Consider the following 114,373-nt stretch of genomic DNA (forward strand, 5'->3'; position numbering starts at 1 on the left):
GCTCTCCTTCTTCGGCTACGTCGGCGGGGCCACGGCGCGCCGCACGTTCACCGGCAGGGCCGCCCGCGCCCACGTCCTCGACGGGCAGCACGCGCTGCGCCGCATACTCGACCGGCACACCTTCCGCACCGAACTGGTGCTGGGCAACCTGCCCCCGGCCCGGGTGCACCACCTCGTCCCGGCCGGCGAGCCCGTTCAGCCCGTCTGAGACCGCTCCCGCACCCGCCGGGAGACGTCCTCCTGGGCGATGCGCCGCAGGGCCGCCATCGCCGCGTCGCCCAGGACGGTCCCGAGCACCGCACCCTCGATCTGGGCGTCGAGGCTCGGGACCCCGTCGAACGCCGCCAGCTCCGCGGCGGCCAGTGAGCCGGCGGCCTGGGCGTACCGGTCGAGCAGGCCGAGCAGCTCGCCCTGGTCGAGCTCGTGGTAGGCCACCACGACCTGTACCAGCGTCCGCCACCCCGGGTTCTCCGGTCGCACCGCCCAGTCGTGCCGCCGCACCAGCTCCGCGACCTCGCGCTCGGCGCACTCCCACATCTCGTCGGTGCCCCGCTCGGCGGCCACCTTGCTGACCGCCGCCTGTGCCGTCCCGAGCATGCCGTGCGGGGTGCTGCCCGGGGAGTCGATACCGGCCAGCACCTCGGCGGCGGCCGCGATGGACAGACCGCCCACTTCGGTCAGCGCGCGGATCAGCTTCAGCCGCCGGATGTGCGACTCGGCGTACTGGACCTGGTTGGGACTGATGCGCTCGCCCGGCGGCAACATGCCTTCCCGGGTGTAGTACTTGATCGACGGAACCGGAACGCCGGTCCGCCGCGCCAGTTCTCCGATACGCATCCCCCGAGGATAGCGGCGGGACCCTCCGGGCCGGGGCCCGCTCCGACCGGTGGACAAGCGGCCGAGCTCGCGGCGTACGCAAGCCGTGCCCGAGGTCCCCACCCCCTCGGGCACGGCTGCGGTACCGGGGCCGCCCCGGGCCGTCGGACCTACAGGTAGCGCTTCAACTCGCGGCGCGCCAGGGACCGCTGGTGCACCTCGTCCGGGCCGTCCGCCAGTTGGAGGGTGCGGGCGCCGGCCCACAGCTCCGCCAGGGGGAAGTCCTGGCTGACGCCGCCCGCGCCGTGCAGCTGCACGGCCTTGTCGAGGATGTCCACGACGGTGCGCGGGGTGGCGATCTTGATGGCCTGGATCTCGGTGTGGGCGCCCTTGTTGCCGACGGTGTCCATCAGCCAGGCGGTCTTCAGCACCAGCAGCCGCAGCTGCTCCACCGCCACGCGGGCGTCCGCGATCCACTCCTGCACCACGCCCTGCTGGGCCAGCGGCTTGCCGAAGGCCGTACGGGCCACCGCGCGGCGGCACATCAGCTCGATGGCGCGCTCGGCCATCCCGATCAGGCGCATGCAGTGGTGGATCCGGCCGGGGCCGAGCCGGGCCTGGGCGATGGCGAAGCCGCCGCCCTCCTCGCCGATCAGGTTGGCCGCCGGCACCCGGACGTCGTGGAAGACCACCTCGGCGTGGCCGCCGTGGTAGTGGTCCTCGTAGCCGTAGACCTGCATGGCGCGCCTGATCTCCAGGCCCGGGGTGTCGCGCGGGACCAGGATCATCGACTGCTGTCGGCGGAGGTCCGCGCCGTCCGGGTCGGTCTTGCCCATCACGATGAAGATCTCGCACAGCGGGTTCATCGCGCCGGAGATGTACCACTTGCGGCCGTTGATGACGTACTCGTCGCCCTCGCGCGCGATCCGCGTCTCGATGTTGGTGGCGTCCGACGAGGCCACCTCCGGCTCGGTCATCGCGAACGCCGACCGGATCTCACCGGCCAGCAGCGGCGCCAGCCACTGCTTCTGCTGCGCCTCGTCGCCGAACTGGGCCAGTACCTCCATGTTGCCGGTGTCCGGCGCCGCGCAGTTCAGCGCGGTGGGCGCCAACTGGGGGCTGCGGCCGGTGATTTCGGCCAGCGGCGCGTACTGGAGGTTCGTCAGCCCGGCGCCGTGCTCCGCGTCCGGGAGGAAGAGGTTCCACAGTCCCTGCCGGCGGGCCTCGGCCTTCAGCTCCTCGACGATCGGCGGGGTGTCCCACGGCGAGGCGAGCGCGGCCCGCTGCTCGTGGGCGGTCCGCTCGGCCGGGTGGACGTGCTCGTCCATGAACGTCAGGAGCCGCTCGCGCAGCTCCTCGGTGCGGGCGTCGAATGCGAAGTCCATGGTGCCTCAGCCTTCCTTGAGGGTGGTGAGTCCGTGGTCGATGAAGACGGGGACGAGCTCGCCGATCCGGTCGAACCCGGCGCCGACGGTCTGGCCGAGGGTGTAGCGGTAGTGGATGCCTTCGAGGATCACGGCGAGCTTGAACCAGGCGAACGCCGTGTACCAGGCGAGGGCGGAGGTGTCCCGGCCGGAGCGGGCGGCATAGCGCTCGATCAGCTCGGCCGGCGAGGGGTGGCCCGGGGCGCCGCTGGTGGTGCTGACCGGCGACTCGGGCAGGCCCAGGTCCGAGCTGTACATCACCAGCAGGCCCAGGTCGGTCAGCGGGTCGCCGAGCGTGGACATCTCCCAGTCCAGTACGGCCTTGAGGGTGTCGTCGGCCCCGATCAGGACGTTGTCGAGGCGGTAGTCGCCGTGGACGACGGCCGGGGCGGGCGAGGCGGGCAGCGCCCGGCCCAGCGCCTCGTGCAGCTCGTCGATCCCCGGCAGGTCACGGTTCTTCGACGCGCTCAACTGCTTTCCCCAGCGCCGCAGTTGGCGCTCCAGGAAGCCGTCGGGGCGGCCGAAGTCGCCCAGTCCGACCGCCTCGGGGTCCACGGCGTGCAGGTCCACGAGCGTGTCGACCAGGGAGAGCACCACGGCCCGGGTGCGCTCGGGTCCGAGCGGGGCCAGCTGGCCGGCCGTGCGGTAGGGCACGCCCTCGACCAGCTCCATCACGTAGAAGGGGGCGCCGATGACCGACTCGTCCTCGCACAGCAGCAGCGTCTCGGGCACCGGCACCGGCGTGTCGTGCAGGGCGCTGATGACGCGGTGCTCGCGCCGCATGTCGTGGGCGGTGGCGAGCACATGGCCCAGCGGCGGCCGGCGGACGACCCAGGAGGCGGTCCCGTCGGTGACGCGGTAGGTGAGATTGGACCGCCCGCCCTCGATCAGCCGGGCCCGCAGCGGGCCGCCGGCCATCCCCGGCCGCTCCCGGCCCAGATGCTCGCGCAATCGCTCCAGGTCGAGGCCGGGAGGGTCCTCCCGGTCCTGGGGCTGCGGGGGAGGGGTGCCCTTGCTCATCGTGCTCCTCCGTACGGAGTGGACGGTCCATCGGTCGCAGCACGATCATGCCGACTAGTCGGTATGGCGTCCAGTGCCGGAGCGTGGGGCGTCGGTCACCCGAGTACTTCCCGCCACACCGGGCCGCCCCGGCCGCCCCCGTCCCGCTCCCGCGCCGCCGCCCGCGCTCAGGCGTGGCACGCCATCGGCACCCCGCCGTTCATCACCGTCATGTCGCCGAACCCGGCCGCCAGGTCGAGCGGGGCGCCCGGCGCGGTGCCCGCCAGCTCCGCGTACGCCCGGTGCAGGTTCGCCACCAGCCGCTCGCTCTCGGCCAGCTCGGCGAACGGGCCGAGGTCCGCCTCCCGGGCCACCTCCAGCGGCGTACGCCCGGCCGCCCGGCCCTCCCGCGCCAGCCGGCCGACGAACTCCAGATAGCGCTCGATGCCGTCGTACACCTCGGGTCCGGTCACCGGACCGTGCCCGGGGACGACGGTGACCGCGTCCAGGGTGCGCAGCAGCCGCAGCGCCCGCAGCGATCCGGACAGCGACCCCATGAAGACGAACGGGGTCCCGCCGTGGAAGACCAGGTCGCCGGTGAAGACGATGCGCTCGCGCGGCAGCCAGACGATGGTGTCGCCGGTCGTGTGCGCCACGCCCGGGTGGATCAGCCGCACCTCGATGTCCCCGACGTGCAGGGCCAGCTCGTCGGTGTAGGTGACCTCCGGCGCCGCCAGGCGGATGTCGCCGTACTCCACCTCGGGCCACACCGCGTGCAGCTGCCGCCCGGCGGCCAGCAGTTCCCGGCGGCAGGAGGCGTGCCCGACGACCGTCGCCTCCGGCGCGAAGACGCAGTTGCCGTAGGTGTGGTCGCCGTGGTGGTGGGTGTTGACCACCATCCGGGGCGCGGGCGCGCCGCTCTCGGCGATCCGATGGCGCAGCAGGCGCGCCCGCCGCTCGGTGGCGGCGGTGTCCACGACCAGCGTGGCGTCCCCGTCGGTGACGAAGCCCGCGTTGTTCAGGCACCAGCCGCCGTCCGGCTGGACGAAGGCGTGGACGCCGGCGGCCAGTTCGGTGAGGTAGGGCTCGGGGACGGCGGGTTCCCCGGCGGGTGGCGCGTCCGCGGGGGTCCCGGCGCCGGACGGGGGTGCCGCCTCCGGACCGGGGGCGCCGGGCCCGGTGGGCCGGGCCGCCGGGGGCGGTACGGGGGTCCGGGCCGGCGTGTTCCGTGCTGCCGAGTCGCCCATGCGGGTGTGCCTCCTCGTCCGGTGGTTCCTCGTTCCCGCTGCCGGGGCGGGAGTCGGGCCCGCTCCGGGATCGCGAGGGTCGCGTCACCGTACCTCCGCCGCCCGCACCGGCCGGCCCCGCGCCCCGCCTCAGTGCCCGGGCCGCGCCAGGATCACCGCGCCGCACAGCGCCAGCGCGGCGGTGCAGCCGCCCAGCAGCACCGCCGTGCGCGCGGACAGACCCGGCGGCCGGCCGGTGGCCATGGCCCGCATGCGGCGGTGCGCGAGCGCCACGAAGCCGGTCCACAGCAGCCCGGTCAGCACCGTCAGGGCCACCTCCGCCGCTCCCGGGGCCGCGCTGCGCAGCAGCTGACGGGCGGCCAGCACCGCGACCGCCGTGGCGGACAGCGTCGTGCGCCGCCACGCCAGCCGGGTCCGCTCCGGCTGCAGCCCGGGGTCCCGGTCGGGGGCCGGACGCGGCGCCCCGGCGTCCGGGGGCGTGTGGCCCGCCATCGGCTAGGTGGTCCGGCCCAGGAGGACCAGCACGACCATCGCCACCGCCAGGACGCCGACGCCCAGCGCCAGCGCCGTGGGGAAGCGGGTGACCGGCAGGTCCTCGCCGCGCCGCATCGCGCGCTCGCAGCGCACCCAGTGGTTGACCGCCCGCAGCGCACACAGCGCGCCGCCGACCAGCAGGACGACGGTGAACGTCACCCGCAGCCCCTGGTGCAGCCGCGGCAGGAACTGGTCCACCGCGAAGCCGCCGCCGATCAGCGCCAGCCCGGTGCGCAGCCAGGCGAGGAAGGTGCGTTCGTTGGCGAGCGAGAAGCGGTAGTCGGGGGTCGTACCCTCCTCGCGGACCCGCGCCGGCGAGCACCACAGCCGGACGGCCGCGCCGGCCGACCGCAGCGCATCGGTGAGGATCATGGCCGAAACCCTATCGGCCGGCCGGTGACCTGCCCGGGGCGCATCAGAACTCCCCCGCCTCCCGCCGGGCCAGCAGCTCCCGGTAGGCGGCGAGCCCGTCCGGCGTCCACGGCCACTCGTCCAGCCGCCGGGCGAGCTCCTCCTCGGTCAGGAAGGCGGACCAGTCGATCTCCGACTCCTGCGGGGCGACCGGCACGGTGCAGCGCACCTGGTAGACGGCGGACCACCAGGTGTGCTCGGGCGTCTCGTAGAGGAACTTGAACAGCGGCTGCGGCGGCGCCAGCCCCTGGACCCCCAGCTCCTCCTCGGCCTCGCGCAGCGCCGCCTGGTCGTAGGTCTCGCCGGCGCCGACCACCCCGCCCACGAACATGTCGTAGTGCGAGGGGAAGACGAGCTTCTGCGGGGTGCGGCGGTGGACGAAGATCCGGTCCGCCTCGTCCCGGGCGAGGACGAACGCGCAGCGGGTGCGCATCCTGCGGGCGTAGCTCTCGCCGCGTGGGGCCTGCCCCACGACCTGATCGTTCTCGTCGACGATGTCGAGGATCTCGTCCGCGTTGAGCGGTTGCTGATCGGTCATGGGAGCCATGCAACCACCCGGCCGCGTCGCAGCACCCGCCGGGCGGCCGGCTCAGTGCGGCTGCAGCTCCCGCACGCTCTCCCGCCGGCCGGACCCCGGCGGCATCGCCGGATGGCTGCCGATCAGCACGATGCCCGCGACGACGGCCACGATGCCGGTCACCTCCCACGCCAGCGCCGCGGGCGTCACCTGCAGCCGGTCGCCCAGGAACCCGACCCCGCAGGCGATGCCGGCCAGCGGCTGGGCGGCGGTCAGCGCGGGCAGCGAGAGCCGCAGCGGCGCCGACTCGAAGGCGCTCTGGACGAGCACCAGCGCCAGCACACCGAGCACGACGATGGCGTACGGCTGCCAGCTGGTGAGCAGGGCCGTCCAGCCGCCCTCGCCGAAGTGCTCCCCGCTGATCCGGGTCAGCGCGTCCTGCAGGCCGTATATCAGCCCCGCCGCGACGCCCAGCAGGGCGGCCTCCAGGCTCACATGGACCCGCTCCCGCTTGGCGACCGCGGCCAGCAGCAGCGCGATGCCCAGCACCATCCCCATGATCAGCCACTGCCAGAGGTGATCGGTGCTGCGCTGCCCGCCCTGCGGACGCCCGGCCACGATGAAGGCCGTCACCCCGCCCGCCAGCAGCCACAGCCCGGCCCAGCCGCTCCGGCCGAGCCGCTGCCGGGTCAGCCGCCGCGACAGCGCCATGGCGAACAGCAGGTTGGTCGCCAGCAGGGGCTCCACCAGAGTGATGTCGCCCATCCCCAGCGCCATCGCGCCGAGTGCCATCCCGACCACCATCAGGCCGATACCGGCCAGCCACAGCGGCATCCGCACCAGGTCGAGGAGCAGGCGCACCGAGAGGAAGTCCTTCATCGGAGCGTGCTGCGCCGCGGCCTGCTGAAACACGAAACCGAGTCCCAGACAGCAGGCCGCTCCAAGGGCGAGCAGTATCACCGTCACGTCGCACCTCGTATCGGGGGGCGGGGGATGCGCCTGAGGATAGTCATCCGGCGGCGGGCGTGGCGTGGCCCTGGTCACCCACCATTCTCCCGCGCGCCCTCGTGTACCGCCCGGTAACCAGGTGGTTGACGCGGCAGTCGGGTGCGCTGAGGATCGTTCCACCAGGCGGCCGGGGCGCCCGGCGTCCCCGTGGAGGAGAAGCTGAGATGGCGTACGACGCTGATGTGATCGTGATCGGAGCGGGGCTCGCGGGGCTGGCGGCCACCGCGGAGCTGGTGGACGCCGGACGGAAGGTGATCCTCCTCGACCAGGAACCCGAACAGTCCCTCGGCGGGCAGGCCCACTGGTCGTTCGGCGGCCTCTTCCTGGTGGACTCGCCCGAGCAGCGCCGGCTGCGGATCCGCGACAGCCACGACCTGGCCTGGCAGGACTGGCTGGGCACCGCGGGCTTCGACCGGCCCGAGGACCACTGGCCGCGCAAGTGGGCCGCGGCCTACGTCGACTTCGCGGCCGGCGAGAAGCGCGCCTGGCTGCACCGGCAGGGCGTACGGCTCTTCCCCGTCGTCGGCTGGGCCGAACGCGGCGGCTACGACGCGACCGGGCACGGCAACTCCGTGCCCCGCTTCCACATCACCTGGGGCACCGGGCCCGGTCTGGTGGCGCCGTTCGAGCGGCGGGTGCGGGCCGGGGTGGCCCGCGGCCTGGTGGAGCTGCGGTTCCGCCACCGGGTGACCGGGCTGTCGCGCACCGGCGGGAGCGTGGACACCGTCAGCGGCGAGGTCCTGGAGCCCTCGGACGCCGAGCGCGGCAGGCCCAGCAGCCGTGAGGTGGCCGGCGCCTTCGAACTCAAGGCGCAGGCCGTGATCGTCACCTCGGGCGGCATCGGCGGCAATCACGACCTGGTGCGCGCCAACTGGCCCGAACGGCTCGGCAGGCCCCCGCGCCGGATGCTGTCCGGGGTGCCCGCGCATGTGGACGGCAAGATGCTGGGCATCGCCGAGGCGGCCGGCGCCCGGCTCATCAACCGCGACCGGATGTGGCACTACACCGAGGGCATCGACAACTGGAACCCCGTCTGGCCGCTGCACGGCATCCGGATCCTGTCCGGCCCGTCCCCGCTGTGGCTCGACGCCCGCGGCAAGCGCCTGCCGGTGCCGCTGTTCCCCGGCTTCGACACCCTGGGCACGCTGGAGCACATCACGCGCACCGGCCACGACCACACCTGGTTCGTGCTCACCCAGAAGATCATCGAGAAGGAGTTCACCCTCTCCGGCTCCGAGCAGAACCCCGACCTGACCGGCAAGAGCGTCCGCGGCGTGCTGGGCCGGGCCAGGGCCGGCGCGCCGGGGCCGGTGCGGGCGTTCATGGACCACGGCGCCGACTTCATCGTCGAGCGGTCCCCGGACGACCTGGTGCGGCGGATGAACGAGCTGACCGGCGAGCCGCTGATATCCCCGGACGTGCTGCGCCGCGAGATGGTGGCGCGCGACCGGGAGATCGCCCACTCCTTCACCAAGGACCTCCAGGTCACCGCGATGCGCGGCGCCCGCAAGTACCTCGGCGACCGCCTGATCCGCACCGCCGCGCCGCACCGGCTGCTCGACCCCAAGGCCGGCCCGCTGATCGCCGTACGGCTGAACATCCTCACCCGCAAGACGCTCGGCGGCCTGGAGACCGACCTCTCCTCGCGGGTGCTGACCGACGACGGCGCGCCCCTGCCGGGCGTGTACGCGGCGGGCGAGGCGGCCGGGTTCGGCGGCGGCGGGGTGCACGGCTACCGCTCGCTGGAGGGCACCTTCCTCGGCGGCTGCCTCTTCTCCGGCCGGACGGCGGGGCGCGCGGCGGCGCGGGCGGTGTCCTGACGGGCGGGCGTACGGGGGAGGGGCGGCCGGCGGGCGGGGCGTACGGGGGGCGCCGGGCCGGAGAACCGGGCCGGCGCCCGCGGGGCGGCGCGTGCGCGGCCCGCGGGCCCCGTGGCCATCCGGTCGTTCGTTCCCTTCCGCGGACGAATCGGGGCGGCGGATCCGGCCATTCCCCTTCTCGTCTTGACGCGGAGCTCTGCGTGCCGCTTTGCTGTGCGTGATGACTGGTGCGGACCAAGCCATCACCCTCTGTAGAGGTGCGCGCGGATCCGGTCCCAGCCCGCCGAGGACGACTCGGTGCGGTGGGGCGAGAGGTGCGGCGCGCCATGGAGCCCTTGACCCGTGATGTCGATTACCCCCTTGCCGCCGACCCCGCCACCCCTCGAACGCGTCCCCTGCCCGGACGTCCCGGTGCTCCCACCGGCCCTGGACGACACCCAACTGGCCATCGCCGCCGACGCGTTGGCGCTCGGCCAGTGGGTGCGGGTGCGCACCCTGCTCGCCGAGACCGGCGAGGACTGGGATCTGCGCGGCCACCGATTAACCGTGCTGGCCACCTGCCCCGGCAGTGCCGCCTGGGCCGGCGACTGGCAGCTCGCCGAGCCCGACAACGGCGACGCCGCCACCCTCCTGGCCCTCGCCACCGTCCACCTCGCCCTGCGCGGCGAGAGCGACGCCCGAGCCGCCGCCGACGCCTGTGCCGCCGCCGCCCGGCTGCTGCCCGACGACCCCACCCCCTGGCTCGGCGCGCTGATCCTCGCCCGCCGCACCGGCACCCCGCACCAACGGGCCCACGCCTTCCACCAGGTACGCGCCCGCCACCGCGACCACCACCACGCCCACCACCTGATGACCGCCGCCCTGGCCGAACAGGGCCCGGCCGCCACCGACGACCCGCGGCACCCCGCCCACGCCTTCGCGGCCCGCGCGGCCGCACGCGCCCCCGCCGACTCCCCGCTCGCCCTCCTCCCGGTCGTGGCGCACGCCGAGCGCTACCGCGTCCTCGCCGCCGAGGGCCTGGCACCCCCCGACCCGGCGGACTGGGCCCACTGGTCCACCCGGCGCGCCCGGCAGGTCCTGCAGGCCGCCGTCGACTGGTGGCTGGAGTGGGAGGGCGAGGAGCACCCGCGCCGCAAGATCGATCTCAACTTCCTCGCCCACGCCGCGTTCCACCAGGGGCGGATGGCCGAGGCCGCCGCGCTGTTCCAGCGGATCGGCCCGCACCCCACGCGCGCCCCCTGGTCGTACCCGGGCCGCGACGGCACGGACGCGTTCCGGGCCGCACGGGCCCTCGCACTCCGCGGCGCCGGGGAGCCCGCGTCCCCGTGAGCCCCTGACCCCGCGCACCGATGACGAAAGTCTGACGCCGGGGCCGGGACGCTGGCCCCGGCGGCCACGGGGTGTTCGAATCGGAGGGTGACCAAGGACGCGAACCGGCCCCGCGCGGCGGGCGGCGAGGACGGGCACGGCATCCCCGTGGGCCGCCGTGTGGTGCTCGGCATGCTCGCCGCCGGTGCCGCGGGCGTCGCCGCCGCCCCCTTCCTGCAGAGCGCCTACGACAGCACCCTCGGCGCCGCCGCACAGCGGGACCCCACCGGCCTGACCGGTCTGCTCCCGGGCGGCGGCGGATTCCGCTACTACTCCGTGACCGGCTCCGTACCGGCCAAGGACGCGCACACCTACCGCCTCACCGTCGACGGCCTGGTCCGCCACCGGGCCGCCCTGAGCCTGGCCGACCTGCGCCGGCTGCCGCAGACCCGGATCGTCCGCGACGTCCAGTGCGTCACCGGCTGGCGGGTGCCCGCCACCCCCTTCGAGGGCGTACGCCTCTCCGCCCTCCTCGACGCCGCGGGTGTCCGCCCCGGGGCCAGGGCCGTCCGCTTCACCTGCTTCGACGGCGCCTACAGCGAGTCCCTCACCCTCGAACAGGCCCGCCGCGACGACGTCCTGGTCGCCCTGCGGATGCAGGACAAGCCGCTCGCCCACGCCCACGGCGGCCCGGTGCGCCTCTACGTCGCGCCCATGTACTTCTACAAGTCGGCGAAGTGGCTCTCCGGCATCACGGTCACCGACCAGGTCCGGCCCGGCTATTGGGAGAACCTCGGATATGACGTCGACGCCTGGGTCGGCCGGTCGAACGGACGCGACGATGCCCCGACCGTCTGAGGCCCGGCCCGCACCGGCCGCCCCCCGGCCCCGCGTCCGCCGCTTCACCCCCGCCGAGCACCGGGTGCACCGCGCCACCGCCACCCTGATGGCCGTCTGCGTCCTCACCGCGGGCTGCCTCTACCTCCCCTTCCTCGCCGAACTCGTCGGCCGCCGCGCCCTGGTGGTCACCCTCCACGAGTGGTCCGGCCTCCTGCTGCCCGTCCCGCTGCTGCTGGGCCTCGGCTCCCGCGCCCTGCGCGCCGACCTCACCCGCCTCAACCGCTACGGCCCGCACGACCGCCAGTGGCTGCGCGCCGCACTGCGCCGCAGGGGCGGCCGCCCGGCCGGAAAGTTCAACGCCGGACAGAAGCTCTACGCCGCCTGGATCGCCGGCGCGGTGCTGGTGATGCTCGGCACCGGCCTGCTGATGTGGTTCCCCCACCTCGCGCCGCTCCTCTGGCGCACCGGCGCCACCTTCGTCCACGACTGGCTGGCGCTCGCGGTCGTCCTGGTGATTTCCGGCCACGTATGGAGGGCCTACGGCGACCCCGAGTCCCGCCGCGGCCTGCGCACCGGCACCGTCGATGCCCGATGGGCCCGCCGGGAACACCCGTTGTGGGTGCCGGAGGAGGCCGAGGGGCGGGCGGGGGAGCCGGGGGAGGACGGGCGCGGGGACGGCGGGCACACCGGGGACCGCGGACCGCGGCCGGCTGTTTGACGCCGACGGGGCACGATTTCGCGCCGGATTCCCCGCGGACCGCCACCCGGCCCCCGCACACCTGTGCCCATGCCCCATGATCGGCGTACGGCGGTGCCCCGGCACCGATGAGGGTCCGGATGCCCCGTGGAGGACGGCCGGTTGCCGGACCCGCCGCGTTCCCCGCTCACCGGAAGAAGGACGACAGACATGGCACACCGTGCTCTCCTCGTGATGGACGTCCAGCGCGACATCGTGGACATCGTGGATGCCGATTCCGCGTATCTGACGCGCCTGCGCAGGGCGATCGACGGGGCCAGGGCGGCGGACATCCCGGTGATCCACGTGGTCATCGGGCTGCGTCCGGGCAGCCCCGACATCGGCCCGGGGAACAGGGTGCTCGCCGACATCGTCCGGCGGGGCCTGTTCACCGAGGGCGACCCCGGCACCGGCATCCACCCCGACGTCGCGCCCCGGGACGGCGACATCGTGGTCACCAAGAGGCGGGCGAGCGCGTTCTCGGGCAGCGACCTCGACGTGGTGCTCAGGGCCCGCGGGATCGACAGCCTCGTCCTCGCCGGCATCGCCACCAGCGGGGTGGTGCTCGCCACCCTGTGCCAGGCCAACGACATGGACTTCGGCCTCACCGTCCTGACGGACGGCTGCCTCGACACCGACCCCGAGGTGCACCGGGTCCTGACCGAGAGGCTGTTCCCGCAGTGGGCCGACACCCTCGCCGTCGACGACTGGCTCACGACCCTCGCTCCGTGAGCGGCCGTCCGGCCCCTCGGACGCGGACCGAGGGCGCCCGGCCCTGCGGAACACGCCGACGCCGTACGGGCCCGTGAGCCGCCGTCGGCGCCGGCACCCCGCACGCCGCCGGCGGCCGGCGAGCGCTCACGCCGCCGGCGCGTCCCCCTGCGGTTCCGCCGCCGGCAGCTCCACCTCGAAGCGGCAGCCCGAGCCGGCGTTGCACACCGTGGCGCGGCCCTCGTGGGCCTCGACGATGCCGCGGACGATCGCCAGGCCCAGGCCGGCGCCGCCCTTGCCGTCGGCGCGCGGGGTACGGGCCGCGCCGCCGCGCCAGCCGGTGTCGAAGACCCGCGGCAGGTCCTCCGGCGGGATGCCGCCGCAGCCGTCCTCGACGGCCAGCACCACCCGGCCCCGCTCGTGCCGCGCGCTGACCGCGACGGTGCCGTCGGCCGGCGTCGCCCGGATGGCGTTGACCAGCAAATTGCCCAGGACGCGGGTGATCTGCTGGGCGTCCACCCGTACCGGCAGCGGGGCCACCCCGCCGTCCACCAGCCGCACCCCGCTCGCCCGCGCCAGCGGCCCGGCCCCGGCGAGGGCGTCGTCCACCAGGTCGTAGACCGACACCCGCGACAGCGTCAGGGCCAGCGCCCCGGCCTGGATGCGGGAGAGTTCGAAGAGGTCGTCGACCATGGCGGCCAGCCGGTCGACCTCGATCCGCATCCGCGCGTGGTAGCGCGCGGTGTCCTCGGCGACCCCGTCCTCCAGGGCCTCGGCCATCGCCCGCAGCCCGGCGAGCGGGGTGCGCAGGTCGTGCGAGATCCCGGCGATCAGATCGCGCCGGGAGGCGTCCAGTGCCCGCTCCCGCTCCCGTGCCTCGGCGAGCCGCCCGCTGGTCTCCTCCAAGGCCCGCGACAGCGCGGCCAGTTCCGCGGTGGGCGGTACGGCGGGCGCCACGAAGCCGCCCTCGCTGCCGACCGTACGGGCCGCGCGCGCCAGCTCCCGGCTGCCCGCCGCGATCCGCCGGCCGAAGAGCAGCGCGGCCGCCAGCGACACCACCCCGGAGACGGCGACCACGGCCATCACCACGCCCAGGTCGTGCCCGGACAGGAACATCGCCTGGGCGACCGCCACCGTGCCCGCCGCCATCGCGGCCACCGCCAGCACCGCCACCGCGAACAGCGACAGCGCGACCGAGCGCCGCCGCAGCACCCGTACCGCGGGCGCCGCGAGCACGCCCGCCAGGGCCGCGCCCAGCGCCGCCAGCGCCACGATGACCAGGAAGTCCGTCACAGCAGCGGGCCGCCTTCCCCCAGCGGGCCGGGATCCGGCGGGAGTTCGTCCTCCCGGGGGTCGAAGCGGTAGCCCGCGCCCCAGACCGTCGTCACCAGCCGCGGCGCGGCCGGGTCCGCCTCGATCTTCTCGCGCAGCCGCCGCACATGGACCGTGACCGTGGACAGATCGCCGAACTCCCAGCCCCAGACCCGGGCCAGCAGCTCCTCCCGGGAGAAGACCTGCCCGGGGTGGCGCATCAGGAAGACCAGGAGGTCGAACTCGCGGGCGGTGAGGGAGAGTTCCCGCCCGGCGCGGTCGGCGCGGCGGCCGCCCGGGTCGGCCCGGAGGTCCCCGGCCCGCAGGACGGCCGAGGGCGCGGCGGCCGGCGGCGCGGACTCCGCGCGGCGCAGCACCGAGCCGATCCGCAGTACCAGCTCGCGCGGGCTGAACGGCTTGGTCACATAGTCGTCGGCGCCCAGCTCCAGGCCGAGGATGCGGTCCGCCTCCTCGCCGCGGGCGGTCAGCATCACCACCGGGACCGCCGGGCCGTCGTCGGCGCGGCGCAGCCGGCGGCAGACCTCCAGGCCGTCGATGCCCGGCAGCATCAGGTCGAGCACGACGAGGTGCGGACGGAACTCCGCGGCCCGGTCGAGGGCGGCGAAGCCGTCGGCCGCGTGCTCGGTGGTGTAGCCGGCGCGGGAGAGGTAGCCGGTGACGACCTCGGCGACGGTCGGATCGTCCTCGACGACCAGGACGCGGCGCGGCGGCCCGTTCAGCGGGGCGGGCGCGGGGGCGGGTGCGGAGGGCGGTGTCGGTCGGTGCACGGGATCAGCGGGGCCTTCCCGGGAGGGGCGTCATGGGTCCAGCCAACACCAGGACGGGCGGCGGCGGGCGGCCCGGCCCCCTGCCGTAAGAATCCGGTAACCGGCGGCGGTGTCCCGCGAAGGCGGCGGCGGGCGGCGGCCGGTGCGGGGCGCGGGCGGTCCGGCCCCGGCGGCTCAGCCCTCCAGCCCCTCCCGGACCCGCCGCGACACCGTGATCGCGTACAGGTCGAGGACGCCCGGCGGCTCCGCCAGGCCGGGGCCGCCGGCACGGATCCACGCGGCGATGTCCGCCAGCGCGTCGTCGTCGTTGACCAGCCCCAGCCAGACGGGACGCCCGCCGGCCGCCCGGCCCGCCGGAGACGGCTGGACGACGACCACGTTCGCCTGGTCGCAGACGTCCAGGCACTCCGAGGCCCGCACCGGCGCCGCGCCGTCGAGCGCCGCGCGCAGCCGCGGTATCTGCCCGGCGTGGTCGACGCCCGGGACCTTGGCCGCATCGCCGCAGCAGCAGCCGCGGCACACGGTGACCCGGCACGGGGTCGCGGTGGCTGCCTTTCGGGCAGGCTTGCTGGTCATCCGGCTCATGCTACGGGGCCGTTGCCGGGGCCCGTACGGGGAGGGGACGTGGACGGGGCCACCGTCCCGGGGCGCCGGCGGACGCGGGGGAGCGGCCGGGATGTACGGGGCGCGGCCCGGCACGGGGCGCCCGCCCCCTCGGAGCGCACCCCGCCGCCCCGGATTAGGAACCCGGCCCCGCGGGATAGACATCCGGCATGCCCCAAACCGAGTCCCACCCCCACCCCGGTTCCGTACCCGAGGCCGCGATACCCGGCCCGGCCGGTCTTCCCGTGCTCGGCTCGATGTTCGACCTGCGGCGTGACTCCCTCGGCACCTTCCTCAACGCCCGGCGCGCGCACGGCGACGTGGTGCGTCTGGAGGCCGGGCCGCCCGGCCTGCGCAGTGTGTTCCACGCGGTCTTCGCACCCGAGGGCGTACAGCAGATCCTCGCCTCCCAGGCAGCCAACTTCCGCAAGGACCACCCGCTCTACGAGGAGGTCCGGCAGTCGTTCGGCAACGGCCTGCTGACCAGCCAGGACGCCGACTACCTGAGGCAACGGCGGCTGGTGCAGCCGCTGTTCACCAAGCGCCGGGTCGACAGCTACGCGGCGGCCGTCACGGCCGAGGCCGGCGCTCTCGCGGACCGCTGGCGCACCGCGGCGGGGAGCACCGTCGACCTGGTCCCCGAGATGAACCGGCTGGCGCTGCGCACCGTCGCCCGGATCCTTTTCGGCCTGGACGCGGCGGCGGCCGAGGACGCCTTCCACCGGTGCGCCCCGGTCATCAACGCCTATGTCGTACGGCGCGCCTACGTCCCCGTGAAGATCCCGCGGGAGTGGCCCACCCCCGGGAACCTGCGGGCCCGCGCGGCCACCGACGAGCTGAACGCGCTGTGCGACCGCGTCATCGAGGACCGGCGGACGGCTCGCGGGACGGCCGGAGCGACGGCGGACGAGGGCGACGACCTGCTGTCCCTGCTGGCCGCCGCCGGCAACGACGAGGACGGCTCCCTGGACGCGACCGAGGTCCGCGAACAGGTCCTGATCTTCCTGCTGGCGGGGCACGAGACCACCGCGACCTCCCTGGCCTTCACCCTCCACCTCCTCGCCCGGCACCCCGAGGAGCAGGCGCGGGTCCGCGAAGAGGTCGACCGGGTGCTGGGCGAGGACACTCCGACGGCCGCCGACCTGGACCGTCTGCCGTACCTGACGCAGGCGCTCAAGGAGTCCATGCGGCTGTACCCGGCGGCGCCGGTCGTCAGCCGCCGGGCCGTGGCCGCCACGGAGATCGGCGGATACCGCATACCGGCGGGTGCCGATGTGGTCGTCGCGCCCTGGGTCACCCACCGCAGCCCGGAGCTGTGGGAGGACCCGGAACGCTTCGATCCGCGGCGCTTCGCACCCGAGCGGGAGGCCGAGCGGCACCGCTACGCCTGGTTCCCGTTCGGCGGCGGGCCGCGTGCCTGCATCGGGCAGCACTTCTCGATGCTGGAGTCCGTGCTGGCGCTGGCGACGCTGCTGCGCGCGTACGAACTCGACGCCGTGGACCAGGAGGTGCCGGTCGCCGCCGGGATCACCCTCCAGGCGACCGGCCCGGCCCGGGTGCGTCTGCGCCCGCGGCACGGAGCCGCCGGGTAGGGACCGGGGCCGCCGCACCGTACGGCGGGACGGGGGCGCCGCGCCGCACAGCGGGCCCGCGTCACCCCGCCGCGTCGGGGGAAAAGCAAACGCAACGAAAATAGCGTTTGCGTTTCGGCGGTGTCCCCCGTATCGTCGTTCGCGTCCCATTGCCGCCGATCGGAGAAGGCCGTTGCTCGTCTGAGGTCTTGAGACACCGCGCCCGCGACGGTGATCCGCCCTGCGCTCCCGGAATCCGGAGCGGCGGATCATGCCTCGCGCGGCCCGTCCGCGACCTCGGCGTACCCACGGCGTACCCGACGCACACCGGCGTTCCGATGACGCGGTGTCTCCCAGCGCACATCCCCCACCCCCCTTGCGCCCAAGGAGACCCCTGTGTCCATGTCGCACGCCTCCGCGTCCTCCGCGGCCATCGTCTGCACCGGCCTCGGCTTCGCCTGGCCCGACGGCAGGCCCGTCCTCGAAGACCTCCCGCTGGCCGTCGGCCCCGGCCGCACCGGCCTCGTCGGCCTCAACGGAGCCGGAAAGTCCACCCTGTTGAAGCTGATCGCGGGCGAGCTGACGCCGACCGCGGGCAGCGTCAAGGTCGCCGGCGAGGTCGGCTACCTCCCGCAGCACGCCCCGCTCGAGACCGGCCTGCGGGTCGACGAGGCGCTCGGCATCGCCGCCGCGCGCGCAGCCCTGCACGCCATCGAGGGCGGCGACGCGAGCGAGGAGCACTTCACCGCCGTCGGCGACGACTGGGACGTCGAGGAGCGCGCCCGCGCCACCCTCGACCAGCTCGGACTGCCCGGCCTCGACCTCGACCGCACCCTCGGCGAGGTGTCCGGCGGCGAGTCCGTCCTGCTGCGGCTGGCCGCCCTGATGCTTCGCCGCCCGGACGTCCTGCTGCTCGACGAGCCCACCAACAACCTCGACCGGCCGGCCCGGGAGCGGCTCCACGCCGCGGTCACCGGCTGGTCCGGGGTCCTCGTCGTGGTCAGCCACGACCGTGAACTCCTCGACCTCGTCGACCGGATCGCCGACCTCCGCGACGGGCGGATCCACTGGTACGGCGGCAACTTCACCGCCTACGAACACGCCCTGGCCGTCGAACAGGAGGCGGCCGAGCGGACGGTGCGGGCCGCCGAGGCCGATGTCCAGCGCCAGAAGCGCGAACTCGCCGACGCCCGGATCAAGCTGGCCCGCCGGGTCCGCTACGGCAACAAGATGAACGCCACCAAGCGCGAGCCGAAGATCGTCATGAACGAGCGCAAGAGGGACGCCCAGGTCTCCGCAGGCAAGCACCGCATCCTGCACACCGAACGCCTCAAGGAGGCCGAGGAGCGCCTCGGCGAGGCGGCCGAGGCGGTCCGGGACGACGACGAGATCCGTATCGACCTGCCGCACACCGCCGTCCCGCCGGGCCGCACGGTCCTCACCCTGCACGCCCTGCGCACCCGTTACGGCGCCTCGGCGGAGCTGGAGGTGCGCGGCCCCGAACGCATCGCGCTGACCGGCCGCAACGGCTCCGGCAAGACCACCCTGCTGCGGACCGTCGCCGGTGAGATCCCGCCGCGGGAGGGCACGGTGGAGACCCACGTCCCCCACCGCTTCCTGCCCCAGCGGCTGGACGTCCTCGACCCGGAGCTGACCGTGGCCGAGAACGTCGCCCGCTTCGCCCCGGACGCCACCAACAACCGCATCCGGGCCCGGCTCGCTCGCTTCCTGTTCAAGGGCGCGCGCGCCGACCAGCAGGCCGGCACGCTCTCCGGCGGCGAACGCTTCCGCGCCTCGCTCGCCGCCCTGATGCTGGCCGAGCCGGCCCCGCAACTGCTGCTGCTCGACGAGCCGACCAACAACCTCGACCTGGCCTCGGTGCGCCGGCTGGTCACGGCCCTGGAGTCCTACGAGGGCGCGCTCCTCGTCGTCAGCCACGACCTGACGTTCCTCCGGGACCTCGGTATCACCCGGTGGCTCGCCCTGGAGGACGGTGAACTGACCGACATCGCACCGCTGTAGGACACCGCGCGCCGCGAACGGACCGGGACGGGGGCCTTCCCCCGTCCCGTTCTCCGCGACGGCCGCCGCCCCGCGTCAGCTCCGCTGCCGAGGGAGCAGCCGGGCTCCGGCCCCCGTGCCGAACAGCTCCAGGGTCCGCCCGCACTGCGAATGCAGCGGCGCCGGCAGCGCCTCGGGAGCGAACCAGGCGAGGGCGTCGAACTTGTGCGGCTCGCCGAGCGTCACCGCCTCCGGCGCCACCCGTACGGCGAAGACCACCGCGACCCAGTGCGAGTCGACCGGATCGCCGCGCAGCACATTGCGCACCCCGATCTGCTCGATGCCGTGCGGCCGCACGCCGTACTCCTCGTACACCTCCCGCGCCACGGCCGCCTCGAAGGACTCACCGAACTCCAGCGCCCCCGCGCCGCAGTCCCACGTCCCCGGCTCGTCCCTGGCCCCCGCGCTCCGCCGGGCCAGCAGCACCCGCCCCGCGCCGTCATGGCACACGAACACACAGGACACCCTGGGTCCCGCCACCGTCATGTCGTCCGCCCCTCTCAGAAGTGCCGCAGCAGGTCGCCGAACGCCGACAGCCGCAGCACCTTCTCGTCAGCGGGGTCGAGGTCACCGTGCTCCAGGACCCAGGTGTGGTCGTGCGGGATGAACACCGCGTTCAGGCCGGCCGACCGGGCCGGCAGGATGTCCGACTTCGGGGAGTTGCCGATCATCCATGCCGAGGCCGCGTCCAGGTCGTAGGCGCGGATCAGCTCCTCGTAGGCGGCGGTGTTCTTCTCCGCCACGATGTGGACGCCACGGAAGTGGCCGCTCAGCCCGGAGGCCGTCACCTTCCGCCGCTGCTCCTCGGTGTCGCCCTTGGTCAGCAGCAACAGGTCGTGCCGCCGGGCCAGCTCGGCCAGGGTCTCGGCGACCCCGGGGATCAGCTCCACGCCGTCCCGGTCGAAGGCCGCGGCCCACCCGGCGATCCGCGCCGCCTCCTCGGCCGTCGCGTCCCGGCCCCGCAGCCGCGCCACGCACTCCCCGAGGCTGTGCAGGAACACCTTGCTGCCGTAGCCCAGGGTCCGTGCGTTCGCCGCCTCGATCCCGTCGAGCACCGCCCGCACCGCGGCCCGGTCGAGTCCGGGGCGGACCATCCACTCCAGAAACTCGTCGATGACCCGCTCGAAGACCACGTTGTTCTCCCACAACGTGTCGTCCGCATCGAAAATCAGCATCCGTTCGACAACCCCTCTTCCGCTCCACCGACCGGCGCACCTTAGGCACGCCCGGCGGCCGTCCGCACCGGAAATTCCGTGGGGGAGGACAGCCCGGCCGCGGGGGAGCGACCCGGCCGCGCGAGGGGCTTCACCCCATCGGGGCCGGGTCCCACGCCGCCAGCCGCCGCCCGCTCTCGAACCGCCGCGTCCTGCCGTCCACCGGGTCGGTGAATTCCAGTACCTTCGCCAGCAGTTGGAGCGGAGCGGAGAAGTCGTCCGGGTCCGGGTCCCCGACCACCGGGTAGACCGGATCGTGGAGGATCGGCAGCCCCAGCCCGTTCATATGGACCCGCAGCTGATGGGTGCGCCCGGTCGTGGGCAGCAGCCGGTAGCGCCCGAGCCCGCCCCGCCGCTCCACCAGCTCGATCCGGCTCTCCGCGTTGGCCGCCCCGTCCTCCTCGCGCGCGGCCAGCACCCCGCGCTCCTTCACGATCCGGCTGCGCACCGTCACCGGCAGCGCCACCGACCGGTCGTACGGCGCCACCGCCTCGTACTCCTTGCGCACCCGCCGCCCGCCGAACAGGCCCTGGTACGCGCCCCGGTCCTCGGGCCGCACGACGAACAGCGCCAGGCCCGCCGTCAGCCGGTCCAGCCGGTGCGCGGGCTGCAGCGCCGGCAGTGCCAGATCGCGCCGCAGCCGGGCCAGCGCGGTCTCGGTGATGTGCCGCCCGCGCGGCGTCGTGGCGAGAAAGTGCGGCTTGTCGGCGACCACGATCCGCTCGTCGCGGTGCACGATCCGCACCGCGAACGGCACCGGCGTCTCCGGCGCGAAGTCCCGGTGGAACCAGACGTACCGCCCGGCCTCGTACGGCTCCGCCCCGCTCAGCGCCCCGCCGGTCCCGACGAACCGCCCCGCGCCCAGCATCGCGTCCACCCGCCCCGCCCCGATCGCCCCCTGGAACCGGTGGACCAGATGTTCCCGGACGGTCCCCCACGTCCCGTCCGGGTCGGCGGGCAGCCGCACCCGTACGGGATCGATGCCGTCACGCTGGGGGAGCGGGGCGGGCGGAACCGGGGATCTGCGTCTCACCCGGCAAGAGAACCCCAGCCGGCCCGGCAACGCAACGCCGACGGGGGCCGGGCCGGCGCGGCCCGCACCGGGAACGCGAAGGTGCCGGCAAACGCAGAAGGTGCCGACCGAAGATCGGCCGGCACCTTCGTGCGCGATGTGTCCGAGGGGGGACTTGAACCCCCACGCCCGATAAAGGGCACTAGCACCTCAAGCTAGCGCGTCTGCCATTCCGCCACCCGGACCAGGTGTCTGCCGGAGCGGCCTGGGCCGTTCCGACGTGGAAAACAATAGCAAACGTTCGCGGGTGGTCGATCACCCCGGCATTCGGCCTGATGCGGCGCTGTGACCAGGGCATGTCCGGAGTATTGCGGCCTTGGGTCCGGCGGGCGGCGGGTGGAGGATGGCGGTGGACCCCGCCGCGGTCCGTGCTCCCCGGGGCGCGTGACGCGGCCGTGAAGCCAGAGGAGGCACCGTGAGTCAGCTGGGCGAGCGATCCATGGAGAGGTGGGGGCCCCGCGCATGCGGGGCCGGGCGGAGCGAGGTTTCGGCATGAGCGAGTCGCAGTCGGCCCGTACGGTCACCGGTGAGGACGAGGTGGTCGACCTCTGCCGGGATCTGATCAGGATGGACACCAGCAACTACGGCGACCACTCGGGCCCGGGGGAGCGGGCCGCCGCCGAGTACGTCGCGGAGAAGCTCGCCGAGGTGGGCCTCGAACCGCAGATCTTCGAGTCCCACAAGGGCCGGGCCTCGACGGTCGCCCGGATCGAGGGCGAGGACCGCTCGCGGCCCGGCCTGCTCATCCACGGGCACACCGACGTCGTGCCGGCCAACGCCGACGACTGGACCCACCACCCGTTCTCCGGCGAGATCGCCGACGGCTGCCTCTGGGGACGGGGCGCGGTCGACATGAAGGACATGGACGCGATGACGCTGGCCGTCGTCCGCGACCGGCTGCGCACCGGCCGCAAGCCGCCGCGCGACATCGTGCTGGCGTTCCTCGCGGACGAGGAGGCGGGCGGCACCTACGGCGCGCGCTACCTCGTCGACCACCACCCGCACCTCTTCGAGGGCGTCACGGAGGCGATCAGCGAGGTCGGCGGCTTCTCCTTCACCGTCAACGAGCAGGTGCGGCTCTACCTCATCGAGACGGCCCAGAAGGGCATGCACTGGATGAAGCTGACCGTGGACGGCAACGCCGGCCACGGGTCGATGATCCACAAGGACAACGCGATCACCGAACTGTCCGAGGCGGTCGGCCGGTTGGGCCGTCACGAGTTCCCGGTGCGGGTGACCAAGACGCTGCGCTCCTTCCTGGACCAGCTCGGGGACGCGCTGGGCACCGAGCTCGACCCCGAGGACATGGACGCCACCCTGGCCAAGCTCGGCGGCATCGCCAAGCTGATCGGCGCCTCGCTCAAGAACACCGCCAACCCGACCCAGCTGGGCGCCGGTTACAAGGTCAACGTCATCCCCGGCCAGGCCACCGCCCACGTCGACGGCCGTTTCCTGCCGGGCCACGAGGAGGAGTTCCTGGCCGACCTGGACCGGATCCTGGGCCCGCGGGTCAAGCGGGAGGACGTCCACGCGGACAAGGCGCTGGAGACCACGTTCGACGGCGCGCTGGTCGAGGCGATGCAGTCGGCGCTGCAGGCCGAGGACCCGATCGCGCGCGCCGTGCCGTACATGCTCTCCGCCGGTACGGACGCCAAGTCCTTCGACGATCTCGGGATCCGCGGATTCGGCTTCGCCCCGCTGAAGCTGCCGCCGGAGCTGGATTTCGCAGGAATGTTCCACGGCGTGGACGAGCGGGTGCCGGTGGACGGACTGAAGTTCGGGGTGCGGGTACTCGATCGGTTCATCGACCAGAGCTGAATTCGGCGCGGTTTTCCTGCCTTTCGCGCCGGCTTCGCTGAAAAGGGTGAACGCGCTGATGTGTTCGTAGCTTCAACAGCATTTTCCTCGTTGCAGTCAGTGCGGTCCGCGGCTGGGATCGTATTGCCTACAAGGAGGAATAATGATCAAGAAGGTCGTCGCCGCTGCGGCAGTTGCCGGTGGTGTCGTGCTCGCCGGTGCGGGCCTGGCCGTTGCCGATTCGGGTGCCCAGGGCGCTGCCCTGAACTCTCCTGGTGTGGTCTCCGGCAACACCATCCAGGTGCCGGTACACGTTCCGGTGAACGTTTGTGGCAACACGGTCTCCGTGATCGGGCTGCTGAACCCCGCGTTCGGCGCGGTCTGCGTCAACAAGTGACCTTCTGGCGTCCTTTGGCGTTGTATTTGCATCCGTAAGGGTCTGACTCGGTCCGGCTCCGGAACGCGCGCCACGCATTCCGGAGCCGCTGGGTAGTCGACGGGCCGGTGGGTCTTTCCGAAGATCACCGCCTGCCCGTATTCCTGTAAGGCACTAGGCAGGGGAACAACCTATGAGACAGGTCGCACGAAAGGGCCTGATCACCATGGCGGCCGCCAGTGGCGTACTCGCCATGGCCGCCGGCTATGCACAGGCCGACGCGGGAGCCGCCGGAGGCGCGGCGAACTCGCCCGGCGTGGGATCCGGCAACAACGTCCAGGTACCGGTTCACGTTCCGGTGAACGCCTGCGGCAACACCGTCAATGTCGTCGGGCTGCTGAACCCCGCGTTCGGCAACCGCTGCGCCAATGACGTCGGCCGGCACCAGGGTGGCGTCCACCAGGGTGCGCACCAGGGCGGACACCAGGGTGGCGCGAACGCCGCCGGCGGGGCGACGAACTCGCCCGGCATCGCGTCGGGCAACAATGTCCAGGCTCCGGTCGACGTACCGGTGAACGCCTGCGGCAACAGTGTCTCGGCCGCTGGGCTGCTGAACCCGGCCTTCGGCAACCACTGCGCCAATGGGGCCTCGGTCCCGGCCAGGCCGCACCACCCGGGCAAGCCGCACCACCCGGCCAAGCCCCACCACCCCGGCAAGCCGCATCAGCCGGGCACGCCGGAGCACCCGGGGAAGCCGCACCACCCGGGCACGCCCAGTCAGCAGATGCCGCACACGCCGGCGAAGCCGCAGACCGGGGGTCACAGCAAGATCGTGACGCCTGCCAAGCCGGTCGGGCACCTCGCGCAGACGGGTGCCGGCGGAGTCGGCTACGCGATTCCGGCCAGCGCCGGGCTGCTGCTGGGGGGCGCCTTGATCTACCGCAAGGCGCGCGCCGCTCGTCGGTGAGCAGCACGGGATAGCGCACTGGCGCTCCACGGAGCGGGCCCTGCCGAGCGGGGCCCGCTCTGCCGTGTTCAGGCGCCGGCGGCGCTCACCATGTGGCGCGGAGCTGGCGGATGATCCGGCGGCGCAGCCGCACCTTGCGGCTCCCGTCCGGGTTCAGGCGCAGTCGGTCCAACTCCCAGTGTCCGTACTCGGCATGGTCGGTCAGCAGGCGTGTGGCGGCCTTCCGGGACACTCCCCGAGGCACGTACACATCGCAGAATTCGTATTCCGGCATCGCATCTATTGTGCGGGACCGGCCCCGGTACGGATAGCGTCTGCACTATGTCTGATGCTGCGCAGCCTTCCGCTGCCGAGGTACGTGCCGCCGCCGAGGCGGTCAAAGCCGCGCTGGACCGTCACCTCGACGCGGTCGAACGCCGCTCGGGGCAGGATGATCCGGCCGTCTACGCCGCGTTCGACGAGCTCGCCGCGGCCGCTGAGGTCTATGACGAGCTGCTCTACGACACCTACGACGAGGTCACCCCCTTCGAGATCCCCGGGAACGACGCCCTGCCCGCTTATGCGGGCCCGGACGAGCCGAGTGCGCTGAGCGTCCTGATCCGGCGCGACTACACCGTCGCCGAACCGCAGCGGCTGCTGCACCAGGCCCAGCGCATCGCCGATCTGGACCCGGACGCCGCCGACGAGGCGGCGGGCGCCGGCGCCGATGCCGCCGCAGTTGTCGGCACCAGCGTGCACGCGGCGCTCGGTGTGCTCTTCGGGGAGTTCGAGCCGGACGAGATCGCCTCTCGCCACAAGGAGTTCGGGCTGGAGGAGGGCGACTCCACCCTGTGGGTGGCGGCCGCCGACGATCCGGCCGATCCGGGGGAGTGGCTGTCCGCGCCGTTCGATCAGGCGGACCCCCAGCGGGTGGTGTGCCGCTTCGACGTCAGCGCGGTCTTCGACGAGGAACTGGGCGACGACGACCTGGAGCCGCTCGACCAAGAGAGGTGAGTCCGTCCCGGGGGGCGCCCCGCCGGGCGCGTCCCCGGGACGCATCCGGTGGTCGTCCGGGCGCGCGCTGCCCCGGCGGCGTCGCACTCCGACCCGAGGCAGCCGCTGCCCCGGTCCGACGGCAGGAAACTGCTGACGGGCCGGAGCAGCGGCTGTGGGGCGTCTGAGCCGGGAGCCGGGGCGCAGGGCGCAGGGCTGGTCAGTTGTCCGCCGACGGCTCCTCGGCGTCCTGGGCGCTGTGGCGCAGGAGGGTGCGCAGGCGGGTGGTGCGTTCCTTGACGGGCACCTCGGTGACCGCGCGCGGAAGGGCCTGGTCGACCCCCTGGACGACCGACAGATGCTGCTCGCCGCGGCTGAAGGCGGTGTAGACCCAGGCGCGGGTCAGTCCGCCGGCGGCGTCCCCGGGCAGCACGACCACCGCGGCGGGCCAGCGCATCCCGGCCGCCTGGTGCGCGGTGAGCGCCCAGCCGTGGCGTACGGCGCCCCCGGCGACCTGCTCGCGGGGCACCACGGCCGCGGCGCCGTCGCAGTCGAGGTGCAGGCCGGACGCGTCCGCGCCGGTGACCGTGCCCGGGACCGTGCGGCCGGGGGCCGGGGCGTAGGCCACCCGGTCACCGGCGTCGAAGCCGCCGAACCGGCCGGGGCCGGGGTTGAGCCGCCCCTTGAGGGCGGCGTTCAGCGCGCGGGTGCCGGCCGCGCCGCCGTGGCCGACCGTGATGACCTGGGTCTGCTCGGCGGGGACCCCCAGGGCCCGGGGCACGGAGTCGGCGACCAGCTGGACCGTGCGGTGCACCGCCTCGCCGGCGTCCCGCACCGGGACGATCACCACCTCCTTGCCGGGCGCCTCGACCTGGCTCAGCTCGCCGATGCCGATGCCGGACACCAGCTCGCCGATCGGGCCGAAGTCCGGGGTGCGGGAGGCGACCTGCGGGCAGAAGCGTGCCGCGAGCAGATCGGCGAACAGCCGGCCGGGGCCGGCGGACCACAGCACACCGGGGTCGCCGCTGAGCACCAGGCGGGTCCCGTCGGTCAGCGACTCGACGAGCAGCGCGGCGGTCTCCAGATCCAGCTGCGGGGCGTCCAGCACGACCAGCAGGTCGAGTGCGAGGGCGCCGTCGGCGTCGCGGCCCGGACCCTGCCGGCCGGACAGCAGGCCGGCCACGGTCACCGCGGCCGCGCCGGGTTCCCCGGGCCCGTCGGTGGCGTCCGGTGCGCTCCGGGCGAGGTCCGCGGCCAGGCGCCGGCGGCCGTTCTCGGTGTGCGTGGCGCCGAACGCCCGCAGCCCCAGCGAGCGGGCCGCGGTGAGCAGCGCGGCGGGCTCGGCGCGGGCCGCCTCGGCGCCGGTGTGCGCCACCAGGCCGCTGTGCGCGGCGGCGCGGATGAGCTCCGCGGCCGACGGCGACGGCGCGGCGGCCGCCGCGGCCTCCCAGGCGGCGGCGGTGGGGCGTACGGGCCGGTGGGCGGTGTCGTCGGCGCCCGCCGGTGCTCCGGTGGTTTCGGCGTCGGAGGACGGGGCGGCGCTCTCCGCGGACGGCTCCGCGGCAGGGGCGGCGTCGGGCTCCGCCGGCTCGGCGGCGGTCGTGTCGTCGCCGGGCGCCTCGCCGTCCGGCGCGGTGTCCCGCGGCGGCTCCGCCACCGCCTCGAAGGTGTTCAGCAGCCGCGCGAGACCGTCGGCGACGCTCTCCTCGGCCATCGCATACCGGTCCAGGCCGAGCAGGATCCGGACCGGCTGTTCCTCCTCCTCGCCGTCGCCGGTGGCGGGGCGGGCCCGGCCCGGTTCCTCGATCGCGTCCTGGAAGACCAGCACCGCGCCGTCCGCGATGGCGGTCTGCAGGGCGTCATCGGGGTCGGGCACCGCGCGCTGGGCGAGCGCGGCGCGCAGCGCGGCGGCCTCCAGGGCGGAGTGCCCCGCGAGGGCGGCCTGCTCCAGCAGCCAGCCGACCAGCGCCTGCGCGCGCCGCTCGTCCCCCGGCCCGCAGGCGGCGCCGAGCAGCGCCCGCGCGAAGGTGTCGGCCTGCTCGGGGCGCACCCCGGGCACGCCGAGCAACTGCCAGGGGTCCTCGCCCAGCGCCTCGGCCGCCCGCTCCCCGAGCACCTCGGCGGCCGGCTCCGCCAGCGCCTCCGGGGCGCCGCCCGCCGCGAGGACCTGCCGTACGCCCTCGATGCCGGGGGCCACGGCGGGACGGGGGGCAGGAGCGGGGCCGGCCGGGGCCGGTGCTCCGGCGGGGGCGGTGGTGCCGTTGGCCGGGGGACGGGCCGGACCGTCGGTCTCCTGGGGCGGGCGCGGCCGGGTGGCGGGAGCGGCGGGGGCCGGGGGCGTGCCCTGCGGGGCGTGGTCGCCGGTGGCCGGGCCCGCCTCGGCGGGCCGGGCGGCGGGCGGGGTCTGCCGGGCGGGGCGCGGGGCGTCGTTGAAGAACGAAGCGGCCGAGCGCTCGCCGCTCTCCACGGCCCGGACCGCGGCGGCCAGCGCATCCGCGGTCGCCTTGGCCGAGGCCGAGGCCGAGGCCGAGGGCGAGGGCGACGACGGCGAGGGCGACGAGGGCGCCCCTGAAGACGGCGCCCCTGCCGACGGCGCCCCCGGGGCCTCCTGCGCGGCACCGGCGTCCGGAGTCCCGGCCCCGGAGGCCGCGGGTGCCGGCTCGTCGCTCACCGGCGCGTTCTCGTCCGCCGCCGCCGGGGAGTCCTCCGGAGCGGCGGCGTCGGTGTCCTCCGGCGCCGCGGTGTCGTCGGGTGTCTGGGCATCCGCAGTCCCGGGCGCGGCCTCCTGCTCGGGCGGGGTTTCGCCGGCGAGGCGGTCGGTACTCACAGCGTGCTCCAGTCGTGATCGGGGTAGTGGTGCACCGGAGCCGACACATCGTCCAGCGCCCGGCGGATCTCGTCAGGAAGACTAAGGGTCTCCACTGACAACGCGGCTCTGAGCTGCGCTTCCGTGCGGGCGCCCAGGATCGGCGCGGTCACTCCGGGGCGGTCGCGGACCCAGGAGAGCGCGACCTGCAGGGGGGTGACGGCCAGTCCGTCGGCGGCGGTGGTGACCGCCTCGACGACCCGGCCCGCGGTTTCGTCGAGGTACGGCGCGACGAACGGCGCCAGATGCTCCGAGGCGCCGCGCGAGTCGGCCGGTGTCGCATGGCGGTACTTCCCGGTCAGCACGCCCCGCCCGAGCGGCGACGACGGCAGCAGGCCGATGCCGAGGTCGAGGGCCGCGGGCAGCACCTCCCGTTCGACGCCGCGCTGGAGCAGGGAGTACTCCATTTGCGCGCTCGCCAGCCGGTTGCGCACACCGGGCGCCGCGAGCTGCCAGGTGCCCGCCTTGGCGAGCTGCCAGCCCGAGAAGTTCGCCAGGCCCACATAGCGCGCCCGGCCGCTGGTGACGGCCAGATCGAGGGCGTGCAGCGTCTCCTCCAGCGGTGTGTGCGGATCGAAGGCGTGCAGCTGCCACAGGTCGACGTACTCGGTGCCCAGCCGCTCCAGGGAGGCGTCCAGGGCGGCGAGGAGATGGCGCCGGGAGCCGTCGGCCCGGCGGTCCGCCGCCAGCACGCTGCCGGCCTTGGTGGCGATGACCAGGTCCTCGCGCGGAACGAGTCCTTCCGTCAGCCGGCCCAGGAGGTACTCGGCGCCGCCGTCGGCGTAGATGTCGGCGGTGTCCACCAGCGTGCCGCCGGCCTCCCAGAACGCCTTGAGCTGGTCGGCGGCTTCCTGCTCGTCCGTGTCGCGGGCCCAGTTCAGGGTGCCGAGCCCGAGACGGGACACGCGAAGGCCCGTACGGCCGAGGTGCCTTTGCTCCATGGGCCTTGAGATTACTGGCCGCGCGCCGGGAACAGGGGACCTGTGGACAACCCGCCGATGACGGCCGGCGGGGGCGCGCGCTACAGTCCCCCGCAACAGCGACGTTACTGATCGGTAAGGGGAGCGGCATGAGGCTTGGCATCAACCTCGGCTACTGGGGCGCCGGGATGGACTCCGACAATCTCGCGGTGGCCAAGGAGGCCGACCGCCTGGGCTACGCCGTCTGCTGGGCCGCCGAGGCCTACGGCTCCGACGCCCCCTCGGTGCTCTCCTGGGTCGCCGCCCAGACCGAACGCATCGACATCGGCTCGGCCATCCTGCAGATCCCGGCGCGCACCCCCGCGATGACCGCGATGACGGCCGCCACCCTGGACTCGCTCTCCGGCGGCCGCTTCCGGCTCGGCCTGGGCGTCTCGGGGCCGCAGGTCTCCGAGGGCTGGTACGGCGTCAAGTTCGACAAGCCGCTGGCGCGCACCCGCGAGTACGTGGACATCGTCCGCAAGGCCATGTCGCGCGAGCGGCTGTCCTACGAGGGCGAGCACTGGACGCTGCCGCTGCCCGGCGGCCCCGGCAAGCCGCTGAAGCTCACCGTCCACCCGCAGCGCGAGCACATCCCGCTCTACATCGCCGCGATCGGCCCGAAGAACCTGGCGCAGACCGGCGAGATCGCCGACGGCGCGCTGCTGATCTTCCCCTCCGCCGAGCACCTGGAGGAGACCGCGATCACGCACCTGCGGGCCGGGCGCGAGAAGGCGGGCAAGACGCTGGAGGGCTTCGACGTCTGCCCGACGCTGCCGCTGGCCGTCGGCGCCGACAAGGACGTCAGCGCGCTGGCCGACATGTTCCGCCCGTACACCGCGCTGTACGTGGGCGGGATGGGCAGCCGCAAGCAGAACTTCTACAACCAGCTCGCGCGGCGGATGGGCTACGAGAAGGAAGCCGCCGAGATCCAGGACAAGTACCTGTCCGGGGACAAGGACGGTGCCGCCGCCGCCGTCCCGGAGCGGCTGATCGACCAGACCACGCTGCTCGGCTCCGTCGAGCGGATCACCGAGCGGATGCAGGCCTACGCGGCGGCCGGGGTGACCACCCTGACGCTGGCCCCGGCGGGCTTCACCCTGGAGGACCGCCTCGCGTCGCTGCGGGCGGGCACCGAGGCGCTGGAGCGGGCCGGGCTGGCGTAGCCGGCGGGCCCCGCGCCCCAGGCCGCCCCGGAACCGCGCGACGGCCCGGCGCTTCCGGCGCCGGGCCGTTGTGGTCCGCGGCCGTGGCGGGGGCTCGGGGGATCTTCCCCGCCGCGGCCGTCACGCGGCACAACGTGCCGACGTACGGCCGGGTTACGCCCGCCACCAGGACGGACATCACCCGAACGGCCGTACGGGCGGCCGCTCGGGTTGCCCCTCACGGAACGCCCCATTTGACTTTTCCTTTACGGGTGTGTCCGTTCGGAGGTGGCGCAGATGTTCTCGGCCCGAAGCCTGTTCCAGGAGATCGTCGACAACGACGACTCCTACCGCCTGTTCTGCTCCATCGCGGCCAGCGGCGAGGCACAGGGCGGCTGGGAGAACGGCCGGATCGCCTCGCTGATGCCCGCCTCGCTGCGCGACCTGGCGCCCAAGGTCACCCGGCACGGCGCCGACGAGGACAAGCACGGCCGGATCTTCCAGGCCCTCCTGCGCCGGCGCGGCCTGACGCCCGCCCCGGTCCCCGAGGAGACCGACTACACCGCGCTGCTGGAGCGGCGGGGCATCGGCCTGGCGCACGACAAGCTGCGCCGCGACGAGCCGCTCACCGAGCTCGACATCATCACCTACCTCTCCCACAGCCGGGTCACCGAACAGCGCGCCGCCGACCAGATGGTGATGCTCACCAAGTACTTCGGCGACCACCCCGAGGTGGGGAAGGCGATCCGGATCATCTCCCACGACGAGGACAACCACCTGGCGTACTGCCACGAGGAGCTGCTGCGGCTGGCCCGCCTCGGCCACGGCCGGACCATCCAGCGGATCCTGCACGACTGCGCCCGCGCCGAGCTGGTCGTCTACCGGGACGTCAGCCTGGCCGTGATGGACCACATGGGCCGCGTCCTGAAGTGGCCGAAGGCGAAGTCCGGCGGGCTGACCACCGCGATCCGCGCGGTGTACGGCTACGAGCGGCTGGGCGGCTGGCGGCGGATGGTCAGCCTCCGGATGCCCGAGCGCCGCGACGCGCTGGGCGGTCCGCCCGCCTCGGCGCCGGAGTTCGCCTGAGCCGTCGGGCATGCGCGGCCGCCGGGGTCACAGCCAGCCGCGGCGTTTGAACAGGCGGTAGAGCGAGACCTCGATGACCACCATCGCCAGCAGGACCGTGGGATAGCCCAGGTTCCATCTCAGCTCCGGCATGTCGGCGAAGTTCATGCCGTAGATGCCGGCGATCAGGGTCGGTACGGCCGCCAGCGCCGCCCAGGCCGAGATCTTGCGCATGTCGTCGTTCTGCCGCACCCCCATCTGCGCCAGATGGGCGGCGAGAATGTCCGAGAGCAGCCGGTCCAGGCTCTCCACCGACTCGTTGGCGCGGGTGAGGTGGTCGTCGACGTCGCGGAAGAACGGCCGGGCGTGGTCGTGGACGTACGGCACGCCGGGGTTCTGCAGGAGGGTCATCGGCGCGGACAGCGGGCCGGTCGCCCGCCGGAACTCCAGCACCTCGCGCTTGAAGGCGTAGATCTCGGCCGCGGTGTTCTTGGTGTCCCGGCGCACCGGAGCGAACACCTCCGCCTCCAACTCCTCCAGGTCCAGCTGGAGTTCGGAGGCCACGTCGATGTAGTGGTCGACCACCGCGTCACAGACCGCGTACAGCACCGCGCCGGGGCCGTGCCGGAGGATCTCCGGGTGCTCCTCCAGCCGCCGGCGCACCGCCGCCAGCGGGCTGGCCTCGCCGTGCCGGACGGTGACCACGAACGCCTCGCCCAGGAAGACCATCACCTCCGACGCGGTCACCGTGGAGGCCGTGTCGTCGTAGGTGACCGGCTTCAGCACCATGAACAGCGAGTCGTCGTAGACCTCCAACTTGGGCCGCTGGTGCGCCTTGAGCGCGTCCTCGACGGCCAGCGGGTGCAGCCCGAACTCGCTGCTGACGAGGTCGAACTCCTGCTCCGTCGGCTCGTGCAGCCCCAGCCACAGGAAGGCGTCGCCCTCGGCCCGCGCCTCCTGGAGCGCGTGGGAGAAATCGCTCGCGCACTCGGCGCGGCGGCCGTCCCGGTAGATGGCGCAGTCCACGATCACACCGGCATTCTCGCTCCTCGCACCGCCACCTGCCAGGAACACGGGCCGGGAACGTAGGGTGGCGCCCATGCCCACGCTGATCCTGGTGCGGCACGGCCGCTCCACCGCCAACACCGCCGGAGTGCTCGCCGGACGGGCCCCCGGTGTCGCCCTCGACGAGCGCGGCGCCGCCCAGGCCGTCGCGCTGCCCGCACGGCTGTCCCAGGTGCCGCTGACCGCCGTCGTCTCCAGCCCGCTGCAGCGCTGCCGGGAGACCGTGGCGCCGCTGCTGGAGGTCCGGCCGTGGCTCACGCTGCACGTCGAGGACCGGATCAGCGAGTGCGACTACGGCGACTGGTCGGGCCGCAAACTCGCCGAGCTGGCCGACGAGCCGCTGATGGAGGTCGTCCAGCAGCACCCGTCCGCGGCCGCCTTCCCCGGCGGCGAGTCGATGCGCGCCATGCAGGCCAGGGCCGTGGACGCGGTGCGCGAGTGGAACGCGCGGACCGAGGAGGCGCACGGCCCCGAGGCGGTGTACGCCATGTGTTCGCACGGCGACATCATCAAGGCCCTGGTCGCCGACGCCCTGGGCATGCACCTCGACCTGTTCCAGCGGATCTCCGTCGAGCCCTGCTCGGTCACCGCGATCCGCTACACCCGGCTGCGCCCCTACCTCGTGCGGCTCGGGGACACCGGCGATTTCGGATCCCTCGCGCCCCGGGAGGACGGCGGCGGGGCGGCGGCCGACCGGGACGCGGCTGTCGGCGGTGGTGCGGGAGCAGCGTGATCAGTCGGCGCAGTAGGGTGGTGCGACGGCGCTGCCCGCCACGCCCCTGCGATCCGCGCAGTGACCGCAGGACGTGCAGCGACCGCAGTGACCCCGCAGTCGAGCAATCGGAGCAGGACGTTGTCCCGTCAGGTGTTCTTCTACGACGCGCCGGACCGCTTCGTGGCCGGTACGGTCGGGCTGCCTGGCCGCCGTAGCTTCTACCTCCAGGCCACCGCCTCCGGCCGCACCACCAGCGTCGCCCTGGAGAAGACCCAGGTCGCGGCGCTCGCCGAGCGCATCGACGAGCTGCTGGACGAGGTCGTGCGGCGCAGTGGCGGCAACGCCCCGGTGCCCGCCGTCTCGCCCGCCGAGCTGGCCGACTCCGCCCCGCTGGAGACGCCCGTCGAGGAGGAGTTCCGGGTCGGCACGATGGCCCTGGCCTGGGACGGCGAGGACGAGCGGATGATCGTCGAGGCGCAGGCCCTGGTCGAGCTGGACGCGGACAGTGACGAGGACCTCGCCGACGCCGAGGAGCGGCTGCTCCAGGACGACGAGAACGGCCCCCCGATGCTCCGGGTGCGCCTCACCGGAACCATGGCCAGGGCCTTCGCCAAGCGGGCGCTCGAAGTGGTCAACGCCGGCCGCCCGCCGTGCCCGCTGTGCAGCCTGCCGCTCGATCCGGAGGGACACGTATGCCCGCGCCAGAACGGATACCGACGGGACGCCTGAGCGGCCTGCCCGCCGAACCCGCCGGGCAGGCCGCGCCGCTGCCCGGTCCCGTCGCCCCCCAGGACCCGCCGCCCGCCGCGCCGGAGCCCGCCGGGGCCCGGACGCAAGCCCTGCTCGCCGACGGTGAGCTGACCGTGCGCGGCCGCATCCCGGAGGCGTCCAACGCCGTGCTCTTCTGCACGGTCGCCCGGGACGGCGAGACCGCCTCCTGCGTCTACAAGCCGGTCGCGGGCGAGCGCCCGCTGTGGGACTTTCCCGACGGCACGCTCGCCCAGCGCGAGGTCGCCGCGTACGAGGTCGCCCGGTACTGCGGCTGGGACCTCGTCCCGCCGACGGTGCTGCGCGACGGCCCGTACGGCACCGGCATGGTCCAGGAGTGGATCGAGCCACCGGAGAACAGCGACGAGGTCCCCGAGCTGCTGGCGCTGGTGGAGGACGAGGAGCCGGGGCCCGGCTGGAAGGCGGTGGGCTCCGCGCAGATCGGCGAGGGCCGCACCGCGCTGCTGGTGCACGCCGACCACCCGCGGCTGCGGCGGCTCGCGGTGCTGGACGCCGTGATCAACAACGGCGACCGCAAGGGCGGCCATCTGCTGCCCGGCGCCGGCGGGGAGTTCTTCGCCATCGACCACGGCGTGACCTTCCACGCCGAGGACAAGCTGCGCACGCTGCTGTGGGGGTGGGCGGGGGAGCCGCTGACCGACGAGGCGCTGGAGGTGCTGCGGGGCCTTCAGCGGGCGCTGGAGGACACCGGGACGCTCGCCGCCCGACTGGCCGAACTGATCACGGATGACGAGATCGCGGCGCTGCGGGAGCGGGTGGCGGGGCTGCTGCGCGGCGGGCGGCACCCGGAGCCGGGCGGCGAATGGCCCGCCATACCCTGGCCGCCGGTCTGATCCGCCCGGTCGGGCGGCGGGCGACCGGCAGGCGTGCTGTGCATGTTCGGCCGCCGAACACAAGAGCGCCTTTCCGGTCAGACCTCCGGTCCGGTTCGTATGCGGAACGTCCGTCCGGTTAGGCTCATGGCATGCATGCATGGCCCGTTTCTGAGGTCCCCGCCCTGCCCGGTCAGGGCCGCGACCTGAGGATCCACGACACCGCGACCGGCGGACGGGTGACCCTCGCCCCCGGTCCCGTCGCCCGTATCTACGTCTGCGGCATCACGCCGTACGACGCCACCCACATGGGGCACGCGGCGACCTACAACGCGTTCGACCTGGTTCAGCGCGTGTGGCTCGACACGAAGCGCCAGGTGCACTACGTGCAGAACGTCACCGATGTCGACGATCCGCTGCTGGAGCGGGCCGTGGCCACCGGCGACGACTGGACCGCGCTCGCCGAGCGCGAGACCGCCCTCTTCCGCGAGGACATGACGGCCCTGCGGATGCTGCCGCCCCGCCACTACATAGGCGCCGTCGAGGCGATACCCGGCATCGTCCCGCTGGTGGAGCGGCTGCGCGAAGCCGGCGCCGCCTACGACCTGGACGGCGACGTCTACTTCTCCGTCGCCTCCGACGCGCACTTCGGCGAGGTCTCCGGACTGGACGCCGAGGCGATGCGGCTGCTGTCCGCCGAGCGCGGCGGCGACCCGGAGCGCGAGGGCAAGAAGAACCCGCTCGACCCGATGCTGTGGATGGCGGCCCGCGACGGCGAGCCGAGCTGGGACGGCGGCTCGCTGGGCCGCGGCAGGCCCGGCTGGCACATCGAGTGCGTCGCCATCGCCCTGGAACACCTCGGCATGGGCTTCGACGTCCAGGGCGGCGGCTCCGACCTCGCCTTTCCGCACCACGAGATGGGCGCCTCGCACGCCCAGGCGCTCACCGGCGAGCACCCGTTCGCCAAGGCGTATGTGCACGCCGGGATGGTGGCCCTGAACGGCGCGAAGATGTCCAAGTCCAAGGGCAACCTGGTCTTCGTCTCCGCGGTGCGGCGCGCCGGCACCGACCCGGCGGCGATCCGCCTGGCGCTGCTCGCGCACCACTACCGCGCCGACTGGGAGTGGACCGACGCGGTGCTGGAGGAGGCCGGGGAGCGGCTGGCGCGCTGGCGCGCCGCGGTCTCCCGTCCCGACGGCCCGTCCGCCGACGCCCTCCTGGAGGAGATCCGTACGGCGCTCGCCGACGACCTCGACTCCCCGGCGGCCCTGGCGGCCGTGGACCGCTGGGCCGCGGCGCAGGAGTCCGGCGGCGGCACCGACGAGGGCGCCCCCGGCCTCGTCTCCCGTGCGGTCGACGCGCTGCTCGGCGTGGCCCTGTAGGCACCGCCTCATCCGTCCTCAGGGGCGCCCTCGCCGGACGGCGGGGGCGCCCCTCGTGCGTGGGCGGCGGCCGACGGGCGCGCGGAAATCCAGCAACCCGGCCCGAGAGTCCATGGAGGCACCGCCCGCCGGCGCACTAGAGCTGCGGGCATGAGGAAACCAACAGGACTGCGGGCGGCGGTCGTTGCCGCGCTGCTCGGGCTCGCGGCGGCCGTCGCGGGGCCGGTGGGCAGCGTACGGGCCGACGGCCCCGCCCCCGCGCGGACCGTCGGCGACGTCACCGGCTTCACGGCGGACGGGCCCGTCTACCGGCTGCACGCCGGCCCGGCCGAGGCCCGCGTCAGCTTCGTGACCGACCGGACCTTCCGCCTCGAACTCGCCCCGGACGGCGACTTCTCCGACCCCACCGGCAAGGACATCGTGCTGCCCCAGGGCGCGCCGCCCGCCACCCACTGGCGGGACGCCGGCGACGCCTACGAACTCCGCACCTCCCAGGTCACCCTGAAGGCGTTCAAGGCGCCGCTGCGCTTCGAACTGCGCCGCGCCGACGGCTCGTTGGTGTGGTCCGAGGCGAAGGGGCTGACCTGGGACGACAAGACCACCACCCAGACCCTGGCGCGCGGCCGCGACGAGCAGTTCTACGGCGCCGGCATGCAGAACGGACGCGGCAGCACCTCGCACCGCGGCCACACCGTCGAGGTCGGCGTCGACTACCACTGGGACGACGGCGGACACCCCAACTCCGTCCCCTTCTACCTCTCCTCCGCGGGGTACGGCGTCTTCCGCAACACCTACGCGCCCAACACCTACGCCTTCGGCCAACCGGTGCGGACCACCGCGCAGGAACGGCGCTTCGACGCCTACTACTTCGCCGGGCCGGGCGCCAAGGACGTCATCGGCCAGTACACCTCGCTGACCGGAAAACCCTTCCTGCCGCCGCTGTACGGCCTGGAGACCGGCGACTCGGACTGCTACCTGCACAACGCGAACCGGGGCGAGCGGCACACCCTGGACGCGCTGAAGGTCGCCGACGGGTACACCGCCCACGACATGCCCAACGGCTGGATGCTGGTCAACGACGGCTACGGCTGCGGCTACGAGAACCTCGCCGAGACCTCGAAGGGTCTCGGCGAGCGGAAGATGACGCTCGGACTGTGGACCGAGGACGGCATCGGCAAGCTCGCCGACCAGGTGAAGGCGGGCCAGCGGATCGCCAAACTGGACGTCGCCTGGGTCGGCGACGGCTACAAGTTCGCGCTGGACGGCTGCAAGGACGCCTACCGGGGCATCGAGGACAACAGCGACGCCCGGGGCTTCACCTGGGCCCCCGAGAGCTGGTCGGGCGCCCAGCGCTGCGGCGTCCAGTGGTCGGGTGACCAGAGCGGCAGCTGGGACTACATCCGCTGGCAGATACCGACCTACGCGGGGGCGACGCTGTCCGGGCTCGCCTACACGACCGGCGACGTGGACGGCATCTTCGGCGGCAGCCCGCAGACGTACGTCCGCGACCTGCAGTGGAAGTCCTTCCTCCCGGCGATGATGACGATGGACGGCTGGGCGCCCGCCGACAAGCAGCCCTACCGCCAGGGCGAGCCCTACACCTCCATCAACCGGAGGTACCTGAAGCTCAAGGAGTCGCTGCTGCCGTACATGTACTCCTACGCGGCCGAGGCGACCCGGACCGGCGTCGGGCCGGTGCGCCCGCTGGCGCTCGAATACCCCGACGACCCGAAGGCCGCCACCGACGCCACGAAATACGAGTTCCTGACCGGCCGGGACTTCCTCGTCGCGCCCGTCTACCGGGACACCGACACCCGCGACGGCATCTACCTCCCGAAGGGCACCTGGGTCGACTACTGGTCCGGGCGCACCTACCGGGGACCGGCCACGATCGACGGCTACAGCGCGCCGCTGGACACCCTGCCCCTGTTCGTCAGGGCCGGTGCCGCCGTGCCCATGTGGCCGGGCATCAGGTCGTACCGGGACCGGACGGCCCGCTCGCCGCTCGCCTGGGACGTCTACCCGCGGGGCCGTTCCTCGTTCACCCTCTACGAGGACGACGGGGTGACCCGCGCCCACCGGGACGGCCACAGCGCCACCCAGCGGGTGCGGGTGACGGCCCCGCGCTCCGGAGGCGGCGACGTACGGCTCGACGTCGGTGCCTCGCGCGGCTCGTTCCACGGCAAGCAGACGGCCCGGCCCTACCGCTTCACCGTGCACACCGGGGACGCCCCGCGCGGGGTCGCCCTGGCGGGCCGGGCGCTGAAGCGGCTGCCGTCCGCGGGCGCCTTCGAGGCGGCGGACCAGGGCTGGTTCTACGACCCCGCCGACCGCGCCGGCGTCGTCCGGATCAAGACCGCCGCCCGCTCCACCGACCGCGCGTTCACGCTGACGCTGCGGGGCGCGAGCGCGGTCGGCGGCCGGACGCCGGGCGCGACGGTCGCGGTGACCACACCGGGCGGGCAGGAGGTGACCAAGGGCGCGCCGACGGCCGTACGGACGGCGCTCACCGCGGGCACCCGCGACGCGCGTCGGGTGTCGGTGTCGCTGGCCGCGCCCCGGGGCTGGACCGTCCCGGCGCCGGCGCGCCACGCGCGGATCGGGGCCGGGGCCACCGTGCGCGACGCGCTGACGCTCACCGCGCCCGCGGACGCCGGACCGGACCCGGTCACCGTCACCGCGACCGTCCGCTACCGCTCGGCGGGCGCGCCGCGCACGGCGGTGCACCGCTTCCAGGTGCGGGCCGTGCCGAAGGCGCCCGTCCACGACACCTGGGCGAGTGATCTGGAGTGGCTGAGCGCCGCCAACGGCTACGGCCCGGCCGAACGCGACCGCAGCAACGGCGAGTCGGGGCCGGCGGACGGTCATCCGCTCACCCTCGCCGGGACGGCGTACGCCAAGGGCCTGGGCACCCACGCCGACTCCGACCTGGAGTTCTTCACCGGCGGGCGCTGCCGGTCCTTCACCGCGGTCGCCGGGATCGACGACGAGATCGCCGACTACGGCGAGGTCGCCTTCTCGGTGGAGGGGGACGGCAAGGTGCTGTGGACCTCGCCGAAGACGACCGGCGCCTCGGCGCCGGTGGCGGTGGACGTGCCGCTCGGCGGGGCCCGGCACGTACGCCTGAAGGTGACCGACACCGACGGCAAGAAGGCCGGTGATCACGGCGACTGGGCGGGGGCCCGCTTCCACTGCACGGGCTGAGCGCGGCCCCGCCTCCGGGGCGGGCGGCGCACGGGCGCCGGACCGGCCGGTCCGGCGCCCGTGGTGTGCCGCGGCGCGCCGGGGGCGGTCAGTTCCCGGTGTCCTCCGGGCCGTCCTCCGGCTGCGCGGAGTCGGCGGAATCCGACTCCCCCGACGGGTCGGGGGAGTCGGCCGGGCCCTTGCCCCGGCCCGCGTCCTTCGGCCCCGTGCCGGTGTCGTCACCGGACTTCGGCTCGCGCGGGTCCTTGGACACCGGGCGGGGCGGGCGGGTGCGGCCGCCGGCGGAGTCGCGGAGGTAGGAGCCGTCACGGCCGTCGGCGAGCCCGCCCTCGGTCGCCACACCGGGCGGGGCCTGTGGGTCGCGGCGGCGCAGATAGCGCTCGAACTCGCGGGCGATGGCCTCGCCCGACGCCTCCGGCAGGTCGGCGGTGTCCCGCGCCTCCTCCAGCGACTGGACGTACTCGGCGACCTCGCTGTCCTCCGCGGCCAGCTGGTCGACTCCGAGCTGCCAGGCGCGCGCGTCCTCGCTCAGCTCACCGAGCGGGATACGGACGCCGAGGAGGTCCTCCAGGCGGTTGAGCAGCGCCAGGCTGGCCTTCGGGTTGGGCGGCTGGGAGACGTAGTGCGGCACCGCGGCCCACAGGCTCACCGCCGGGACGCCCGCGTGGGTGCACGCCTCCTGGAGGATGCCGACGATGCCCGTCGGGCCCTCGTAGCGGGACTCCTCCAGGTCCAGGCGGCTCGCCAGCTCCGCGTCGGAGGTGACCCCGCTGACCGGCACCGGGCGGGTGTGCGGGGTGTCGCCGAGCAGGGAGCCCAGCACCACCAGCATCTCCACGCCCAACTCGTGGGCGAAGCCGAGGATTTCGTTGCAGAACGAGCGCCAGCGCATGCTGGGCTCGATACCGCGGACCAGGACGAGATCGCGGGTCCGGCCCTTGCCGTTCGTGTCGCCGACGCGGACGACGGAGAGCCGGGTCGTCGGCCAGGTGATCTTGCGTACGCCGCCGTCCAGGAAGACGGTGGGGCGGTTCACCTGGAAGTCGTAGTAGTCCTCCGCGTCCAGCGCGGCGAACACCTCGCCCTTCCATTCCCGGTCCAGATGCGCGACCGCGGCGGAGGCGGCGTCGCCGGCGTCGTTCCAGCCTTCGAACGCGGCCACCATGACCGGGTCGATCAGCTCGGGCACCCCCTCGAGCTCGATCACCCAGCGCCTCCTTCCGACCGGTCCGGCCGCCTGGGGCGGCCGCCGGCAGCAGTTCCATTGCGTGCGCTCCCAAGACTACGGCGTCCGAGGTGCCGGTCCGCAGCCCCTTTGCACGAAGGGGTCGCGATTCATCCGATCTGTATCGAGCGTTGTTCGGTCAACTTCCGTACGGGGTCTGGACGCTGGTTGACACACGGGTCTATACATCGGATGACCGGGAAAGGTCCGATGTTCTTCCGCAACATCCCAGGGGGCATGCCCATGGCCGCGTCCGACACCGTCACCGGGCTGGAGGTCCACGACGTCCGGTTCCCCACCTCGGAACGGCTCGACGGCTCGGACGCCATGAACCCGGACCCCGACTACTCCGCCGCCTATGTCGTGCTGCACACCGGCGGCGGACCCCCGGGCCACGGCCTCTGCTTCACGATCGGGCGCGGCAACGATGTCATGGCCGCCGCCATCCGCTCCCTCGCCCCGTACCTCGTCGGCCGCCCCGTGCCCGCCACCGCCGCCGGCCTCGCCGCCCTGCACCACGACCTCACCCACGACTCCCAGCTGCGCTGGCTCGGCCCCGAGAAGGGCGTGATGCAGATGGCGGCCGGCGCCGTGATCAACGCCGCCTGGGACCTGGCCGCCGCCCGGGCCGGCCTGCCGGTGTGGGAGTTCCTCGCCGCGCTGACGCCGGAGGAACTGGTCGCGCTCGTCGACTTCCGCTATCTGACCGACGCCCTGACCCCCGACGAGGCACTGGCCGTCCTGCGCGCCGCGGCGCCCGGCCGGGCCGAGCGCGCCGCCCGGCTCAAGGCCGAGGGCTACCCGGCCTACACCACCTCGCCCGGCTGGCTCGGCTACGACGACGCCACGCTGGTGCGGCTGGCCCGGCGGGCGGTGGCCGACGGCTTCGGCCAGATCAAGCTGAAGGTGGGCGCCGACCTCGACGACGACATCCGGCGGATGCGGCTGGCGCGGGACGCGGTCGGGCCCGGCGTACGGATCGCCGTCGACGCCAACCAGCGCTGGGACGTGGCCGAGGCGGTCCGCTGGATGACCGCGCTCGCGCCGTACGCCCCGCACTGGATCGAGGAACCGACCAGCCCGGACGACGTCCTGGGCCACGCCGCGGTGCGCACCGGCCAGCCCGTGAAGGTCGCCACCGGCGAGCACGCCGCCAACCGCGTCGTCTTCAAACAGCTGCTGCAGGCCGGCGCGGTGGACTTCGTCCAGATCGACGCGGCCCGGGTGGCCGGGGTCAACGAGAACCTCGCGATCCTCCTGCTGGCCGCGAAGTACGGCGTCCCGGTGTGCCCGCACGCGGGCGGGGTCGGGCTGTGCGAGCTGGTGCAGCACCTGGCGATGTTCGACTACGTGGCGGTGTCCGGGAGCCGGGAGGACCGGGTGATCGAGTACGTCGACCACCTGCACGACCACTTCAGCGATCCGGCCGTCGTCGAGCGCGGCCGCTACCGCGCCCCCACCGCGCCCGGCTTCTCGGCCCGGATGAAGCCCGCGTCGGTCGCCGCCCACCGTTTCCCCGACGGGCCGGTCTGGCGCGCCCGCCGGCCCCCGCACCGCAGGCCCGGCGAACAGGAGGTCCCCGTATGAGTTCCGCACCGCACGACGAGCGGCCGCCGGGCGACTTCGCGGGGATGGCCGCGCTGGTCACCGGCGGCGGCTCCGGCATCGGGGCGGCCACCGCGGCCCTGCTGCTGGCGCGCGGCGCCCGGGTCGCCGTCCTGGACCGCGACCCCTCCGGCGCGCCCGCCGGGGCCATCCGGATCCGGGCCGATGTCACCGCCGACGCCGCCGTCCGCGCCGCCGTCGACGAGGCGGTGGAGCGGCTCGGCGCCCTGCACACCCTCGTCGGCAACGCCGGCATCGGCGCGGTCGGCACGGTCGAGGACCATGACGACGCGGAGTGGGCCCGGGTCCTGGACGTGAACGTACTGGGCCTGGTGCGCACCGCCCGCGCCGCGCTCCCCGCGCTGCGCCGCACCGCGGCCGGCGCACCGGGCCGGGTCTCGGTCACCCACACCTGCTCCATCGCCGCCACCGCCGGCCTGCCGCAGCGCGCCCTCTACAGCGCCAGCAAGGGCGCCGTCCTCTCGCTGACCCTCGCGATGGCCGCCGACCACCTCCGGGAGGGCATCCGCGTCAACTGCGTCAATCCCGGCACCGCCGACACCCCGTGGGTCGGCAGGCTGCTGGACGCGGCCGACGACCCGGACGCCGAACGCGCCGCCCTGCGCGCCCGCCAGCCGATGGGCCGGCTGGTCACCGCCGCCGAAGTGGCCGCCGCCATCGCCTGCTTGGCGTCCCCGGCCGCCTCCGGCATCACCGGCACGGCGCTCGCCGTGGACGGGGGCATGCAGGGGCTGCGGCTGCGCCCCGCCCCCTGACCGGCCGCCGCCCGTACCGCGACCGCACCCCAGCCGCACACCACGACCGAGGGACCACCCATGAGACTGCGTACGACCGGCGCGGCGGCCTGTGCCGCGCTGCTCGCCACCGCCGCGCTCGCCGGCTGCAACCGCGGCGGTGACGCCGCCGGCGGCAGGATCGGCATCGACGTGCCCCGTACGGACACCGACTTCTGGAACTCCTACCAGCAGTACCTCGAAAAGGACCTGGCGCACGGCGGGCCGGCCGCGCTGCCGCTGTCCACCTCGCAGAACGACATCGGCAAGGTCGTCGCCAATGTGCAGGCGCTCACCGACCAGGGCGCCAAGGCGATCGTCATGGCCCCGCAGGACACCGGCGCCGTCTCCGCCGCGCTGCAGCGCCTGGCGGAGAAGAAGATCCCGGTGGTGAGCGTCGACACCCGCCCCGACGACGGCAAGGTCTACATGGTCGTCCGTGCCGACAACCGTGCCTACGGCGAGAAGTCCTGCGAGTACCTCGGCAGGCGGCTGGGCGGCAGGGGCCGGGTCGCCGAACTCCAGGGCGACCTCAGCTCGGTCAACGGGCGGGACCGCTCCGAGGCGTTCGCGGCCTGCATGAAGAAGAGGTTCCCGAAGATCACCGTGCACGAGCTGGCCACCGACTGGAAGGGCGAGGTCGCCTCCGCCAAGCTGCAGAGCCTGCTCGCCCAGCACCCGGACGTGCGCGGCCTGTACCTGCAGGCCGGCGGCGCCTTCCTGCAGCCGGTGCTCGCCCTGCTGGAGCAGAAGAAGCTGCTGCGGCCGGCCGGTTCCCCCGGCCACCTCACCATCATCTCCAACGACGGCATCCCGGACGAACTGGACGCGATCCGCGCCGGGAAGATCGACGCCACCCTGTCCCAGCCCGCCGACCTGTACGCCGAGTACGCGCTGTACTACGCGCGGGCCGGCCTGGCCGGGAAGACCTTCCGGCCGGGGCCCACCGGCCACGGCTCGACCATCGTGAAGATCAAGAACGGCCTGGAGGACCAGCTGCCGGCGCCCCTGGTCACCAAGGACACCGTCGACGACCCGAAGCTGTGGGCCAACCAGCTGGAGAAGAAGTAGCGGTGGCGGCGGACGACCGCACGGCGGCGGTGCACGCCGAGGGCATCGTCAAGCGCTACGGACCCACCCTCGCGCTCGACGGCGCCCGGCTGACCGTACGTCCCGGCGAGGCGCACGCCCTCGTCGGCCGCAACGGCGCCGGCAAGTCCACCCTGGTGTCCGTGCTGACCGGCATGACCCGCCCGGACGCCGGCCGGGTCACCTTCGGCGGCGCGCCCGCGCCCCGCTGGGGCGACACCGCCGCCTGGCGGCGCACCGTGGCCTGCGTCCACCAGAAGTCGATGACCGTGCCCGAGCTGACCGTCGCGGAGAACCTCTTCCTGGGCTTCCAGGGCACCCGCGCCATCCGCTGGCGGGCCCTGCGCGAGCGGGCCCGCGAGCTGCTCGCCGGGTACGGCGTCGACGTCGACCCGGCCGCCCGGATCAGGGAAATCGGCGTGGAGCAGCGGCAGTTCGTGGAGATCGCCCGCGCGCTGTCCGGCGGCGCCCGGCTGATCATCCTCGACGAGCCCACCGCCCGGCTCGACGCCGCCGGCATCGACCGGCTCTTCGGCAGGTTGCGCGAGCTGCGCGCCCGGGGCGTGGCCTTCCTGTTCATCTCGCACCACCTCCAGGAGGTCCACGAGCTGTGCGACACCGTCACCGTCCTCCGTGACGCCCGCCCTGTGCTGACCGCACCTGTCCGGGGGCTGGCCGAGGAGACGCTGGTGGCGGCGATGACCGGCGAGGAGGCGGGCCCCGCGCGGCAGCCGCGGAGGAGCCCGCGCACGGCGGGGGAGCCGGTGCTGCGCACCCGGCAGCTGGCCTGTGAGGGGCACTTCGCGCCGCTCGACCTGACCGTACGGGCCGGGGAGGTGGTGGGCCTCGCGGGCGCCACCGCCAGCGGCACCACCGCGATCGGCGAGACGCTGGCGGGGCTGCGCGCCCCCGACGGCGGCCGGATCGCGGTGCGCGGGCGGCCGGTCCGTACGGGCAGTGTGCCGCACGCCCTCGCCGCCGGCATCGGCTACGTCCCCGAGGACCGGCACCGCGAAGGGCTCGTCCCGGGCCGCAGCGTCGCCGAGAACGCCACGCTCACCGTCGCCGACCAGCTCGGGCCGGCCGGCACCGTCCTGCCCTCCCGGACCCGCGCGTTCGCCCGGCGCATGATCGCGGCACTGGACATCCGGACCACCGGGCCCGGCCAGATGGTGTCCGGGCTCTCCGGCGGCAACCAGCAGAAGGTCGTGATCGCCCGCGCGCTGGCCCGCGAGCCCGCCGTGCTGGTCGCCGTCCGGCCCACCAACGGCGTCGACGTCAAGTCCAAGGGCGCGCTGCTGAACGTGGTCCGGGAGGTCGCGGACGGCGGCAGCGGCGCCCTGATCGTCTCCGACGAGCTGGACGACCTGCGGGTCTGCGACCGGGTGCTGGCGGTCTTCCACGGCCGGGTGACCGCCGAGTTCGCCGCCGGCTGGCACGACCACGCACTCGTCGCCGCGATGGAGGGCGTGGCGGCCGCCGCCGGCGGGGACACCGGGGCCGGACCGGGCCGCGCCCCCGCGCCGGACGCCCGGAACACGCAGGGAACGGAAGGGACCGCGCCATGACCGAGACCGTATCGCCGCCGGCCGCCGACGCGGTGGCCGGCCCGCCGCGCCGCAGGCCCCGCGGCGGCCCGGCCCGCCGGCGGGACTTCTCCCTGGTGCCGGTGATCTTCGCCTTGGGCGTCATCGGCTTCATCGTGTCGCCTGCGTTCCTCACCCGGGACAACCTCGTCGGCGTCGTCCAGCAGTCCACCGAGCTGGGCCTGCTGGTGCTCGGCGAGGCGCTCATCCTCATCAGCGGACGGATGGACCTCTCGCTGGAGTCCACCATCGGCCTGGCCCCGGTGCTCGCGCTGTGGCTGGTGATGCCCGCGCACGGCGCCCGCTTCGCCGGGCTGGAACTCCTCCCCGCCTGGACGGCCGTCCCGCTCTGCCTGGCCGTGGGCGCGGCGGTCGGCGCCGTCAACGGCTTCCTCGTCCTCGTCCTGCGGGTCAACGGCTTCATCGCCACCCTCGGCATGCTCACCGCGCTGCGCGGGCTGCAGGTGGGCATCTCCGAGGGGCAGTCCATCGGCCATGTCCCGGAGTCCTTCGCCTACTTGGGCCAGGCCGACTGGCTGGGCGCGCCGGCCGCCGTCTGGATCTGCCTCGCCCTGTTCGGGCTCGGCGGCGCGGCCCTCGGCTACCTCCGGCACGGGCGGGCGCTGTACGCCATCGGCGGCAACCCGGAGGCGGCCCGCGCGGCCGGCATCCGGGTGGACCGCCTCACCTGGATCGTGCTGGCCGTCGGCGGACTGCTCGCCGCGTTCGCCGGCATCCTCTACACCGGCCACTACGGCGCGGTCTCCGCGAGCCAGGGCAACGGCTGGATCTTCCAGGTCTTCGCCGCCGCGGTCATCGGCGGCATCAGCCTCAAAGGCGGCCGGGGCACCCTCTTCGGCGCGCTCACCGGCGTCCTCACCCTCCAACTCGTCATCAACGTGATGACCCTGGGCGGTGTGCCGCCGCTGTGGACCCAGTTCCTCAACGGCATGATCATCATCGTCGCGCTGGTCATCTCCCGGTTCACCAGCGGCGAGAAACAGGACTGAGGCCCGCCGTGCACCGACCCCCGTACGGACCGCGCGAGCTGGGGCGCAGCGGCGTCACCGTCCCGCCCCTGGGCCTGGGCTGCGCCCCGCTCGGCAACCTCTACCGCGCCGTCCCCGAGGAGCAGGCGCGGCAAGTCGTCCACACCGCCCTGGCCACCGGCGCCGCCCACTTCGACACCGCCCCCCACTACGGCGTGGGCCTGTCCGAGGAACGCCTCGGCCGGGCCCTGCGCGGATACGACCGGGCCGCCTACACCCTCGCCACCAAGGTCGGCCGCCGGCTGCGCCCGCTCGTCCCGGGGGAGCGGACGGACGGCGAGGGCTTCGTGGACACCCCCGCCCGCGCCCGGGTGCGCGACCTTTCCCGCGACGGCATCCGCGCCACCCTGGACGCCTCCCTGGCGCGGCTCGGGGTGGACGCGGTGGACATCGTCTACCTCCACGACGTCGAGGACCACCTGCGCGAGGTGTACGAGACCGGCTTCCCGGCCCTCGCCGAACTGCGCGCCGAGGGCGTGGTCCGCGCCATCGGCTTCGGCATGAACCACAGCGGTCCGCTGGCCCGTCTGGTCGCCGACCTGGACGTGGACGTGGTGCTCTGCGCCGGCCGCTGGACCCTGCTGGAGCGCACCGCCTTCGACGACCTGCTGCCCGCGTGCGAGCGCCGCGGCACCGGTGTGGTCGTCGGCGGCGTCTACAACTCCGGCCTGCTGGCCGACCCGTCACCCGGCGCGCCCTACGACTACGCGCCCGCGCCGCCCGCCCTCCTCGACCGGGCACGTCAACTCTCCGCCGTCTGCGCGGAGTTCGGCGTCCCCCTCAAAGCGGCCGCGCTCCGCTTCCCCTTCGGCCACCGTGCCGTCGCCTCCGTCGTCGTCGGCGCCGCCCGCCCCGGGGAAATGGCCGAGAACGCCGCGCTGTTCACCCGGCACATCCCGGACGCGCTGTGGCATACGCTCGTCGCCCGCGGCCTGCTCGACCCCGATCTGCCGCTGCCCCTGCAGGACTGAGCCCGACCCCGGAGCGCGCCCCTGATGCGTATCGACGCCCATCACCATCTGTGGGACCTCAGCCGGCGCGACCAGCCGTGGATGGACGGGCCGTGGGCCGACCCGATCCGCCGCGGCTATGCGCCGGGCGACCTCGCCCCGCACCTGACCGGCCACGGCATCGACGCCACCCTCGTCGTCCAGTCGTCGTCCTCGTACGAGGAGACCGCCGAACTGCTCGCCCTCGCGGCGGGGGAGGGGCCCCTCGCCGGCGTCGTGGGATGGGCCGATCTCCGCGACCCGGCGCTCGCCGAGGTCCTCGCCGCGCCGCCCGGCCCTCTGGTGGGCATCCGGCACCAGGTGCAGGACGAACCGGACCCCGACTGGCTCGTCCGCCCGGACGTCCTCCGGGGCCTGCGCACCCTGGCCGGCGCCGGGCTGGTCTACGACCTGCTGGTCACCCCGCGCGAACTGCCCGCCGCCCACGCCGCCGTACGCGCCGTGCCCGAGCTGTCCTTCGTGCTGGACCACGCCGCCAAACCGGCCGTCGCGCGCGGCGACTGGCAGCCCTGGGCGGACGCCCTCACCGCGCTCGCCGGCCTGCCCAACGTCAGCTGCAAGCTGTCCGGACTGGTCACCGAGGCCGACTGGGACGCCTGGCGCCCGCAGCAGATCCTGCCCTACGCCCGCCACGTCCTGGAGTCCTTCGGCCCTGGCCGCGTGATGTTCGGTTCCGACTGGCCGGTGTGCACCCTGGCCGCGGGCTACGAGGATGTCGTGGCCCTCGCGGAGTCGGCCACGAGCCACCTGAGCGAACCGGAACGGGCGGACGTCTTCGGGGGGACGGCGGCGCGGGTGTATGGCGTGCGGCGGTGAGGGGATGGGGCGAGGGGCGGCCGGGGAGGAAGCACGACGGACTGGGGGAGGCGACGGACCGTGAGGCCGATGCCCCTCCGTCCCGCGCCCTAGTTCCGCCGCCGGATGTGGCGGACGGCTCCACGTCATAACCTTCCCGCATGACCTCAGTCGACGCTCGCCCCAGCGGACCCCGCAGCCCGGAACAGCGCAAGCGCGAGGCGCTGGAACGGCTCGCGCGGGACAACGATGTATGGGTCGCCACGGCCGACGGCGGTGGCGAGCCGTGCCTCGTTCCGCTGGCCTTCTGGTGGGACGGCGAGGCGGTGTGGCTGTCGACCCGTGACACCAACCCGACCGGGCGGAACCTGTGCGCCTCCGGCCGGGTTCGGCTCAGCTTCGGCCATACCCGGGACGTGGTCCTGGTCCACGGCACCACGCGCATGCTGACCCGCGAGGAGCTTCCGGCCGAGGTGGGCGATGCCTTCGCCGCCAAGGACGGCTGGGACCCCCGTGAGGACCACCCGTCGTACGTCTTCTTCCAGGTCACCCCGACGGTGCTGCAGGCGTGGGGAACGGTTCCGGAGATGGCCGGGCGGACCCTGATGCGCGACGGGAAGTGGCTGGTCTAGGCAGGACCCCGAAGATCGGCCCGGCCCGGCGTGCGGCGGCACCGGCCCGTGTCACAGTGACGCGCGCAGCCACTGCTCCACGCTCGCGATGTGCACCGTCGCCCACGCCCGCGCGGCCTCCGCGTCCCGGTCGCGCAGGGCGCCGAGGATCGCGCGGTGTTCGGTGAGGGTGCGGGCCACCGCGTCCTTCTGGGTCAGGCCCCGCCAGATCCTGGCCCGGGTGGTCGGCCCGGAGATCCCTTCCAGCAGCGAGCAGAGCACGGAGTTGCCGGACGCCGCGACGATCCCGCGGTGGAACTCCAGGTCGCAGGCGACCAGGTCCTCGACCGAGGGGCTGGGCCCCAGCGCGTTCAACTGGCCCTCCAGGGCGTCGAGTTCCGCGGGTCCCATCCGGCCGGCGGCCATGGCCGTGGCGGCCGGCTCCAGGATCCGGCGGACGGCGAGGAACTCCAGCACCGTGTCGTCGCGGTGGAAGTCCACCACGAAGCTCATGGCCTCCAGCAGGAGCTGCGGATCGAGGCTGGTGACGTAGGTGCCGTCGCCCTGGCGCACATCCAGGATGCGGATCAGGGACAGCGCGCGCACCGCCTCGCGCAGCGAGTTGCGGGACAGGCCCAGTTCGGCCGCCAGCTCGCTCTCCTTCGGCAGCCGGTCGCCCGGCCGCAGCGCGCCGGAGACGATCATGCCCTTGATCTTCTCGATGGCCTCGTCGGTGACCGCCATGCCGACCTCCCCGCTCGGACCCGCCCGGATACCGCCCGCCGGATACCGGCACAGACATCCGATGTCTGGCCTCATTATGTCCTGCCGCGCGCTCCCCGTCCGGATACGCCGATGGGGCGGCCCCGTGGACCGCCCCATCGTCACGCGCCGTACGCCACCGTGAGGCACCGTCGGCCGCTCGGCCGCCGCCTTCGGCGGCCGTCCGTCCGCGTCAGCCGGCCAGCATGTCCTTGACCCGGGCCCGCACGTCCTCCGTGTCCAGGCCACGGATCGTCAGCGTCGTGCGGCGGCGCAGCACATCGTCGACCGTCTCGGCCCACTCGTGGTCGCGGGCGTAGGCGACCTGCGCCCAGATCTCCGGCGCGTCCGGGTGGATGCGCTCGGCCAGCGCCGGGTTCTCGTTCGCCAGCCGGGCGATGTCGAAGGACAGCGAACCGTAGTGGGTGGCGAGGTGCCGGGCGGTCTCCGGGGCCATCCGCGGGCCGGGCGTGCCGCCGTCGACGAGCAGCCGGTGCGCGACCGCGTTCGGGTTGGCGATACCGGGCAGCGGGAGCTTCTTCGGCAGGTGCGCGATGGGCTCCATGTCCTCGGCCAGCGGGTGGCCGGGCAGCGCGGCCAGCTTGTTCATGACCGTGCGGCCGATGTGCCGGAAGGTCGTCCACTTGCCGCCGGCCACCGACAGCATGCCGCCGCTGCCCTCGGTCACGACCGTCTCGCGCTTGGCCTTGGAGGTGTCGCCGGGGCCGCCGGGCAGCACCCGCAGACCCGCGAAGGAGTAGGTGATCAGATCGCGCGACAGCTGCTGGTCGCGGACGGAGAAGGCCGCCTCGTCCAGGATCTGCGCGGTGTCCTTCTCGGTGACCGAGACGTCCGCCGGGTCGCCCTCGAACTCCTCGTCGGTGGTGCCCAGCAGCAGCATGTCCTCCCAGGGGAGGGCGAAGGTGATGCGGTACTTGTCGATCGGGGTGGCCAGCGCGGCCTTCCAGGGCGCGGTCCGCTTGAGGACCAGGTGCGCGCCCTTCGACAGCCGGATGGACGGGGCCGCGTTCGCGTCCTCCATCTTGCGCAGGTGGTCCACCCACGGGCCGGTGGCGTTGAGCACCAGACGGGCGTTGACGCCGAACTCCGCGCCCTCGACCCGGTCCTTGAGTTCCGCGCCGGTGACCCGGCCCTGGGTGAAGCGCAGGCCGGTGACCTCGGCGTGGTTGAGGACCGTGGCGCCGGCCGCGGCCGCCGCACGGACGGTCATCAGGGCCATCCGGGAGTCGTTCATCTGGTCGTCGCCGTACACGGCCACGGCCTTGAGGTTGTCCGTCCGCAGCTCCGGCACGTCGCGCTGCGCCTTGGCCGGGGATATGACGTGGCCGACGCCGTCGCCGAACGCGGACAGCGCCGAGTAGGCGAAGACGCCCGCGCCCAGCTTGGCCGCGCCGTGCGGGCCGCCCTTGTAGACGGGCAGGTAGAAGGTCAGGGGGTTGGCGAGGTGCGGCGCGACCTGGCGGGACACCGCACGCCGCTCGAAGTGGTTCTCCGCCACCAGCTTGACCGCGCCGGTCTGCAGGTAGCGCAGACCGCCGTGGAGCAGCTTGGAGGAGGCGGAGGAGGTGGCGCCGGCGAAGTCACCGGCGTCCACCAGGGCCACCCGCAGTCCGGCCTGTGCGGCGTGCCAGGCGGTGGAGATGCCCAGGATGCCGCCGCCGATCACCAGGAGGTCGTACGTCGCCTTGGAAAGCTGCTCCCGAGTCTCGGCGCGGCTCGCGTGCGAACCACTGGCCGGGTGCGTCCCGAGTGCCGGGACGCTCTGCAGGGTGCTCATGATTACTCCTCGTCCTCGATCCAGCCCATGGTCCGCTCGACGGCCTTGAGCCAGCTCTTGTACTCGCGGTCACGGGTGGCCGCATCCATCCGGGGGGTCCATTCGGCGGCCCGGCGCCAGTTGGCGCGCAGCTCGTCGGTGCTGGACCAGAAGCCGACGGCCAGTCCGGCCGCGTAGGCAGCGCCGAGGCAGGTGGTCTCGGCGACCATCGGGCGCACCACGGGTGCGTCCAGGAAGTCCGAGATGGTCTGCATCAGCAGGTTGTTGGAGGTCATTCCGCCGTCGACCTTGAGCGCGGTCAGCTCGACGCCGGAGTCCTTGGTCATGGCGTCGGTGATCTCACGGGTCTGCCAGGCGGTGGCCTCGAGCACGGCGCGCGCGATGTGCGCCTTGGTGACGTAGCGGGTCAGGCCCGCGATGACACCGCGCGCGTCCGAGCGCCAGTAGGGGGCGAACAGGCCGGAGAAGGCCGGCACGAAGTACGCGCCGCCGTTGTCCTCGACCGTGCTGGCCAGGGTCTCGATCTCGGCCGCGCTGTTGATCAGCCCCATCTGGTCGCGCATCCACTGGACGAGCGAGCCGGTGACGGCGATGGAGCCTTCCAGGGCGTAGACCGGCTGCTCGTCGCCGATGCGGTAGCCGACCGTGGTCAGCAGTCCGTTGTAGGAGTTCACCGGCTCGTGGCCGGTGTTCATCAGCATGAAGGTGCCGGTGCCGTACGTGGACTTGGCCTCGCCCTGCTCGAAGCAGGTCTGGCCGAACAGCGCGGCCTGCTGGTCGCCGAGCGCCGAGGCGACCGGGACGCCGGCCAGCACACCGCCGGTGGCGTGGCCGTAGACCTCGGCGGAGGACTTGATCTCCGGCAGCACGGCCGCCGGGATCTCCATCGACGTGAGGATCTTCGGGTCCCACTCCAGGCGGTGGAGGTTCATCAGCATGGTGCGCGAGGCGTTGGTGACGTCCGTGACGTGCACGCCGCCGTCGACACCGCCGGTCAGGTTCCAGATGACCCAGGAGTCCATGGTGCCGAAGAGGATGTCGCCGCGCTCGGCGCGCTCGCGCAGGCCGTCGACGTTGTCGAGCAGCCAGCGGATCTTCGGGCCGGCGAAGTAGGAGGCCAGCGGCAGGCCGGTCTCGCGGCGGAAGCGGTCCTGGCCGACGTTGCGGCCGAGTTCCTTGCAGAGCGCGTCGGTGCGGGTGTCCTGCCAGACGATGGCGTTGTGGACCGGCTCACCGGTGGTTCGGTCCCACAGGACGGTGGTCTCGCGCTGGTTGGTGATGCCGATCGCCTTGACGTCGGCGGCGGTGAGCCCCGCCTTCTCGACGGCGCTGTCGACGACCTGCTGGACGTTGTTCCAGATCTCGGTGGCGTCGTGCTCGACCCAGCCCGGCTTCGGGAAGATCTGCTCGTGCTCCTTCTGGTCGACCGAGACGATCCGGCCGTCCTTGTCGAAGACGATGCAGCGGCTGGACGTGGTGCCCTGGTCGATGGCCGCGATGAACGGGCCGTTCCCGTGGGAGGAGGTGCTGGGGGTGTCGCTCATGGTGTGCTCCAAGAAGTCGGTGCGGGCGGAGTCGGGGCGGTCAGGCGGCTCAGGCGAACGCCACCTGGTAGATGCCACCGGCGAGGGCTCCGCCGATGAGCGGGCCGACGACCGGGATCCAGGCGTAGCCCCAGTCTGAACCGCCCTTGTTCCGCAGCGGCAGAAGCGCGTGCACGATGCGCGGGCCGAGGTCGCGGACCGGGTTGATCGCGTACCCGGTCGGACCGCCGAGCGACAGGCCGATGCCGGTGACGACCAGCGCGACCAGCAGGGTGCCGATGACGCCGACGCCCTTGCCGTTGTCGCTCAGGCCGAGCGTGAGGATCGACAGCACGAGCACGGTGGTGGCGATGATCTCGGTGGCCAGGTTCTGCACCGCGTTCCGGATCTCCGGACCGGTGGAGAAGATGCCGAGGACCGGTCCGGCGGAGGGCGCGGCGGACTGGTCGACCAGGCCCTCCTCGCCGGTGTGGTCGGCCAGCACCTCGGGGTCACTCAGATGGGCCTGGAACTGCCCGTAGTAGGTGATCCACACCAGCACCGCGCCGATCATGGCGCCGAGCATCTCGCCGCCGAAGTAGACCGGCACCTGGCTCCACTCGATACCGCCCTTGATGGCGAGGCCGATGGTGACCGCGGGGTTGAGGTGTGCGCCGGACTTCGCGGCGATGTAGGCACCCGTGAGGACGGCGAAGCCCCACCCGAAGGCGATGGCGACCCATCCGGCGTTGAACGCCTTGGAGCGCTTGAAGGTGACGGCGGCGCAGACGCCACCGCCGAGCAAGATCAGAACAGCGGTACCGATGGTCTCGCTGATGAAGATGTCGGAGCTGGACACCCGCGACTCCTTTGTCCTTCGTCCAGGGGAAGACGGACCCCGGGTCCCGTCCGGTGGTCCGCGCCCTCCGAGAGGGCGGTGGTCGGCCCGCGGCAATGCCCCACCATAGCGAATATTGCCGTTAGGTGTTCGACAATGCCGACCGACGAACGGCAGTTTTGTTCACCGGTAGAACCCCGTCAAGGGTTCCGTGGCGAAAAACTTAGGTGAACTTATGGGGTGAATCCGGTCAGAATCGCCCTGCACCAAGATCCCGGGACACGGCGCGTGCGCAATCCCTCACAGCAGCGATGATTTCCGGCCGCAGTTCGCCCTCCTGGCAGACCCGCTCGACCGCTCCTGTGACACCCACCGCACCCACCGGCATCCGCCGCCGGTCGTGGATCGGCGCGGCCACCGACGCCACCCCCTCCCAGGTCTCCTCCACGTCCGCGGCCCAGCCCCGCGCCCGGGTCAGGTCCAGCAGTCCCTCGATCTCCCCGAGCCCGGTCAGTGTGCGCGGGGTGAACGCCGTCCGGTCCGCCTCGACGATCTCGCTGTGCGCCACCGGGTCGTACGCCGACAGCACCTTGCCCAGCGCCGTGCTGTGCAGCGGCTGCATCGCGCCCACCTCCAGCACCTGCCGGCTGTCGTCAGGACGGAAGACGTGGTGGACGATCAGCACGCCGGCCTGGTGCAGCACGCCCAGGTAGACGGCCTCGCCGCTGGAGCGGGCCAGGTCGTCGGTCCACACCAGGGCGCGGGCGCGCAGCTCGTGCACGTCCAGGTAGCTGTTGCCCAGCCGCAGCAGCTCCGCGCCCAGCTGGTAGCGCCCGGAGGTGTCGTCCTGCTCGACGAAGCCCTCCTGCTGCAGCGTGCGCAGGATCCCGTGGGCGGTGCCCTTGGCCAGTCCCAGTGAGGAGGAGATGTCGGAGAGTCCCAGTCGCCGTTCCCCTCCTGCGAGCAGCCGCAGCATCGCTGCGGCGCGCTCCAGCGACTGGATGGTGCGTGCCATCGGGCAACCTCCGAAGTGAGCGGTTCGACAATGCTGAACGATATCGGTCCATGCCGACTGGAGTCAGCGTTTCGGAGTCTTTCGCTCGGCGAACGGAGTCTGCCAACGATCACGGTTCGCGCGCGCAGGGGGGTGGAGCAGTGCTGTCCAGGGCGTGGAACGGGGAACACGTGTACCGGACCGGCAGCTACGCTGGCCGGGTGCGCCCTCTGAAGGAGGGTGCAAAGCCGACAGCCGTCGCAACCACGGGAGCATCTCCATGGCCTCGAACACGCCCACGTCCCACAGCACGTCCCGCACCACCTCACTACGCGAGGCCCTGGCCACGCGGGTGGTGGTCGCCGATGGTGCGATGGGCACCATGCTGCAGGCGCAGGATCCGTCCATGGAGGACTTCCAGCAGTTGGAGGGCTGCAACGAGATCCTCAATCTGACGCGGCCGGACATTGTGCGGTCGGTGCATGAGGAGTACTTCGCGGTCGGTGTGGACTGTGTGGAGACCAATACCTTCGGTGCGAACTTCGCGGCGCTGGCGGAGTACGACATTCCCGAGCGGGTCTTCGAGCTGTCGGAGTCCGGTGCGCGGATCGCGCGTGAGGTCGCGGACGAGTTCACCGCCTCGACCGGTCAGCAGCGCTACGTCCTCGGCTCCATGGGTCCGGGCACCAAGCTGCCGACGCTGGGCCACGCGCCCTACGTCACGCTGCGCGACGCGTACCAGCAGAACGCGGAGGGGATGATCGCCGGTGGTGCGGACGCGCTGCTGGTGGAGACCACGCAGGACCTGCTGCAGACCAAGGCCGCCATCCTCGGCGCGCGGCGCGCCCTGAAGGCGACCGGCAGTGACCTGCCGGTGATCTGTTCGGTGACGGTCGAGACGACGGGCACGATGCTGCTCGGGTCGGAGATCGGTGCGGCGCTGACGGCGCTGGAGCCGCTGGGCATCGACATGATCGGCCTGAACTGCGCCACCGGCCCGGCGGAGATGAGCGAGCACCTGCGCTACCTGGCCCGCCACTCCCGCGTCCCGATCGCCTGTATGCCCAACGCGGGGCTGCCGGTGCTGGGCAAGGACGGCGCGCACTATCCGCTGACGGCGGCGGAGCTGGCCGACGCGCAGGAGACGTTCGTCGGCGAGTACGGGCTGTCGCTGGTCGGCGGTTGTTGCGGGACGACGCCGGAGCATCTGCGGCAGGTCGTCGAGCGGGTGCGCGGCATCGCCCCGCCGGCGCGTGCGCCGCGCCCGGAGCCGGGTGCCGCCTCCCTCTACCAGACGGTCCCCTTCCGCCAGGACACGTCGTATCTGGCGATCGGGGAGCGGACGAACGCGAACGGGTCGAAGAAGTTCCGGGAGGCGATGCTGGAGGGGCGCTGGGACGACTGTGTGGAGATGGCCCGCGACCAGATCCGTGAGGGCGCGCACATGCTGGACCTGTGCGTCGACTACGTCGGCCGGGACGGTGTGGCGGACATGGAGGAGCTGGCGGGCCGGTTCGCCACCGCCTCCACCCTGCCGGTCGTGCTGGACTCCACGGAGCTGGACGTGATCCAGGCCGGCCTGGAGAAGCTCGGTGGCCGTGCGGTGATCAACTCCGTCAACTACGAGGACGGGGACGGGCCGGAGTCACGGTTCGCGAAGGTCACGGCGCTGGCGGCGGAGCACGGTGCGGCGCTGATCGCGCTGACCATCGACGAGGAGGGCCAGGCCCGCACCGTCGAGCACAAGGTGGCCATCGCCGAGCGGCTGATCGAGGATCTGACGGGCAACTGGGGCATTCATGAGTGCGACATCCTCATCGACTGTCTGACGTTCACGATCTGCACCGGTCAGGAGGAGTCCCGCAAGGACGGCATCGCCACGATCGAGGCGATCCGGGAGCTGAAGAAGCGCCACCCCGAGGTCCAGACCACGCTGGGCCTGTCGAACATCTCCTTCGGCCTGAACCCGGCCGCGCGGATCGTGCTGAACTCGGTGTTCCTGGACGAGTGCGTCAAGGCCGGTCTGGATTCGGCGATTGTGCACGCGAGCAAGATCCTGCCGATCGCGCGGCTGGAGGAGGAGCAGGTCAAAACCGCCCTCGACCTGGTCTACGACCGTCGCAGCGAGGGCTACGACCCGCTGCAGAAGCTGATGGAGCTCTTCGAGGGCGCCACCGCCAAGTCGCTCAAGGCCGGCAAGGCCGAGGAACTGGCCGCGCTGCCGCTGGACGAGCGTCTGCAGCGGCGGATCATCGACGGTGAGAAGAACGGTCTGGAGGCCGATCTCGACGAGGCGCTGCGGGAGCGTCCCGCGCTGGACATCGTCAACCAGACCCTTCTGGAGGGGATGAAGGTCGTCGGTGAGCTGTTCGGCTCGGGGCAGATGCAGTTGCCGTTCGTGCTGCAGTCGGCCGAGGTGATGAAGAGCGCGGTGGCCTATCTGGAGCCGCACATGGAGAAGTCGGACGACGAGGGCAAGGGCACCATCGTGCTGGCCACCGTCCGCGGCGACGTCCACGACATCGGCAAGAACCTCGTCGACATCATCCTGTCCAACAACGGCTACAACGTCGTCAACCTCGGCATCAAGCAGCCGGTCTCGGCGATCCTGGAGGCCGCCGAGGAGCACCGGGCCGATGTGATCGGGATGTCCGGGCTGCTGGTGAAGTCCACGGTGATCATGAAGGAGAACCTGGAGGAGCTCAACCAGCGCAAGATGGCGGCCGACTTCCCCGTCATCCTCGGCGGCGCCGCCCTCACCCGCGCCTACGTCGAACAGGACCTGCACGAGATCTACGAGGGCGAGGTCCGCTACGCCCGCGACGCCTTCGAGGGCCTGCGCCTGATGGACGCCCTGATCGCCGTCAAGCGCGGCGTGCCCGGCGCCACCCTCCCCGAACTCAAGCAACGCCGGGTGCCCAAGCGGGACACGGCCGTGCTGGAGGTCGAGGAGCCGGAGGGCGCGGTGCGCTCCGACGTCGCCGTCGACAACCCGGTGCCCGCCCCGCCGTTCTGGGGGACCCGCGTGGTCAAGGGCATCCAGCTCGCCGACTACGCCTCCTGGCTGGACGAGGGGGCGCTGTTCAAGGGGCAGTGGGGTCTCAAGCAGGCCCGCACCGGCGACGGCCCCACCTACGAGGAGCTGGTGGAGACCGAGGGCCGCCCCCGGCTGCGCGGCTGGCTCGACAAGCTGCAGACCGAGAACCTGCTCGAAGCCGCCGTCGTGCACGGCTACTTCCCCTGCGTCTCCAAGGGCGACGACCTGATCCTCCTGCACGAGGACGGCACCGAGCGCACCCGCTTCACCTTCCCGCGCCAGCGCCGCGGCCGCCGCCTGTGCCTGGCCGACTACTTCCGACCCGAGGAGACCGGCGAGAAGGACGTCGTCGGCCTCCAGGTCGTCACCGTCGGCTCCCGCATCGGCGAGGAGACCGCCAAACTCTTCGCCGCCAACTCCTACCGCGACTACCTCGAACTGCACGGCCTGTCCGTCCAGCTGGCCGAAGCACTCGCCGAGTACTGGCACGCCCGCGTCCGCGCCGAACTCGGCTTCGCCGGCGAGGACCCGGCCGACGTCGAGGACATGTTCGCGCTGAAGTACCGCGGCGCGCGCTTCTCGCTGGGCTACGGTGCCTGCCCCGACCTGGAGGACCGCGCCAAGATCGCCGACCTGCTGCAGCCGGAACGGATCGGCGTCCAGCTCTCCGAGGAGTTCCAGCTCCACCCCGAGCAGTCCACCGACGCGATCGTCATCCACCACCCGGAGGCGAAGTACTTCAACGCGCGGTAGCGGGTCGCGCACCCCCGGGGCGGCCGCACCGCCGCCCCGGGCACGACCGTGACGCCCGGTGATGCCGTGTGAGCGGACGGGCGCCCCGGTGCACGCCCGCCGGAGGGCCCCTGACCTCGGTCACCACGCATTTCGGCGCGTACCGTCGTACACTTATCGGTCCGGTAGCGGCCGGTCGTTTCCCCAGCCGGGGATGGCGACCGGCCCTTTCGTCCCTTCGGGGACGTCGCACACGGAGGTGGATGGATGACCAGCAGCATCCCCGCAGTCGGCACCCGAACGGCCGAAGCCGCGACCCTCCAAGCCGTGTTCCTCGATCTGGACGGCACGCTCGTCGACACCGAGGGGTTCTGGTGGGAGGCGGAAGCGGAGGTCTTCGCCGAACTCGGCCACATCCTCGACGACACCCACCGCGAGGTCGTGGTCGGCGGCCCGATGACCCGCAGCGCCGGGTATCTGATTCAAGCCACCGGTGTCGACATCAGCCTGACCGAGCTCAGCGTGCTGCTGAACGCCGCCTTCCTCGCCCGGATCGGGCGCGGCGTCCCGCTGATGCCGGGTGCCCGCAGGCTGCTGGCCGAGCTGGCCGCCCACGACGTGCCGACCGCCCTGGTCTCCGCCTCCCACCGCGCCATCGTCGACCAGATGCTGCGTTCGCTGGGCCCGGAGAACTTCCGGCTGACCCTGGCGGGCGACGACCTGGCGCGCACGAAGCCGCACCCGGACCCGTATCTGACGGCCGCCGCGCGGCTGGGCGCCGACCCGGCGTGCTGCGCGGTCATCGAGGACACCCTGACCGGTGTGACCGCGGGCGAGGCGGCGGGCTGCCCGGTCGTGGCGGTGCCGTCCGTGACACCGATCCCGCCGGCCGCGGGCCGTACGGTCGTGCCCTCGCTGGAAGAAGTCGATCTCCCATTTCTCCGGACGCTCATCACGGAAAGCCGTGGAGTCGTGCACTGAGCGTGTCCCGGAGAAAGGCCCCGGGACTGAGGGGAGCGGGCCGCTCATTTTCCGTGACGAATGTGCTGACTGAATTGTTGCTTCGTCATGACCCCTGGAATGCGTGACGTTTCTCACGTGCCGGGCCGTCGACAAGGGGGCCCGCGGGTGTTCCAGGGGGTCGGGTGGGGGGTTTGTGCGGGGGTAAGTGTCCGGATTGGTGGAGCAACGTGCGAATCGTTCTGCCGTCCGGATATCGATCACCCGCCCTTCGTTATCCGGGGCCCATATCGAATCAACTCCTTTGTGTCTGAGCGCGGCTGGCCGTTCCTACTAATGTCGACGCGAGCAACACCTCTGCGCTGATAAGGAACCTGCCGACGATGAATCGCAAGACCCTGGTGCTGCCGGCGCTGGCCGGTCTCCTCGCCCCCGTCCTCGCCGCCTGCGGCAGCGCGGACGGCGCGGGCGAAGGCGGCGATCCGATCGTCGTGGGTGTCTCCTCCGAGATCGAGGCGACCAAGGCCGCCCCCGCCCCGCTCGACCCGGCGCAGGCCTATGACGTCGACGCCTGGAACATGCTGCGCGGCACCCTCCAGACGCTGATGCGGCTGCCCAGGACCGGCAACGCGCCGGTCCCCGAGGCGGCCGAATCCTGCGGGTTCCGCGACACCCAGAACGAGCAGTACCGCTGCACCCTGCGCAGTGGCCTGAAGTTCTCGAACGGGCACGCCCTGACGGCACAGGACGTCAAGTTCTCCCTCGACCGCATGCGGACCATCAACAACACCAACGGTCCGGTGTCGTTGCTCGACGACATCGACAAGATCGAGACGCCCAACGACAAGGAGGTGGTCTTCCACCTCCGCAAGCCGGACGCCACCTTCCCGCAGAAGCTCGCCACGCCCGCCGCCGCCATCGTCGACGGCGAGGTGTACCCCAAGGGCCGCCTCTACAGCGGCTTCGACGTGGTCGGCTCCGGCCCGTACACGCTCAAGACCGAGCGCAAGAACAACCGCATCACCAAGGCCACCTTCACCAAGAGCCCCACCTACAAGGGCGGGGTGAAGGTGAAGAACGAGAAGGTCGAGATGCGCTTCTTCGCCGGCTCCAAGGCCACGGAGCAGGCGCTGCGCAAGGGTGATGTCGACCTGATGTACCGCGGCCTGTCGCCCGATCAGATCAAGGGCCTGGAGAACGCCCGCGACCAGCACATCATGCTCCAGGAGATGCCGGGCCAGGAGATCCGCTACCTGGCCTTCAACACCAAGGACCCGGCCGTCTCCAACAAGGCCGTGCGGAAGGCGATGGCGCAGATCGTCAACCGCTCGGAGCTGGTGCGCGACGTCTACTCCTACACCGGCGACCCGCTCTACTCGATGGTGCCCACCGGTCTCACCGGGCACATCAACTCGTTCTTCACCAAGTACGGGAACCCCAGCGCGGCCGCCGCCCGCAAGACGCTGCAGCAGGCGAACATCACCACCCCGGTCAAGTTCACCCTCACGTACACCACGAACCACTACGGCTCCAGCACCGCCGAGGAAGTGCGGGCGCTGCAGACCCAGCTCAACAGCACCAAGCTGTTCGACGTGAAGACCAAGGGCGTCGACAGCTGGCAGCAGTTCCGGACCGACTCCCTGCACGGCAAGTACAGCGTCTACAACATGGGCTGGTATGCGGACATCCCGGACCCGGACAACTACATCGCGCCGTTCATCGGCAAGCAGAACTTCCTCGGCTCCCCGTACCGCAACGCCAAGATCGAGTCGCAGCTGATCCCGGACAGCCGGCAGCAGAGCGACCGCAACGCCGCCGGGGCGAACTTCAAGCAGGCGCAGGACATCATCGCCGACGATGTGCCGCTCCTCCCGCTGTGGCAGGGCAAGCAGTACGTCGTCGCGCGCGACGACGTCACCGGCATCGAGTGGGCCCTCAACTCCTCCTCGTCGCTGCAGATCTGGGAGCTCGGCCGCGGCGTCGCGGACTGAGCCGGCCGATCCGACCATGCGGCACCCACCCCCGCGGCCTCCCCGTCGCGGCCCGACAGGCACCACCCAGAACGTGAGGACCGTTTAGTGAGGAAGCGTGACCAGTGGCTGGCCGCCCCGATCGGAGCGGGGCTGGCCACAGCCCTGCTCGCGGTCGCCGGGTGCGGCACGGACGACTCGGGGGCGGCCGGCACCGGCGAGCCCGTGGTCATGGGAATGACGGACAAGGTGCAGTCCACCGACCCGGCATCCGGCTACGAGCCGGGATCATGGCTGCTGTTCAACAACGTCTTCCAGTCCCTGCTGAGCTTCCCCAAGGGAAGCACCACCCCCGAGCCGGAGGCCGCCGAGCGCTGCGGCTTCACCGACGGCGAGAGCAAGGTCTACCGCTGCACCCTCAAGGACGGCCTGAAGTTCAGCAACGGTGACGCGCTGACCTCCAAGGACGTCAAGTACTCCTTCGACCGCACCCGGCGCATCAAGGACCGCAACGGCCCCGCCGTGATGTTCTCCGCGCTCGACAGGGTCGACGCACCGGACGCCAAGACAGTGGTCTTCCGGCTGAAGTCGCCCGACGCCACCTTCCCGATGAAGATAGCCTCGGGCGCCGGCTCGATCGTCGACCACGCCGAGTACCCCGCCGACCGGCTGCGCACCGACGGCAAGGCCACCGGCTCAGGCGTCTACACCCTCAAGGAGTACAGCTCCCAGAAGGCCGTCTTCGGCGTCAACGGCTCCTACAAGGGCCCGGCCAAGGTCAAGAACTCCGGGATGACCGTGAAGTTCTTCAACCGGCCCGACAAGCTCAAGACGGCCGTCGAGAAGGGCGACGTCGACGTCGCCTACCGCGGACTGTCCATGAAGGACATCGCGGCGCTGGACAACGCCTCGCTGAAGCAGCAGCACGGCACCCAGGTCGTGGAGGGCGCCAGCGCCGAGGTCATGCACATGGTCTTCAACCTCAAGGCCCCGGTCGCCGGCAAGCTGGGCGTCCGCAAGGCGATCGCCTACCTCCTGGACCGTTCGACCCTGGTCCGGGACGTCTACCAGCGCACCGCGGTGCCGCTCTACTCGATCGTCCCGGCCGGCATCACCGGCCACAGCACCTCCTTCTTCAACACCTACGGCGATCGCCCGAAGCCCGAGAAGGCGAAGGCCGCGCTGCGTCAGGACGGCTTCAACGGCAAGGTGCCGCTCACGCTGTGGGCCACCCCCGACCGCTTCGGCCCCGGCACCGTCCCGGCCTTCGAGGAGATCGCCCAACAGCTCAACGCCAGCGGCCTGTTCGACGCCAAGGTGCGCACCCTGCCCACCCAGCAGTACGAGGAGGGCGTGGCGGCCGGCCGGTTCGGCGTCTACGTCAAGGGCTGGATCCCCGACTATCCGGACCCCGACAACTTCACCGCGCCGTTCTTCGGCAAGGACAGCGTGGTGTCCAACCACTACAGCTCGCCCACCATCACCGGGCGGCTGCTGCCCAAGACGGCCGACCAGCCGGACCGGGGCGCCACCAAGTCCGAGTTCCGTGAGCTGCAGGACATCGTCGCGCAGGACGTGCCGATGATCCCGATCTGGCAGGGCAAGCAGTACGCCGTGGCCCGCGAGGGCGTCTCCGGCCTGCAGTGGACCCTGGACCCGTCGACCGTCTTCCGCTTCTGGGAGATCAGCAAGTCGGCCGAGGCCTGACCGGACCTGTCACACGACGGCGGGGCCGGCCCGGGAGGACTCTCCCCGGGCCGGCCCCGCCGTCGTCGTCGCGCCGGGCCGCCAGGACCCGCCGGCCTACTGCGCGCCGGGGCGGACCAGACCGCTCTCGTACGCGTACACCGCCGCCTGCACCCGGTCGCGCAGCCCCAGCTTCGTCAGCACATGGCCCACATGGGTCTTGACCGTCGTCTCGCTCACGAACAGATCCGCGGCGATCTCCGCGTTCGACAGCCCGCGCGCCACCAGCTTCAGCACCTCCACCTCGCGTTCGGTGAGGGTGTGCAGCGTGTCGGGAACCGGCTCCTCGCCCGACGGCAGATGCCCGGCGTACTTGTCCAGCAGCCGCCGGGTGATGCTCGGCGCGAGCATCGCCTCGCCGCCCGCCACCACCCGGATCGCCTGCACCAGTTCATTGGCCGGCGCGTCCTTGAGCAGGAAGCCGCTTGCCCCCGCCCGCAGCGCCTCGACGACGTACTCGTCCAGATCGAAGGTCGTCAGCACCAGCACCTTCGCCGGGCCGTCCTTCGCCGGCCCGGTGATCTGCCGGGTCGCCTCGACGCCGTCCATCCGGGGCATCCGGATGTCCATCAGCACCACATCGGGCTGCAGCGCGCGCACCTGCTCCAGCGCCTGCAGACCGTCGCCGGCCTCCCCGACGACCGCCAGGTCCTGCTCCGCCTCCAGAATCATCCGGAATCCCGTACGCAGCAGGGGCTGGTCGTCGACCAGCAGGACGCGGATGGCCACGAGCTCTCCTTTGGTAGGCCTGTCCGGGCGATCAGCGCCTAGATGTCCCCCATTCTGCCCTGTGGCACCCGGGGGCCGTCCGCCGGGCGGACCTGGAGCGGATACGCCGGGGGAGTGCCGCCGAATTCCGGACAGTGCGCCTGGTGGTCGCACCAGCCGCACAGCTTCGTCGGCCGCGGCCGCCAGTCGCCGGTCTCCGTCGCCAGCCGGATCGCCTCCCACAGTGCCAGCAACTTCCGCTCCACGGCCCGCAGATCGGCCTCACCCGGGTCGTACGTCACCACGTCGCCGCTGCCCAGATAGACCAGCTGCAGCCGCCGCGGCACCACACCGCGCAGCCGCCACACCACCAGGGCGTAGAACTTCATCTGGAACAGCGCGCCCTCGGCGAACTGCGGCCGCGGCGCCTTGCCGGTCTTGTAGTCGACGATCCGCACCTCGCCCGTCGGCGCCACATCCACCCGGTCGATGAACCCCCGCAGCCGCAGCCCCGAGTCCAGCACCGTCTCGACGTACAGCTCCCGGTCCGCCGGCTCCAGCCGCGTCGGATCCTCCAGCGAGAACCACCGCTCCACCAGCGCCTCGGCCTCCGCCAGCCACTGCGCCAGCCGCTCGCCCTCCGCGTCGTCCGCGAAGAGCTCCGCCAGCTCCGGCCGCTTGGCCAGCAGCTTCTCCCACTCGCCCGGCACCATCGCCCGCGCCCCGACGGCGGTGCGCTCCGCCGCCGGAGCGTCGAAGAGCCGCTCCAGCACCGCGTGCACGACCGTGCCGCGGGTCGCCGCCGCACTCGGCTTCTCGGGCAGCTTGTCGATCACCCGGAAGCGGTACAGCAGCGGACACTGCATGAAATCGCTCGCCCGCGACGGCGAGAGCGCCACCGGCGGCCGCGGCTGCTCCCCGTCCCGCCCCTGCTCCCCGGCGGTCGCGGCCCGCGCGCCGGCCCCGGCTTCCCCGTCCTGCGTTCCCGCCCCGGCCTGCTCCGTGCTCCATCCCATGCCGCAAAACCCTACGGCCCGCCACTGACAGGCGCGGACGGGTCACCCCCCGGGGCCCCGCAGCGGTTGGGGCCGGGGCGCTCCGCATACCATCGACCATGGACCCCCGCGCCCTGCATGATCGACACATCAGGCCGAGCAGGGGCGAATGCCGTATTCGATGAGGGGACGCCGTGGACGAGAGCGGGAAGTCGCAGGACCCCGAGGAGTCCGTGCGGCCCCAGCCGCCCGAGCCGCCCGAGCACCGCGACGAGCCCAGGACCCCCGCGCCGGGCCGGAGGAAGGGCAGCGGCGGCGGCATCCTGATGGGCCGTCCCTTCGGCGTGCCCGTCTACGTCGCCCCCAGCTGGTTCCTCGTCGCCGCCCTGATCACCTGGGTCTTCGGCGGCCAGCTGGAGCGGGTCCTGCCCGAACTCGGCGCCGCCCGCTACCTCGTCTCGCTCTTCTTCGCGGTTGCCTTCTACGCCTCGGTGCTCGTCCACGAACTGGCCCACACCGTCGCCGCGCTCCGCTTCAAGCTCCCCGTCCGGCGCATCCAGCTCCAGTTCTTCGGCGGCGTCTCGGAGATCGAGAAGGAGACCGAGACCCCGGGCAGGGAGTTCGTCCTCGCCTTCGTCGGCCCGCTGCTCTCCCTCGTCCTCGCCGGGGCCTTCTACGCCGGTATGCAGCTGGTCGAGCCCGGCACCGTCCCGGGCGTCCTGCTCGCCGGCCTGATGATCTCCAACCTGATCGTCGCGGTCTTCAACCTGCTGCCCGGCCTCCCCCTGGACGGCGGCCGGATGCTGCGCGCCGTCGTCTGGAAGATCACCGGACGCCCCATGAGCGGCACCGTCGCCGCCGCCTGGGTCGGCCGCGCGCTCGCCGTCACCGTCCTCATCGGCCTGCCGCTGCTCACCCACACCGGCGTCCTGGGCACCACCCGCCCCGAGATCGGCGGCGCCGACTCGCTCACCGACGCCCTGCTCGCCGCGATCCTCGCCGCCATCATCTGGACCGGCGCCGGCAACAGCCTGCGCATGGCCCGCCTGCGCGAACGGCTCCCCGACCTCACCGCCCGCACCCTGACCCGGCGCGCCGTCCCCGTCGAGACCGGCACCCCGCTCTCCGAGGCGCTGCGCCGCGCCAACGACGCCGGCGCCCGCGCCCTGGTCGTCGTCGACCCCCAGGGCGCCCCCACCGCTCTGGTCCGCGAGGCCGCCATCGTCGGCGTCCCCGACCACCGCCGCCCCTGGGTCGCCGTCGGCACCCTCGCCCAGGACCTCAAGGACGGCATGCGGGTCTCCGCCGAACTCGCCGGTGAGGACCTCCTGGAGTACCTGCGCGCCACCCCCGCCACCGAGTACCTCGTCGTCGAGGTGACCGGTGAGATCTACGGCGTGCTGTCCACCGCCGACGTCGAGCGGGCCTTCGTCTCCGCCATGGCCCGTAAGGCCGCTTGAGGGCCGGGCCGCCTCCGGGCCCCCTCGCCCCCGGCCCCACTGGTCGGCGGCGTCCCGACGGGCCGGTAGGCTGGTCACATGTCCGAACCGACCGGTGCCGCCCGTCGTCGCGGGCCCTTCAAGGTCGGGGACCAGGTCCAGCTCACCGACCCCAAGGGACGCCACTACACCTTCACGCTCGAAGAGGGAAAGAGCTTCCACACCCACAAGGGAGCCTTCCCCCACGACGAGCTGATCGGTGCTCCCGAGGGCAGTGTTGTCCGTACCACCGGGAACGTCGCCTACCTCGCGCTGCGCCCGCTGCTCCCCGACTATGTCCTGTCCATGCCCCGCGGTGCCGCCGTGGTCTACCCCAAGGACGCGGGGCAGATCCTGGCGATGGCCGACATCTTCCCCGGCGCCCGCGTCGTCGAGGCCGGTGTGGGCTCCGGCTCGCTCAGCAGCTTCCTGCTGCGCGCCATCGGCGACGACGGCATGCTGCACTCCTACGAGCGCCGCGCCGACTTCGCCGAGATCGCCACCCAGAACGTCGAGCGCTACTTCGGCGGCCCGCACCCCGCGTGGACGCTCACCGTCGGTGACCTGCAGGACAACCTCTCCGACACCGACGTCGACCGCGTCATCCTCGACATGCTCGCCCCCTGGGAGTGCCTGGAGGCCGTTTCCAAGGCCCTGGTCCCCGGCGGCATCCTCTGCGCCTACGTCGCGACGACCACGCAGATGGCCCGCACCGTCGAGGCGATCCGCGAGCACGGCACCTTCAACGAGCCGTCGGCCTGGGAGACCATGGTCCGCACCTGGCACGTCGAGGGCCTCGCCGTCCGCCCGGACCACCGCATGATCGGCCACACCGGCTTCCTGCTGACCGCCCGCCGCCTCGCCGACGGCGTCGAGCCCCCGCTGCGCCGCCGCCGTCCCGCCAAGGGAGCCTACGGCGACGACTACACGGGGCCGGGCAAGGACCAGGCGGCGGCCTCCGGAGGCGGCTCCGCCGAGCGCGGCTGACCGCCCGGATCCGGCCACCGAACCACCAGGCGCCGCCGACGAGTTCCCCAGTGGGAACCGCCGGCGGCGCCCTGTCGTTCCCCCCACCGGATCTGCACGGAAAACTCCGGCCCGGCCGGTTCCTTGCCGCACCCTCCTGTGGAACGATGCTGGGCACTCCCACCGCTACAGCACTTCACAGGAGTTACCCCGCGTGCAGCCCATGGCAGGCCAGGACCTCTTGCACACCCAGCCGCGCCCCGTGCACTGGCTCGCCACCGCCACTGCCGTCGCGGCGGTCGTGGCGGCCGCCTCCTTCGTCCAGCCTCCCGACGCCAAGGCCACGACCTCCCGCGATACCGCCGCCGGCGCCCGCCCCGCGGCCGCCGCTGCCCCCGACCCGGGCCGGGTGACGTTCCCGGTGGACTGCGGGCCCAACCGCCTCGACGTGGTGAAGAAGGTCTCCGGCGACCTCGACGGCGACGGGACGACCGAGACCGTCGCGGCGGTCCGCTGCCACAGCGGGACCGGCACCCCGCCCAGCGGCGTCTACGTCCTCGCGCAGCCCCGTGACGCCAGGGCCGCGCCGCGGATCGTGGCGACACTCCTCGCGCCCGCCCGGCAGCGCAGCGTCCAAACCCTCAGTGTCAAGGATGGCGCGATCTCGGCGGCCCTCCTGGGCTACTCCTCGCTCGACGTCCCGCGCTGCTGTCCGGACGTGCACCAGAGCCTCAAGTGGCAATGGCGCGGCGGGAAGTTCGTTCAGAGCGAACTCCCCGCCGCCATGGGCACCCAGAGTCTGTGACCTGTCACATCATGTGGCCGGCCGGCGCGCTCCGCGCCGCGCCGGCTACTCCGCGTCCGGGCCGTAGACCTCGACCATGTCCTTGACACGGCGGACGTGGATGCAGTCCCCGGGGCACTCCTTGGCGGAGTCCCGGACGTCATCGAGCAGCTTCAGCGGGACGGGGGTTGTCGCCCCCTTGTCCTGCAGCAGCTCGTCGTCGCTGCTCTTCACATACGCCAGCCCGTCGATGTCGAGCTCGAAGACCTCCGGCGCGTACTGCGCACAGATGCCGTCCCCGGTGCAGAGATCCTGGTCGATCCACACTTCCAGCTCTGGGGCTTCGTCCTGCGCGGTCATCTCGCCTGCCGTTCCTGCGTACGTGAACCGTTTTTGTCTAAGTGGCGCCAGCCCTGACGGGTGTTGACCGACTCGACGATACAACCGCTCGCTTTCCGATGTTGTTGGGTGGGTATTCCCTTGGCGTGAGGACGTGCGCAAGGGTGAAGATCGGACACGCCCCGACAGTCTTTTCGATCTAGGGGTTTCAACCTGCACCGGCCCAGGTAGGGTCAGGAAGCGTCCAGCTCCTTGGAGGAGGTGAGGACCGTGGCAGCCCACGACGACGACATCAACCGCGGCATCCGGCCGGGGCGGGGGTCTGAAGATCCCGCCGGCCAGGTTGCCTATCTCGAGCAGGAGATCGCCGTCCTGCGACGCAAGCTCGCCGACTCTCCGCGGCACACGAGGATTCTCGAAGAGCGGATCGTCGAGCTGCAGACCAACCTGGCCGGCGTCTCGGCGCAGAACGAGCGTCTCGCCAATACTCTCCGCGAGGCCCGCGACCAGATCGTCGCGCTCAAGGAGGAGGTCGACCGGCTCGCGCAGCCGCCGGCCGGCTTCGGTGTCTTCCTGCAGGCGAACGAGGACGACACGGTCGACATTTTCACCGGAGGCAGAAAACTCCGGGTGAATGTCAGCCCCAGTGTGGAGACCGGGGACCTCCGGCGCGGCCAGGAGGTCATGCTCAACGAGGCGCTCAACGTGGTCGAGGCCATGGAGTACGAGAGCGCCGGCGACATCGTCACCCTCAAGGAGATCCTGGAGGACGGCGAGCGCGCCCTGGTGATCGGGCACACAGACGAGGAACGGGTGGTGAGGCTCGCCGAGCCGCTGCTGGACACCACCATCCGCCCCGGCGACGCCCTGCTCCTGGAGCCCCGCTCCGGCTACGTCTACGAGGTCATCCCGAAGAGCGAGGTCGAGGAACTCGTCCTCGAAGAGGTCCCGGACATCGACTACACCAAGATCGGCGGTCTGGGCGGTCAGATCGAGCTGATCCGGGACGCGGTCGAGCTGCCGTACCTCTACCCCGACCTCTTCAAGGAGCACGAACTCCGCCCGCCGAAGGGTGTCTTGCTCTACGGCCCGCCGGGCTGCGGCAAGACCCTCATCGCCAAGGCGGTCGCCAACTCCCTTGCCAAGAAGGTCGCCGAGGTGACCGGGCAGCCCGCGGGGAAGAGCTTCTTCCTCAACATCAAGGGCCCGGAGCTGCTCAACAAGTACGTCGGCGAGACGGAGCGGCACATCCGGCTGGTCTTCCAGCGCGCCAGGGAGAAGGCGAGCGAGGGCACCCCCGTCATCGTCTTCTTCGACGAGATGGACTCCCTCTTCCGCACCCGGGGATCCGGCGTCAGCTCGGACGTGGAGAACACCATCGTCCCGCAGCTGCTCTCCGAGATCGACGGCGTCGAGGGCCTGGAAAACGTGATCGTGATCGGTGCCTCCAACCGTGAGGACATGATCGACCCGGCGATCCTGCGCCCCGGCCGCCTCGACGTCAAGATCAAGATCGAGCGCCCGGACGCGGAGGCCGCCAAGGACATCTTCTCGAAGTACCTCACGGAAAATCTTCCGCTGCACTCCGACGATCTCGCCGAGCACGGCGACTCGCGGAAGGCCGCAGTGAGCGGAATGATTCAATCCGTCGTCGAGCAGATGTACGCGGAATCCGAGGAAAACCGATTCCTGGAGGTCACCTACGCCAATGGTGACAAGGAAGTCCTCTACTTCAAGGACTTCAACTCCGGCGCGATGATCGAAAACATCGTAGGACGTGCGAAGAAGATGGCCATCAAGGCCTTCCTCGAACACAATCAGAAGGGGCTTCGCGTCTCCCATCTCCTCCAGGCATGCGTGGACGAGTTCAAGGAGAACGAGGACCTGCCCAACACCACCAACCCGGACGACTGGGCCCGTATCTCCGGAAAGAAGGGCGAGCGGATCGTATACATCCGTACGCTCGTCACCGGAAAGCAGGGCGCGGACACCGGTCGCTCCATCGACACGGTGGCGAATACCGGCCAATACCTGTAACACCGCTCTCCGGCTGCGGATGTCCTGCACGGGGCGTCCGCAGCCGGACGCTTTTCCGGGGGCGCCAGAACCGCACCCCATAAGGGCGCGGCGGACCAGGGAAAACCGGACTGGAGCAATGACTGTAATGATCTCCCCAGCGCCGCAGAGGCGTTCTAGGCTCGTCGGTACCGCCGCGTCACGCTGTGCGGGCGTGGGGCACGCACACGGACCGGAAGCGCAGCGGTACTTGAGCGCCGACCCCATCCGGGGGCGCCGCCGGGCAAGGAGGGCCGCATGACCGTACGGCGAGTAATGGGAATCGAGACGGAGTACGGGATCTCCGTCCCCGGTCACCCGAACGCCAATGCCATGCTCACCTCGTCCCAGGTCGTCAACGCCTACGCGGCCGCGATGCACCGGGCACGCCGTGCCCGCTGGGACTTCGAGGAGGAGAATCCGCTGCGGGACGCCCGCGGCTTCGACCTCGCACGCGAGAACGCGGACGCCAGCCAGCTCACGGACGAGGACATCGGCCTGGCGAACGTGATCCTCACCAATGGCGCCAGGCTCTACGTCGACCACGCCCACCCCGAATACAGCGCCCCCGAGGTCACCAATCCGCGGGACGCGGTGCTGTGGGACAAGGCCGGCGAGCGGATCATGGCCGAGGCGGCCGAGCGGGCCGCCCAGGTCCCCGGCGCCCAGCCGATCCACCTCTACAAGAACAACACCGACAACAAGGGCGCCTCCTACGGGACGCACGAGAACTACCTGATGAAGCGGGAGACCCCCTTCTCGGACATCGTGCGGCACCTGACGCCGTTCTTCGTCTCCCGGCAGGTGGTCACCGGCGCCGGCCGGGTCGGCATCGGCCAGGACGGGCACGAGCACGGCTTCCAGCTCAGCCAGCGCGCCGACTACTTCGAGGTGGAGGTCGGGCTGGAGACGACCCTCAAACGGCCCATCATCAACACCCGCGACGAACCGCACGCGGACGCGGAGAAGTACCGCAGGCTCCACGTGATCATCGGGGACGCGAACCTCTCCGAGATCTCGACGTACCTGAAGCTGGGCACCACCTCCCTGGTGCTCTCCATGATCGAGGACGGCTTCATCGCCGTCGACCTGGCCGTCGACCAGCCCGTCCGCACCCTCCACCAGGTCTCGCACGACCCCACTCTGCAACACCTGATCACGCTCCGCAGCGGCCGCACGCTCACCGGTGTACAGCTCCAGATGGAGTACTTCGAGCTGGCCCGCAAATACGTCGAGGACCGCTACGGAGCGGATGCGGACGAGCAGACCAAGGACGTCCTGACCCGGTGGGAGGACGTGCTCGGCCGGCTGGAGAACGACCCGATGAGCCTGTCCGGCGAGCTGGACTGGGTCGCGAAGCGGGAGCTCATGGAGGGCTACCGGCGCCGCGACGGCCTGGAGTGGGACGCCGCCCGGCTGCACCTCATCGACCTGCAGTACGCCGACGTGCGCCCCGAGAAGGGTCTGTACAACCGTCTGGCGGCCCGCGGCAAGATGAAGCGCCTCCTGGACGAGTCCCAGGTCGAGCGGGCCGAGCAGAAGCCCCCTGAGGACACCAGGGCCTATTTCCGCGGCCGCTGCCTGGAGCAGTACGCGGACGACGTCGCGGCCGCCTCCTGGGATTCGGTCATCTTCGACCTGCCCGGACGTGACTCCCTGCAACGGGTTCCCACGCTGGAGCCGCTGCGGGGGACCCGGAAACACGTCAAGGAGCTCCTCGACCGCTGCCGTACGGCGGAAGAGCTGGTGAGGACGCTGTCCGGCCGCTGAGTTTCGGCAGGTGCACGACAGAATTCCTCAAGATCCACAGCCGATCCGCGGCTGAAATCGTCGCGGTGCGGGAATCATCGAGGTGACTCCCGGGCGTTGCAGCAACTGCAGGGCCGATGTCGGACCCTGCTTGTAGGGTCGGATCTTGAAGGTCACATCGAGCGGGGCGAACCGAGCGGGGTGAGGGACATGGCGACCAAGGACAGCGGCGGCGGACAGGCGAAGGCCACGCGTTCCACCGAAGAGGTCGAGGAGCAGACACAGGACGCGCAGGCCTCCGAGGACCTCAAGGAACGCCAGGAGAAGTTGTCGGACGACGTGGATTCCGTCCTGGACGAAATCGACGACGTACTCGAGGAGAACGCGGAAGATTTCGTGCGGTCGTTTGTCCAGAAGGGCGGACAATAGAGGCCCGACGGGCGCGGTCGGCGCGGGGGACGAAAAGGCGCTCCGCGGTACCGGCGGGCGCTGCCGACCGGGGCATTCTCCGGTAGCACGTCGACGGGAGACGGCCTGCAGGCGTACTGCCGGGAGTGCTCTTCGCGGAGTGCTCCCGGCGGCGCCGGGCGGGCCGGCCGCAGGAACGTCGCCGCGGGGAGCCGAGCGGCCCCGGCGGTGTCGTCCAGCGCCGCTCCGGCCCCACCGCGGCGCGATGTTCACGGGGCGGTCCGGTATCCGCCCGATCCGTCTCGAGCCAGGTCCCGGGCATGTGGATCACGACCACGACACGGGTAAGGTCCGAGGCGTACTGTGCTTCAACTGCAACTCGGCACTCGGCAAGTTGAGGGATGTACCCCGACGCCCCGCGCCGGGCCATCGCATATCTGGAAGGAATCGTGTGGAAGCCAATACTCGAAGCACCGGGCGTCTACCAGCTGCCTTCCTGACGCCCGGATCCTCGTCCTTCATGGATTTCCTCGGCGAGCACTCGCCGGCCCTGCTGCCGGGCAACCGCCCGTTGCCGCCGGTGCAGGGTGCCATCGAGGCGCCGCACGGCACGACGATCGTCGCCGCGGCGTTCCCCGGAGGCGTGGTGCTCGCCGGCGACCGGCGGGCGACCATGGGCAATGTCATCGCGCAGCGTGATATCGAGAAGGTTTTCCCGGCCGACGAGTATTCGGCGGTCGGCATCGCGGGCACGGCGGGTCTCGCGGTGGAGATGGTCAAGCTCTTCCAGCTGGAGCTGGAGCACTTCGAGAAGGTCGAGGGCGCCCAACTCTCCCTGGAGGGCAAGGCGAACCGTCTGTCGACCATGATCCGCAGCAATCTGGGGATGGCCATGCAGGGCCTGGCCGTGGTGCCGCTGTTCGCCGGATACGACCTCGACCGCGAGAAGGGCCGCATCTTCTCGTACGACGTGACCGGCGGGCGCTCCGAGGAGCACGGCTACGCGGCGACGGGTTCCGGTTCGGTCTTCGCGCGCAGTGCCCTGAAGAAGCTCTTCCGGGACGGCTTCACGGAGAATCAGGCCGCCACCGCCGTCGTCCAGGCGCTCTACGACGCGGCCGACGACGATTCCGCGACCGGCGGGCCCGACATGGGGCGCAGGATCTACCCCATCGTCACGGTGATCACCGAGGACGGCTTCAGGAGGCTCACCGACGACGAGGTCTCCGAGATCGCCCGCACCGTGCACGAGCACCGCCTCGAGCAGCCCGACGGCCCGCGTGCCGCGCTGCTCTGACGGGACGGAAGATCCCATGCTCCCCCAGCTACCGAGAGAGCTTTTGACAGGAAGGGACGGATAGCCGGTGTCGACGCCGTTCTATGTCTCACCCCAGCAGGCCATGGCGGACCGCGCCGAGTACGCCCGCAAGGGCATCGCGCGCGGCCGGAGCGTCGTGGTGCTGCAGTACACCGACGGCGTGGTCTTCGTCGCCGAGAATCCCTCCCGCGCCCTGCACAAGGTCAGCGAGATCTACGACCGGATCGCGTTCGCCGCGGTCGGCAAGTACAACGAGTTCGAGAACCTGCGGATCGGCGGCGTGCGCTACGCCGATCTGCGGGGCTACACCTACGACCGTGAGGACGTGACCGCGCGGGGCCTGGCGAACGTCTACGCCCAGACGCTCGGCACGATCTTCTCCAGCGCCGCGGAGAAGCCCTACGAGGTCGAGCTGATCGTCGCGGAGGTCGGCGCGGCCCCCGAGGACGACCAGATCTACCGGCTGCCGCACGACGGCTCGATCGTCGACGAGCACGGCTCGGTGGCGGTCGGCGGCAACGCGGACCAGATCAGCAGCTATCTCGACCAGCGCCACCGCGACGGCATGACGCTGGCCGAGGCGCTCAAGCTGGCGGTGGAGTCCCTGTCGCGGGACACCAACGGCGGCGAGCGCCGGCTGACCGCCGAGCAGCTGGAGGTCGCGACCCTGGACCGCACCCGCCCGCAGCAGCGCAAGTTCAAGCGGATCCTGGGGCGGCAGCTGTCCCGGCTGCTGGACGAGAGCGGCGGGGACGCGGCGGCGGACGCCGGCGCCGGGGAGTCCGGTGCCGCCGGCGGCAAGGGCGCCGAGGACGGCGGAAGCAAGGACAACGGCACCAAGGGCAAGGGCCCGGCGGGCGAGGACGGCTCCGAAGGGGAGCCCCTGCTCTGACGTACCGCCGGGGGCCGAAGCGCCCCGGTCGCGCCCCGGTGGGTCACTGCCCGCCGGGGCGCGCGGCGTTGTCGGGGGTGTCCGCGGGCGGGGCGGTGGAGCCCCGGGTGACCAGTTCGACCGGCAGGGTGGGCACCTGGGCCGGGCGGCCGTCGAGCACGCTCATCAGGGCCCGCATCCCGGCCTCGCCGAACTCCTCGGCGGGCAGCCGTACGGTCGTCAGCTCCGGTTCGACGGCGACGGCCAGGGCCAGGTCGTCGAAGCCGGTGACCGAGACGTCCTCGGGGATCCGCAGACCCAGTCGGCGCGCGGCCTTGCAGGCGCCCGCCGCGATGATGTCGTCGTCGCACAGCAGGGCCGTGGGGCGGGGGCCGGGGGCGGTCAGGGCGGCGTGTGCGGCGTGCAGCCCGGCGTCGACGGCGAGGGCGGCCGGCTGCCGGCGGAGCCGGGCGCCGGGGACGCCCTCCAGGGCCTCGGCGACGGCGCGGGCGCGCAGTGCGAAGGTCCAGGAGTCCACGTCGGCCGCGAGGTGGGTGACGCGGCGGTGGCCCAGGGCCGTCAGATGGGTGGTCAACTGGCGTACGCCGTCGGCGATGTCGAGGTTGACGGTGGCGCCGGCCCGGTCGTCGCCGGGGTCGGCGTCCAGCATGACCAGGGGCAGGTCCGCGTCGCGGAGCGCGGTGAGGGCCTCGGCGGCCATGGACGAGGCGATCACGCCGTCCAGGGTGGCCGCGGCGGAGTCGAAGGGGTCGCGCGCTGGGCCGATGCCCTCGGGGGAGGGGTAGAGGACCATTCCGAAGCCGTGGTCGGCGGCGACCCGGGCCGCGCCGGTGTAGACCCGGGCGAAGAACTCGGTGGTCAGGGCGGGGACGACCAGGAGCACGGTGCGGGTGCGGCCCATCCGCAGGCTGCGGGCGGCGAGGTTGGGGCGGTAGCCCAGCTCCCGGGCGGCGGTGCGGACGGCTTCGGCCTTGGCGGGGGAGACCCGGCCGCGCCATTTGTCGCCCAGGACGAGCGAGACGGCGGCCTGGGAGACCCCGGCGGCGCGGGCCACGTCCCGGCTGGTGGTGCGGACGGTGTCCGGCCGCCGTCCGGCCGCGGCGGTCTCGTTGCTGGTCACCGGGTGCTTCGCTCCTCGCGTACGGCCGTTGCGGGGTGGACGGGGAATGAGGGTCATGATACGTATAACGCCGGAAGTTATACGTAACATGTCCGGCCGGTCCGGACGGGAAGGGGCAGGGATGGCCGCGGGATACGCGGAACTGCTCAGGACCCGGCACGCGGCCCGGCTCCTGGTGGGGACGCTGGTCGGCAGGCTGCCGAACGCCACGGCGGCGCTGGCCGTCGTCCTCTTCGTACGCGCCCAGGGCGGCAGCTACGCCCTGGCCGGCGCGCTCTCCGCGGTCTACGGCGTCTGCAACGCCCTCGGCCAGCCGCTGCTGGGCCGGGCGGTGGACCTCTACGGCCAGCCGCGGGTGATGCTGCCCGCCTCGGTGCTCTCCGCACTCGGCATGGCACTGCTCGCGGGCGTCGGCCTGGACGTGCTGTGGCTCGCCTATGCCGCCATGGTGATCGCCGGTTTCTTCACCCCGCCCCTGGAGGGCGGCCTGCGGGCGCTGTGGCCCGGGGTCCTCCAGCGCGCCGACCGGGTGCACGCCGCCTACGCGCTGGACGCGGTGGCGCAGGAAGTCATGTTCGCGGTGGGGCCGTTGCTGGTGACGCTGTGCGTGGCGGCCTGGTCCGAGGGGGTCGCCCTGCTGGTGATCAACCTGCTCGGGGTCCTCGGGGCGCTCTCCGTGGTCGTCTCCGAGCCGTCCCGGCGCTGGCGCAGCGGGCCGCGTGAGGCGCACTGGCTGGGGGCGCTGCGCTCGGCCGGGATGCTGGTGCTGATCGGGGCGTTCCTCTTCGTGGGGCTAGCGCTGGGCTCGATCGCGGTCGCCGCGGTGGCCTACGCCGACGAGCACGGCGGCGGGATGGTCTCCAGCTTGCTGCTGTCCGCGCTGGGGGTCGGTGCGCTGATCGGGGGGCTCGGCTACGGCGCGCGCGAGTGGCCGGGGCGGCCGGAGAGCAGGCTGCGGCTGCTGGTCACGCTGCTGGCGCTGGGCTATCTGCCGCTGGTGCTGGTGCCGGGGGTGGCCGGGATGACGGTCTTGACGGGTGTCGCGGGGGTGTTCCTGGCGCCGGTGCTGGCCTGTGCGTTCGTGGTGGTGGACCGTCATGCGCCGCGGGGCACGGTGACGGAGGCGTTCTCCTGGCTGGTGACGACGTTCGGTGTCGGCTCGGCGGTGGGCGCTTCCGTGGTGGGACCGGCCGTGGAGGGCGGTGGCGCGGTGGCGGGATTCGCGGTCGCCGGGGCCGGCGGGCTCGCCGCGCTGCTCGTCCTTTTGTCGACGAAGCGATTTCTCGGGGATCCCGTGTCGCGTCCCGAGGGTGCGGCTCCGGCGGAAAATGATCGCAACGGGACTGTCGAACCCGGTTTCAGAGCAGGCCGTCAGGCGTAATGTTCAGTCATGGACCGCCGCATTTTCGGGCTGGAGAACGAGTACGGCGTCACGTGCACGTTCAGGGGACAGCGCCGACTGTCGCCTGACGAAGTGGCGCGGTACCTCTTCCGCCGTGTCGTGTCATGGGGCCGCAGCAGCAACGTCTTCCTGCGGAACGGCGCCCGCCTGTACCTGGACGTGGGTTCGCACCCGGAATACGCAACTCCCGAGTGCGACAACGTGACCGAGCTGGTCACGCACGACAAGTCCGGCGAGCGCATTCTCGAGGGCCTGCTCGTCGACGCCGAGCGCCGCCTGCATGAGGAGGGAATCGCGGGCGACGTCTATCTCTTCAAGAACAACACCGATTCGGCGGGAAACTCCTACGGGTGTCACGAGAATTATCTCGTCGCCCGTCATGGTGAGTTCTCCCGGCTCGCGGACATCCTCATTCCGTTCCTCGTCACCCGTCAGCTGCTGTGCGGCGCGGGCAAGGTGCTGCAGACGCCGCGGGGCGCCGTCTACTGCGTCAGCCAGCGCGCGGAGCACATCTGGGAGGGCGTCTCCTCGGCGACGACCCGTTCCCGGCCGATCATCAACACCCGCGACGAACCGCATGCGGACGCCGAGCGCTACCGCCGGCTGCATGTCATCGTCGGCGACTCCAACATGTCCGAGACGACCATGATGCTGAAGGTCGGGGCCACCGACCTCGTGCTGCGCATGATCGAGGCGGGCACGGTCATGCGGGACCTGACGCTGGAGAACCCCATCCGGGCCATCCGCGAGGTCAGCCACGACATCACAGGCCAGCGCAAGGTGCGGCTGGCCAGCGGGCGCGAGGCATCGGCGCTGGAGGTCCAGCAGGAGTACTACGAGAAGGCCGTGGACTTCGTCGACCGCCGCGGCATCCGTACGGGCACCGTCGAGCGGGTCCTGGAGCTGTGGGGCCGCACGCTGGAGGCGATCCGGGACGAGCAGCTCGACCGCATCTCCACCGAGATCGACTGGGTGATGAAACATCAGCTCATCGAGCGGTATCGCACCAAGAACAACATCACCATGTCCCACCCCCGGGTGGCGCAGATAGACCTCGCGTACCACGACATCCACCGCCGCCGGGGGCTCTACTACCTCCTGGAGCGCAAGGGGCAGGCGGCGCGGATCTGCAACGACTTGAAGATCTTCGAGGGCAAGTCGGTGCCGCCGCAGACCACGCGGGCCAGGCTGCGCGGCGACTTCATCCGCCGTGCGCAGGAACAGCGACGTGATTTCACGGTGGACTGGGTACACCTCAAGCTGAACGACCAGGCGCAGCGGACGGTCCTGTGCAAGGACCCCTTCCGGTCGGTGGACGACCGGGTGGAGAAGCTGATCGCAGGTATGTGACCCGCGGGGAATGCGGAAATGTGCCGGGAGTGCAAGCTCCCGGCACATTGCCGTGTTGTGCCGGGAAAGGTGTGGGGGGTCAGGTCGTAGAGTGGCGGACATTGCCCACCCACCCCACGAGCCCGAGTTGGTCGAATGAACCTCACGAAGAACACCCGTCGCGCCGCTGCCGCTGCGCTGGCCGTGCCCGTCCTGCTGTTCACCGCCGCCTGCGGGTCCGACAACGGCGAGGGTGCGTCGGGCGACGCCGTCGTCAAGGTCGAGGGCAAGACAGGGGCGCAGCCCAAGATCACGGTGCCGAAGGGCGCCAAGCCGTCCGACAAGGCCGTCACCAAGACCCTCGTCGAGGGCAAGGGCGCCACGGTCAAGAAGGGCGATGTGGTCCGGCTGGACTTCAGCGCGAAGTCGATGAAGGGCCAGAACCTCGGCAGCAGCTGGACGCCGCAGCCGGGCGCCAAGCCGGGCGGCCCGCGTACCCAGGTCGTCGGCGAGGTCTCCGACCAGCCGACCCAGCAGATGCTGCCGCCGAAGGTGATGTCCGCGGTCACCGGTCAGAAGGTCGGCAGCCGCTTCGAGGTCGAGGGCACCGCCAAGGCGCTGATCGGCGCGGGTCTGAACCCGCAGTCCGGCATCAAGCCGCAGGACGGCCTGGTGTGGGTCGTCGACGTGGTCGGTGCCAAGAAGGTCGACAAGAAGGCCCAGGCCCAGGGCGAGCAGGCGTCGCCGGAGAGCGGGATGCCCGAGGTGAAGGCCGCGGACGAGAAGGCCGCGAAGATCACCATCCCCAAGGGGGAGAAGGCGCCCAAGGACCTCAAGGAGCAGGTCCTGATCCACGGCAAGGGTCCCGAGGTGAAGGCGGGCCAGGGCCTGATCGCGCAGTACACCGGCGTGAAGTGGGAGGACGGCAAGAAGTTCGACTCCTCCTGGGACCACGGTGGCGCGACAGCCTTCCAGATCGGCACCGGCAGCGTCGTCCAGGGCTGGGACAAGGCGCTGGTCGGCAAGCGCGTCGGTGACCGGGTGGAGATCGTGATCCCGCCGAAGCTGGCCTACGGCAACAACCCGCAGAGCGGGCTGGACAAGAACACCCTGGTCTTCGTGGTCGACATCGTCGGCACGGTCTGACGGCTGCCCCGGCAAGATCTGCAAGACTGGCCCGGTAATCGTAAAGATTCGTAAGTAGGAGCACATCCGTGAGCATCGACAAGCCCGAGATCGACTTTCCTGAGGGCCCGGCTCCCACCGAGCTCGAGATCGTGGACCTGACGGAGGGCGACGGGCCGGTCGCCAAGGCCGGGGACACCGTCTCCGTCCACTACGTCGGCGTGTCCTTCAGCACCGGCGAGGAGTTCGACGCCAGCTGGAACCGCGGCAAGCCGCTGCAGTTCCAGCTCGGCGCCGGCCAGGTCATCGCCGGCTGGGACCAGGGCGTGCAGGGCATGAAGGTCGGCGGCCGCCGCCGGCTGACCATCCCCGCGCACCTCGCGTACGGCGACCGCGGCGCCGGCGGCGGCCGGATCGCCCCGGGCGAGACGCTGATCTTCGTCTGCGACCTGGTCTCCGTCTGAGACCGCTGACGGCCGCCGCCGGCGGCCGCTGCTGACGCAGCAGAGGGCCCGTGCCGCGCAGGCACGGGCCCTCGTTCGTTCCCGGCCCCGCCGCGCGGGCCGGGACGGGGCCGCGGCCCGCCCGCCCGGCTTTTGCCCTGACCTCCCCGAGCGGTACGGTCAACGATCGGGAGTTCAACGAGAAAGGGCGTCGATGGCCATTGCCAAGGCCGAGCGGCTGATGAATCTGGCGCTGTGCCTGCTGGGGACGCGACGCCCGCTGACCAAGCGCGAGCTGAGGTCGTCCATCGAGGCCTATATCGAGGCCGGCAACGACGACGCGTTCAACCGCATGTTCGAGCGCGACAAGGACGATCTGCGCGAGCTCGGCCTGGTCATCGAGACCGTCGAGGGCATCGAGGGCGACATCGGCTACCTCGCCCGCCGCGACAGCAACCGGCTGCCCCCGATCACCCTGGACGCCGAGGAGGCCGCGGCCCTCGGGCTCGCCGCCAAGATCTGGCAGCAGGCCCGGCTGGCCGGTGCCGCCAGCGGCGCGCTCCAGAAGCTGCGCGCGGCCGGCATGCCGCTGGCCGACGGTACGGACTACGACGCCGGGCAGCCGCACAGCGCCCTGGAGCCCCGGATCCCGGCCCACGAGGCCGCCTTCGAGCCGCTCATGCTGGCCTGCCGCGACCGCCGTCCGGTCGTCTTCGACTACCGCAAGTCGAACGCCGCCCGCCCCGAGCAGCGGCAGGTCGAACCGTGGATCCTCGAATGCTGGCGGGGACACTGGTACGTCGCCGGCTGGGACCGCGAGCGCGCGGCCGAGCGGGTCTTCCGGCTCTCCCGCATCACCGGCAAGGTCCGCTCCCGCCAAGGGGCGTTCACCGCGCCGGTGCCCGACCACGTCACCGTCCGCGAGACCGTCGAGAGCTGGGCCGGCGAGACCGCGACCGGCACCGCCAGGATCCGGCTCCGCGCCGAGCACGGCTACCCGCTGCGGGCCCGCGCACTCACCGTCCGCGAGCTGGGCGACGGCTGGGACGAGCTGGAGATCCCCAACGGGCACGGCCTCGACGCCTGGCTGGTGGAGTTCGGGCCCGACGTGGTCGTACTGGAACCCGCCGAGCTGCGCGCCGAGGTCATCGACCGGCTGCGCGCCGTGGCCAAGGGCTGAGAGGAACACGAGACCCGTGGCGACGAACGCGATCGACCAGACCCGCCGGATGCTGTCCCTGGTGACCTACCTGCGCGAGCGCCCCGGCGCCCGCGTCGGCGACGTCGCCCGCGCCTTCGGCATCACCGAGGACGAGCTGATCGCCGACCTCGACGTCCTGCCGATGTGCGGGACGAGCTTCCGCGGCGGCGACCTCCTGGACATCGACACCGACGGCGACCGCATCTGGTGGCACAACCCCGACGACGTCGCGGAGCCGCTGCGGCTGGCCGCCGACGAGGCGACCGCCCTGCTGGTCGCGGCCCGCGCGGTGGCCACCCTCCCCGGACTGCGCGAGGGCGACCGGCAGGCGCTGCTGCGGGCCACCGCCAAGCTGGAGGCGGCGGCCGGCGAGGCGGCCGGTGCCAGCGCCCGGCTGTCGGTCACCTTCGAGTCCGAGGGCGGGGTCTTCGCCGACGTGGACCGTGCCATCGCCGAGCGGCGGCGGCTGTGGCTGCGCTACTACTCCCCGGCCCGCGACGAGCTGACCGAGCGCGAGGTCGACCCGATCCGGCTGTTCGCCGTCGGACACACCTATATGGAGGCGTGGTGCCGGCTCTCCGAGGCCCGGCGCACCTTCCGGCTCGACCGGGTCGCCGAGATCAGGCTGCTGGACGCGCCGGCCGACCCGCCGCCGGTCGAGCTGCGCGACCTGTCCGAGGGGCTGGTGCAGCCCGCGGCCGAGGACCCCGAGGTGTCGATCGAGGTCGGGCCCGGCGGCCGCTGGGTCGCCGAGTACTACCCGCACGACAGCGCCGAGGAGCTGCCGGACGGCGGACTGCGGATCACCCTGCGCACCCCGGACCCGGCGTCGCTGCGGCGGCTGGCGCTGCGCCTGGGCCGGGACGGCCGGATCGTGGCGCCGCGCGAGCTGGCCGAGAGCGCCCGGCAGGCCGCCGAGCAGGCGCTCGCGGCGTACGGCGAGTGAGCGCGGTGAGCCGGGCCGGCCGTACGGCGCGGCGCGAAGGACGAGGCGGCGAAGGATGACGATGGCGACCACCGTGCCGGGCCGGACCGCTCCGGTGCTCTTCAAGGCGGCCTGCCCCGACTGCCGGGGCCGCTTCGAACTCGCCTCGGACGCCTTCCGGCTGGCGATCGGCGCCAGCAGCCGCACCACCTTCTACTCCTTCACCTGCCCCGACTGCCGCCGCGCGGTGCGCAAACCGGCCGGCGAGCGGATCGTGGAGCTGCTCACCGGCGGCGGGGTCCGCACGCTGCGGCTGCACACGGGCTGACCGATAGGCTCGCCCCATGCTCTGGCCCATGATCGCAATCGCCCTCGGCTTCGCCGGGATCGCCGTGCTCGGCGTCCTCGCCGTCCGCGTCTTCGCCGAGGTGCGCCGGCTGGCCCGCCAGGTCGAGGCGACGTCGGGGCGGATCCAGCGGGCCGCGGAGGACCTGGAGCGGGCGGCGGTTCCGCTCGCGTCCCGGGTGCACGAGGCCGGCCGGGACTGAAGAGGTAGCCGGGGGCGTCGGCGCTCTGCTGCCGCGCCGGGCGGAGAGGTACCCTGCATCAGCGGTTCAGACAGCACGGCGTCCGCGGCAATCGCCAGTACGCGAGGGGATTGCCCGGCGTTCACCACCGAACGTTACGATCGTGCCAGCACCAGGAAGCCAGCCCGACCCCTATCGGCAGGCACCACAGCAGACGCCGCCCCGGCGAGAAGGTAGTCGCAGATGCTCAGCAACCTGAGGGCCCCCGAGATCATCCTGATCCTCGTCGTGATTGTGCTGCTCTTCGGCGCGAAGAAACTTCCGGACATGGCGCGGTCGCTCGGCAAGTCGGCCCGGATTCTCAAGAGTGAAGCCAAGGCGATGAAGAAGGACGGCGAGCCGGAGGGCGGTGCCGCGACCGGCACCACGTCCGAGGCGCCCGCCGACGCCGCGCAGCAGGCTCCTCGTACGATTCAGGCGGCGCCCGGTGATGTGAGCAGCTCCCGCCCGGTGGCCGAGCCGCACCGCACCAACCAGAGCTGAGCCGACCCGATCCAGCCGCACCGATCCGTTTCGGGAAAGGCTGACGCACGAGACGAGGACGTGGGTTGCCCAAGTCTGCCCGCAAGCAGGAGAAGGACCCCGAGGGGCGGATGCCGCTGGCGGCGCATCTGCGCGAGCTGCGCAACCGGCTGCTGAAGTCGGTGCTGGCGATGGGTGTGATCACCGTCATCGCCATGTGGCAGTACGACGCCATCGCCCACTTCATCACGGGGCCGGTCATCGATTCGGTCGGCTGCGCCAAGGGCAGCACGACCGGGCCGCGCCACCACCCCTGTGCCCAGGTCGTCGCGAACGGTCTGCTCGCACCGTTCACGATCATGCTCAAGCTCTCCCTCACGGCGGGCGTCGTCGGCGCCAGCCCGATCTGGCTCTACCAGCTCTGGGCCTTCCTCGCGCCGGGTCTGCACCGCCACGAGAAGAGGTACGCGCTGAGCTTCGTCGGCGCCGGGGTGCCGCTCTTCCTCGCAGGTGCCTACCTCGCCTACGCGGTGCTGCCCACGACGGCCGGTGCCCTGGTCGGCCTGACCCCGGAGGACTGGGCCAACTTCTTCCCGGCCGACGACTTCTTCGACATCGTCACCCGCATGATCGTGGTCTTCGGTCTCGCCTTCGAGCTTCCGCTGCTGCTGGTGCTGCTCAACTTCGGCGGGGTGCTGACCGGCGGCCGGATCCTGAGCTGGTGGCGGTTCATGGTGCTGGGCATCACGGTCTTCGCGGCCGTCGCCACCCCGACCGGTGACCCGCTGACCATGGGGCTGCTGGCCGCTCCGATCGTGGTGCTGTACTTCGGCGCCGCCGGCATCTGCCTGCTCAACGACCGCCGCCGCAAGCGGGGCAACCCGGACGCGGGACTGAGCGACGACGAGGCCTCGGAACTCGACCTGACGCCTTCCGCGGTCGGTGAGATCGAGTCGGTCTCCTCCGGCCGGATGCTGCCGGAGCAGGCGAGCGGCGACGCGTCCGACGGCGAGACGCGGCGCCGCGGCGGGTACGACGACGTGACGTGACGGCTGATTACCCGATGTGACACGGCGTCCTGGTGGGCGTGGGACGGTCCCTGTGCTCGACGAGCCGGGGGCCGTTCGCCGTGCGGGGCGGGGAGCGCGGGCGCGGTGGTCGCCGCGGGGGCACCGGGCCCCGCCCCGCCCCCGTTCCTGTGGCGGTGCACGGCACCGCCGGTGCCCGTTCGGTAAAGGGCCGCCATAAAGATCGGGTCGTTGTCAGAGGTGGCCGGTAGGCTCGTAAGCACGATGACCGAGGACATGTCCCCTGCTGAGCGCTATGCCGCCGCCAAGCTCCGGGCGGCCGAGCAGGCCACCGCACTCGCCCCTTTCCGAGAGATGTACGACTTCGGACTGGACCCGTTCCAGGTCGAGGCGTGCCAGGCCCTGGAGGCCGGCAAGGGCGTGCTGGTCGCGGCCCCCACCGGATCCGGAAAGACGATCGTCGGCGAATTCGCCGTCCACCTGGCCCTGGAGCAGGGCCGAAAATGCTTCTACACCACGCCCATCAAGGCGCTGTCCAACCAGAAGTACCAGGATCTGGTGAGGCGTTACGGCGCCGAGAAGGTCGGTCTGCTGACCGGCGACAACAGCGTCAACTCCGAGGCTCCGGTGGTCGTGATGACCACCGAGGTGCTGCGGAACATGCTCTACGCCGGCTCCCGGTCGCTGATCGGCCTCGGCTATGTGGTCATGGACGAGGTGCACTACCTCTCCGACCGCTTCCGCGGCGCCGTCTGGGAAGAGGTGATCATCCATCTCCCCGAGTCGGTGACCCTGGTGTCCCTGTCGGCGACGGTCTCCAACGCCGAGGAGTTCGGCGACTGGCTCGACACGGTCCGTGGTGACACGGCCGTGATCGTCTCCGAGCACCGCCCGGTGCCGCTGTGGCAGCACGTCCTCGCGGGCCGCCGGATATACGACCTCTTCGAGGAGCGGGACGGGCAGAGCGGCGGCCGCCGCGAGGTCAACCCCGATCTGGAGCGGCTGGCGCGGATGGAGAACAGCCGGCCGACATTCGGCCGGGACAAGCGCCGGGGCCGCAACCTGCGCGAGGCGGACCGCGAGCGGGAGCGGCGCCAGCGCGCCCGGATCTGGACCCCGAGCCGTCCCGAGGTCATCGACCGCCTCGACAACGAGGGCCTGCTGCCCGCGATCACCTTCATCTTCAGCCGCGCCGCCTGCGAGGCCGCCGTCCAGCAGTGCCTGTACTCGGGCCTGCGGCTCAACGACCAGGAGGGCCGCGAGGAGGTCCGCCGCATAGTGGAGGCGCGGACGGCCGGCATCCCGGACGACGACCTCCATGTGCTCGGCTACTTCGAGTGGCTGGAGGGCCTGGAGCGGGGCATCGCGGCGCACCACGCCGGCATGCTGCCGACGTTCAAGGAGGTCGTCGAGGAACTCTTCGTCAAGGGCCTCGTCAAGGCGGTCTTCGCCACCGAGACCCTGGCGCTGGGCATCAACATGCCCGCGCGGTCCGTGGTGTTGGAGAAGCTGGTGAAGTGGAACGGCGAGCAGCACGCCGACATCACGCCCGGCGAGTACACCCAGCTGACCGGCCGCGCCGGGCGCCGCGGGATCGACATCGAGGGCCATGCGGTGGTCCTGTGGCAGCGGGGGATGAACCCGGGCGCGCTGGCCGGTCTCGCGGGGACGCGTACCTATCCGCTGCGGTCCTCCTTCAAGCCGTCGTACAACATGGCGGTCAACCTCGTCTCGCAGTTCGGCAGGCACCGTTCGCGGGAGCTGCTGGAGATGTCCTTCGCGCAGTTCCAGGCCGATAAGTCGGTGGTCGGGATCTCGCGGCAGGTGCAGAAGAACGAGGAGGGGCTGGAGGGCTACCGCGGCTCGATGACCTGTCACCTCGGCGACTTCGAGGAGTACTCCCGGCTGCGGCGGGAGTTGAAGGAGCGGGAGACGGAGCTGGCCCGGCAGGGGGCGACCCAGCGGCGGGTGGCGGCAGCGGCGGCGCTGGAGAAGCTGAAGCCCGGCGACGTCATCCATGTGCCGACGGGCAAGTACGCCGGTCTCGCGCTGGTCCTCGACCCCGGTATGCCCTCGGGGCGGACCAACGGTCATCGCGGCTTCGAGGCGCAGGACGGCCCGCGGCCGCTGGTGCTGACCGCCGAGCGGCAGGTCAAGCGGCTGGCGTCGATCGACTTCCCGGTGCCGGTCGAGGCGCTGGACCGGATGCGGATCCCCAAGTCCTTCAACGCCCGCAGCCCGCAGTCGCGCCGCGACCTGGCCTCCGCGCTGCGCACGAAGGCCGGCCACCGGGTGCCGTCGCGGCACCGCAAGCCGCGCTCGGCGGCGGCCGACGACCGCGAGATCGCCCGGCTGCGCGCGGAGATCCGGGCGCACCCCTGCCACGGCTGCGCCGAGCGCGAGGACCACGCCCGCTGGGCGGAGCGCTACCACCGGCTGCTGCGGGACACCCGCCAGCTGGAGCGCCGGATCGAGGGGCGGACCAACACCATCGCCCGCACCTTCGACCGGATCTGCGCCCTGCTGACGCAGCTGGACTACCTGGAGGGCGACACCGTCACCGACGAGGGCCGCCGGCTGGCGCGGCTCTACGGCGAGCTGGATCTGCTGGCGAGCGAGTGCCTGCGCGAGGGCGTCTGGGAGGGTCTCGGCCCGGCGGAGCTGGCGGCCTGCGCCTCGGCGCTGGTGTACGAGGCCCGGCAGGCGGACGACGCGGTGGCGCCCAAGCTGCCGGCCGGCAAGGCCAGGGACGCGCTGGGCGAGATGGTCCGCATCTGGGGCCGGCTGGACGCCCTGGAGGAGGACCACAAGATCAACCAGGCGGAGGGCGTCGGCCAGCGCGAGCCGGACCTCGGCTTCGCCTGGGCCGCCTACCGCTGGGCCTCCGGCTTCGGCCTCGACGAGGTGCTCCGGGAGGCGGAGATGCCCGCCGGTGACTTCGTCCGCTGGTGCAAGCAGCTGATCGATGTCCTCGGCCAGATCGCGGCCGCGGCCCCGCCCGGCGGTACGGTCGCCCGGACGGCCCGCAAGGCCATGGACGGTGTGCTGCGCGGCGTGGTGGCGTACTCGTCGGTGGGCTGAGCGGCCGGACCCGACGGCAGTTGACGGCGCCGCACCCCGCACGTCCGGCGGTGCGGCGCCGTCGTGCTGCCGTCGGGCCGGGGGACGCCGATGACGATGCCTGCCGGCCGGCAGGCGGCCACGCGCGCCGGGCCGACCCCGGCCCGCTCCGCGTCGCGCTCGGCGACCTCCTCGTGCACGATCGGGGTGTCGTGCCGGCCGAAGCCGATGTGGTCACGGATGGCCGGCCGCTGCTGAGGGCGCATGGGCTCAGTGAGACGGGCGGTCGGCTGCGCCGTCGGCCAATTCCCATGGCGGCACGGGGAGTTCACACGGCCCGGACGACCGGATGCGGCCGCCGGGGTCGGGGAAGGCTGGCGCCATGACTGCGACAGGGGACGAGGGGGCCGCTCCGGTGCGGCGGTTCGGAAAGCTCATCAGGCTGCGCCCGGAACACCGTGCGGAGTACCTGCGGTTGCACGCGGAGGTCTGGCCGGAGGTGCTGGCGATGATCTCCGCCTGCCATCTCCGCAACTACTCCATCTTCCTGGAGGGCGATCTGCTGTTCTCGTACGCCGAGTACGTCGGCGAGGACTACGCCGCCGATATGGCCAAGATGGCCGCCGACCCGGTGACCCGGCGGTGGTGGCAGCTCACCGACCCCTGCCAGGAGCAGACCGGGGGCGCCGTGCCGGGGGAGTGGTGGACTCCGATGCGGGAGGTCTTCCACCACGACTGAGCCGGCCGGCGCCCCGGACGGGCAGGGTCAGGAGGCCGCCGCCGCGGCGGACTCCTGCTCGGCCTCGACCTGCTGGTTCCACTCGCGCTTGCCGGCCTGCCAGCCGTCCTCGTCGTGGCCGGTGCGCCAGTAGCCGGAGATGGACAGGGCCTCGCGGGGGATCGCGTGCTCGACGCGGAGCAGGCGGCGCAGCTCCTTCACGAATCCGGCCTCGCCGTGCACGAACGCCTGGACCCGGCCGGCCGGGAACTCCAGTGCCGCCACGGCGGCGACCAGTGCGCTGCCGACCGGCGCGGCCCCGCGGTGCAGCCAGCTGATCTCGGCGCCGGCCGGCGCCGCCAGCTCCTGCTGCTCCTCCGGCCCCGCCACCTCGATGAAGGCGTGCACCGGCACCCCGGCCGGCATCCGGGCGAGGGAGGCCGCGATGGCCGGCAGCGCGCTCTCGTCGCCCGCCAGCAGGTGCCAGTCGGCGCTCGCCTCGGGGACGTAGGCGCCGCCGGGTCCGAGCAGGTGGATCTCGTCGCCGGGCTTCGCCGCGGCCGCCCACGGCCCGGCCAGGCCCTCGTCGCCGTGCACCACGAAGTCCACGGTCAGCTCGCGGGTCGCGGCGTCCCAGGCGCGGACGGTGTAGGTACGGGTGCTGGGCCACTGGTGGCGCGGGAAGTCCGCGCGGATCCGCGCGATGTCGAACGGCTCGGGGTAGTGGACGCCGGGCTGCGGAAAGACCAGCTTCACGTAGTGGTCGGAGTACTCGCCCGCCGCGAACTCCGCCAGCCCCTCACCGCCCAGCACCACGCGGACCATGTGCGGGGTGAGCTGCTCCGTGCGCTGCACCCGGGCGCGGTGCAGGCTGGGCTTGGTGCGGGACGAACGCTCTGCTGCCACGGCAATCTCCCCTGATACGCGATTTATTAGGCATACCTAACCTAACAGGTGTCAGCGGCCGAGGGTCAGGAGCAGCCGCTGCAGGGCGCCGCCGAGGCCCCACCGGGCGGCCAGCGCCTCCAGGCGCTCGGGGTCGGCCGGTTCGGCGGGCAGGGCGGCGTCGACGGCGGGGACGGGCACGTCGGTGGCCACCTGTACGACCTTCGGGGCGACGGCGACATAGGGGCGCGCCTCCAGCAGCCGCTTGCGCTGGGCGGGGGTCACCTTCGAGGCGGGGTCGTCGGCGGCGGCCATGATGCCCGCCAGGTCGCCGTAGGAGGCCAGCAGTTTGGCGGCGGTCTTCTCGCCGATCCCCGGTACGCCCGGCAGGCCGTCGCTGGGGTCGCCGCGCAGCAGCGCCAGGTCGGCGTAACCGGGGCCGTCCACGCCGTACTTCTCGCGCAGCAGCGCCTCGTCGGTGACCTGGAGGGTGCCGACGCCCTTGAGGGGATACAGGATGCGGATGCCGCGCCGGTCGTCGACGAGCTGGAAGAGGTCGCGGTCGCCGGTGACGATGTCCACCGGGCCCGTGGCCTGTGCGGTGAGGGTGCCGATGACGTCGTCGGCCTCGTAGCCGGCCGCCCCGACGCGGGCGATGCCCAGGGCGTCCAACACCTCCTCGATGACCGGGACCTGCGGCGAGAGGGTGTCGGGGATCTCCTCCTCGTCGGGCCCGGCGGAGCCGGCAGGGGCCTCCTCGGCGACCCGGTGCGCCTTGTACGAGGGGATCAGGTCGACCCGCCACTGGGGGCGCCAGTCGAAGTCCATGCAGGCGACCAGGTCGTCGGGGTGGTGGTCCTGGACGAGCCGGGCGATGAAGTCCAGCAGGCCGCGTACCGCGTTCACCGGGGTGCCGTCCGGAGCCTTGACCGATTCCGGTACCCCGAAATAGGCGCGGAAGTAGAGAGAGGCGGTGTCGAGGAGCATCAGGCGTCGTGTCACATCCCGCATCTTGCCGTATGCCCCATACGTCACGCGGCTGTGAGCTGAATCACTGCATTGTTTGAGCCAGATAAAGAAGGGCAGGCGCGCAGCCGGAGTGGACCCGATCGAGATTCAACTATTCGGGCGGTGGAGGCGGGCGGAACCCGTGCCGCTCCGCGACCTGGCTACGGGGGTGGCAGGTCGTCATACAACTGACAAGAGAGGTATATGTGTCCAGGCTGCAAGCCGAGCACCTGTACAAAGTGTTCGGCAGACGACCCGAGGACGCGGTCCGCAGGCTCGAAGCCGGCGCCGGCCGGGAGGAGCTGCGGGCCGAAGGCACCACGGCCGCGGTGATCGACGCCTCCATCGAGGTGGACGAGGGCCAGATATTCGTCGTCATGGGCCTGTCCGGATCGGGCAAGTCCACCCTGCTGCGCACGCTCAACGGGCTGCTGGAGCCGACATCGGGGACCGTACGCTTCGACGGCCAGGACCTCACCTCGCTCAGCGACCGGGAACTGCGCAAGGTCCGCTCCGAGAAGATCTCCATGGTCTTCCAGCACTTCGCGCTCTTCCCGCACCGCAGCGTGCTGGAGAACGCCGCCTACGGCCTCGAGGTACAGGGCGTACCGCGCGCCGAGCGCACCGCCCGCGCCACCGAGGCGCTCGAACTCACCGGACTCAAGGGCTGGGAGAAGTCCTGGCCCGACGAGCTGTCCGGCGGTATGCAGCAGCGGGTGGGCCTGGCCCGGGCGCTGGCCACCAACGCCGACCTGCTGCTGATGGACGAGTCCTTCAGCGCGCTCGACCCGCTGATCCGCCGCGACATGCAGGACCAGCTGCTGGAGCTGCAGAAGTCGCTGAAGAAGACGATCGTCTTCATCACCCACGACCTCAACGAGGCCATGCGCCTCGGCGACCGGATCGCCGTGATGCGCGACGGCCGGATCGTGCAGATCGGCAGTGCCGAGGACATCCTCGTCACCCCGGCCAACGACTATGTCGCCTCCTTCACCCAGGACGTGGACCGCACCCGGGTGCTGACCGCGGGCGCGATCATGACCGAGGTCGGGACGGTGCTCGGCGCCACGGCCCCGGACGGCACGAAGCTCGCCACCGCGGCGGAGTTCCGGGCCGCGGCGCCCGCCGTGGTCGGGACCGACACCCCGCTGGTCGAGCTGTTCACGCCCTGCTCGGCCGGCAGCGTTCCGGTCGCCGTGACCGATGAGCAGGGCTCGCTGGTCGGCGCCGTGACGGCCGAGCGGCTGCTCTCCGTCCTCGGGGAGGCCGCGGAGCAGGGCCCGGCCCCGGCCGGCTCCGTCCCGGCCGAGGCCGGCGGCGCGACGGCCGCCGGGCGGACGCCGGAGACGAAGACATCGGTGGCGAAGACCGCCGCGCACACGTCCGGGGACGCGGACACGGACCACGACCCCGAGGACAAGGTGAGCGCCGGTGCCTAGGATCCCGATAGGCAGTTGGGCCGACAGCCTCGTCGAGTGGCTGCGGGACCATGCCGAGTGGCTCTTCCACTTCGTCACGACCGTGCTGGGCGGCTTCTACGACGGCATCCTCACGGTCCTCTCCGGCCCCGAGCCGCTGCTCCTGACCGGCATCTTCGCGGTGATCGCCTGGTGGCTGCGGGGTCTGCCCGCCGCCGTGCTGACCTTCATCGGCTTCGCGCTGATCGATTCGATCGAGCAGTGGCACCAGACCATGCAGTCGCTCTCGCTGGTGCTCGTGGCCTGCATCATCACCGTCGCGGTCGCCGTACCCCTCGGTGTCTGGGCGGCCCGCAACCGCGCCGTGAGCGGGGCGGTGCGCCCGGTCCTGGACCTGATGCAGACGATGCCGGCGATGGTCTACCTGATCCCCGGCATCCTCTTCTTCGGCCTGGGAGCGGTCCCCGGCATCGTCTCGACCATCGTCTTCTCCATGCCGCCCGCGGTCCGCATGACCGAACTGGGCATCCGGCAGGTGGACGCTGAACTGGTCGAGGCGGCCGACGCGTTCGGCACCCATCCGCGGCGCACGCTCTTCCGCGTCCAGCTGCCGCTCGCCCTGCCGACGATCATGGCCGGTATCAACCAGGTCATCATGCTGGCGCTGTCCATGGTCGTCATCGCGGGCATGGTCGGCGGCGCCGGTCTCGGCGGCACCGTCTACCTCTCGCTCAGCTCGGTCGATGTGAAGCTGGGCGCGGAGGGCGGCCTCGCGGTCGTCATCCTCGCGGTGTACCTGGACCGGATGACCAGCGCGCTCAACCAGCGGGTCTCCCCGCTCGGCCGGCGCGCGCTGGCCAAGGCGCAGGCCGCGCTCGGCGGCCTGAAGTTCCTCCGGTGGAAGCCCGCGACCTCCCTGGCGACGGTCGCCGTGGTCGTGCTCGCGCTGGTCGCCGGCGGGATGAGCGTCCTGGGCAAGGACAAGGGCGGCGCTGCGGCGGGCACCGACGGCAACGGCCGGCCCGTCAGCCTCGGCTACGTCAACTGGGACGAGGGCAAGGCCACCACCTTCCTGTGGAAGGAGATCCTCGAACAGCGCGGGTACAAGCCCAGGGTCCAGGCCCTGGACGCCGGGCCGCTCTTCACCGGCCAGGCCCGCGGCGACATCGACGTGCAGACCAATGCCTGGCTGCCGACGACCCACGCGGAGTACTGGAAGAAGTACAAGGACAAGCTGGAGGACCTGGGCGCCTGGTACGACAAGACCTCCCTGGAGATCGCGGTCCCGTCGTACATGAAGGGCATCACGTCCCTCGACGACCTCAAGGGCAAGGGCGGCACCTTCGGCGGCAAGATCGTCGGCATCGAGCCGGGCGCGGGCGAGATGAAGCTGCTCAAGGAAAAGGTTCTCAAGGACTACGGCCTGGGCGGCGAGTACAAGGTCATGGAGTCGAGCACCTCGTCCATGCTCACCGAGCTGGACCGCTCGATCCACGACAAGAAGCCGATCGCCGTCACGCTGTGGTCGCCGCACTGGGCCTACGACAAGTACAAGCTGACCAAGCTCAAGGACCCCAAGGGCTCCTTCGGCTCCGGGGACAGCCTGCACATGCTGGGCCGCAAGGGCTTCTCCAAGGACGAGCCCCAGGTCGCCCACTGGATGAAGAACTTCCACCTGGACGAGAAGCAGCTCACCAGCCTGGAGAACGAGGTCAAGAACGCCGGCACCGGGCACGAGCAGGACGGCGTGCGCGCCTGGCTCAAGCAGCACCCGGGCCTGGTCAACAAGCTGGCGCCGTCCGCCAAGGCCGACTACGCCAAGGGCAAGGACGCCGGGAAGACCCCGACGCTGGGCTACCCGGCCTGGGACGAGGGCATCGCCACCACGTACCTCTGGAAGAACATCCTGGAGAAGCGGGGCTACCGGCCCAAGCTCCAGAACCTCGACGTCGGCCCGATGTGGACCGGCCTGTCGACGGGGCAGATCGACGTCGAGACCGACGCCTGGCTCCCGGTGGCGCAGAAGCAGTACTGGGACAAGTACAAGAAGGATCTCGTCGACGTCGGCGCGTGGTACGACAAGACCTCGCTGGAGATCGCCGTACCGTCCTACGTCAAGGGCGTGAAAACCCTCGACGACCTGCGCAAGCACAAGGACACCTTCGGCGGAAAGATCATCGGGATCGAGCCGGGCACCGGCGAGATGAAGCGCCTCAAGAGCGTGGTGTCCCCGGCGTACGGGCTGGACGGCTTCGACGTCACCGAGGCCGGCACCAGCGCCATGCTCACCGAGCTGGAGCGGGCGTACGCCAAGAAGGAGCCCATCGCGGTGGTCCTGTGGTCCCCGCACTGGGCGTACAGCAAGTACCACCTCACCAAGCTCAAGGACCCGCAGGGCACGTGGGGCGCCAACAACCAGATCAAGACGATCGGCAACAAGAGCTTCCCGGGCAAGTTCCCGGAGTTCCACCGCTGGTTGAAGAACTGGAAGATGAGCGCCGATGACCTCGGCAGCCTGGAGAAGGACATCCAGGCAGCGGGCAAGGGCAATGAGGACAAGGGAGTCGAGAAGTGGATCGATGCCCATCCGGGCATCGTCGACAAGATGGCACCCGTGAAGTAGTCCCCGGCGAAATCCCCTTCACCGCGGCGGGCCCCGCCACCGGAAATCCGGTGGCGGGGCCCGGTCGTTTCCGGGCCGCGGTGCGGAATGCACTGAGGAATACGATGCGGAGTGCCGTGCGTACGGATCAACGGCGCGGCGGGAGCTCCCTCAGAACTTGCGGCACAGGAGCCTGAAGCTCTCGATCTTGGCCCCGTGGTACTTCCCCGGCACGTCCAGCGCATAGATCCGGTATTTCACCGAGCGCAGTCCGGTGGGGGTGACCCGGTCGCTCAGAAGAGGGTTCCTGCGACCGAAATCCTGGGTCCAGACGTGGTGCCCCTTACCCGGGATCTTGAACTTGTGCACGATGTGGCCGACGGCCTTGGACGTGATGATGACTTCCTGGCCCTTGCCGCAGCGCTTGTAGCCACCCTCCTTCTCGGTGGCGTGCGCGGCGCCCGGGGCGAGGAGCAGGGTGGCACCGGCGGCGGCCAGCACCGCAGCGATCTTCTTCTTCATGCGGGGGATCACCGGTTTCCCTTCACGCTGCAGAATCCGTACACCTTGACCAGGTTCTTCTTGGTGCCCCAGACCGAGGTCACCTTCCAGTAGACCTGGTCCCGCCAGGTCGGAATGGCCTTGGACGAGATGCCGGACGGGTCGTTCCAGTACTCCTGGGTGTGCACTTTCCCGCTCGGCACCCGCCAGCTGACCCGGAACTTCGCGGCGCCCTTGACGTAGATGAACGCGGTGTCATAGGCGCCCGGGCATCCCGTGCTGCCCGATTTGGAGTGGAAACCCTTGACCGGTGCGGCCTGTGCCGGCGCGCTGAGCGCCACAGGGGAAACGAGTGCGAGACCCGTGGCCAACACGCTGAGGAGCGTGCCCTTTCGGCGGTGGCTGTGCATACAGAAAATCTCTCTGTTCTCCCTCGGGATGTGTGATCGACTCAGGTCGACCCTAGGGAGACGAGGACGGTCCCCGCTATTGTCCGAAGGGGAACAACCACCCGCCGGCGAGGTCGCTTTGCGTACGCTGGCGCCATGACGATCCGCACTCCGCCGCGCCGCGTGGTCTCGCTCGTGCCCTCGCTGACCGAGGCGGTCGCACGGACCGCTCCCGGCCTGCTGGTGGGGGCCACCGACTGGTGCAGCGAGCCGGCCGGGCTGGACGTCGTACGCATCGGCGGCACCAAGAACCCGGACACCGCGCGGATCGCCGCCCTCGCCCCCGACCTCGTCCTCGCCAACGAGGAGGAGAACCGGGAGCCGGACCTCGCCGCGCTGCGCGCCGCCGGGCTCACGGTGCTGGTCACCGAAGTGCGGACGCTGCCGCAGGCGTTCACGGAGCTGGCGCGGGTGCTCGTCGACGGCTGCGGGCTGGCCAGGCCCGCGTGGCTGGACGCCGCGCAGGGCGCCTGGCGCGCGCTGCCGGTCCCGGCGGCGGAGCGGACGGCCGTGGTACCCATCTGGCGCCGGCCGTGGATGGTCCTGGGGCGCGACACCTTCGCCGGTGACCTGCTGGCGCGCCTGGGCGTCCGCAATCTCCACGCGGAGCACGCCGAGCGCTATCCCCGTGTCCCGCTCGACGACCTCCGCTCGGGTGGCGCCGACCTGGTGGTGCTGCCCGACGAGCCCTACCGCTTCAGCGCCGGGGACGGCCCCGAGGCGTTCCCCGGCCTGCCCGCCGCGCTGGTGAGCGGCCGGTATCTGACCTGGTACGGGCCGTCCCTGGTGGACGCTCCGGCGGTACTCGCCGAGGCCCTGGCCGGGGCCCGGTGAGCGGGCGGCGCACGGCCGTCAGGCGGTGACCGGGCGGGGCGGCGCCAACAGGTGTCCGCGGGCCAGGCCGATGGCGGTGCGGGTGCCGGCCACCGCCACGGCGGCGGCGAGGAGCACGAACAGGCCCACCGCGAGGGCGTCGAAGGCGCCCAGGCCGGTGCTCCGGACCAGGCCCGCGGCGCCGGTGACGCAGGTCCCGAGCGGGAAGGTGAAGCCCCACCAGGTCATCGCGAAGCCCATGCCGTTGCGGACGGCGCGCACCACCATCGCGGTCGCGAGCGCCAGCCAGAGGAGGGCGAAGCCCATCACCGGGACGCCGTAGAGCACCGCGAAGGCTCCCATGGCGTGCGCGGCGGAGGCGTCCACGGCGCCCGGTGCCGCATGGGCGAGGTTGGCCAGCGCGGTGGTGGACTGCCCCAGCGGGCCCAGGACCAGGAAGAGCGTGGGGGTGAGCGCGAGGGGGAGCGGGCCGTGGTGGATCAGCCGGGACATCACGAGCGGCAGGACGAGCAGCGTGGCCAGCAGCGACATGCCGAACAGGGCGTAACAGGAGAACAGCAGGGCCGCCCGCCACTGGCCGGCCGGCAGGTGCGGCACCAGGGCCGGGCCGGTCGCCGCCGAGACCATGGGGGCGACCAGCGGCAGCAGCCAGACGGGCGAGGCGCTGCCGGGCTCGATGCGGTGCCGGGTCACCATCAGATACGGGACACCCGCCGCGCACAGCAGGCCGAGGAGGGTGCCCAGGACCCACAGCACGGCGTCGGCGGCCACCGCGGCCGGTTCGCCGATGACCTCCCGGCCCACGGCGAGCGTGCCGCCGCCCACCGCCAGCAGGGCCATCGCCGCACAGCCGTAGAACGGCGCGACGGCCGGGTCGAGCAGGTGGCGGCGCGCCTGGTCGCCGTGCCGGGCCCAGTGCGCGGCCCGCGCGGCCAGCAGCGTCAGCAGCATCAGCGCCGACAGCGCCCAGATGACCCGGCAGGCGACGCGCAGGCCGGGGACGTCGAGTGGCAGTACCGCGCCGGCATTGGCGACGATGGCGGTGCCCATGACGGCGGCGTACCAGTTCGGCCCGAGGTGGCGGACCGAGGCCGCGGTGCCGGGTGCGCCGGGGCCGGCGGCGGTGCTGCGGGAGCGGGTGTGCGCGAGGGTTGCCATGGGACCAGCGTCGTCGCCCCGGACGGCCGCCACCAGGGACCTCGTGTCTATGAGGGCATAAGCTGGGGTTATGTGCAGGGGAACTTATGGGTGGTGAGAACGGGCCGGCCGCCGTGCCGCTTTCGCACCGGGTCCCGGACCTCGGGGCGCTGGAGCTGCTGCTCGCCGTCGCGCGGCTCGGCAGCCTGGGGCGCGCGGCCCGGGCGCGGGGCATCTCCCAGCCCGCCGCCAGCAGCCGTATCCGGTCGATGGAGCGGCAGTTGGGGGTGGCGCTGGTCGAACGCTCGCCGCGCGGCTCCCGGCTGACGGACGCCGGCGCGCTGGTGACGGACTGGGCGCGCCGGGTGGTGGAGGCCGCCGAGGCGTTCGACGCGGGTGCGCAGGCGCTGCGGGGGCAGCGCGACTCCCGGCTGCGGGTCGCGGCCAGCATGACCATCGCCGAGTACCTGCTGCCGGGGTGGCTGATCGCCCTGCGCGCCCAGCGGCCCGGCACCGCCGTCTCGCTGCTCGCGGGCAATTCCAGCGTGGTGGCCGGGCGGTTGCTGGGCGGCGAGGCGGACCTCGGCTTCGTCGAGGGGCTGGAGATACCGGAGGGGCTGGACGGGACGGTCATCGGGCACGACCGGCTGGTGGTGGTCGCCGCCCCGTCCCACCCCTGGGCCCGGCGCCGTACGGAGCTGACCGCCGCCGAACTCGCCGGCACCCCGCTGATCCTGCGCGAGCGGGGCTCGGGGACCCGCCAGGTGCTGGACGCGGCGCTCGCCCGGCACGGCGGGCTGGCCGCACCGCTGCTCGAACTCGCCTCCACCACCGCGGTGAAGGCGGCCGTGGTGAGCGAGGCGGCGCCCTCGGTCCTCAGCGAGCTGGCCGTCGGCGAGGAGCTGACCGCGCGCCGGCTGGTGGAGGTTCCGGTGGGCGACCTGCGGCTCACCCGCGCGCTGCGGGCGGTGTGGCCCACCGGTCAGCGGCCGGTGGGCCCGGCCCGCGAACTGCTGGGGCTGACCCGCGGGACGCCGTGACCGGGCCGCCGGGGGCCGCCGGTGGCCCGGCCCGTTCCGGTCACTTGACGGCGGCCGCCTCGCGCGCCGCCGCCACCAGGGCGTCCATCACCCGGGTGTCGTCGCCGGCCTCCGGGTGCCACTGCACCGCCAGGGTGAAGCCGTAGGCGCCCGGGAGTTCCAGTGCCTCGATGGTGCCGTCCTCCGCGTAGGCGGAGGGCACCAGCCCGCGGCCGATCCGGTCCACGGCCTGGTGGTGGTAGGTCGGCACGGCGACCGGCTCGGGCAGCGTGCGGCCCAGCAGGGTTCCGGGGACCGGCTTGATGTCGTGGCGGTCGAAGACGCCGGGGGCCCCGGCGTGCCCGTCGAGGTGCTGGACGAGGGTGCCGCCCAGCACCACGTTCAGCAGTTGCAGCCCGCGGCAGATGCCCAGCAGCGGGACGCCGCCCGCCAACGCCGCCTCGATCAGGGCCAGTTCCCAGGCGTCCCGGTCCAGGGCGGGCGGGCCGGTCCGGGGGTGCGGCTCCGCGCCGTAGCGGGCCGGCTGGACGTCCGCGCCGCCCGCGATCACCAGCCCGTCCAGCCGGGCGACGGCCGCGGCGGCCGCGGCCGGGTCGTCCGGCGGCAGCAGCGCGGCCAGCCCGCCCGCGCGCTGCACCAGCTTCGGGTAGCCGGCGGGTACCAGCGCGGCGGGCAGGTTCCACACCCCCCACCGGGCCTCTTCCTGGTACGTGCTGATGCCGATGAGGGGCTGGGACATGGGGCGGGGTCCTCCGTGGTCGGTGCGGTCCGTGCGGTGCGGGGACGGGCGGGGCCGGCCGGGGATGCCCCGGCCGGCCGTCGCTGCGCCCCGAGGGTGCGGGTCAGGTGCGTTCGAGCTCCGCCTCGGCCGCCGCCAGTGCGGCGAACTCCTCCTCGGGGGCCGCGGCCACCAGGCGGTGGCGGGAGTAGAAGGCGAAGTAGGCGAGCGCGACGACGTAGACGCCGAGGGCGATGAAGGCGGCCTCCTTGTCGACCAGGAACGTCGCCACCAGCGCCGAGCAGGCCAGGACGAACGCGACGGACGAGGTCAGCATGCCGCCGGGGGTGCGGTAGGGGCGGGGCAGGCCCGGCTCGCGGCGGCGCAGCACGATGTGCGAGAGCGCCATCAGCGCGTAGGAGATGGTGGCGCCGAAGACCGCGACGTTGAGCATCCGGGCGCCGTCGCCGGTCGCCGCGGCGAGTCCGAAGCCCAGCGCCCCGGGCACCAGCAGCCCCAGGTAGGGGGCCTTGCGGCGGCTGGTCAGGGAGAGGAAGCGGGGCAGGTAACCGGCCCGGGAGAGCGCGAAGAGCTGGCGCGAACCGGCGAAGATGAGGGAGAAGAAGGACGCGACCAGGCCCGCGAGACCGGCGTAGTTGACGATCCGGCTGACGGTGGTCGGCGTGCCGTGCGGCTGCAGCGCCTGGACCAGCGGGTCGCCCACCGACTGGATCGCGGCCGAGCCGCGCGCCCCGGTGGCGGCGACGAAGGTGATCAGGGCCAGCACCAGCAGGATGCCCATCGCGGCGGCCATCGCCTTGGGCAGCGAACGGGCCGGGTCCTTGGTCTCCTCGGCCGCCAGCGGTACGCCCTCGACGCCGAGGAAGAACCACATGCCGAACGGGAAGGCCGCCCAGATGCCCAGAACGCCGAACGGCAGCCAGGAGTTGGCCCCGAAGGCGCTGGCCTTCACCGGGATGTCGTTGAGGGTGTCCACATGGAAGTCGGTCAGCGCGGCGATCGCGAAGACGACGATCGCGGCGACGGCTATGGCGGTGACGATCAGGCTGAAGCGCAGCGCCTCGCCCACGCCCCACAGGTGGATCCCGATGAAGATCGCGAAGCAGGCGAGGTAGACCGGCCAGCTGGAGTGCAGGCCGAAGAGGCCGAGCGATTCGACGTAGTCACCGATGAAGATGGAGATCGCGGCGGGCGCCAGTACGTATTCGATCAGGATCGCGGTGCCGGTCAGGAAGCCGCCCCAGGTGCCCAGGGCGCGCCGGGCGAAGCCGTAGCCGCCGCCGGCGGTCGGCAGGATCGAGGCCAGCTCCGCCAGCGCGAAGACCAGACAGGTGTACATCAGGCCCATCAGGACGGCGGCGATCGCCAGGCCGCCGAAGCCGCCCTGCGCCAGACCGTTGTTCCATCCCGAGAAGTCGCCGGAGACGACATAGGCGACGCCCAGGCCGGTCAGCAGCAGGGGGCCCGCGCTGCCGCGGCGCAGTGTCCGCCGCTCCAGATAACTCTCGTCGGGCGACGCGCCGCCCGAGGGCCCGGTGGGCGGTGCGGTCTGCGATTCCACGTTGTCGGCCATGAGCCGCTCCTGCCTCGCCGAGGGGATGAGCAATGGTTTAGCCGCATACCTTTGCTGGCGGGTCGGCTCAGCGCAAGACCTGGAGGTAAAAGAATGGTGAACGCGCGCCCACGGTCCCCGGGCGGGCGCGCAGGGTGACGGGGCGGTCAGGGGGAGGGCGCGGTCAGGAAGCCCCGCAGCAGCGCCGCGGTCCCGCAGCAGTGCTCGCGCATCACCTCGCGCGCACCGTCCGCGTCACCCTCCAGTACCGCCTCCACCAGCGCGGCGTGCTGGGCCTGGGAGTGCTCCAGGTTCCGCACCAGCAGCGGAATGCAGTCCAGGAGGTCGTTCACGCTCGCCCGCACCGCCGCGTACTGCGCCGCCAGCGAGGGTGACCCGGACAGCTCCGCGAGGGTCAGGTGCAGCAGGGTGTCGCGCCGGCGGTAGTCGGCGAGCGGCGCGTCCTGGGTCGCGGCGAGCGCCGCCCGCAGCCGGTCGCTCTGCTGGTCGGAGAGCCCGTGGGCCGCGCACAGCCCGGCCGCGCCCACCTCCAGCACCTCCCGGAAGCGCAGGGTGTCCTCGACGTCGGTCTTCCCGATCCTGCGGCGCAGCTCCGCCTCGCCCGGGTTCCCGGTGCGCATCCGCACGAACGTGCCGCCGTAGCGCCCGCGCCGGCTCTCCACCAGGCCCTCGTCCTGCAGCACCTTCAGCACCTCGCGCAGGGTGACCCGGCTGATCTGCAGCCGCTCGGCCAACTCGCGCTCGGCGGGCAGCCGTTCGCCCTGGGGCACCAGACCGAGCCGGACGACCTGGAGTATCTGCTCCAGCGCCTCCTCGAAACCGTTGCCCGCCCGTACCGGTCGCAGTACGGGTGCCAGCCGGTCGTCAGCGCCGTCCATCGGCACCCCTTCCCAATCAATGGTTCGTGTGCCTACCTTATGCACTCCGGATGCAGTGACAGGAGGCAACACCGTGGCAGACCGCACGCCCCCGCTCTCCGTCGAGGAGCTCAGAGTCCTCGTCGACACCGGGGAGATCGACACTGTCGTCCTCGCCTTCACCGACATGCAAGGCAGGCTCCAGGGCAAGCGGTTCGCGGCCCGATACTTCCTCGACACCGTCCTCGACCACGGCACCGAGGGCTGCAACTACCTCCTCGCCGTGGACGTCGACCTCAACACCGTCGAGGGCTATGAAATGTCCTCGTGGGAGCGCGGCTACGGCGACTTCGCCATGCACGGCGACCCCGGCACGCTGCGCCGCACCCCCTGGAACCCCGGCACCGCCCTGATCACCGCCGACCTCGCCTGGCACGACCGCTCCCCGGTCGCCGCCTCGCCCCGGCAGATCCTGCGCCGCCAGCTCGACCGGCTCGCCGAGCGCGGCTGGAGCGCCTACGCCGGCACCGAGCTGGAGTTCATGCTCTTCAAGGACTCCTACGAGGACGCCTGGTCCCGCGGCTACCGCGGCATGAACCCCGCCAACCAGTGGAACGGCGACTACTCCGTCCTCGGCACCGGCCGGGTCGAGCCCGTTCTGCGCCGGATCCGCAACGAGATGGGCGCGGCCGGGATGACCGTCGAGTCCGCCAAGGGCGAGTGCAACCTCGGCCAGCACGAGATCGTGTTCGTCTACGACGAGGCGCTCGCCACCTGCGACCAGCACAGCATCTACAAGACCGGCGCCAAGGAGATCGCCGCCCAGGAGGGCATGTCGCTCACCTTCATGGCGAAGTACGACGAGCGCGAGGGCAACTCCTGTCATATCCACCTCTCGCTGCAGGACGAGGACGGCCGGCCGGTGCTGGCCGACGACGACGGCCCGTACGGCATGTCGAAGACCATGCAGCACTTCCTGGCCGGCCAGGTCGCCGCCATGCGTGACTTCACGCTCTTCTACGCCCCCAACATCAACTCCTACAAGCGCTTCCGTCCCGGCTCCTTCGCGCCCACCGCCGTCGCCTGGGGGCCCGACAACCGCACCTGCGCCCTGCGGGTGGTCGGCCACGGCCGCGCCCACCGGCTGGAGAACCGCCTGCCCGGCGGCGATGTGAACCCCTACCTCGCGGTCGCCGGCATGGTCGCGGCCGGCCTGTACGGCATAGAGCACGAGCTGGAGCTGCCCGAGGCGACCACCGGCAACGCCTACAACGGCGACGCCGCGCACGTCCCCACCACGCTGCGCGAGGCCGCCGAGCTGTGGGAGCGCAGCCCGATCGCCCGCGAGGCCTTCGGCGACGAGGTCGTCGACCACTACCGCCACATGGCCCGCGTCGAGCAGGACGCCTACGACGCCGCCGTCACGGACTGGGAGCGCTTCCGCTCCTTCGAGCGCATGTAAGGACCGCACGTGTTGCACGAGCTGAACATTCTCAACCCGGCCACCGAGGAGGTGGTGGCCACCGTCCCCACCACCTCCCCCGAAGAGGTCGACGCCGCGGTCCGCCGGGCGGCCGCGGCCCAGGAGTCCTGGGCCGCGGTGGCACCCGGCGACCGGGCGCGCCTCCTGCGCCGCTTCGCCGACGTCGTCGACGCCCACATCGAGCCGCTCGCCGCGCTCGAACTGAAGGAGGCCGGCCACCCGCTGGGCAACGCCCGGTGGGAGGCGGGCAACGTCCGCGACCTGCTGCACTACGCGGCCGGGGGAGTGGAGCGCCTGACCGGCACCCAGATCCCGGTCGCCGGCGGCCTGAACATCACCGTCCAGGAACCGCTGGGCGTGGTCGCGGTCATCGCGCCCTGGAACTTCCCGATGCCGATCGCCGCCTGGGGCACCGCCCCCGCGCTCGCGGCCGGCAACGCCGTCCTCCTCAAGCCCGCCGAGACCACCCCGCTCACCGCGCTCCGGCTCGCCGAACTCGCCCTGGAGGCCGGCCTGCCCGAGGGCCTCTTCCAGGTCCTGCCCGGCGAGGGGCGGGTCACCGGCACCGCGCTGGTGGACCACCCCGGCGTCGCCAAGGTCGTCTTCACCGGCTCCACCACCACCGGCCGGCACATCGCCGCCCGCTGCGCCGCGCAGACCAAGCGGCTCACCCTCGAACTCGGCGGCAAGAGCCCCAACATCGTCTTCGCCGACGCGGACATCGAGGCCGCGGCGGCCGCCGCCCCCGGCTCCTTCCTCGACAACACCGGCCAGGACTGCTGCGCCCGCAGCCGCATCCTCGTCCAGCGCTCCGTCTACGACCGCTTCCTGGAGCTGCTGGAGCCCGCGGTCAAGGCGTTCACCGTCGGCGACCCGGCCGACCCCGCCACCCAGATGGGGCCGCTGATCTCCGCCGCCCAGCGCGAGCGGGTCCGGTCCTTCGTCCCTGAGGACGCCCCGGCCGCCATCCGCGGCGAGGCGCCCGCCGGGAAGGGCTTCTGGTACCCGGCCACCGTCCTGGAGGGCCGCCCCGAGGACCGTACGGCCGTCGAGGAGATCTTCGGCCCGGTCGCCGTCGTCCTGCCCTTCGACGACGAGGCCGACGCCGTCCGGCTCGCCAACGCCGGCGACTACGGCCTGGCCGGCTCGCTGTGGACCCGCGACGTCGGCCGCGCCCTGCGGGTCTCGCGCGGCGTCGCGGCCGGCAACCTCTCCGTCAACTCCCACAGCGCCGTGCGCTACTGGACCCCCTTCGGCGGGTTCAAGCAGTCGGGCCTCGGCCGCGAGCTGGGCCCGGACGCACTGACCGCCTTCACCGAGACCAAGAACATCTTCATCAGCACCGAGGAGACCCCGTGACCGACCAGACCGCAGTGTGCCGCCGCCTCGTCGGCCGTACCGCCGTGATCACCGGTGCCGGCAGCGGCATCGGCCTGGCCACCGCCCGCCGGCTGGCCTCCGAAGGCGCCAACGTCGTCTGCGCCGACATCGACGAGGCGGCGGGCAAGGCGGCCGCCGCCGAGGTCGGCGGCCTCTTCGTCCAGGTGAACGTGACCGACTCCGACCAGGTCGAGGCGCTCTACAAGACCGCCTTCGACACCTACGGCTCGGTCGACATCGCCTTCAACAACGCCGGCATCTCCCCGGACGACGACGACTCGATCCTCACCACCGGCCTGGACGCCTGGAAGCGCGTCCAGGAGGTCAACCTCACCTCGGTCTACCTCTGCTGCAAGCACGCGCTGCCCTACATGCAGCGCCAGGGCCGGGGCTCCATCATCAACACCGCGTCCTTCGTGGCCGTGATGGGCGCCGCCACCTCCCAGATCAGCTACACCGCCTCCAAGGGCGGCGTGCTGTCGATGTCCCGCGAACTGGGCGTGCAGTTCGCCCGCGAGGGCATCCGGGTCAACGCCCTGTGCCCCGGCCCGGTCAACACCCCGCTGCTGCAGGAGCTGTTCGCCAAGGACCCCGAGCGCGCGGCCCGCCGCCTGGTGCACGTCCCCGTCGGCCGGTTCGCCGAGCCCGAGGAGATCGCCTCCGCCGTCGCCTTCCTCGCCAGCGACGACTCCTCGTTCGTCAACGCCGCCGAATTCCTCGTCGACGGCGGCATCGCGGGCGCCTACGTCACCCCGGTGTAACCGCTCGCTGTTCACCCCCGCGTCAGCGGAACGGCGGCCGGACGTCGCAGAACGTCCGGCCGCCGTACGCTAGCGTCCGCCTTCGGTTCCTCGTTCGACAGGAGTGCGTTCCATGCTCACCAAGCGTCGCTGGCTTGCAGCGGGTGCTGCTCTCGCGGTCCTGGGCGGTGGCGTCGCGGCCGCCCAGACCGCCACGGCCGGCCCCGCCCCGCGCAACTGCCCCACCCTGCACGTCTCCAAGGGCTGGTACGGCGACAACCGTGCCAAGCTGCAGAAGATGATCGACGAGCGGGGCAGCTGCGCCGGCTCCGGCGGCGCCCGCCCGGTCGCCACCTTCGACTGGGACAACACCGTCGTCAAGAACGACATCTCCGACGCCACGCTGGCCTGGATGCTGCGGCACGACAAGGTGCTCCGCCCGGCCGGCTGGAAGGCCACCAACAAGTGGCTGACCGAGGACGCCGCCCGCGCCCTCACCAAGGCCTGCGGCACCGCCGTGCCCGCCGGCCACCCGCTGCCCACGTCGACCGACACCGGCTGCACCGACGAGATCCTCGACGTCTACCAGGACGCCAAGACCTCCACCGGCAAGAAGGCGTTCACCGGCGAGTGGAACCACCGCCGCACCGTCCCCGAGTACGTGTGGATCACCCAGCTGTTCGCCGGCCACAGCCCCGACCAGCTGACCTCCTTCGCCCGCGCCGCCCGCGCCGAGAACCTCGCCGCGCCCATCGGCACGCAGCAGAAGGTCGGCACCCACACGATGGAGGGCTACGTCCGCTACTACGACCAGCAGCGCGACCTCATCCACACCCTCCAGAAGGCCGGCTTCGACGTCTACATCGTCTCCGCCTCGGCGGAGCCGCTCGTGCGGGCCTGGGCGCCCGGCGTGGGCATCGACCGCGCCCACACCATCGGCATCCGCAACCTCGTCCGTGACGGCAGGCTCACCACCGGCGTCCAGGGCTGCGGCGACGTCGAGGACACCCACGGCGAGGTCCTGACGTACATGGACGGCAAGCGCTGCTGGATCAACCAGGAGATCTTCCACGTCAAGGGCGCCAAGGCATGGAAGAAGCAGGACCGGGCACACCGCCCGGCCTTCGCCGCGGGCGACGCCGAGACCGATGTGACCTTCGTCGGCGACGCCACCGCGGGGCACCTGGCCATCAACCGCAACAAGGCCGAGCTGATGTGCCGGGCGTACGACAACGCCGACCACCGCTGGCTGGTGAACCCGATGTTCATCGAGCCGAAGAAGCGCCAGGCCGCCCCGTACCCGTGCGCCACCACGGGCTACACCCGGCCGGACGGCACCCTCGGCCCGGTCCACCGCCCCGACGGCTCGGTGATCGAGGACCAGAAGGACACGGTGTACTGAGCACACCGCGCACCGGCGGGGGCCGCGCCTAGAGGAAGGCGTGGCCCTCGCCGCGGTACGTCGGCACCGTATCGACCACCCGGTCCCCGTCGACCAGATGCAGCCGCGTGAACCGCTCGCAGAGTTCACCGGCCTTCGCGTGCCGGAACCACACCCTGTCGCCGACCCGCAGCCGGTCGGCCGCCGGACCCAGCAGCGGCGTCTGCACCTCGCCCGGACCCTCCTGCGGGTCGTAGCGCAGCCCGGCCGGCAGGCACGGCACCGGCAGCCGGTCCGCACCCGCCACCCCCGACGCCGGATAGCCGCCGCCCAGCACCGTGACCACACCGGGCCCCGGGCGGCGCACCACGGGCAGGGCGAACAGCGCCGCCGGATGCCCGCTGAACGAACGGAAGTTGTCGAACAGCCGCGGCACGTACAGCCCCGACCCGGCCGCGACCTCGGTGACCGCCGCCTCCGCCGCGGTGTGCTGCACACTCCCCGTCCCGCCGCCGTTGACGAACTCCAGCCGCGGCGCCACCGCCCGCACCGCGCGCACGGCCTCCCAGCGGCGCCGTGCCAGCTCCCTGCGGGCCGCCGCCTGCATCGTCCGGACCGCCCGCGAGAACACCGGCCGGCCGGCGACCTCGTCGCCCACCCCGGCCACATGCCCCTCGTACGCCATCAGCCCCACCAGCCGGAATCCGGGGCGGCGCACCACCAGCCGGGCCAGCGCGGCCAGTTGCGCGGGCGCCCGCAGCGGCGAGCGGCGGGTGCCGATCCGTACCTGCCCGCCCAGCAGCCGGTAGGAGGTGTCGAGTTCCAGGCACACCCGCACCTCCTCGCCGGGCCCGCCGGCCGGCCGGGCCGCGTCGATCAGGTCCAGCTGGGCCGGGTCGTCGACCATCACGGTCACCGCGGCCGCCAGTTCCGGGTCGCCGGTCAGCTCGGCGAAGCCCGCCCGGTCCGCCGACGGGTAGGCCAGCAGGACGTCCGTGAAGCCCGAGCGCGCCAGCCACAGCGACTCGGCGAGCGTGAAACTCATGATCCCCTCGAAGCCGTCCCGGGCCAGCACCCGTTCCAGCAGCGCCCGGCAGCGCACCGACTTGCTCGCCACCCGGACCGGCTTCCCCTTCGCGCGGCGCACCAGATCGGCGGCGTTGGCGTCGAAGGCCCGCAGGTCGACGACGGCCAGCGGGGCGTCGAGCGCGGCGGTGGCCTGGTCGTAACGGGCTTTGTCGGCATACGTATCGACTGTGTGCGGGGACATGGCCGCAGCCTGCCAGACCCTCCTACCGCTGGGTAGAGGGGAGTTTGCGACAGAGCGGACATGGGTTGGAGCACCGGCCGCGCCAGCCCTTACAGTGGCCCGACACCGCAACCAGCAGGTCAGCGGAGTGTTGTCCGGATACGAACCACCGTGCCCCGATTGCGGATCGAGGCCGGAGGTCAGCGGCGCGAGGGGGAGCGCGGGTGAGCACCGACGCTGAATTCGCCGAAACGCGGCACATCCCGCCCATACCCCCGCAGCCACCCCGGCGGCCCGCCCAGGCCCCGGCGCCGGCCGAGGACCCCCACACGGCCGCGCTGCGCCGGGTACCGCCCGAGCCGCCGATGCCGCCGTCCGTGCCCGCCGCCCCGTCCGCCCCCGGCGCACGCCCCGTCCCGCCCCGTCCCACCGCCCCGCCCCGGGCGCAGCCCTCCGCCGCCGGCACGCCGCTGCCGCCCCGCCCGGACCGCGCCCCGGGCTCCCCGGCCCCCGCCGCACCGCCCGCCCCCGAGGCCGCGCCGCCCACCGCCTTCCGCGACACCGCCGCCTTCCACCTGGCCCACAGCCAGGACCTGTGGAGCGGCGCCGGAACCCGCGGGACCGCCTCCGCCGCGCCGCCCGGCGGTGTGCCGTGGCCCCGCACCCCGCTCCCGCCCCGGCCGGGCGAGCCCGCCCCCGGCACACCGGCCGCCTCCCGGCGCCGCCCCGGCGCCCGGGTGCTCCTGGCCGCGGCCTGCCTGGTCCTGGGCATCGGCCTCATCGGCGGCGCGGCGGCCGGGAGTTGGCTCACCGAGGACGCCTCCGGCGCCGCCCCCTCGCCCGAGGCCGTCTTCGCCCGGGGCCGCGACGCCTGGCACGACACCCCCGTCGACACGCTCTTCCCGCGCGTCGTCGACGGCCTGGGCGTCGGCCCCGGCGGCGCTGACCGCACCTGGACCCGGATCGCCGTCGCCCCCGACAGCGGCTGCACCGGCGCCTACGACCCGAAACTCGCCGCCGCCCTCGCCCCGGCGGGCTGCGTCCGGCTGCTGCGCGCCACCTACGTCGACGCCACCCACAGCTCCGTCATCACCGTCGGCGCACAGATCACCAAGGCCGACGCGGCCGGGATGATGGCCCTCAACGCCCGCTTCAGCACCGGGAACCTGGGCCGGCGCACGGACCTGATGCCGCTGCCGTACGCGAAGAAGGACACCCCGGCGGCGGACTTCGGGCGCGCCCAGCGGGCCAGTTGGACCGTCCGGGTGCTCACCGACCTCCCCGCCGTCGTCTACGCCGTCTCCGGCTTCGCCGACGGCCGTACCTTCACCGGTCCGCAGCCCGCCGAGGCCGCGGTGCGGCCCGGCACCACCACCGCCCCGGCCGAATCCGGCCTGGGCCACGACGCCAAGGACCTGGCGGACCGCATCGAGGCGGACCTCCGCAAGGCGGCCGGCGGTACGGCCCGGAAGAGCGAGGACGCGTCATGACGAAGACCGCGCTGCGCGGCGCCGCCCTCGCGCTGGCCTCCTCGGTGCTCGCCGTGCTGCCGGCCGTCCCCGCACGGGCCGACACCCTGCGGGCCCAGGAGTGGGCCCTGCAGGCCGTCCACGCCCAGAAGGCCTGGCGCACCACCAAGGGCGAGGGCATCACCGTCGCCGTCCTGGACACCGGCGTGGACGCCAACCACCCCGACCTCGCAGGCCAGGTGCTGCCCGAACAGGACCTGGTCGGCTTCGGCGCCGGTCCCGGGGACTCCGCCTGGGCCCAGCACGGCACCGGCATGGCCAGCATCATCGCGGGGCACGGCCACGGCCCGGACCGCGAGAACGGTGTGCTCGGGCTCGCCCCGGCCGCCAAGATCCTGCCGGTCCGGGTGATCCTCGAAGACGCCGACTCCCAGCGCGAACGGGCCCGCACCGAGAAGGCGGGCGCGCTCGCCGACGGGATCCGCTGGGCCGCCGACCACGGCGCCGACGTGATCAACATGTCGCTGGGCGACGACAGCGAGTCCGCGCACCCCGAACCCCGCGAGGACGCCGCCATCCAGTACGCCCTCGGCAAGGGCATCCCCGTCGTCGCCTCCGCGGGCAACGGCGGCCAGAAGGGCAACCACGTCTCCTACCCCGCCGCCTACCCGGGCGTCATCGCGGCCACCGCCGTCACCCACCTGGGCGGCCGGGCCCGCTTCTCCACCCGGCACTGGTACGCCACGGTCAGCGCGCCGGGCTTCGACATCGTCATGGCCGACACCGACGACGGCTACCTCTCCGGCTGGGGCACCAGCCCCGCCGCCGCGTTCGTCTCCGGCGCCGTCGCCCTGATCCGCTCCGCGCACCCCGACCTGAGCCCGGACCAGATCCGCAGGCTGCTGACCTCCACCGCCCAGGACCGGCCCGAGGGCGGCCGCGACGACGACTACGGCGCCGGCCTGATCGACCCGGCCGCCGCCCTGGAGGCCGCGGCGGATCTGAAGCCCGCCCCGCAAAAGCCGGTCCCCGCCCGCTACACCGGCCGCTACTTCGGTCCCGGCCCCACCGCCGACGCCGCCGACGACACCCCCGTCGACTGGCTGCCCTGGACCGCCGGCGCCGCGGGCCTGGCCCTGCTCACGGCCGCCGTCGTCCTCTGGCGCGGCCGCCCCGGGCAGCACTGACCGGCCCGCACCCACCGGGCGGGCCTCCCACCGGCCCGCACGGCAGGCGCCCCGCCCCCGGCCGATACGCTCACGTCGTGCAGAAGAACATCCCGGACCCCGGTTTCTCCGACGACGACGGCTCCGCCGACCCCGCGCTCGCGGCGGCCCTGGCGGCGTACGCCACCGACCGGGCCGCCGAGCCCCGGCTCCTGGCGGCGCTGGCCGGCGCGCGCGTCCTGGTGCCCGTGGTGGCCGTCCTCGGCGAGGTCGAGACCGGGCCCGACGGACTGCGCCGCGAGAAGACCAGCGACATGGCCGTCCCCACCCTCCAGGCCCCCGACGGGCGCCGCGCGCTGCCGGCCTTCACCTCCATGGAGACCCTCCGGCGCTGGCGCCCCGACGCCCGCCCGGTCGCGGTCCCGCTCCCGCAGGCGCTGCTCGCCGCCTCCCACGAAAAGGCCGACACGGTCGTCGTCGACCTCGCGGGCCCGGTCACCTACCAGCTCACCGGATCGGCCCTGCGGGCCCTGGCCGAGGGCCGCACCAGCGCCGACCCGCTCGACGACCCGGCCGTCACGGATGCCCTGCGCGCCCTGCTCGACGCCGAACCCGGCGTGCTCGTCGCCCGTCTCGCCCCGTCCGCCGAGACCGACGGCACCCTCGCCGTCGGCCTCGCCGACGACGCGCAGGCCGCCGAGGTCGCCCAGCGGCTGGCCCGCGCACTGGCCGCCGACGAAGTGCTGCGCGAGCGCCTCGTAAGGGGCCTGGACCTGGCTCTTCTGCCGCCCGGCGGCACGGCGGCACAGGAGCCGCTCTACCGGCGCTGACCCCGGAGCCGGGGCGCGGGCGCGGCGGCCGGGCCGTCGGCCGCCGACGGGCGGGTTCCTCTCCAGGGCCGCACAATGCGAGGAGAGCTCAAGATCCACGCGAGGAGAGCCCCCCATGGAGAAAACGGAGATCTCGACGGTACTGACCCGCCCGGTCGTATCCGAGTTCCTCGGCACGCTGCTCCTGGTGTTCTTCGCCGTCGGCTCGGCAGTGCTGGCAGGCGAGTACATCGGCACCTTCGGCATCGCCCTGGCCTTCGGCTTCACCCTGGTGGCGCTTGCCTACGCCCTCGGCCCGATCTCGGGCTGCCACCTCAACCCCGCGGTGACCCTGGGCATGCTGCTGGCCCGCAGACTCACCCTGCGCACCGCGGCCGAGTACTGGATCGCCCAGGTGGTCGGCGCCATCGCCGGCTCGGCGCTGCTGTTCCTGGTGGCCCGGCAGGTCCCGGGGCTGCAGACCCACGCGTCCTTCGGCACGAACGGCTGGGGCGACCGCTCCGCGGTGCACATCAACCTCGGCGGCGCCTTCGTCCTCGAAATACTGATGACGTTCCTGCTGGTCTACGTGTGGCTGTCGGTCACCCACAAGATCGCCGTGATCGGCTTCAACGGCATGGCCATCGGCCTGGCCCTGGCCACCGTCCACCTCATCGGCATCCCCCTGGACGGCACCTCGGTGAACCCGGCCCGCTCCATCGGCCCCGCGCTGTTCGCGGGCGGCGCGGCCATCACCCAGCTGTGGCTGTTCATCGTCGCGCCGCTGATCGGCGGCGCCCTCGCCGCGATGGTGCACCAGGTCACCCATCCGCCGCACGAGCCGGTCCTCGTCGCCGACGACGCGGTGCCGCACGAACCCGCGGCGCAGTCCGACTGACCCCGCGCCCGCCGCCCCGTACGCGACGAGCCCCGGCCCTTCCCGGGCCGGGGCTCGTCGTCGGATCTCGGTGGCGGCTCTAGCCGTAGACCGGGCCGGTGAACTTCTCCCCGGGGCCCTGGCCCGGCTCGTCCGGCACGACCGAGGCCTCGCGGAACGCCAGCTGCAGCGACTTCAGCCCGTCCCGCAGCGGCGCCGCGTGGTACGAGCCGATCTCGGTGGCGCTGGCGGTGACCAGCCCGGCCAGCGCCTGGATGAGCTTGCGCGCCTCGTCCAGGTCCTTGTGCGCCGCGCCCTCCTCGGCGAGCCCGAGGTTGACCGCCGCCGAACTCATCAGATGCACCGCGACCGTGGTGATCACCTCGACCGCCGGCACCTCGGCGATGTCACGGGTCATGGAGTCGAAGTCGGGGTTCGCCGCGTCGGGCGCGTCGGGCTGCTGAGGTGTCTGGTCGCTCATGTCTTCGGGCTTCTTCCTGCTGAGGGCTTCGGCTCCAGCCTATGGGCACCGGGCCCGCGCCCCGCGTCCGGGAGTGTCCTCCCGGCGCCGAGGGCCCGGCCCCGGCCGCACAGGAGTGGGGGCCACCTCTTGACTCGTGTATTCTGGTGTTCCGACCGGCCGGACACGCATGTGACCGGCCCACAAGTGGAGGCTCCGATCTCCCACCCGGCCGACCTCACGGTTGGCGGGTCAACGGTCCGGCTGCGCCCCGCGAGACTCGCGACGGTGCTCCAGATCTATGTGGAGCCCCGCCTGTGTCCCGTCCGGGGCATTTTTCATGTACCGGCGCGGTTGGTCACACCGAAAAGACGTTACGCGGCAGTCCGCCAGGCCGTCGCGTGGTGCTACCGAGGAGGATCCATCAGCGCCGAGCCCCGCATCAACGACCGGATTCGCGTTCCCGAAGTGCGACTTGTCGGTCCCAGCGGCGAGCAGGTCGGGATTGTTCCGCTTGCCAAGGCCCTTGAGCTTGCTCAGGAGTACGACCTCGACCTGGTCGAGGTGGCGGCGAACGCTCGCCCGCCCGTCTGCAAGCTCATGGACTACGGGAAGTTCAAGTACGAGTCGGCCATGAAGGCCCGTGAGGCGCGCAAGAACCAGGCGCACACGGTCATCAAGGAGATGAAGCTCCGGCCGAAGATCGACCCGCACGACTACGACACCAAAAAGGGTCACGTCGTCCGGTTCCTCAAGCAGGGTGACAAGGTCAAGATCACGATCATGTTCCGTGGTCGCGAGCAGTCCCGCCCCGAGCTGGGCTTCCGGCTGCTGCAGCGGCTCGCGTCCGACGTGGAGGACCTCGGCTTCATCGAGTCGAATCCGAAGCAGGACGGCCGAAACATGATCATGGTGCTCGGTCCGCACAAGAAGAAGACCGAGGCGATGGCCGAGGCCCGCGAGGCGCAGGCCGCCCGCAAGGCGGAGCGCCAGAGTGGAGTCGCCGCGGACGCGTCCGTGGACGAGCCCGCCGAGGAGCCCACCGAGGAGCACGCCCAGGCGTGATCCCCGAGGCGTGAGCCCCGGTTCACGCCGGGGCGCCCCGCCCCGGACATCAATCGATATGCATGACGCTCCCGCTTGCCGGTTTCAGCCTGCGGGAGCGCCACTGACGAGGAGAGAACGGCGCATGCCGAAGAACAAGACGCACAGCGGTGCCAGCAAGCGCTTCAAGGTCACCGGCTCCGGCAAGGTGCTGCGTGAGCGCGCCGGCAAGCGCCACCTGCTCGAGCACAAGTCGTCCCGCGTGACGCGTCGCCTCACCGGCAACGCCGAGATGGCCCCGGGCGACGCCGCGAAGATCAAGAAGCTTCTCGGCAAGTGAGCCGCCGCGCCCCACACACTGGAGGGGGCGCGCGACTCGGACCGGGACTCAATCGAACCGGGCCGTGTGACGACAACCACGGCCCCGCTACAAGGAGTTAACAAGTGGCACGCGTCAAGCGGGCAGTCAACGCCCACAAGAAGCGCCGGGCGATCCTCGAGCAGGCCAGCGGCTACCGTGGCCAGCGCTCCCGCCTGTACCGCAAGGCGAAGGAGCAGGTCACCCACTCCCTCGTCTACAACTACAACGACCGCAAGAAGCGCAAGGGCGACTTCCGTCAGCTGTGGATCCAGCGCATCAACGCCGCTGCCCGCGCCAACGGCATGACGTACAACCGCTTCATCCAGGGTCTGAAGGCCGCCAACATCGAGGTGGACCGCAAGATCCTGGCCGACCTCGCGGTGACGGACGCCAACGCGTTCGCCGCGCTCGTCGAGGTCGCCCAGAAGGCGCTTCCGAGCGACGTCAACGCCCCGAAGGCCGCCTGAACTTCGGCCTGACGACGTTGTGACGCGGACCCGCAGGCCCCGGCCTGCGGGTCCGCCGCATTTCCGGACCGGCCGGGTCCCCCGTCCCCCGTGACGGACCGGCCCCCACGCACCGAACCACAG

Annotated in this window: 104 protein-coding genes, 1 tRNA gene and 1 pseudogene (1 of these 106 only partly in view); 67 read left to right on the top strand and 39 right to left on the bottom strand. The window is 72.5% G+C overall.

The features are described 5' to 3' along the window. A protein-coding gene (locus K7396_RS28690) for a class I SAM-dependent methyltransferase (RefSeq protein WP_086718296.1) crosses the window boundary here: on the top strand, positions 1 to 208 show its 3' portion. 413 nt of this gene lie to the left of the window's left edge; 208 of the gene's 621 nt are visible here — the last part of the coding sequence; its start codon lies off the left edge, out of view; the stop codon is at positions 206 to 208. Here K7396_RS28690 and K7396_RS28695 read toward each other — a convergent pair. From K7396_RS28695 to K7396_RS28730, 8 genes are all read right to left on the bottom strand, one after another. Next, entirely contained in the window at positions 196 to 837 is a 642-nt protein-coding gene (locus K7396_RS28695; protein ID WP_086718297.1) for a MerR family transcriptional regulator, read from the bottom strand. The genes K7396_RS28690 and K7396_RS28695 overlap by 13 nt on opposite strands. A 149-nt stretch (positions 838 to 986) precedes the next feature. After that, complete coding sequence (locus K7396_RS28700; RefSeq protein WP_086718298.1) at positions 987 to 2,201, bottom strand: acyl-CoA dehydrogenase family protein; 1,215 nt, start codon at positions 2,199 to 2,201, stop codon at positions 987 to 989. 6 nt (positions 2,202 to 2,207) lie between these two features. Beyond that, on the bottom strand, positions 2,208 to 3,260 hold the full coding sequence (locus tag K7396_RS28705; protein WP_086718299.1) for a phosphotransferase family protein: 1,053 nt from the start codon (positions 3,258 to 3,260) through the stop codon (positions 2,208 to 2,210). Positions 3,261 to 3,427: 167 nt separating this feature from the next. Beyond that, on the bottom strand, positions 3,428 to 4,486 hold the full coding sequence (locus K7396_RS28710) for an MBL fold metallo-hydrolase (protein ID WP_152105042.1): 1,059 nt from the start codon (positions 4,484 to 4,486) through the stop codon (positions 3,428 to 3,430). Positions 4,487 to 4,615: 129 nt separating this feature from the next. Beyond that, a complete protein-coding gene (locus tag K7396_RS28715; protein ID WP_086721717.1) occupies positions 4,616 to 4,978 on the bottom strand; it encodes a DUF202 domain-containing protein in 363 nt (120 codons plus the stop codon). Between the two features lie 3 nt (positions 4,979 to 4,981). Further along, the gene (locus tag K7396_RS28720) at positions 4,982 to 5,392 is read right to left on the bottom strand and encodes a YidH family protein (protein WP_086721718.1); all 411 of its coding nucleotides are present in this window, start codon (positions 5,390 to 5,392) and stop codon (positions 4,982 to 4,984) included. Positions 5,393 to 5,435: 43 nt separating this feature from the next. Continuing rightward, positions 5,436 to 5,969, bottom strand: coding sequence for an NUDIX hydrolase (locus tag K7396_RS28725; RefSeq protein ID WP_086721719.1), 534 nt, complete (start codon positions 5,967 to 5,969; stop codon positions 5,436 to 5,438). Between the two features lie 51 nt (positions 5,970 to 6,020). Next, the gene (locus K7396_RS28730) at positions 6,021 to 6,914 is read right to left on the bottom strand and encodes a DMT family transporter (RefSeq protein WP_086721720.1); all 894 of its coding nucleotides are present in this window, start codon (positions 6,912 to 6,914) and stop codon (positions 6,021 to 6,023) included. A 206-nt stretch (positions 6,915 to 7,120) separates the two neighbouring features. On the opposite strand from K7396_RS28730, the gene K7396_RS28735 reads away from it, so the two are divergent. From K7396_RS28735 to K7396_RS28755, 5 genes are all read left to right on the top strand, one after another. Then, positions 7,121 to 8,776, top strand: coding sequence for an FAD-binding dehydrogenase (locus tag K7396_RS28735; protein WP_086721721.1), 1,656 nt, complete (start codon positions 7,121 to 7,123; stop codon positions 8,774 to 8,776). A gap of 345 nt (positions 8,777 to 9,121) precedes the next feature. Next, entirely contained in the window at positions 9,122 to 10,105 is a 984-nt protein-coding gene (locus K7396_RS28740) for a tetratricopeptide repeat protein (RefSeq protein WP_152105043.1), read from the top strand. Positions 10,106 to 10,276: 171 nt separating this feature from the next. After that, positions 10,277 to 10,942 carry a molybdopterin-dependent oxidoreductase gene (locus K7396_RS28745; protein ID WP_152105054.1) on the top strand — a complete coding sequence of 222 codons (666 nt, stop codon included), beginning with the start codon at positions 10,277 to 10,279 and terminating at the stop codon, positions 10,940 to 10,942. Next, positions 10,926 to 11,642, top strand: coding sequence for a cytochrome b/b6 domain-containing protein (locus tag K7396_RS28750; RefSeq protein WP_223660229.1), 717 nt, complete (start codon positions 10,926 to 10,928; stop codon positions 11,640 to 11,642). The genes K7396_RS28745 and K7396_RS28750 overlap by 17 nt, the downstream gene beginning before the upstream one ends. Before the next feature lie 189 nt (positions 11,643 to 11,831). Beyond that, positions 11,832 to 12,392: a cysteine hydrolase family protein gene (locus tag K7396_RS28755; RefSeq protein WP_152105044.1), complete on the top strand. Its 561-nt coding sequence runs from the start codon at positions 11,832 to 11,834 to the stop codon at positions 12,390 to 12,392. 126 nt (positions 12,393 to 12,518) lie between these two features. Here the strand turns inward: K7396_RS28755 and K7396_RS28760 are convergent, their stop codons facing one another. From K7396_RS28760 to K7396_RS28770, 3 genes are all read right to left on the bottom strand, one after another. Then, positions 12,519 to 13,664 (bottom strand): sensor histidine kinase, encoded by a 1,146-nt coding sequence (locus tag K7396_RS28760; protein ID WP_086721620.1) that lies wholly within the window; start codon positions 13,662 to 13,664, stop codon positions 12,519 to 12,521. Beyond that, a complete protein-coding gene (locus tag K7396_RS28765; protein ID WP_152105045.1) occupies positions 13,661 to 14,470 on the bottom strand; it encodes a response regulator transcription factor in 810 nt (269 codons plus the stop codon). The genes K7396_RS28760 and K7396_RS28765 overlap by 4 nt, the downstream gene beginning before the upstream one ends. 174 nt (positions 14,471 to 14,644) lie before the next feature. Next, positions 14,645 to 15,055, bottom strand: coding sequence for a (2Fe-2S) ferredoxin domain-containing protein (locus tag K7396_RS28770; RefSeq protein WP_152105046.1), 411 nt, complete (start codon positions 15,053 to 15,055; stop codon positions 14,645 to 14,647). A gap of 188 nt (positions 15,056 to 15,243) precedes the next feature. Between K7396_RS28770 and K7396_RS28775 the strand changes: the two genes are divergently transcribed. Together K7396_RS28775 and K7396_RS28780 are read left to right on the top strand one after the other, a co-directional pair. Continuing rightward, on the top strand, positions 15,244 to 16,665 hold the full coding sequence (locus K7396_RS28775; RefSeq protein ID WP_152105047.1) for a cytochrome P450: 1,422 nt from the start codon (positions 15,244 to 15,246) through the stop codon (positions 16,663 to 16,665). 381 nt (positions 16,666 to 17,046) lie between these two features. Next, entirely contained in the window at positions 17,047 to 18,666 is a 1,620-nt protein-coding gene (locus K7396_RS28780) for an ABC-F family ATP-binding cassette domain-containing protein (protein ID WP_086721949.1), read from the top strand. A gap of 75 nt (positions 18,667 to 18,741) precedes the next feature. Here the strand turns inward: K7396_RS28780 and K7396_RS28785 are convergent, their stop codons facing one another. From K7396_RS28785 to K7396_RS28800, 4 genes are all read right to left on the bottom strand, one after another. Next, complete coding sequence (locus tag K7396_RS28785) at positions 18,742 to 19,191, bottom strand: NUDIX hydrolase (RefSeq protein WP_086721947.1); 450 nt, start codon at positions 19,189 to 19,191, stop codon at positions 18,742 to 18,744. A 14-nt stretch (positions 19,192 to 19,205) separates the two neighbouring features. Continuing rightward, positions 19,206 to 19,880, bottom strand: a complete 675-nt coding sequence (locus K7396_RS28790; RefSeq protein WP_086721948.1) for an HAD family hydrolase — start codon at positions 19,878 to 19,880, stop codon at positions 19,206 to 19,208. Between the two features lie 130 nt (positions 19,881 to 20,010). Further along, positions 20,011 to 20,952: a pseudouridine synthase gene (locus K7396_RS28795; protein ID WP_152105048.1), complete on the bottom strand. Its 942-nt coding sequence runs from the start codon at positions 20,950 to 20,952 to the stop codon at positions 20,011 to 20,013. 139 nt (positions 20,953 to 21,091) lie between these two features. Continuing rightward, positions 21,092 to 21,176, bottom strand: a tRNA-Leu gene (locus K7396_RS28800). A 307-nt stretch (positions 21,177 to 21,483) separates the two neighbouring features. Between K7396_RS28800 and K7396_RS28805 the strand changes: the two genes are divergently transcribed. The 3 genes from K7396_RS28805 (at position 21,484) to K7396_RS35840 (ending at position 24,131) form a co-directional block, all read left to right on the top strand. Beyond that, on the top strand, positions 21,484 to 22,809 hold the full coding sequence (locus tag K7396_RS28805) for a M20/M25/M40 family metallo-hydrolase (RefSeq protein ID WP_223660230.1): 1,326 nt from the start codon (positions 21,484 to 21,486) through the stop codon (positions 22,807 to 22,809). A gap of 142 nt (positions 22,810 to 22,951) precedes the next feature. After that, complete coding sequence (locus K7396_RS28810) at positions 22,952 to 23,185, top strand: chaplin (RefSeq protein ID WP_086721695.1); 234 nt, start codon at positions 22,952 to 22,954, stop codon at positions 23,183 to 23,185. Between the two features lie 172 nt (positions 23,186 to 23,357). Further along, a complete protein-coding gene (locus K7396_RS35840) occupies positions 23,358 to 24,131 on the top strand; it encodes a chaplin (RefSeq protein WP_086721696.1) in 774 nt (257 codons plus the stop codon). An 85-nt stretch (positions 24,132 to 24,216) separates the two neighbouring features. On the opposite strand, the gene K7396_RS28820 is transcribed toward K7396_RS35840, so the two are convergent. Beyond that, positions 24,217 to 24,405, bottom strand: a complete 189-nt coding sequence (locus K7396_RS28820; protein WP_006607658.1) for a DUF5703 family protein — start codon at positions 24,403 to 24,405, stop codon at positions 24,217 to 24,219. Between the two features lie 47 nt (positions 24,406 to 24,452). Here K7396_RS28820 and K7396_RS28825 point away from each other — a divergent pair, with 47 nt between their 5' ends. Continuing rightward, positions 24,453 to 25,124: a hypothetical protein gene (locus tag K7396_RS28825; RefSeq protein ID WP_086721697.1), complete on the top strand. Its 672-nt coding sequence runs from the start codon at positions 24,453 to 24,455 to the stop codon at positions 25,122 to 25,124. A gap of 199 nt (positions 25,125 to 25,323) precedes the next feature. Here K7396_RS28825 and K7396_RS28830 read toward each other — a convergent pair whose 3' ends face one another. Both K7396_RS28830 and K7396_RS28835 read right to left on the bottom strand, forming a co-directional pair. Beyond that, positions 25,324 to 27,930 (bottom strand): helix-hairpin-helix domain-containing protein, encoded by a 2,607-nt coding sequence (locus K7396_RS28830; RefSeq protein WP_152105049.1) that lies wholly within the window; start codon positions 27,928 to 27,930, stop codon positions 25,324 to 25,326. Next, positions 27,927 to 28,910: an aldo/keto reductase gene (locus K7396_RS28835; RefSeq protein WP_086718053.1), complete on the bottom strand. Its 984-nt coding sequence runs from the start codon at positions 28,908 to 28,910 to the stop codon at positions 27,927 to 27,929. Before K7396_RS28835 ends, K7396_RS28830 begins: the two co-directional genes overlap by 4 nt. Before the next feature lie 128 nt (positions 28,911 to 29,038). Between K7396_RS28835 and K7396_RS28840 the strand changes: the two genes are divergently transcribed. Then, positions 29,039 to 30,094 (top strand): LLM class F420-dependent oxidoreductase, encoded by a 1,056-nt coding sequence (locus K7396_RS28840; protein WP_086718055.1) that lies wholly within the window; start codon positions 29,039 to 29,041, stop codon positions 30,092 to 30,094. A gap of 276 nt (positions 30,095 to 30,370) precedes the next feature. Next, on the top strand, positions 30,371 to 31,159 hold the full coding sequence (locus K7396_RS28845) for a hypothetical protein (protein WP_086718057.1): 789 nt from the start codon (positions 30,371 to 30,373) through the stop codon (positions 31,157 to 31,159). A gap of 27 nt (positions 31,160 to 31,186) precedes the next feature. Here the strand turns inward: K7396_RS28845 and corA are convergent, their stop codons facing one another. Continuing rightward, positions 31,187 to 32,170 (bottom strand): magnesium/cobalt transporter CorA, encoded by a 984-nt coding sequence (gene corA / locus K7396_RS28850; RefSeq protein WP_223660231.1) that lies wholly within the window; start codon positions 32,168 to 32,170, stop codon positions 31,187 to 31,189. Positions 32,171 to 32,237: 67 nt separating this feature from the next. On the opposite strand from corA, the gene K7396_RS28855 reads away from it, so the two are divergent. From K7396_RS28855 to K7396_RS28875, 5 genes are all read left to right on the top strand, one after another. Next, positions 32,238 to 32,936 (top strand): histidine phosphatase family protein, encoded by a 699-nt coding sequence (locus K7396_RS28855; protein WP_086718069.1) that lies wholly within the window; start codon positions 32,238 to 32,240, stop codon positions 32,934 to 32,936. Positions 32,937 to 33,056: 120 nt separating this feature from the next. Then, entirely contained in the window at positions 33,057 to 33,647 is a 591-nt protein-coding gene (locus K7396_RS28860; protein ID WP_086718061.1) for a DUF3090 domain-containing protein, read from the top strand. Next, a complete protein-coding gene (locus tag K7396_RS28865; RefSeq protein WP_086718063.1) occupies positions 33,611 to 34,540 on the top strand; it encodes an SCO1664 family protein in 930 nt (309 codons plus the stop codon). Before K7396_RS28860 ends, K7396_RS28865 begins: the two co-directional genes overlap by 37 nt. Before the next feature lie 131 nt (positions 34,541 to 34,671). Beyond that, entirely contained in the window at positions 34,672 to 35,901 is a 1,230-nt protein-coding gene (gene mshC / locus K7396_RS28870; RefSeq protein ID WP_086718065.1) for a cysteine--1-D-myo-inosityl 2-amino-2-deoxy-alpha-D-glucopyranoside ligase, read from the top strand. Between the two features lie 150 nt (positions 35,902 to 36,051). Then, positions 36,052 to 39,105, top strand: a complete 3,054-nt coding sequence (locus K7396_RS28875) for an NPCBM/NEW2 domain-containing protein (RefSeq protein ID WP_086718067.1) — start codon at positions 36,052 to 36,054, stop codon at positions 39,103 to 39,105. Positions 39,106 to 39,193: 88 nt separating this feature from the next. On the opposite strand, the gene K7396_RS28880 is transcribed toward K7396_RS28875, so the two are convergent. Next, the gene (locus K7396_RS28880; RefSeq protein WP_152105050.1) at positions 39,194 to 40,312 is read right to left on the bottom strand and encodes a PAC2 family protein; all 1,119 of its coding nucleotides are present in this window, start codon (positions 40,310 to 40,312) and stop codon (positions 39,194 to 39,196) included. Between the two features lie 261 nt (positions 40,313 to 40,573). Here K7396_RS28880 and K7396_RS28885 point away from each other — a divergent pair, with 261 nt between their 5' ends. From K7396_RS28885 to K7396_RS28920, 8 genes are all read left to right on the top strand, one after another. Further along, a complete protein-coding gene (locus tag K7396_RS28885; RefSeq protein WP_086721376.1) occupies positions 40,574 to 41,917 on the top strand; it encodes an enolase C-terminal domain-like protein in 1,344 nt (447 codons plus the stop codon). Next, the gene (locus tag K7396_RS28890; RefSeq protein ID WP_086721373.1) at positions 41,914 to 42,711 is read left to right on the top strand and encodes an SDR family NAD(P)-dependent oxidoreductase; all 798 of its coding nucleotides are present in this window, start codon (positions 41,914 to 41,916) and stop codon (positions 42,709 to 42,711) included. Before K7396_RS28885 ends, K7396_RS28890 begins: the two co-directional genes overlap by 4 nt. A 60-nt stretch (positions 42,712 to 42,771) precedes the next feature. Further along, a complete protein-coding gene (locus K7396_RS28895) occupies positions 42,772 to 43,800 on the top strand; it encodes a sugar ABC transporter substrate-binding protein (RefSeq protein WP_086721372.1) in 1,029 nt (342 codons plus the stop codon). Positions 43,801 to 43,802: 2 nt separating this feature from the next. Continuing rightward, positions 43,803 to 45,386, top strand: coding sequence for a sugar ABC transporter ATP-binding protein (locus K7396_RS28900; RefSeq protein ID WP_086721371.1), 1,584 nt, complete (start codon positions 43,803 to 43,805; stop codon positions 45,384 to 45,386). Then, complete coding sequence (locus tag K7396_RS28905; protein WP_086721370.1) at positions 45,383 to 46,414, top strand: ABC transporter permease; 1,032 nt, start codon at positions 45,383 to 45,385, stop codon at positions 46,412 to 46,414. The genes K7396_RS28900 and K7396_RS28905 overlap by 4 nt, the downstream gene beginning before the upstream one ends. Before the next feature lie 8 nt (positions 46,415 to 46,422). Beyond that, the gene (locus K7396_RS28910; protein ID WP_223660232.1) at positions 46,423 to 47,424 is read left to right on the top strand and encodes an aldo/keto reductase; all 1,002 of its coding nucleotides are present in this window, start codon (positions 46,423 to 46,425) and stop codon (positions 47,422 to 47,424) included. A 24-nt stretch (positions 47,425 to 47,448) separates the two neighbouring features. Next, complete coding sequence (locus K7396_RS28915; protein ID WP_152105051.1) at positions 47,449 to 48,279, top strand: amidohydrolase family protein; 831 nt, start codon at positions 47,449 to 47,451, stop codon at positions 48,277 to 48,279. A gap of 140 nt (positions 48,280 to 48,419) precedes the next feature. Then, positions 48,420 to 48,890, top strand: coding sequence for a pyridoxamine 5'-phosphate oxidase family protein (locus K7396_RS28920; protein WP_086721107.1), 471 nt, complete (start codon positions 48,420 to 48,422; stop codon positions 48,888 to 48,890). 51 nt (positions 48,891 to 48,941) lie between these two features. Here the strand turns inward: K7396_RS28920 and K7396_RS28925 are convergent, their stop codons facing one another. From K7396_RS28925 to K7396_RS28945, 5 genes are all read right to left on the bottom strand, one after another. Further along, positions 48,942 to 49,613 (bottom strand): FadR/GntR family transcriptional regulator, encoded by a 672-nt coding sequence (locus K7396_RS28925; protein WP_086721108.1) that lies wholly within the window; start codon positions 49,611 to 49,613, stop codon positions 48,942 to 48,944. Positions 49,614 to 49,824: 211 nt separating this feature from the next. Then, a complete protein-coding gene (locus K7396_RS28930) occupies positions 49,825 to 51,429 on the bottom strand; it encodes a glycerol-3-phosphate dehydrogenase/oxidase (protein ID WP_086721109.1) in 1,605 nt (534 codons plus the stop codon). A gap of 2 nt (positions 51,430 to 51,431) precedes the next feature. Further along, positions 51,432 to 52,973 carry a glycerol kinase GlpK gene (gene glpK, locus K7396_RS28935; protein ID WP_086721110.1) on the bottom strand — a complete coding sequence of 514 codons (1,542 nt, stop codon included), beginning with the start codon at positions 52,971 to 52,973 and terminating at the stop codon, positions 51,432 to 51,434. A gap of 49 nt (positions 52,974 to 53,022) precedes the next feature. Next, the gene (locus tag K7396_RS28940; RefSeq protein ID WP_086721111.1) at positions 53,023 to 53,811 is read right to left on the bottom strand and encodes an MIP/aquaporin family protein; all 789 of its coding nucleotides are present in this window, start codon (positions 53,809 to 53,811) and stop codon (positions 53,023 to 53,025) included. 229 nt (positions 53,812 to 54,040) lie between these two features. After that, positions 54,041 to 54,805, bottom strand: coding sequence for an IclR family transcriptional regulator (locus K7396_RS28945; RefSeq protein ID WP_086721112.1), 765 nt, complete (start codon positions 54,803 to 54,805; stop codon positions 54,041 to 54,043). Between the two features lie 259 nt (positions 54,806 to 55,064). Here K7396_RS28945 and metH point away from each other — a divergent pair, with 259 nt between their 5' ends. From metH to K7396_RS28965, 4 genes are all read left to right on the top strand, one after another. Further along, on the top strand, positions 55,065 to 58,574 hold the full coding sequence (gene metH, locus K7396_RS28950; protein WP_223660233.1) for a methionine synthase: 3,510 nt from the start codon (positions 55,065 to 55,067) through the stop codon (positions 58,572 to 58,574). Positions 58,575 to 58,820: 246 nt separating this feature from the next. Next, entirely contained in the window at positions 58,821 to 59,534 is a 714-nt protein-coding gene (locus K7396_RS28955; protein ID WP_086720549.1) for an HAD family hydrolase, read from the top strand. A gap of 362 nt (positions 59,535 to 59,896) precedes the next feature. Beyond that, positions 59,897 to 61,504: an ABC transporter substrate-binding protein gene (locus K7396_RS28960; RefSeq protein ID WP_086718569.1), complete on the top strand. Its 1,608-nt coding sequence runs from the start codon at positions 59,897 to 59,899 to the stop codon at positions 61,502 to 61,504. An 87-nt stretch (positions 61,505 to 61,591) separates the two neighbouring features. After that, positions 61,592 to 63,190, top strand: a complete 1,599-nt coding sequence (locus K7396_RS28965; protein ID WP_086718568.1) for an ABC transporter substrate-binding protein — start codon at positions 61,592 to 61,594, stop codon at positions 63,188 to 63,190. Positions 63,191 to 63,286: 96 nt separating this feature from the next. On the opposite strand, the gene K7396_RS28970 is transcribed toward K7396_RS28965, so the two are convergent. Together K7396_RS28970 and K7396_RS28975 are read right to left on the bottom strand one after the other, a co-directional pair. Next, positions 63,287 to 63,958 (bottom strand): response regulator, encoded by a 672-nt coding sequence (locus K7396_RS28970; RefSeq protein ID WP_020929992.1) that lies wholly within the window; start codon positions 63,956 to 63,958, stop codon positions 63,287 to 63,289. Positions 63,959 to 63,996: 38 nt separating this feature from the next. Beyond that, complete coding sequence (locus tag K7396_RS28975; RefSeq protein WP_086718567.1) at positions 63,997 to 64,953, bottom strand: RecB family exonuclease; 957 nt, start codon at positions 64,951 to 64,953, stop codon at positions 63,997 to 63,999. Positions 64,954 to 65,126: 173 nt separating this feature from the next. Here K7396_RS28975 and K7396_RS28980 point away from each other — a divergent pair, with 173 nt between their 5' ends. From K7396_RS28980 to K7396_RS28990, 3 genes are all read left to right on the top strand, one after another. Then, positions 65,127 to 66,392, top strand: a complete 1,266-nt coding sequence (locus K7396_RS28980; RefSeq protein ID WP_086718566.1) for a site-2 protease family protein — start codon at positions 65,127 to 65,129, stop codon at positions 66,390 to 66,392. Positions 66,393 to 66,470: 78 nt separating this feature from the next. Then, complete coding sequence (locus tag K7396_RS28985) at positions 66,471 to 67,397, top strand: tRNA (adenine-N1)-methyltransferase (RefSeq protein WP_086718565.1); 927 nt, start codon at positions 66,471 to 66,473, stop codon at positions 67,395 to 67,397. 202 nt (positions 67,398 to 67,599) lie between these two features. Next, entirely contained in the window at positions 67,600 to 68,181 is a 582-nt protein-coding gene (locus K7396_RS28990) for a hypothetical protein (protein WP_086718564.1), read from the top strand. A 45-nt stretch (positions 68,182 to 68,226) separates the two neighbouring features. Here K7396_RS28990 and K7396_RS28995 read toward each other — a convergent pair whose 3' ends face one another. Continuing rightward, positions 68,227 to 68,520 carry a ferredoxin gene (locus K7396_RS28995; RefSeq protein WP_086718563.1) on the bottom strand — a complete coding sequence of 98 codons (294 nt, stop codon included), beginning with the start codon at positions 68,518 to 68,520 and terminating at the stop codon, positions 68,227 to 68,229. A 249-nt stretch (positions 68,521 to 68,769) separates the two neighbouring features. Here K7396_RS28995 and arc point away from each other — a divergent pair, with 249 nt between their 5' ends. The 6 genes and pseudogenes from arc to prcA all read left to right on the top strand — a co-directional run bounded on the left by arc (position 68,770) and on the right by prcA (position 74,921). Next, positions 68,770 to 70,536: a proteasome ATPase gene (gene arc / locus K7396_RS29000; protein ID WP_086718562.1), complete on the top strand. Its 1,767-nt coding sequence runs from the start codon at positions 68,770 to 68,772 to the stop codon at positions 70,534 to 70,536. A 276-nt stretch (positions 70,537 to 70,812) separates the two neighbouring features. Then, positions 70,813 to 72,324, top strand: a complete 1,512-nt coding sequence (gene dop, locus K7396_RS29005; RefSeq protein WP_086718561.1) for a depupylase/deamidase Dop — start codon at positions 70,813 to 70,815, stop codon at positions 72,322 to 72,324. A gap of 189 nt (positions 72,325 to 72,513) precedes the next feature. After that, a complete protein-coding gene (locus K7396_RS29010; RefSeq protein ID WP_006607619.1) occupies positions 72,514 to 72,732 on the top strand; it encodes a ubiquitin-like protein Pup in 219 nt (72 codons plus the stop codon). Between the two features lie 244 nt (positions 72,733 to 72,976). Continuing rightward, positions 72,977 to 73,081: pseudogene (locus tag K7396_RS29015) on the top strand (endonuclease domain-containing protein); the annotation flags it as partial. 81 nt (positions 73,082 to 73,162) lie between these two features. Beyond that, positions 73,163 to 74,008 carry a proteasome subunit beta gene (gene prcB, locus K7396_RS29020; RefSeq protein ID WP_086718560.1) on the top strand — a complete coding sequence of 282 codons (846 nt, stop codon included), beginning with the start codon at positions 73,163 to 73,165 and terminating at the stop codon, positions 74,006 to 74,008. A 67-nt stretch (positions 74,009 to 74,075) separates the two neighbouring features. Continuing rightward, positions 74,076 to 74,921: a proteasome subunit alpha gene (prcA, locus tag K7396_RS29025; RefSeq protein ID WP_086718559.1), complete on the top strand. Its 846-nt coding sequence runs from the start codon at positions 74,076 to 74,078 to the stop codon at positions 74,919 to 74,921. Positions 74,922 to 74,964: 43 nt separating this feature from the next. On the opposite strand, the gene K7396_RS29030 is transcribed toward prcA, so the two are convergent. Continuing rightward, the gene (locus K7396_RS29030; RefSeq protein ID WP_086718558.1) at positions 74,965 to 76,041 is read right to left on the bottom strand and encodes a LacI family DNA-binding transcriptional regulator; all 1,077 of its coding nucleotides are present in this window, start codon (positions 76,039 to 76,041) and stop codon (positions 74,965 to 74,967) included. Positions 76,042 to 76,162: 121 nt separating this feature from the next. On the opposite strand from K7396_RS29030, the gene K7396_RS29035 reads away from it, so the two are divergent. The 12 genes from K7396_RS29035 (at position 76,163) to K7396_RS29090 (ending at position 88,342) form a co-directional block, all read left to right on the top strand. Continuing rightward, positions 76,163 to 77,422, top strand: coding sequence for an MFS transporter (locus K7396_RS29035; RefSeq protein WP_086718557.1), 1,260 nt, complete (start codon positions 76,163 to 76,165; stop codon positions 77,420 to 77,422). 9 nt (positions 77,423 to 77,431) lie between these two features. Next, a complete protein-coding gene (gene pafA / locus K7396_RS29040; protein WP_086718556.1) occupies positions 77,432 to 78,793 on the top strand; it encodes a Pup--protein ligase in 1,362 nt (453 codons plus the stop codon). 135 nt (positions 78,794 to 78,928) lie between these two features. Further along, complete coding sequence (locus K7396_RS29045; RefSeq protein WP_086718555.1) at positions 78,929 to 79,918, top strand: FKBP-type peptidyl-prolyl cis-trans isomerase; 990 nt, start codon at positions 78,929 to 78,931, stop codon at positions 79,916 to 79,918. A gap of 68 nt (positions 79,919 to 79,986) precedes the next feature. Further along, entirely contained in the window at positions 79,987 to 80,361 is a 375-nt protein-coding gene (locus tag K7396_RS29050) for an FKBP-type peptidyl-prolyl cis-trans isomerase (protein ID WP_018087767.1), read from the top strand. Positions 80,362 to 80,554: 193 nt separating this feature from the next. Continuing rightward, positions 80,555 to 81,520: a helix-turn-helix transcriptional regulator gene (locus tag K7396_RS29055; protein WP_086718554.1), complete on the top strand. Its 966-nt coding sequence runs from the start codon at positions 80,555 to 80,557 to the stop codon at positions 81,518 to 81,520. A 16-nt stretch (positions 81,521 to 81,536) separates the two neighbouring features. Then, on the top strand, positions 81,537 to 82,487 hold the full coding sequence (locus K7396_RS29060) for a helix-turn-helix transcriptional regulator (protein WP_086718553.1): 951 nt from the start codon (positions 81,537 to 81,539) through the stop codon (positions 82,485 to 82,487). Between the two features lie 55 nt (positions 82,488 to 82,542). Next, on the top strand, positions 82,543 to 82,794 hold the full coding sequence (locus K7396_RS29065; protein WP_086718552.1) for a hypothetical protein: 252 nt from the start codon (positions 82,543 to 82,545) through the stop codon (positions 82,792 to 82,794). 16 nt (positions 82,795 to 82,810) lie between these two features. Beyond that, positions 82,811 to 83,014, top strand: a complete 204-nt coding sequence (locus K7396_RS29070; RefSeq protein WP_086718551.1) for a hypothetical protein — start codon at positions 82,811 to 82,813, stop codon at positions 83,012 to 83,014. A gap of 222 nt (positions 83,015 to 83,236) precedes the next feature. After that, complete coding sequence (gene tatA / locus K7396_RS29075) at positions 83,237 to 83,536, top strand: Sec-independent protein translocase subunit TatA (protein WP_086718550.1); 300 nt, start codon at positions 83,237 to 83,239, stop codon at positions 83,534 to 83,536. A 65-nt stretch (positions 83,537 to 83,601) separates the two neighbouring features. Continuing rightward, on the top strand, positions 83,602 to 84,564 hold the full coding sequence (tatC, locus tag K7396_RS29080) for a twin-arginine translocase subunit TatC (RefSeq protein WP_086718549.1): 963 nt from the start codon (positions 83,602 to 83,604) through the stop codon (positions 84,562 to 84,564). Between the two features lie 243 nt (positions 84,565 to 84,807). Then, positions 84,808 to 87,624, top strand: a complete 2,817-nt coding sequence (locus K7396_RS29085; RefSeq protein WP_086718548.1) for a DEAD/DEAH box helicase — start codon at positions 84,808 to 84,810, stop codon at positions 87,622 to 87,624. Between the two features lie 361 nt (positions 87,625 to 87,985). After that, complete coding sequence (locus K7396_RS29090) at positions 87,986 to 88,342, top strand: L-rhamnose mutarotase (RefSeq protein ID WP_086718547.1); 357 nt, start codon at positions 87,986 to 87,988, stop codon at positions 88,340 to 88,342. A 27-nt stretch (positions 88,343 to 88,369) separates the two neighbouring features. Here the strand turns inward: K7396_RS29090 and K7396_RS29095 are convergent, their stop codons facing one another. Further along, positions 88,370 to 89,227 (bottom strand): siderophore-interacting protein, encoded by an 858-nt coding sequence (locus tag K7396_RS29095; protein ID WP_086718546.1) that lies wholly within the window; start codon positions 89,225 to 89,227, stop codon positions 88,370 to 88,372. A 51-nt stretch (positions 89,228 to 89,278) separates the two neighbouring features. After that, a complete protein-coding gene (locus K7396_RS29100) occupies positions 89,279 to 90,193 on the bottom strand; it encodes a 5'-3' exonuclease (RefSeq protein ID WP_086718545.1) in 915 nt (304 codons plus the stop codon). A gap of 227 nt (positions 90,194 to 90,420) precedes the next feature. On the opposite strand from K7396_RS29100, the gene K7396_RS29105 reads away from it, so the two are divergent. Both K7396_RS29105 and K7396_RS29110 read left to right on the top strand, forming a co-directional pair. Then, positions 90,421 to 91,653, top strand: coding sequence for a quaternary amine ABC transporter ATP-binding protein (locus tag K7396_RS29105; protein WP_223660234.1), 1,233 nt, complete (start codon positions 90,421 to 90,423; stop codon positions 91,651 to 91,653). Then, positions 91,646 to 94,255 carry an ABC transporter permease/substrate binding protein gene (locus K7396_RS29110; RefSeq protein WP_086718544.1) on the top strand — a complete coding sequence of 870 codons (2,610 nt, stop codon included), beginning with the start codon at positions 91,646 to 91,648 and terminating at the stop codon, positions 94,253 to 94,255. The genes K7396_RS29105 and K7396_RS29110 overlap by 8 nt, the downstream gene beginning before the upstream one ends. Positions 94,256 to 94,405: 150 nt before the next feature. Here the strand turns inward: K7396_RS29110 and K7396_RS29115 are convergent, their stop codons facing one another. Then, positions 94,406 to 94,768 carry a hypothetical protein gene (locus K7396_RS29115; RefSeq protein WP_086718543.1) on the bottom strand — a complete coding sequence of 121 codons (363 nt, stop codon included), beginning with the start codon at positions 94,766 to 94,768 and terminating at the stop codon, positions 94,406 to 94,408. After that, the gene (locus K7396_RS29120; RefSeq protein ID WP_143589118.1) at positions 94,765 to 95,109 is read right to left on the bottom strand and encodes a hypothetical protein; all 345 of its coding nucleotides are present in this window, start codon (positions 95,107 to 95,109) and stop codon (positions 94,765 to 94,767) included. Before K7396_RS29120 ends, K7396_RS29115 begins: the two co-directional genes overlap by 4 nt. Positions 95,110 to 95,280: 171 nt before the next feature. On the opposite strand from K7396_RS29120, the gene K7396_RS29125 reads away from it, so the two are divergent. Beyond that, positions 95,281 to 96,018: a helical backbone metal receptor gene (locus K7396_RS29125; protein ID WP_086718541.1), complete on the top strand. Its 738-nt coding sequence runs from the start codon at positions 95,281 to 95,283 to the stop codon at positions 96,016 to 96,018. An 18-nt stretch (positions 96,019 to 96,036) separates the two neighbouring features. On the opposite strand, the gene K7396_RS29130 is transcribed toward K7396_RS29125, so the two are convergent. Next, a complete protein-coding gene (locus tag K7396_RS29130) occupies positions 96,037 to 97,176 on the bottom strand; it encodes a TDT family transporter (RefSeq protein ID WP_086718570.1) in 1,140 nt (379 codons plus the stop codon). Between the two features lie 86 nt (positions 97,177 to 97,262). On the opposite strand from K7396_RS29130, the gene K7396_RS29135 reads away from it, so the two are divergent. Next, entirely contained in the window at positions 97,263 to 98,195 is a 933-nt protein-coding gene (locus K7396_RS29135) for a LysR family transcriptional regulator (RefSeq protein ID WP_086718540.1), read from the top strand. A gap of 40 nt (positions 98,196 to 98,235) precedes the next feature. Here the strand turns inward: K7396_RS29135 and K7396_RS29140 are convergent, their stop codons facing one another. From K7396_RS29140 to K7396_RS29150, 3 genes are all read right to left on the bottom strand, one after another. Continuing rightward, entirely contained in the window at positions 98,236 to 98,934 is a 699-nt protein-coding gene (locus tag K7396_RS29140) for a gamma-glutamyl-gamma-aminobutyrate hydrolase family protein (protein WP_086718539.1), read from the bottom strand. A 103-nt stretch (positions 98,935 to 99,037) separates the two neighbouring features. Further along, positions 99,038 to 100,507: an ethanolamine permease gene (gene eat, locus K7396_RS29145; RefSeq protein WP_086718538.1), complete on the bottom strand. Its 1,470-nt coding sequence runs from the start codon at positions 100,505 to 100,507 to the stop codon at positions 99,038 to 99,040. 146 nt (positions 100,508 to 100,653) lie between these two features. Then, the gene (locus K7396_RS29150) at positions 100,654 to 101,385 is read right to left on the bottom strand and encodes a FadR/GntR family transcriptional regulator (RefSeq protein ID WP_086718537.1); all 732 of its coding nucleotides are present in this window, start codon (positions 101,383 to 101,385) and stop codon (positions 100,654 to 100,656) included. A gap of 73 nt (positions 101,386 to 101,458) precedes the next feature. Between K7396_RS29150 and K7396_RS29155 the strand changes: the two genes are divergently transcribed. The 4 genes from K7396_RS29155 to K7396_RS29170 all read left to right on the top strand — a co-directional run bounded on the left by K7396_RS29155 (position 101,459) and on the right by K7396_RS29170 (position 106,369). Continuing rightward, the gene (locus K7396_RS29155; protein WP_086718536.1) at positions 101,459 to 102,826 is read left to right on the top strand and encodes a glutamine synthetase family protein; all 1,368 of its coding nucleotides are present in this window, start codon (positions 101,459 to 101,461) and stop codon (positions 102,824 to 102,826) included. A gap of 9 nt (positions 102,827 to 102,835) precedes the next feature. Further along, positions 102,836 to 104,206, top strand: coding sequence for an aldehyde dehydrogenase family protein (locus K7396_RS29160; RefSeq protein ID WP_086718535.1), 1,371 nt, complete (start codon positions 102,836 to 102,838; stop codon positions 104,204 to 104,206). Next, positions 104,203 to 104,988 (top strand): 3-oxoacyl-ACP reductase, encoded by a 786-nt coding sequence (locus K7396_RS29165; protein WP_086718534.1) that lies wholly within the window; start codon positions 104,203 to 104,205, stop codon positions 104,986 to 104,988. The genes K7396_RS29160 and K7396_RS29165 overlap by 4 nt, the downstream gene beginning before the upstream one ends. Positions 104,989 to 105,100: 112 nt before the next feature. Further along, the gene (locus K7396_RS29170; protein ID WP_086718533.1) at positions 105,101 to 106,369 is read left to right on the top strand and encodes an HAD family hydrolase; all 1,269 of its coding nucleotides are present in this window, start codon (positions 105,101 to 105,103) and stop codon (positions 106,367 to 106,369) included. A gap of 28 nt (positions 106,370 to 106,397) precedes the next feature. Here K7396_RS29170 and K7396_RS29175 read toward each other — a convergent pair whose 3' ends face one another. Next, positions 106,398 to 107,618 (bottom strand): amino acid deaminase/aldolase, encoded by a 1,221-nt coding sequence (locus K7396_RS29175; protein ID WP_086718532.1) that lies wholly within the window; start codon positions 107,616 to 107,618, stop codon positions 106,398 to 106,400. 203 nt (positions 107,619 to 107,821) lie between these two features. On the opposite strand from K7396_RS29175, the gene K7396_RS29185 reads away from it, so the two are divergent. From K7396_RS29185 to K7396_RS29200, 4 genes are all read left to right on the top strand, one after another. Continuing rightward, the gene (locus K7396_RS29185; RefSeq protein ID WP_263295964.1) at positions 107,822 to 109,087 is read left to right on the top strand and encodes a hypothetical protein; all 1,266 of its coding nucleotides are present in this window, start codon (positions 107,822 to 107,824) and stop codon (positions 109,085 to 109,087) included. Beyond that, complete coding sequence (gene mycP, locus K7396_RS29190) at positions 109,084 to 110,253, top strand: type VII secretion-associated serine protease mycosin (RefSeq protein ID WP_086719719.1); 1,170 nt, start codon at positions 109,084 to 109,086, stop codon at positions 110,251 to 110,253. Before K7396_RS29185 ends, mycP begins: the two co-directional genes overlap by 4 nt. A gap of 77 nt (positions 110,254 to 110,330) precedes the next feature. Then, entirely contained in the window at positions 110,331 to 111,062 is a 732-nt protein-coding gene (locus K7396_RS29195) for an SseB family protein (protein WP_086719720.1), read from the top strand. Between the two features lie 115 nt (positions 111,063 to 111,177). Next, positions 111,178 to 111,939, top strand: coding sequence for an MIP family channel protein (locus K7396_RS29200; protein ID WP_086719721.1), 762 nt, complete (start codon positions 111,178 to 111,180; stop codon positions 111,937 to 111,939). A 79-nt stretch (positions 111,940 to 112,018) separates the two neighbouring features. On the opposite strand, the gene K7396_RS29205 is transcribed toward K7396_RS29200, so the two are convergent. Continuing rightward, a complete protein-coding gene (locus tag K7396_RS29205) occupies positions 112,019 to 112,399 on the bottom strand; it encodes a DUF1844 domain-containing protein (RefSeq protein WP_086719722.1) in 381 nt (126 codons plus the stop codon). Positions 112,400 to 112,732: 333 nt separating this feature from the next. On the opposite strand from K7396_RS29205, the gene infC reads away from it, so the two are divergent. From infC to rplT, 3 genes are all read left to right on the top strand, one after another. Further along, entirely contained in the window at positions 112,733 to 113,443 is a 711-nt protein-coding gene (infC, locus tag K7396_RS29210) for a translation initiation factor IF-3 (RefSeq protein ID WP_086719723.1), read from the top strand. 124 nt (positions 113,444 to 113,567) lie between these two features. Then, positions 113,568 to 113,762, top strand: coding sequence for a 50S ribosomal protein L35 (gene rpmI, locus K7396_RS29215; protein ID WP_016576627.1), 195 nt, complete (start codon positions 113,568 to 113,570; stop codon positions 113,760 to 113,762). A 104-nt stretch (positions 113,763 to 113,866) separates the two neighbouring features. Continuing rightward, positions 113,867 to 114,250 (top strand): 50S ribosomal protein L20, encoded by a 384-nt coding sequence (gene rplT, locus K7396_RS29220; RefSeq protein ID WP_006607577.1) that lies wholly within the window; start codon positions 113,867 to 113,869, stop codon positions 114,248 to 114,250. Positions 114,251 to 114,373: the final 123 nt, after the last annotated feature.

It is taken from the genome of Streptomyces angustmyceticus (assembly GCF_019933235.1).
Classification (GTDB): domain Bacteria; phylum Actinomycetota; class Actinomycetes; order Streptomycetales; family Streptomycetaceae; genus Streptomyces; species Streptomyces angustmyceticus.

Coding starts and splice junctions, on each gene's coding strand:
- K7396_RS28805 (WP_223660230.1), top strand. CDS start 21,484: ATGAGCGAGTCGCAGTCGGCCCGTACGGTCACCGGTGAGGACGAGGTG.
- K7396_RS28865 (WP_086718063.1), top strand. CDS start 33,611: ATGCCCGCGCCAGAACGGATACCGACGGGACGCCTGAGCGGCCTGCCC.
- K7396_RS28825 (WP_086721697.1), top strand. CDS start 24,453: ATGTCTGATGCTGCGCAGCCTTCCGCTGCCGAGGTACGTGCCGCCGCC.
- K7396_RS28770 (WP_152105046.1), bottom strand. CDS start 15,055: ATGAGCCGGATGACCAGCAAGCCTGCCCGAAAGGCAGCCACCGCGACC.
- K7396_RS28995 (WP_086718563.1), bottom strand. CDS start 68,520: ATGACCGCGCAGGACGAAGCCCCAGAGCTGGAAGTGTGGATCGACCAG.
- K7396_RS29045 (WP_086718555.1), top strand. CDS start 78,929: ATGAACCTCACGAAGAACACCCGTCGCGCCGCTGCCGCTGCGCTGGCC.
- K7396_RS28715 (WP_086721717.1), bottom strand. CDS start 4,978: ATGGCGGGCCACACGCCCCCGGACGCCGGGGCGCCGCGTCCGGCCCCC.
- K7396_RS29170 (WP_086718533.1), top strand. CDS start 105,101: ATGCTCACCAAGCGTCGCTGGCTTGCAGCGGGTGCTGCTCTCGCGGTC.
- K7396_RS28855 (WP_086718069.1), top strand. CDS start 32,238: ATGCCCACGCTGATCCTGGTGCGGCACGGCCGCTCCACCGCCAACACC.
- K7396_RS29150 (WP_086718537.1), bottom strand. CDS start 101,385: ATGGACGGCGCTGACGACCGGCTGGCACCCGTACTGCGACCGGTACGG.
- K7396_RS29070 (WP_086718551.1), top strand. CDS start 82,811: ATGCTCTGGCCCATGATCGCAATCGCCCTCGGCTTCGCCGGGATCGCC.
- K7396_RS28845 (WP_086718057.1), top strand. CDS start 30,371: ATGTTCTCGGCCCGAAGCCTGTTCCAGGAGATCGTCGACAACGACGAC.
- rpmI (WP_016576627.1), top strand. CDS start 113,568: ATGCCGAAGAACAAGACGCACAGCGGTGCCAGCAAGCGCTTCAAGGTC.
- tatA (WP_086718550.1), top strand. CDS start 83,237: ATGCTCAGCAACCTGAGGGCCCCCGAGATCATCCTGATCCTCGTCGTG.
- K7396_RS28930 (WP_086721109.1), bottom strand. CDS start 51,429: ATGAGCACCCTGCAGAGCGTCCCGGCACTCGGGACGCACCCGGCCAGT.
- K7396_RS28895 (WP_086721372.1), top strand. CDS start 42,772: ATGAGACTGCGTACGACCGGCGCGGCGGCCTGTGCCGCGCTGCTCGCC.
- K7396_RS29175 (WP_086718532.1), bottom strand. CDS start 107,618: ATGTCCCCGCACACAGTCGATACGTATGCCGACAAAGCCCGTTACGAC.
- K7396_RS28735 (WP_086721721.1), top strand. CDS start 7,121: ATGGCGTACGACGCTGATGTGATCGTGATCGGAGCGGGGCTCGCGGGG.
- K7396_RS29085 (WP_086718548.1), top strand. CDS start 84,808: ATGACCGAGGACATGTCCCCTGCTGAGCGCTATGCCGCCGCCAAGCTC.
- K7396_RS28780 (WP_086721949.1), top strand. CDS start 17,047: ATGTCGCACGCCTCCGCGTCCTCCGCGGCCATCGTCTGCACCGGCCTC.
- K7396_RS28875 (WP_086718067.1), top strand. CDS start 36,052: ATGAGGAAACCAACAGGACTGCGGGCGGCGGTCGTTGCCGCGCTGCTC.
- K7396_RS29135 (WP_086718540.1), top strand. CDS start 97,263: ATGGGTGGTGAGAACGGGCCGGCCGCCGTGCCGCTTTCGCACCGGGTC.
- K7396_RS28745 (WP_152105054.1), top strand. CDS start 10,277: ATGCTCGCCGCCGGTGCCGCGGGCGTCGCCGCCGCCCCCTTCCTGCAG.
- K7396_RS29010 (WP_006607619.1), top strand. CDS start 72,514: ATGGCGACCAAGGACAGCGGCGGCGGACAGGCGAAGGCCACGCGTTCC.
- K7396_RS28785 (WP_086721947.1), bottom strand. CDS start 19,191: ATGACGGTGGCGGGACCCAGGGTGTCCTGTGTGTTCGTGTGCCATGAC.
- K7396_RS29035 (WP_086718557.1), top strand. CDS start 76,163: ATGGCCGCGGGATACGCGGAACTGCTCAGGACCCGGCACGCGGCCCGG.
- K7396_RS28885 (WP_086721376.1), top strand. CDS start 40,574: ATGGCCGCGTCCGACACCGTCACCGGGCTGGAGGTCCACGACGTCCGG.
- K7396_RS28945 (WP_086721112.1), bottom strand. CDS start 54,805: ATGGCACGCACCATCCAGTCGCTGGAGCGCGCCGCAGCGATGCTGCGG.
- K7396_RS29140 (WP_086718539.1), bottom strand. CDS start 98,934: ATGTCCCAGCCCCTCATCGGCATCAGCACGTACCAGGAAGAGGCCCGG.
- K7396_RS28840 (WP_086718055.1), top strand. CDS start 29,039: ATGAGGCTTGGCATCAACCTCGGCTACTGGGGCGCCGGGATGGACTCC.
- K7396_RS28960 (WP_086718569.1), top strand. CDS start 59,897: ATGAATCGCAAGACCCTGGTGCTGCCGGCGCTGGCCGGTCTCCTCGCC.
- K7396_RS29200 (WP_086719721.1), top strand. CDS start 111,178: ATGGAGAAAACGGAGATCTCGACGGTACTGACCCGCCCGGTCGTATCC.
- K7396_RS28915 (WP_152105051.1), top strand. CDS start 47,449: ATGCGTATCGACGCCCATCACCATCTGTGGGACCTCAGCCGGCGCGAC.
- K7396_RS35840 (WP_086721696.1), top strand. CDS start 23,358: ATGAGACAGGTCGCACGAAAGGGCCTGATCACCATGGCGGCCGCCAGT.
- K7396_RS29055 (WP_086718554.1), top strand. CDS start 80,555: ATGGCCATTGCCAAGGCCGAGCGGCTGATGAATCTGGCGCTGTGCCTG.
- K7396_RS28890 (WP_086721373.1), top strand. CDS start 41,914: ATGAGTTCCGCACCGCACGACGAGCGGCCGCCGGGCGACTTCGCGGGG.
- K7396_RS28720 (WP_086721718.1), bottom strand. CDS start 5,392: ATGATCCTCACCGATGCGCTGCGGTCGGCCGGCGCGGCCGTCCGGCTG.
- K7396_RS28755 (WP_152105044.1), top strand. CDS start 11,832: ATGGCACACCGTGCTCTCCTCGTGATGGACGTCCAGCGCGACATCGTG.
- K7396_RS28835 (WP_086718053.1), bottom strand. CDS start 28,910: ATGGAGCAAAGGCACCTCGGCCGTACGGGCCTTCGCGTGTCCCGTCTC.
- K7396_RS28695 (WP_086718297.1), bottom strand. CDS start 837: ATGCGTATCGGAGAACTGGCGCGGCGGACCGGCGTTCCGGTTCCGTCG.
- pafA (WP_086718556.1), top strand. CDS start 77,432: ATGGACCGCCGCATTTTCGGGCTGGAGAACGAGTACGGCGTCACGTGC.
- metH (WP_223660233.1), top strand. CDS start 55,065: ATGGCCTCGAACACGCCCACGTCCCACAGCACGTCCCGCACCACCTCA.
- dop (WP_086718561.1), top strand. CDS start 70,813: ATGACCGTACGGCGAGTAATGGGAATCGAGACGGAGTACGGGATCTCC.
- K7396_RS29125 (WP_086718541.1), top strand. CDS start 95,281: ATGACGATCCGCACTCCGCCGCGCCGCGTGGTCTCGCTCGTGCCCTCG.
- K7396_RS28740 (WP_152105043.1), top strand. CDS start 9,122: ATGTCGATTACCCCCTTGCCGCCGACCCCGCCACCCCTCGAACGCGTC.
- K7396_RS28775 (WP_152105047.1), top strand. CDS start 15,244: ATGCCCCAAACCGAGTCCCACCCCCACCCCGGTTCCGTACCCGAGGCC.
- K7396_RS29100 (WP_086718545.1), bottom strand. CDS start 90,193: ATGCTCCTCGACACCGCCTCTCTCTACTTCCGCGCCTATTTCGGGGTA.
- mshC (WP_086718065.1), top strand. CDS start 34,672: ATGCATGCATGGCCCGTTTCTGAGGTCCCCGCCCTGCCCGGTCAGGGC.
- K7396_RS28790 (WP_086721948.1), bottom strand. CDS start 19,880: ATGCTGATTTTCGATGCGGACGACACGTTGTGGGAGAACAACGTGGTC.
- K7396_RS28955 (WP_086720549.1), top strand. CDS start 58,821: ATGACCAGCAGCATCCCCGCAGTCGGCACCCGAACGGCCGAAGCCGCG.
- K7396_RS28725 (WP_086721719.1), bottom strand. CDS start 5,969: ATGACCGATCAGCAACCGCTCAACGCGGACGAGATCCTCGACATCGTC.
- K7396_RS28750 (WP_223660229.1), top strand. CDS start 10,926: ATGCCCCGACCGTCTGAGGCCCGGCCCGCACCGGCCGCCCCCCGGCCC.
- K7396_RS29090 (WP_086718547.1), top strand. CDS start 87,986: ATGACTGCGACAGGGGACGAGGGGGCCGCTCCGGTGCGGCGGTTCGGA.
- K7396_RS28820 (WP_006607658.1), bottom strand. CDS start 24,405: ATGCCGGAATACGAATTCTGCGATGTGTACGTGCCTCGGGGAGTGTCC.
- K7396_RS29205 (WP_086719722.1), bottom strand. CDS start 112,399: ATGAGCGACCAGACACCTCAGCAGCCCGACGCGCCCGACGCGGCGAAC.
- K7396_RS28700 (WP_086718298.1), bottom strand. CDS start 2,201: ATGGACTTCGCATTCGACGCCCGCACCGAGGAGCTGCGCGAGCGGCTC.
- K7396_RS28985 (WP_086718565.1), top strand. CDS start 66,471: ATGTCCGAACCGACCGGTGCCGCCCGTCGTCGCGGGCCCTTCAAGGTC.
- K7396_RS28810 (WP_086721695.1), top strand. CDS start 22,952: ATGATCAAGAAGGTCGTCGCCGCTGCGGCAGTTGCCGGTGGTGTCGTG.
- mycP (WP_086719719.1), top strand. CDS start 109,084: ATGACGAAGACCGCGCTGCGCGGCGCCGCCCTCGCGCTGGCCTCCTCG.
- K7396_RS28925 (WP_086721108.1), bottom strand. CDS start 49,613: ATGGCGGTCACCGACGAGGCCATCGAGAAGATCAAGGGCATGATCGTC.
- K7396_RS28705 (WP_086718299.1), bottom strand. CDS start 3,260: ATGAGCAAGGGCACCCCTCCCCCGCAGCCCCAGGACCGGGAGGACCCT.
- K7396_RS29065 (WP_086718552.1), top strand. CDS start 82,543: ATGACGATGGCGACCACCGTGCCGGGCCGGACCGCTCCGGTGCTCTTC.
- K7396_RS29130 (WP_086718570.1), bottom strand. CDS start 97,176: ATGGCAACCCTCGCGCACACCCGCTCCCGCAGCACCGCCGCCGGCCCC.
- glpK (WP_086721110.1), bottom strand. CDS start 52,973: ATGAGCGACACCCCCAGCACCTCCTCCCACGGGAACGGCCCGTTCATC.
- K7396_RS28905 (WP_086721370.1), top strand. CDS start 45,383: ATGACCGAGACCGTATCGCCGCCGGCCGCCGACGCGGTGGCCGGCCCG.
- K7396_RS28990 (WP_086718564.1), top strand. CDS start 67,600: ATGGCAGGCCAGGACCTCTTGCACACCCAGCCGCGCCCCGTGCACTGG.
- K7396_RS28920 (WP_086721107.1), top strand. CDS start 48,420: ATGACCTCAGTCGACGCTCGCCCCAGCGGACCCCGCAGCCCGGAACAG.
- K7396_RS28710 (WP_152105042.1), bottom strand. CDS start 4,486: ATGGGCGACTCGGCAGCACGGAACACGCCGGCCCGGACCCCCGTACCG.
- K7396_RS28975 (WP_086718567.1), bottom strand. CDS start 64,953: ATGGGATGGAGCACGGAGCAGGCCGGGGCGGGAACGCAGGACGGGGAA.
- eat (WP_086718538.1), bottom strand. CDS start 100,507: ATGGCCGACAACGTGGAATCGCAGACCGCACCGCCCACCGGGCCCTCG.